Annotated in this window: 107 protein-coding genes, 1 tRNA gene and 1 pseudogene (2 of these 109 cut by a window edge); 58 read left to right on the top strand and 51 right to left on the bottom strand. The window is 70.4% G+C overall.

The genetic code is table 11. The annotated features are described in order from the left end of the window. From H288_RS0106370 to H288_RS0106360, 3 genes are all read right to left on the bottom strand, one after another. Positions 1-321 carry the 5' end (the start) of an aldo/keto reductase gene (locus H288_RS0106370; protein ID WP_020091757.1) on the bottom strand. Its footprint begins 585 nt before the window's first position, so only the first 321 of its 906 coding nucleotides appear in the window; it begins with the start codon at positions 319-321; its stop codon lies beyond the left edge, outside the window. Positions 322-435: 114 nt separating this feature from the next. After that, complete coding sequence (locus H288_RS0106365; RefSeq protein WP_020091756.1) at positions 436-774, bottom strand: hypothetical protein; 339 nt, start codon at positions 772-774, stop codon at positions 436-438. A 75-nt stretch (positions 775-849) separates the two neighbouring features. Further along, positions 850-1,305 (bottom strand): CHRD domain-containing protein, encoded by a 456-nt coding sequence (locus tag H288_RS0106360; protein WP_020091755.1) that lies wholly within the window; start codon positions 1,303-1,305, stop codon positions 850-852. 259 nt (positions 1,306-1,564) lie between these two features. On the opposite strand from H288_RS0106360, the gene H288_RS0106355 reads away from it, so the two are divergent. Both H288_RS0106355 and H288_RS33830 read left to right on the top strand, forming a co-directional pair. Further along, positions 1,565-1,641: transfer RNA gene (locus H288_RS0106355), tRNA-Met, on the top strand. Between the two features lie 519 nt (positions 1,642-2,160). Next, complete coding sequence (locus tag H288_RS33830) at positions 2,161-5,406, top strand: PAS domain S-box protein (RefSeq protein ID WP_020091753.1); 3,246 nt, start codon at positions 2,161-2,163, stop codon at positions 5,404-5,406. A 263-nt stretch (positions 5,407-5,669) separates the two neighbouring features. Here the strand turns inward: H288_RS33830 and H288_RS0106340 are convergent, their stop codons facing one another. Together H288_RS0106340 and H288_RS0106335 are read right to left on the bottom strand one after the other, a co-directional pair. Then, entirely contained in the window at positions 5,670-6,326 is a 657-nt protein-coding gene (locus H288_RS0106340; RefSeq protein ID WP_020091752.1) for an antibiotic biosynthesis monooxygenase, read from the bottom strand. A 69-nt stretch (positions 6,327-6,395) separates the two neighbouring features. Continuing rightward, the gene (locus H288_RS0106335; RefSeq protein ID WP_020091751.1) at positions 6,396-6,632 is read right to left on the bottom strand and encodes a hypothetical protein; all 237 of its coding nucleotides are present in this window, start codon (positions 6,630-6,632) and stop codon (positions 6,396-6,398) included. A gap of 172 nt (positions 6,633-6,804) precedes the next feature. Here H288_RS0106335 and H288_RS0106330 point away from each other — a divergent pair, with 172 nt between their 5' ends. The 3 genes and pseudogenes from H288_RS0106330 to H288_RS0106320 all read left to right on the top strand — a co-directional run bounded on the left by H288_RS0106330 (position 6,805) and on the right by H288_RS0106320 (position 8,123). Then, a complete protein-coding gene (locus tag H288_RS0106330; protein WP_020091750.1) occupies positions 6,805-7,500 on the top strand; it encodes a helix-turn-helix transcriptional regulator in 696 nt (231 codons plus the stop codon). Between the two features lie 96 nt (positions 7,501-7,596). Further along, positions 7,597-7,722: pseudogene (locus tag H288_RS33825) on the top strand (lactoylglutathione lyase); the annotation flags it as partial. A gap of 38 nt (positions 7,723-7,760) precedes the next feature. Then, positions 7,761-8,123 (top strand): DUF1428 domain-containing protein, encoded by a 363-nt coding sequence (locus tag H288_RS0106320; RefSeq protein WP_020091748.1) that lies wholly within the window; start codon positions 7,761-7,763, stop codon positions 8,121-8,123. A gap of 64 nt (positions 8,124-8,187) precedes the next feature. On the opposite strand, the gene H288_RS0106315 is transcribed toward H288_RS0106320, so the two are convergent. The 3 genes from H288_RS0106315 to H288_RS0106305 form a co-directional block, all read right to left on the bottom strand. Next, positions 8,188-8,610: a DUF2852 domain-containing protein gene (locus H288_RS0106315; protein ID WP_020091747.1), complete on the bottom strand. Its 423-nt coding sequence runs from the start codon at positions 8,608-8,610 to the stop codon at positions 8,188-8,190. Positions 8,611-8,784: 174 nt separating this feature from the next. Further along, on the bottom strand, positions 8,785-11,202 hold the full coding sequence (locus H288_RS0106310) for an MASE4 domain-containing protein (RefSeq protein ID WP_026604727.1): 2,418 nt from the start codon (positions 11,200-11,202) through the stop codon (positions 8,785-8,787). 332 nt (positions 11,203-11,534) lie between these two features. After that, complete coding sequence (locus tag H288_RS0106305; RefSeq protein ID WP_020091746.1) at positions 11,535-12,344, bottom strand: GntR family transcriptional regulator; 810 nt, start codon at positions 12,342-12,344, stop codon at positions 11,535-11,537. Positions 12,345-12,397: 53 nt separating this feature from the next. Here H288_RS0106305 and H288_RS0106300 point away from each other — a divergent pair, with 53 nt between their 5' ends. Next, positions 12,398-13,327, top strand: coding sequence for a PfkB family carbohydrate kinase (locus tag H288_RS0106300; RefSeq protein WP_020091745.1), 930 nt, complete (start codon positions 12,398-12,400; stop codon positions 13,325-13,327). 1 nt (position 13,328) lies between these two features. On the opposite strand, the gene H288_RS0106295 is transcribed toward H288_RS0106300, so the two are convergent. Next, on the bottom strand, positions 13,329-14,420 hold the full coding sequence (locus H288_RS0106295; RefSeq protein ID WP_158684198.1) for a helix-turn-helix transcriptional regulator: 1,092 nt from the start codon (positions 14,418-14,420) through the stop codon (positions 13,329-13,331). Between the two features lie 329 nt (positions 14,421-14,749). On the opposite strand from H288_RS0106295, the gene H288_RS0106290 reads away from it, so the two are divergent. Then, positions 14,750-14,953, top strand: a complete 204-nt coding sequence (locus H288_RS0106290) for a hypothetical protein (RefSeq protein WP_020091743.1) — start codon at positions 14,750-14,752, stop codon at positions 14,951-14,953. Positions 14,954-14,969: 16 nt separating this feature from the next. Beyond that, a complete protein-coding gene (locus H288_RS32155) occupies positions 14,970-15,656 on the top strand; it encodes a LysE family transporter (RefSeq protein ID WP_020091742.1) in 687 nt (228 codons plus the stop codon). A 154-nt stretch (positions 15,657-15,810) separates the two neighbouring features. Here the strand turns inward: H288_RS32155 and H288_RS36235 are convergent, their stop codons facing one another. The 4 genes from H288_RS36235 to H288_RS0106265 form a co-directional block, all read right to left on the bottom strand. Further along, entirely contained in the window at positions 15,811-15,939 is a 129-nt protein-coding gene (locus H288_RS36235; protein WP_020091741.1) for a hypothetical protein, read from the bottom strand. 108 nt (positions 15,940-16,047) lie between these two features. Next, positions 16,048-16,284, bottom strand: a complete 237-nt coding sequence (locus tag H288_RS0106275) for a hypothetical protein (protein ID WP_020091740.1) — start codon at positions 16,282-16,284, stop codon at positions 16,048-16,050. Positions 16,285-16,427: 143 nt separating this feature from the next. Further along, positions 16,428-17,783 (bottom strand): sigma-54 dependent transcriptional regulator, encoded by a 1,356-nt coding sequence (locus tag H288_RS0106270; protein ID WP_020091739.1) that lies wholly within the window; start codon positions 17,781-17,783, stop codon positions 16,428-16,430. Further along, a complete protein-coding gene (locus tag H288_RS0106265; RefSeq protein ID WP_042673248.1) occupies positions 17,780-19,585 on the bottom strand; it encodes an ATP-binding protein in 1,806 nt (601 codons plus the stop codon). Before H288_RS0106265 ends, H288_RS0106270 begins: the two co-directional genes overlap by 4 nt. Positions 19,586-19,937: 352 nt before the next feature. Here H288_RS0106265 and H288_RS0106260 point away from each other — a divergent pair, with 352 nt between their 5' ends. Next, positions 19,938-21,281, top strand: a complete 1,344-nt coding sequence (locus H288_RS0106260; RefSeq protein WP_020091737.1) for a dicarboxylate/amino acid:cation symporter — start codon at positions 19,938-19,940, stop codon at positions 21,279-21,281. A gap of 174 nt (positions 21,282-21,455) precedes the next feature. Here the strand turns inward: H288_RS0106260 and H288_RS0106255 are convergent, their stop codons facing one another. Then, positions 21,456-22,532 carry an HD domain-containing phosphohydrolase gene (locus H288_RS0106255; protein WP_020091736.1) on the bottom strand — a complete coding sequence of 359 codons (1,077 nt, stop codon included), beginning with the start codon at positions 22,530-22,532 and terminating at the stop codon, positions 21,456-21,458. Positions 22,533-22,555: 23 nt separating this feature from the next. Further along, positions 22,556-23,107, bottom strand: coding sequence for a protein phosphatase CheZ (locus H288_RS0106250; protein ID WP_020091735.1), 552 nt, complete (start codon positions 23,105-23,107; stop codon positions 22,556-22,558). Positions 23,108-23,570: 463 nt separating this feature from the next. Between H288_RS0106250 and H288_RS0106240 the strand changes: the two genes are divergently transcribed. From H288_RS0106240 to H288_RS0106230, 3 genes are read left to right on the top strand one after another with little or no spacing between them, the layout of a single operon-like run. Continuing rightward, on the top strand, positions 23,571-24,164 hold the full coding sequence (locus H288_RS0106240; protein WP_020091733.1) for a TadE/TadG family type IV pilus assembly protein: 594 nt from the start codon (positions 23,571-23,573) through the stop codon (positions 24,162-24,164). Further along, positions 24,164-24,802 carry a TadE/TadG family type IV pilus assembly protein gene (locus H288_RS0106235; RefSeq protein ID WP_042673245.1) on the top strand — a complete coding sequence of 213 codons (639 nt, stop codon included), beginning with the start codon at positions 24,164-24,166 and terminating at the stop codon, positions 24,800-24,802. The genes H288_RS0106240 and H288_RS0106235 overlap by 1 nt, the downstream gene beginning before the upstream one ends. A gap of 17 nt (positions 24,803-24,819) precedes the next feature. Continuing rightward, the gene (locus tag H288_RS0106230) at positions 24,820-26,133 is read left to right on the top strand and encodes a TadE/TadG family type IV pilus assembly protein (protein ID WP_020091731.1); all 1,314 of its coding nucleotides are present in this window, start codon (positions 24,820-24,822) and stop codon (positions 26,131-26,133) included. A 15-nt stretch (positions 26,134-26,148) separates the two neighbouring features. Here H288_RS0106230 and H288_RS0106225 read toward each other — a convergent pair whose 3' ends face one another. Next, the gene (locus tag H288_RS0106225) at positions 26,149-26,760 is read right to left on the bottom strand and encodes an XRE family transcriptional regulator (RefSeq protein WP_234081040.1); all 612 of its coding nucleotides are present in this window, start codon (positions 26,758-26,760) and stop codon (positions 26,149-26,151) included. 145 nt (positions 26,761-26,905) lie between these two features. Between H288_RS0106225 and H288_RS0106220 the strand changes: the two genes are divergently transcribed. From H288_RS0106220 to H288_RS0106205, 4 genes are read left to right on the top strand one after another with little or no spacing between them, the layout of a single operon-like run. Next, positions 26,906-27,679: an ABC transporter substrate-binding protein gene (locus H288_RS0106220; RefSeq protein ID WP_026604723.1), complete on the top strand. Its 774-nt coding sequence runs from the start codon at positions 26,906-26,908 to the stop codon at positions 27,677-27,679. 5 nt (positions 27,680-27,684) lie between these two features. Further along, entirely contained in the window at positions 27,685-28,338 is a 654-nt protein-coding gene (locus H288_RS0106215; RefSeq protein WP_012317380.1) for an amino acid ABC transporter permease, read from the top strand. Continuing rightward, positions 28,335-29,066, top strand: a complete 732-nt coding sequence (locus H288_RS0106210) for an amino acid ABC transporter ATP-binding protein (protein ID WP_020091727.1) — start codon at positions 28,335-28,337, stop codon at positions 29,064-29,066. Before H288_RS0106215 ends, H288_RS0106210 begins: the two co-directional genes overlap by 4 nt. A gap of 8 nt (positions 29,067-29,074) precedes the next feature. Then, entirely contained in the window at positions 29,075-30,364 is a 1,290-nt protein-coding gene (locus tag H288_RS0106205) for an FAD-binding oxidoreductase (RefSeq protein WP_020091726.1), read from the top strand. 16 nt (positions 30,365-30,380) lie between these two features. Here H288_RS0106205 and H288_RS0106200 read toward each other — a convergent pair whose 3' ends face one another. From H288_RS0106200 to H288_RS0106190, 3 genes are read right to left on the bottom strand one after another with little or no spacing between them, the layout of a single operon-like run. Continuing rightward, entirely contained in the window at positions 30,381-31,544 is a 1,164-nt protein-coding gene (locus tag H288_RS0106200) for an MFS transporter (RefSeq protein WP_020091725.1), read from the bottom strand. A 30-nt stretch (positions 31,545-31,574) separates the two neighbouring features. Next, entirely contained in the window at positions 31,575-32,012 is a 438-nt protein-coding gene (gene arsC, locus H288_RS0106195; protein ID WP_020091724.1) for an arsenate reductase (glutaredoxin), read from the bottom strand. Beyond that, on the bottom strand, positions 32,005-32,364 hold the full coding sequence (locus H288_RS0106190) for a metalloregulator ArsR/SmtB family transcription factor (protein WP_020091723.1): 360 nt from the start codon (positions 32,362-32,364) through the stop codon (positions 32,005-32,007). Before H288_RS0106190 ends, arsC begins: the two co-directional genes overlap by 8 nt. Before the next feature lie 92 nt (positions 32,365-32,456). Between H288_RS0106190 and arsH the strand changes: the two genes are divergently transcribed. Then, complete coding sequence (gene arsH, locus H288_RS0106185; protein ID WP_026604722.1) at positions 32,457-33,182, top strand: arsenical resistance protein ArsH; 726 nt, start codon at positions 32,457-32,459, stop codon at positions 33,180-33,182. 49 nt (positions 33,183-33,231) lie between these two features. Here arsH and H288_RS0106180 read toward each other — a convergent pair whose 3' ends face one another. Next, complete coding sequence (locus H288_RS0106180) at positions 33,232-33,552, bottom strand: hypothetical protein (RefSeq protein ID WP_020091721.1); 321 nt, start codon at positions 33,550-33,552, stop codon at positions 33,232-33,234. 175 nt (positions 33,553-33,727) lie between these two features. After that, complete coding sequence (locus H288_RS35590; protein WP_020091720.1) at positions 33,728-33,904, bottom strand: hypothetical protein; 177 nt, start codon at positions 33,902-33,904, stop codon at positions 33,728-33,730. A gap of 382 nt (positions 33,905-34,286) precedes the next feature. Here H288_RS35590 and H288_RS0106170 point away from each other — a divergent pair, with 382 nt between their 5' ends. Continuing rightward, positions 34,287-36,269: an acyl CoA:acetate/3-ketoacid CoA transferase gene (locus tag H288_RS0106170; RefSeq protein ID WP_020091719.1), complete on the top strand. Its 1,983-nt coding sequence runs from the start codon at positions 34,287-34,289 to the stop codon at positions 36,267-36,269. An 81-nt stretch (positions 36,270-36,350) separates the two neighbouring features. Here H288_RS0106170 and H288_RS0106165 read toward each other — a convergent pair whose 3' ends face one another. Beyond that, positions 36,351-37,763, bottom strand: coding sequence for a methyltransferase domain-containing protein (locus H288_RS0106165; protein ID WP_026604721.1), 1,413 nt, complete (start codon positions 37,761-37,763; stop codon positions 36,351-36,353). 110 nt (positions 37,764-37,873) lie between these two features. On the opposite strand from H288_RS0106165, the gene H288_RS0106160 reads away from it, so the two are divergent. The 3 genes from H288_RS0106160 to H288_RS0106150 all read left to right on the top strand — a co-directional run bounded on the left by H288_RS0106160 (position 37,874) and on the right by H288_RS0106150 (position 40,521). Further along, on the top strand, positions 37,874-38,686 hold the full coding sequence (locus H288_RS0106160; RefSeq protein ID WP_042673236.1) for a glycosyltransferase family 2 protein: 813 nt from the start codon (positions 37,874-37,876) through the stop codon (positions 38,684-38,686). Positions 38,687-38,776: 90 nt separating this feature from the next. Then, positions 38,777-39,691 (top strand): triphosphoribosyl-dephospho-CoA synthase MdcB, encoded by a 915-nt coding sequence (gene mdcB, locus H288_RS0106155; protein WP_020091716.1) that lies wholly within the window; start codon positions 38,777-38,779, stop codon positions 39,689-39,691. Between the two features lie 95 nt (positions 39,692-39,786). Then, positions 39,787-40,521: a DUF3750 domain-containing protein gene (locus H288_RS0106150; protein ID WP_020091715.1), complete on the top strand. Its 735-nt coding sequence runs from the start codon at positions 39,787-39,789 to the stop codon at positions 40,519-40,521. 52 nt (positions 40,522-40,573) lie between these two features. Here the strand turns inward: H288_RS0106150 and mqo are convergent, their stop codons facing one another. The 4 genes from mqo to H288_RS0106130 form a co-directional block, all read right to left on the bottom strand. Then, on the bottom strand, positions 40,574-42,304 hold the full coding sequence (gene mqo / locus H288_RS0106145; protein ID WP_020091714.1) for a malate dehydrogenase (quinone): 1,731 nt from the start codon (positions 42,302-42,304) through the stop codon (positions 40,574-40,576). Positions 42,305-42,860: 556 nt separating this feature from the next. Beyond that, positions 42,861-43,409, bottom strand: a complete 549-nt coding sequence (locus tag H288_RS0106140) for a lipocalin-like domain-containing protein (protein ID WP_234081041.1) — start codon at positions 43,407-43,409, stop codon at positions 42,861-42,863. 146 nt (positions 43,410-43,555) lie between these two features. Continuing rightward, positions 43,556-44,680 (bottom strand): DUF2778 domain-containing protein, encoded by a 1,125-nt coding sequence (locus H288_RS0106135; RefSeq protein ID WP_020091712.1) that lies wholly within the window; start codon positions 44,678-44,680, stop codon positions 43,556-43,558. A 229-nt stretch (positions 44,681-44,909) separates the two neighbouring features. Then, positions 44,910-45,704: a lytic transglycosylase domain-containing protein gene (locus tag H288_RS0106130; RefSeq protein WP_020091711.1), complete on the bottom strand. Its 795-nt coding sequence runs from the start codon at positions 45,702-45,704 to the stop codon at positions 44,910-44,912. A 676-nt stretch (positions 45,705-46,380) separates the two neighbouring features. On the opposite strand from H288_RS0106130, the gene H288_RS0106125 reads away from it, so the two are divergent. Both H288_RS0106125 and H288_RS0106120 read left to right on the top strand, forming a co-directional pair. Next, positions 46,381-47,067 carry a methyltransferase domain-containing protein gene (locus H288_RS0106125; RefSeq protein ID WP_020091710.1) on the top strand — a complete coding sequence of 229 codons (687 nt, stop codon included), beginning with the start codon at positions 46,381-46,383 and terminating at the stop codon, positions 47,065-47,067. Positions 47,068-47,117: 50 nt separating this feature from the next. Beyond that, positions 47,118-47,729: a membrane protein gene (locus H288_RS0106120; RefSeq protein WP_020091709.1), complete on the top strand. Its 612-nt coding sequence runs from the start codon at positions 47,118-47,120 to the stop codon at positions 47,727-47,729. A gap of 40 nt (positions 47,730-47,769) precedes the next feature. Here the strand turns inward: H288_RS0106120 and H288_RS0106115 are convergent, their stop codons facing one another. After that, entirely contained in the window at positions 47,770-49,461 is a 1,692-nt protein-coding gene (locus H288_RS0106115; RefSeq protein ID WP_020091708.1) for an aminotransferase class III-fold pyridoxal phosphate-dependent enzyme, read from the bottom strand. Between the two features lie 32 nt (positions 49,462-49,493). Here H288_RS0106115 and asd point away from each other — a divergent pair, with 32 nt between their 5' ends. After that, a complete protein-coding gene (gene asd / locus H288_RS0106110) occupies positions 49,494-50,405 on the top strand; it encodes an archaetidylserine decarboxylase (protein WP_020091707.1) in 912 nt (303 codons plus the stop codon). Between the two features lie 10 nt (positions 50,406-50,415). Here the strand turns inward: asd and H288_RS35880 are convergent, their stop codons facing one another. The 4 genes from H288_RS35880 to H288_RS0106095 form a co-directional block, all read right to left on the bottom strand. After that, entirely contained in the window at positions 50,416-50,952 is a 537-nt protein-coding gene (locus tag H288_RS35880) for a methyl-accepting chemotaxis protein (RefSeq protein ID WP_020091706.1), read from the bottom strand. Beyond that, positions 50,952-52,082 (bottom strand): Tar ligand binding domain-containing protein, encoded by a 1,131-nt coding sequence (locus tag H288_RS34740; protein ID WP_244603201.1) that lies wholly within the window; start codon positions 52,080-52,082, stop codon positions 50,952-50,954. The genes H288_RS35880 and H288_RS34740 overlap by 1 nt, the downstream gene beginning before the upstream one ends. Before the next feature lie 399 nt (positions 52,083-52,481). Then, positions 52,482-52,784: a hypothetical protein gene (locus H288_RS0106100; protein WP_020091704.1), complete on the bottom strand. Its 303-nt coding sequence runs from the start codon at positions 52,782-52,784 to the stop codon at positions 52,482-52,484. Positions 52,785-52,922: 138 nt separating this feature from the next. Then, positions 52,923-53,633 carry a GntR family transcriptional regulator gene (locus tag H288_RS0106095; protein ID WP_026604719.1) on the bottom strand — a complete coding sequence of 237 codons (711 nt, stop codon included), beginning with the start codon at positions 53,631-53,633 and terminating at the stop codon, positions 52,923-52,925. Between the two features lie 112 nt (positions 53,634-53,745). Between H288_RS0106095 and H288_RS0106090 the strand changes: the two genes are divergently transcribed. The 13 genes from H288_RS0106090 to H288_RS0106030 all read left to right on the top strand — a co-directional run bounded on the left by H288_RS0106090 (position 53,746) and on the right by H288_RS0106030 (position 67,671). Further along, complete coding sequence (locus H288_RS0106090; RefSeq protein WP_020091702.1) at positions 53,746-54,804, top strand: alcohol dehydrogenase catalytic domain-containing protein; 1,059 nt, start codon at positions 53,746-53,748, stop codon at positions 54,802-54,804. Further along, positions 54,801-55,817, top strand: a complete 1,017-nt coding sequence (locus H288_RS0106085) for an NAD(P)H-quinone oxidoreductase (protein WP_026604718.1) — start codon at positions 54,801-54,803, stop codon at positions 55,815-55,817. Before H288_RS0106090 ends, H288_RS0106085 begins: the two co-directional genes overlap by 4 nt. Continuing rightward, positions 55,817-57,544 (top strand): acetolactate synthase catalytic subunit, encoded by a 1,728-nt coding sequence (locus tag H288_RS0106080; protein WP_020091700.1) that lies wholly within the window; start codon positions 55,817-55,819, stop codon positions 57,542-57,544. Before H288_RS0106085 ends, H288_RS0106080 begins: the two co-directional genes overlap by 1 nt. 67 nt (positions 57,545-57,611) lie before the next feature. Continuing rightward, positions 57,612-58,832 (top strand): ABC transporter substrate-binding protein, encoded by a 1,221-nt coding sequence (locus H288_RS0106075; RefSeq protein WP_020091699.1) that lies wholly within the window; start codon positions 57,612-57,614, stop codon positions 58,830-58,832. 56 nt (positions 58,833-58,888) lie between these two features. Next, positions 58,889-59,776, top strand: coding sequence for a branched-chain amino acid ABC transporter permease (locus H288_RS0106070; protein WP_020091698.1), 888 nt, complete (start codon positions 58,889-58,891; stop codon positions 59,774-59,776). Between the two features lie 11 nt (positions 59,777-59,787). Next, positions 59,788-61,629 carry a branched-chain amino acid ABC transporter ATP-binding protein/permease gene (locus H288_RS0106065; RefSeq protein ID WP_020091697.1) on the top strand — a complete coding sequence of 614 codons (1,842 nt, stop codon included), beginning with the start codon at positions 59,788-59,790 and terminating at the stop codon, positions 61,627-61,629. Next, entirely contained in the window at positions 61,616-62,320 is a 705-nt protein-coding gene (locus tag H288_RS0106060; protein WP_020091696.1) for an ABC transporter ATP-binding protein, read from the top strand. The genes H288_RS0106065 and H288_RS0106060 overlap by 14 nt, the downstream gene beginning before the upstream one ends. 1 nt (position 62,321) lies before the next feature. Further along, on the top strand, positions 62,322-63,128 hold the full coding sequence (gene fabG, locus H288_RS0106055) for a 3-oxoacyl-ACP reductase FabG (protein WP_020091695.1): 807 nt from the start codon (positions 62,322-62,324) through the stop codon (positions 63,126-63,128). Positions 63,129-63,168: 40 nt separating this feature from the next. Continuing rightward, a complete protein-coding gene (locus tag H288_RS0106050) occupies positions 63,169-63,978 on the top strand; it encodes a shikimate dehydrogenase (protein WP_026604716.1) in 810 nt (269 codons plus the stop codon). Between the two features lie 33 nt (positions 63,979-64,011). Then, positions 64,012-65,634 (top strand): GMC family oxidoreductase N-terminal domain-containing protein, encoded by a 1,623-nt coding sequence (locus tag H288_RS0106045; protein WP_020091693.1) that lies wholly within the window; start codon positions 64,012-64,014, stop codon positions 65,632-65,634. A gap of 142 nt (positions 65,635-65,776) precedes the next feature. Beyond that, the gene (gene catC / locus H288_RS0106040; RefSeq protein ID WP_020091692.1) at positions 65,777-66,061 is read left to right on the top strand and encodes a muconolactone Delta-isomerase; all 285 of its coding nucleotides are present in this window, start codon (positions 65,777-65,779) and stop codon (positions 66,059-66,061) included. Positions 66,062-66,074: 13 nt separating this feature from the next. Next, positions 66,075-66,371 (top strand): YciI family protein, encoded by a 297-nt coding sequence (locus H288_RS0106035; RefSeq protein WP_020091691.1) that lies wholly within the window; start codon positions 66,075-66,077, stop codon positions 66,369-66,371. A gap of 82 nt (positions 66,372-66,453) precedes the next feature. Further along, positions 66,454-67,671: an ABC transporter substrate-binding protein gene (locus H288_RS0106030; RefSeq protein WP_026604714.1), complete on the top strand. Its 1,218-nt coding sequence runs from the start codon at positions 66,454-66,456 to the stop codon at positions 67,669-67,671. 83 nt (positions 67,672-67,754) lie between these two features. Here the strand turns inward: H288_RS0106030 and H288_RS0106025 are convergent, their stop codons facing one another. The 7 genes from H288_RS0106025 to H288_RS0105995 form a co-directional block, all read right to left on the bottom strand. After that, positions 67,755-68,483 (bottom strand): winged helix-turn-helix domain-containing protein, encoded by a 729-nt coding sequence (locus H288_RS0106025; RefSeq protein WP_020091689.1) that lies wholly within the window; start codon positions 68,481-68,483, stop codon positions 67,755-67,757. Positions 68,484-68,627: 144 nt separating this feature from the next. After that, complete coding sequence (locus H288_RS0106020; RefSeq protein WP_020091688.1) at positions 68,628-68,918, bottom strand: hypothetical protein; 291 nt, start codon at positions 68,916-68,918, stop codon at positions 68,628-68,630. Between the two features lie 118 nt (positions 68,919-69,036). After that, on the bottom strand, positions 69,037-70,923 hold the full coding sequence (locus H288_RS0106015; protein ID WP_020091687.1) for an adenylate/guanylate cyclase domain-containing protein: 1,887 nt from the start codon (positions 70,921-70,923) through the stop codon (positions 69,037-69,039). After that, positions 70,920-71,441: a FecR domain-containing protein gene (locus H288_RS0106010; RefSeq protein ID WP_020091686.1), complete on the bottom strand. Its 522-nt coding sequence runs from the start codon at positions 71,439-71,441 to the stop codon at positions 70,920-70,922. Before H288_RS0106010 ends, H288_RS0106015 begins: the two co-directional genes overlap by 4 nt. A gap of 23 nt (positions 71,442-71,464) precedes the next feature. Then, a complete protein-coding gene (locus H288_RS0106005; RefSeq protein ID WP_020091685.1) occupies positions 71,465-72,145 on the bottom strand; it encodes a Crp/Fnr family transcriptional regulator in 681 nt (226 codons plus the stop codon). A gap of 310 nt (positions 72,146-72,455) precedes the next feature. Further along, a complete protein-coding gene (locus H288_RS35585) occupies positions 72,456-72,596 on the bottom strand; it encodes a hypothetical protein (protein WP_020091684.1) in 141 nt (46 codons plus the stop codon). An 89-nt stretch (positions 72,597-72,685) separates the two neighbouring features. Beyond that, the gene (locus H288_RS0105995; protein WP_042675771.1) at positions 72,686-73,165 is read right to left on the bottom strand and encodes a cupin domain-containing protein; all 480 of its coding nucleotides are present in this window, start codon (positions 73,163-73,165) and stop codon (positions 72,686-72,688) included. A gap of 233 nt (positions 73,166-73,398) precedes the next feature. On the opposite strand from H288_RS0105995, the gene H288_RS0105990 reads away from it, so the two are divergent. After that, positions 73,399-74,829 carry a sensor histidine kinase gene (locus H288_RS0105990; RefSeq protein ID WP_020091682.1) on the top strand — a complete coding sequence of 477 codons (1,431 nt, stop codon included), beginning with the start codon at positions 73,399-73,401 and terminating at the stop codon, positions 74,827-74,829. Next, on the top strand, positions 74,826-75,491 hold the full coding sequence (locus tag H288_RS0105985; RefSeq protein ID WP_026604713.1) for a response regulator transcription factor: 666 nt from the start codon (positions 74,826-74,828) through the stop codon (positions 75,489-75,491). Before H288_RS0105990 ends, H288_RS0105985 begins: the two co-directional genes overlap by 4 nt. Positions 75,492-75,524: 33 nt before the next feature. Here the strand turns inward: H288_RS0105985 and gyrB are convergent, their stop codons facing one another. The 5 genes from gyrB to H288_RS0105960 all read right to left on the bottom strand — a co-directional run bounded on the left by gyrB (position 75,525) and on the right by H288_RS0105960 (position 81,980). Beyond that, entirely contained in the window at positions 75,525-77,969 is a 2,445-nt protein-coding gene (gene gyrB, locus H288_RS0105980; protein WP_020091680.1) for a DNA topoisomerase (ATP-hydrolyzing) subunit B, read from the bottom strand. A 178-nt stretch (positions 77,970-78,147) separates the two neighbouring features. Continuing rightward, the gene (locus H288_RS0105975) at positions 78,148-79,110 is read right to left on the bottom strand and encodes an aldo/keto reductase (RefSeq protein WP_020091679.1); all 963 of its coding nucleotides are present in this window, start codon (positions 79,108-79,110) and stop codon (positions 78,148-78,150) included. Between the two features lie 5 nt (positions 79,111-79,115). After that, the gene (locus H288_RS0105970; protein ID WP_020091678.1) at positions 79,116-79,760 is read right to left on the bottom strand and encodes an MBL fold metallo-hydrolase; all 645 of its coding nucleotides are present in this window, start codon (positions 79,758-79,760) and stop codon (positions 79,116-79,118) included. A gap of 101 nt (positions 79,761-79,861) precedes the next feature. After that, positions 79,862-80,245, bottom strand: coding sequence for a hypothetical protein (locus H288_RS0105965; protein WP_020091677.1), 384 nt, complete (start codon positions 80,243-80,245; stop codon positions 79,862-79,864). 67 nt (positions 80,246-80,312) lie between these two features. Continuing rightward, positions 80,313-81,980 carry an alpha-amylase family protein gene (locus H288_RS0105960; RefSeq protein ID WP_020091676.1) on the bottom strand — a complete coding sequence of 556 codons (1,668 nt, stop codon included), beginning with the start codon at positions 81,978-81,980 and terminating at the stop codon, positions 80,313-80,315. A gap of 156 nt (positions 81,981-82,136) precedes the next feature. Between H288_RS0105960 and H288_RS0105955 the strand changes: the two genes are divergently transcribed. Both H288_RS0105955 and H288_RS0105950 read left to right on the top strand, forming a co-directional pair. Further along, on the top strand, positions 82,137-85,181 hold the full coding sequence (locus tag H288_RS0105955) for a transglycosylase domain-containing protein (RefSeq protein WP_020091675.1): 3,045 nt from the start codon (positions 82,137-82,139) through the stop codon (positions 85,179-85,181). Positions 85,182-85,209: 28 nt separating this feature from the next. Next, positions 85,210-86,271, top strand: a complete 1,062-nt coding sequence (locus H288_RS0105950) for a hypothetical protein (RefSeq protein ID WP_020091674.1) — start codon at positions 85,210-85,212, stop codon at positions 86,269-86,271. A gap of 15 nt (positions 86,272-86,286) precedes the next feature. On the opposite strand, the gene H288_RS0105945 is transcribed toward H288_RS0105950, so the two are convergent. Beyond that, positions 86,287-86,505 carry a hypothetical protein gene (locus H288_RS0105945; RefSeq protein WP_020091673.1) on the bottom strand — a complete coding sequence of 73 codons (219 nt, stop codon included), beginning with the start codon at positions 86,503-86,505 and terminating at the stop codon, positions 86,287-86,289. 268 nt (positions 86,506-86,773) lie between these two features. Between H288_RS0105945 and H288_RS0105940 the strand changes: the two genes are divergently transcribed. Further along, complete coding sequence (locus H288_RS0105940) at positions 86,774-87,022, top strand: hypothetical protein (protein WP_012317333.1); 249 nt, start codon at positions 86,774-86,776, stop codon at positions 87,020-87,022. Positions 87,023-87,198: 176 nt separating this feature from the next. Continuing rightward, positions 87,199-87,837, top strand: a complete 639-nt coding sequence (locus tag H288_RS0105935) for a hypothetical protein (RefSeq protein ID WP_026604712.1) — start codon at positions 87,199-87,201, stop codon at positions 87,835-87,837. A 15-nt stretch (positions 87,838-87,852) separates the two neighbouring features. Here the strand turns inward: H288_RS0105935 and H288_RS0105930 are convergent, their stop codons facing one another. Then, positions 87,853-88,431, bottom strand: coding sequence for a polysaccharide biosynthesis/export family protein (locus tag H288_RS0105930; protein ID WP_020091671.1), 579 nt, complete (start codon positions 88,429-88,431; stop codon positions 87,853-87,855). A gap of 189 nt (positions 88,432-88,620) precedes the next feature. On the opposite strand from H288_RS0105930, the gene H288_RS0105925 reads away from it, so the two are divergent. Then, positions 88,621-90,840 carry an exopolysaccharide transport family protein gene (locus H288_RS0105925; RefSeq protein WP_020091670.1) on the top strand — a complete coding sequence of 740 codons (2,220 nt, stop codon included), beginning with the start codon at positions 88,621-88,623 and terminating at the stop codon, positions 90,838-90,840. Positions 90,841-90,852: 12 nt separating this feature from the next. On the opposite strand, the gene H288_RS0105920 is transcribed toward H288_RS0105925, so the two are convergent. Beyond that, positions 90,853-92,037: a GNAT family N-acetyltransferase gene (locus H288_RS0105920; RefSeq protein ID WP_026604711.1), complete on the bottom strand. Its 1,185-nt coding sequence runs from the start codon at positions 92,035-92,037 to the stop codon at positions 90,853-90,855. Between the two features lie 240 nt (positions 92,038-92,277). Here H288_RS0105920 and H288_RS0105915 point away from each other — a divergent pair, with 240 nt between their 5' ends. Continuing rightward, positions 92,278-93,339: a polysaccharide deacetylase family protein gene (locus H288_RS0105915; RefSeq protein ID WP_020091668.1), complete on the top strand. Its 1,062-nt coding sequence runs from the start codon at positions 92,278-92,280 to the stop codon at positions 93,337-93,339. A 25-nt stretch (positions 93,340-93,364) separates the two neighbouring features. Here the strand turns inward: H288_RS0105915 and H288_RS0105910 are convergent, their stop codons facing one another. Beyond that, positions 93,365-94,021 carry a DUF2155 domain-containing protein gene (locus H288_RS0105910; protein ID WP_020091667.1) on the bottom strand — a complete coding sequence of 219 codons (657 nt, stop codon included), beginning with the start codon at positions 94,019-94,021 and terminating at the stop codon, positions 93,365-93,367. Between the two features lie 128 nt (positions 94,022-94,149). Then, on the bottom strand, positions 94,150-94,566 hold the full coding sequence (locus tag H288_RS0105905) for an NADH:ubiquinone oxidoreductase subunit NDUFA12 (protein WP_020091666.1): 417 nt from the start codon (positions 94,564-94,566) through the stop codon (positions 94,150-94,152). Between the two features lie 514 nt (positions 94,567-95,080). Here H288_RS0105905 and H288_RS0105900 point away from each other — a divergent pair. Both H288_RS0105900 and H288_RS0105895 read left to right on the top strand, forming a co-directional pair. After that, positions 95,081-98,812: a vitamin B12-dependent ribonucleotide reductase gene (locus tag H288_RS0105900; protein ID WP_020091665.1), complete on the top strand. Its 3,732-nt coding sequence runs from the start codon at positions 95,081-95,083 to the stop codon at positions 98,810-98,812. Between the two features lie 461 nt (positions 98,813-99,273). Beyond that, positions 99,274-100,002 carry an SDR family NAD(P)-dependent oxidoreductase gene (locus H288_RS0105895; protein ID WP_026604709.1) on the top strand — a complete coding sequence of 243 codons (729 nt, stop codon included), beginning with the start codon at positions 99,274-99,276 and terminating at the stop codon, positions 100,000-100,002. 63 nt (positions 100,003-100,065) lie between these two features. Here the strand turns inward: H288_RS0105895 and H288_RS0105890 are convergent, their stop codons facing one another. Beyond that, positions 100,066-100,461: a tautomerase family protein gene (locus H288_RS0105890; protein ID WP_020091663.1), complete on the bottom strand. Its 396-nt coding sequence runs from the start codon at positions 100,459-100,461 to the stop codon at positions 100,066-100,068. Between the two features lie 117 nt (positions 100,462-100,578). Between H288_RS0105890 and H288_RS0105885 the strand changes: the two genes are divergently transcribed. From H288_RS0105885 to H288_RS0105855, 7 genes are all read left to right on the top strand, one after another. Continuing rightward, entirely contained in the window at positions 100,579-101,463 is an 885-nt protein-coding gene (locus H288_RS0105885) for a LysR substrate-binding domain-containing protein (protein ID WP_020091662.1), read from the top strand. Positions 101,464-101,824: 361 nt separating this feature from the next. Beyond that, the gene (locus H288_RS0105880) at positions 101,825-102,214 is read left to right on the top strand and encodes a tautomerase family protein (RefSeq protein WP_020091661.1); all 390 of its coding nucleotides are present in this window, start codon (positions 101,825-101,827) and stop codon (positions 102,212-102,214) included. 280 nt (positions 102,215-102,494) lie between these two features. Then, positions 102,495-103,706 carry an ABC transporter substrate-binding protein gene (locus tag H288_RS0105875; protein ID WP_026604708.1) on the top strand — a complete coding sequence of 404 codons (1,212 nt, stop codon included), beginning with the start codon at positions 102,495-102,497 and terminating at the stop codon, positions 103,704-103,706. Positions 103,707-103,841: 135 nt separating this feature from the next. Next, positions 103,842-104,714, top strand: coding sequence for a branched-chain amino acid ABC transporter permease (locus tag H288_RS0105870; RefSeq protein ID WP_020091659.1), 873 nt, complete (start codon positions 103,842-103,844; stop codon positions 104,712-104,714). Positions 104,715-104,752: 38 nt separating this feature from the next. Further along, positions 104,753-106,801, top strand: coding sequence for a branched-chain amino acid ABC transporter ATP-binding protein/permease (locus tag H288_RS0105865; protein ID WP_020091658.1), 2,049 nt, complete (start codon positions 104,753-104,755; stop codon positions 106,799-106,801). Further along, the gene (locus tag H288_RS0105860) at positions 106,794-107,516 is read left to right on the top strand and encodes an ABC transporter ATP-binding protein (RefSeq protein WP_010682999.1); all 723 of its coding nucleotides are present in this window, start codon (positions 106,794-106,796) and stop codon (positions 107,514-107,516) included. The genes H288_RS0105865 and H288_RS0105860 overlap by 8 nt, the downstream gene beginning before the upstream one ends. A 397-nt stretch (positions 107,517-107,913) precedes the next feature. Continuing rightward, positions 107,914-109,197 carry a hemolysin family protein gene (locus H288_RS0105855; RefSeq protein ID WP_051123720.1) on the top strand — a complete coding sequence of 428 codons (1,284 nt, stop codon included), beginning with the start codon at positions 107,914-107,916 and terminating at the stop codon, positions 109,195-109,197. A 124-nt stretch (positions 109,198-109,321) separates the two neighbouring features. Here the strand turns inward: H288_RS0105855 and H288_RS33805 are convergent, their stop codons facing one another. Then, positions 109,322-109,573, bottom strand: coding sequence for a hypothetical protein (locus H288_RS33805; protein WP_042674660.1), 252 nt, complete (start codon positions 109,571-109,573; stop codon positions 109,322-109,324). 303 nt (positions 109,574-109,876) lie between these two features. Here H288_RS33805 and H288_RS0105850 point away from each other — a divergent pair, with 303 nt between their 5' ends. The 3 genes from H288_RS0105850 to H288_RS0105845 all read left to right on the top strand — a co-directional run bounded on the left by H288_RS0105850 (position 109,877) and on the right by H288_RS0105845 (position 111,017). Then, complete coding sequence (locus tag H288_RS0105850; RefSeq protein ID WP_020091656.1) at positions 109,877-110,137, top strand: hypothetical protein; 261 nt, start codon at positions 109,877-109,879, stop codon at positions 110,135-110,137. A 222-nt stretch (positions 110,138-110,359) separates the two neighbouring features. Then, a complete protein-coding gene (locus H288_RS33800) occupies positions 110,360-110,623 on the top strand; it encodes a hypothetical protein (RefSeq protein WP_042674661.1) in 264 nt (87 codons plus the stop codon). A gap of 142 nt (positions 110,624-110,765) precedes the next feature. Next, positions 110,766-111,017 (top strand): hypothetical protein, encoded by a 252-nt coding sequence (locus H288_RS0105845; RefSeq protein ID WP_020091655.1) that lies wholly within the window; start codon positions 110,766-110,768, stop codon positions 111,015-111,017. A gap of 136 nt (positions 111,018-111,153) precedes the next feature. Here the strand turns inward: H288_RS0105845 and H288_RS0105840 are convergent, their stop codons facing one another. After that, positions 111,154-111,438, bottom strand: coding sequence for a hypothetical protein (locus H288_RS0105840; protein ID WP_020091654.1), 285 nt, complete (start codon positions 111,436-111,438; stop codon positions 111,154-111,156). Between the two features lie 304 nt (positions 111,439-111,742). Between H288_RS0105840 and H288_RS0105835 the strand changes: the two genes are divergently transcribed. Continuing rightward, positions 111,743-111,766 carry the 5' end (the start) of a MarR family transcriptional regulator gene (locus H288_RS0105835; RefSeq protein ID WP_020091653.1) on the top strand. It continues 651 nt past the right edge of the window, so 24 of the gene's 675 nt are visible here — the first part of the coding sequence; it begins with the start codon at positions 111,743-111,745; the stop codon falls past the right edge of the window.

The raw sequence follows: 111,766 nt of genomic DNA, 5'->3' as shown, positions 1-111,766 counted from the left end.
GGCGAGGAAGATCTTCTGGCGCAGGCCGGGCTCCGCCAGGATCAGGCCGAGGACGTCCTCGGCGGTGCCGTAGCTCGGGGCCGTGTCGATCACCGATCCGCCGAGTGCGACGAAGGTCTTCACCGCCTCCTTCAAAGGCGCCACCGCCTCGGGCGTCGGCTCGACCTCGTAGCGCCGGGACGTGCCGATCCCCATGGCCGGAAGCATCTCGCCGGTGGAGGGTATCGGGCGGCGGATCAGCGGCTCGGCCGCCGCGGCGAGGCGGCCGGCGAGCGGGGCGATAGCGGCTGCGGCGATGACGGCGCGACGGGATACGGGCATGGCCGGCCTCCGACGGATTCAGGACCTGCCGGGAGATAGGGCGCGTCCGCGCTCTGTGTATTCTTAATTCTCACGCTTCCGCGAGGGATGCGCGCTGCACCTTCGAGGCTCGGTCTAATCTTCCTCGGGCGGGTCCTCGAATTCCGCGCCCTCGGTATCGGGGGCGATGCGGAACCGGTACTCGTCGATCGCCAGGAACGCCCGGTGGGCGACCTGCGGATCGATCCCGTCGCGGACGACCAGGGTCTGGAAGTCGATGAACAGGCGCGCGACGCGGGCCTCCTCCGTCAGGGTGGCCAGGGCGGACGAGCTCGCGCCGGCGCGCATCATGTAGCGCTTGGCCTCTCCGGCCGCGTCTGGCGCGGGCAGGACGACGACCTGCCCGGCGGTCTCCGGCTTCAGATCCGCCCAGCGGACGGGCGTCCAGGCGATGATGGCGTCGGTGTGCTTCATCGAAGGCTCCGGCAGGTGGACGGGGATCCGCCTACCGGGCGCGGCCGGGAACGTCGAGGCTCCCGGCGTTCCGGATCAGGGTGCGCGCTCCATCTGGCCACGGATCTCGCCCTTCGGGTTCGCGGCGGTGTGGAGGTTGAAGTAGACCTTCCCCGCCTCGAGATCGGCGGCCTTGGCGTCATCGAGGGCCGCCTCGCCGGTGAAGGGGCTGCTCGCCGCCGTCACCGGCACGAGCACGCCGGCATTCTCGCCCGCCTTGGCCGGTCCGTGGAAATGGGCGGCCGTGACCGGCCCGGTGAGGCCGCTGTACTGGCCCGACCAGCTCAGGCGCTTGGTGGCGGGATCGAAGGTCGCGGTGATCTCGCCCTTGCCGGAGGACGCGGTTGCCGGGACCTCGCTGCCGCCGGTGAGCGCCGCGCGGTAGGTGACGTCCTTGCCCGCGGCGAATGCCGGACCCGTGGCGAGCGGCACCCCGAGGACGAGAAGGGCGGCGAGGCTGGTGGTCCAGCGATGGCTCTTGCGCGCTGTCATCGAACGCTCCGCGATCTGACGGGCCGTCGAGCGGCCCGTGCCAAACCTAGCGGGCCGGGACAGGTCGGACATGGCGGACGGGCTGTCGCCGAGCGATTCTCGGTGACAGCCAAGCGTTTCCCTCCCGCGCGCGACGGCACGCGGCCTGCCCGACCTCCGGAGGCGCGATTTGCTCACGGGAAGACGTTGACACGGAGCGCCCGCTCTTCCTATACCGCCGCCACTGCACGCATCGTCTCGATGGACGGTCGCGGCTCGTGGCGGGGTAGCTCAGCTGGTTAGAGCAGAGGAATCATAATCCTTGTGTCGGGGGTTCAAATCCCTCCCTCGCTACCAACAGTTTCATTAGTCGACGTCTATAAATTTCAAGTCTCATCTGAGCGTGCCGACCTCTGTGTCGGATCTGGGCCGCAGCCGGAACGCTGATCCTGAGGATCGCAAATCCTTCCGCGAGCGGCCGGTCTCTAGCACAATCAGTTCTTCGCTCGAGCGCTTCGGTCGCACGCGAAGCCACTCACTTTTCAATCCCGTCTCGCTTGCCGCGAAGCAATGGACGTCTGGACTTGCTTCAGGATCTTGTACGGCTTGCTTTCGAGGACGGAGATCGGCGCGTCGAGCGCTACCGACCTTTCGATCTCGGCCGGCCCGACAGCTGATCGGGTCGCGACCCTTTAAGGCAGGCGAAGGTTGATGCCGGCGAACACCGTCCCGTCTTGAAAGTTCAGGACGGTGTCCGTCCATCGCATGACGCGGCGGCCACGATTGCCGGGCGGACCGCGGCTGCCGGTCCGGACCGGCGGGCGACCGTGATCTCTCCAAACGGAACCGGCCGGGACTGGATGGCTTGGCCTCCTGATGCACGACTTCGAAGAGACGCCGGCCATTCGGGAGACGGTGAAATCGATCGGCCCGGACGTCGGCGCGATGTCGCGCGCGCAACTTGAGGCGGAGGTGCTGCGCCTGCGCTCGAGGCTGCCGGAAGCAGGGGGCGAGACCGTCGGCCGGGAGGTGCGCCCGGTGCATCGGACCGCCGGGCAGGACGCGCCAGCGAGCGAATGGCGCCACCGGGTCGTCTTCGACAACGTCAGGGACTTCGCCATCGTCGTCACCGACCGCGACGGCTCGGTCATCGACTGGAACCCCGGCGCCGAGCGGATCTTCGGTTGGACGTCGGAGGAGATGCGCGGGCAGCCCGCCGACCGGATCTTCACGCCCGAGGACCGTGCGGAGGGGCGCCCTGAGGCCGAGATGCGGCTCGCGACGAGCGAGGCGCGCGCCTCCGTCGAGCGCTGGCACCTCCGCAAGGACGGCAGTCGCGTCTGGACGTCGGGCGAGATGATGCCGCTGCTCGACGAGGCCGGTGCGCATCGCGGGTTCACCAAGATTGTCCGCGACCGCACGGCCGAGCATCTGGCCGCGAGGGCGCTGAGGGAGCGCGAGGCCCACCTCCGGCATACCGTCGAACTGAATCCCCAGGTGCCGTGGACCTGCGACCCGGCGGGCAACATCACCTCATACTCGAACCGCTGGCTGGAACTGACGGGCCAGGCACCCGGCGAACCCGACGGCGCGGGCTGGATGAAGGCCCTGCATCCGGAGGACGTCCCCCACACGGTCGCGGTGTTCTCGGCCTGTCTCGCCTCGGGCGAGCCGGTCGACGTGGACTATCGCATCAACATCGCGGCGACCGGCACGTACCGCTGGATGCGGGCGCGCGCGCGTCCCCGCCGCGACGGAGCCGGCGCCATCGTGGCCTGGTACGGGGTGGTTGAGGACATCCACGACCGCCGCCTGGCCGAGGCGGCGCTGCAGGAGAGCGAGGCCCGTTACCGGACGCTGTTCGAGACGGTCGAGGTCGGGTTCTGCATCCTCATGATGCGGTTCGACGCGGACGGACGGGCGGTCGATTACCTGATCGAGGAGGCCAATCCGGCCTTCGCCCGGCAGACGGGGGCCGACGTCGCCGGCCGCTGGGTCAGCACGTTCGCGCCCGACCTCGAACGGCACTGGTTCGACAGCTACGGCCGCGTCGCCCTGACCGGGGAACCCGCCCATTTCGAGAACTACGCCGCCGTGTTCGGGCGCTGGTTCGACGTGCGTGCGCATCGGGTCGGGGACCCGCGCGACCACCGCGTCGCGGTCTTCTTCAGCGACATCACCGCGCGCAGGAGCGCCGAGTTGCTGGCGGAGGCCAGCGCGCGCGAGCTCCGGCTCATCACCGACGCGCTGCCGGTGCTGATCGCGTTCATCGACGCCGGCCACGTCTACCGCTTCGCCAACGAGGCCTACAAGGACTGGTTTTCCGCCCCGCCCGGCGATGTCGTCGGACGCGATGTCCACGCGCTGCTCGGCCCGGCCGCCTACGCCGTGCGGCGACCCTTCATCGATCGGGCGCTCGGGGGTGAGCCCGTCACCTTCGAGACGGACTGGCCGCACCGCGACGGGCGCCACCGCGTCGCCGAGATCCGCTACCTGCCGCGACGGACCGCCGGCGGCCGCGTCGACGGTTTCCACGTCTTCGTGCAGGACGTGACCGTCCGGGTGCAGACGGAGGCCGACCTCGCCCGCCAGGTCGCCGTCCGGACCGCCGAGCGCGACCAGATCTGGCAGGCCTCGTCCGACCTGCTCTGCGTGGCCAACCTCGACGGCTACTTCGTCGGCCTCAACCCGGCCTGGTCGCGAACCCTCGGGTGGACCGACGCCGACATGAAGGCGCGGCCGTTCCTCGATTTCGTCCACCCCGACGACGTCGCGTCGACCGTGGCGGCGGCGGGGGGACTGTCGCGCGGGGAGGCCCAGCTCACGTTCGAGAACCGCTACCGCCGCAAGGACGGCAGCTATGTCTGGCTGTCCTGGAACGCGGTGCCCCGCGACGGGCTGATCTACTCGTCCGTGCGCGACGTGACCGAGATCAAGCAGCAGGCCGAGGCGCTGGCCAAGACGGAGGAGGCTCTGCGGCAGTCGCAGAAGATGGAGGCGGTCGGCCAGCTGACCGGCGGCCTCGCACACGATTTCAACAACCTGCTCGCGGGCATCTCCGGTTCCCTGGAACTGATGCAGACGCGGATGAGCCAGGGGCGGATGGGTGACCTCGACCGCTACATGAGCGTCGCCCAGGGCGCGGCCAAGCGGGCCGCCGCCCTGACGCATCGCCTGCTGGCCTTCTCCCGCCGCCAGACCCTCGACCCCAAACCCACCAACGTGAACCGCCTCGTCCACGACATGGAGGAGCTGGTCCGGCGCACCGTCGGTCCGGCCGTCCACTTGGAGGTCGTCGGTCTCGCGGGGCTGTGGCCGGCGCTGATCGACCCGGGCCAGCTGGAGAACGCGCTGCTCAACCTGTGCATCAACGCCCGCGACGCGATGCCGGACGGTGGTCGCATCACCATCGAGACCGCCAACAGGTGGATCGACGAGGTCGGCGGCCGCCAGCACGACCTCGCGCCCGGCCAGTATCTCGGCGTCTGCGTGACCGACACCGGCACCGGCATGGCGCCGGACCTGATCGGAAAGGTGTTCGAGCCGTTCTTCACCACAAAGCCCACCGGCGAGGGCACGGGCCTCGGCCTGTCCATGGTCTACGGCTTCGCCAAGCAGTCCGGCGGGCAGGTGCGGATCTACTCCGAGGTCGGCGCGGGGACGACGGTCTGCCTCTACCTGCCGCGGCACTACGGCGAGGCCGACGAGGACGCGGTCGCGCGCAGGCTTTCCGAGGTCGAGCAAGCGGGCCAGGGCGAGACGGTGCTGGTCGTCGACGACGAGCCCTCGGTGCGCATGCTGGTCACCGAGGTGCTGGAGGACCTGGGCTACACCGCCATCGAGGCCGCCGACAGCGTCGCCGGCCTGAAGGTGCTGCAGTCGGACGTGCGCATCGATCTGCTGGTGACGGATGTTGGCCTGCCGGGGGGCATGAACGGGCGACAGATGGCGGACGCCGGCCGCGAGCGGCGACCGGACCTGAAGGTGCTGTTCATCACCGGGTACGCGGAGAACGCCGTGCTCGGGAACGGCTACCTTCGGCCCGGGATGCAGGTCTTGACCAAGCCGTTCGTGCTGGAGACCCTCGCCTCCCGCATCAAGGACCTCATCGCCGAGACTTGAACCCCCTCGTCCGAAAGGGCCGCGCCCCCAGAGGGCAGCCGACTGCTCGTGCAACGGGAGCGGGCGAGCCCTGGGGTGCCGCCAGCGAGGTGACCGCCTCGTGGATCGGTCGCCTCGTCCGTGATCCGGTTCCCCGGGCCGGTCGCGCACATGATCGCAGGGCAGGCCGCGGGACGACCGCGTCGTGCCACCGGGTCCGCATTCGCGAGACCGATGACGGAGCGACGCCGAAGGTGTTGATGCCCGGTTCTCGTCGTCGGGCCCTATCCCGGGGCTTGCACGGCCGGGTGATATTGCGGGCTCTCACGCCTGTCGAACATCCCGTAGTCGCGAATGATCCGAACAGCTCGGAGGCGCGTGCCGGCGACCGATGAGACGGCGTTCGCCGCGCCGGCATCTCTCCACGACAGCAGCACCAGCACCTTTCCTGGATTGGTGAAGGAATCGAACGCGTCCCAACTCACCAGCCCCTCGGTCCGCTGGTCGAGACCGAGCATGGCCATGAGGTCGACATCGAAGGGCGTGGGCCGGTCCGCCGACATCGCCTCCGACAGTGTACAGGCCTTGGCTTGGCCGACTTCCGTCTCATCGAGGCGTTGCTCGCGGACCCGATGTCCCGCCGGCGGGTGGGTGTCAGCCGTCACCTCGCCGACGCGGAGATGGTAGTCCGCGAACACCTCGGACCGGCCTTTCCCCTGGATCAGGTGATGACCGGCATGGGTGCGCCAGCGGATCACCGACTTCTCGTCCCGCCACGTCGAGTGCGAAAGGACCCAGCCCGGCCGCGTCCGGCTCGTGAAGCGCTCGTTGTCGATGAAGCCGTCGATGCCCTCGAGCTCAGGCTTCAGCACGCGCGCGTGTTCCAGATAGGCGTCCTTGCGACCGTCGCCGGGTCGGACTTCGAAGATGACGGAGAACATGGGCTCCTCCCTGGGTGTCGATACGGTTCAAGCCGGGACCGGCTCACTCAGACATGTGGCGGAGGCTCGTCAGAGGGCCCTACGCCCGGCCTCGAGATGCATCAGATGCGTGCCGCGCCCGAGCTTGATGTCACGCCGGTCCGGGGTGCCGGAGAAGGCATCGAGCAGCCACGCGGCGTCGGTCGTCAGACCGTCCCGCTCACCCCGGAACTGGGGAGACAGCCGGCGAAGGAACAGTGTGGGCCCGGATCGCGGATCTTCGATCCAATGATGCTCTTCCCTGTCGTCAATCTCATCGGGCGTCATAGGCGTCACCTATGGCCGTGGCGGGCGAACCGTCGGCACAGACGTGGCGCGGTTCTCCAGCTTCACGCTCCACTCTGATCCAGGGATCCCAGCCGAGTCAGCCGTAAACGCTTCGGTCCAAACCGAAGCGTCGTCGGATGCGGCGGGCATTGAGCGCGTGTAGGTTCAGCTCATGACGCAGGGTCCTGCACTCTCTGAGATCGGCGCGCTCGTCGGAGATCCCAGCCGCGCCAATATCCTGTCGACCTTGATCGACGGGCGAGCGCTGACCGCGACCGAACTGGCCTGGACGGCCGGCGTCGCGCCAGCCACCGCGAGCGAGCACCTGACGAAGCTCGTGGCCGGCGGCCTGCTCACGGTGTCGCGCCAAGGTCGGCACCGATACTTCCGCCTCGCCTCCATCGAGGTCGCCCGCATGCTCGAGGCCATGATGGTGATCGCGAACCGGGGCGAGCCGGAGGAAGCGTCGCGCCGAGCGACGCCGCGGATCGATCCAGCCTTGCGCGAGGCCCGCACCTGCTACGATCACCTCGCCGGACGGCTCGGCGTCGGGATCGCCGATGCGCTGGTCGCACGGGGACTGATCGTCCTGGGCGAGGAGGCGGGTGAAGTGACCGCATTCGGCAGTGCGTGGCTGGCCGCGTTCGGTGTCGAAGTCGAACCGGCCGGACGAACCCGCCGCCTGCTCTGCCGCCCCTGCCTGGACTGGAGCGAGCGGAGACCGCACCTCGCCGGCCGTCTCGGAGCCGCCCTGTGCCGCCGCTGCGAGGATCTCGGGTGGATCGAGCGTCAGCGCGACGGGCGCGCCATCCGCGTGACCGAGAGGGGAAGACTCGGCTTCGAGAGCGAGTTCGGCTTGGTCGAGTGACGGTCGGTCGTGATCCGGTCTGCACCCGCCAAAGCGATCAGAACGCCTTCCCCGGCAGGGGAAACAGTCCGGCGAACCGCTGCACGACGTCCCGGTCCCCGCCCGCCGCAGGAGATGGGCACGTTCATGTACGGCCGGAACTTCGAGGATCCGGATGGCCACGTCGTCGAGCTGATGTGGATGGACCCCGAGGCCGTGACGCGAGGGCACTCTCCGGCCTGAAGCCTTTCCGCGCGCACCCCGACTCGAGGAGGCAACCCATGACTTACGTGAGCGGGTTCGTCACGCCGGTTCCCGACGCGAACCGGGAGGCCTATGTCGCGTCGGCCAGAGCGGCCTGGGCGCTGTTCCGTGAGTACGGCGCGCTCCACCAGATGGAGGCCTGGGGCGACAACGTTCCGGAGGGCGAGCGGACCGATTTCCGGCGGTCCGTCGCCCTTCGCGACGGCGAGAGCGTCGTCCTCGGGTGGATCCTCTGGCCCGACCGGGAAACGGCAGACCGGTGCGAGGCCGCGATGCGGACCGATCCGCGCTTCCGCGATCTGACCATGCCGTTCGACGGGGCGCGGATGATCTTCGGAGGTTTCGCCGCGGTCTTCGAAGCGTCGCGCGGGGCGGCGTAGAGGAGACGAGGATCCTGATCCTCTACGGCGTGGCCCCGACGCTTCGGTGCAACCCTGAGGCGACCTAGCCTTTTCGATGTTCGGCCTGATCGGCGGTGCCGGCGATGTCGACCGCTGCCCCCGATCCCGCGGGATGTTCCGCCACGAAGCGCTCGAAGGTCGCGCGATCCTTGGCGCGCTTCAGCGCGTCGACGAAACCCTCGAAGTCCCGGAGACGCGTTTCGAGCGCGCGGCGCTCCCCCTCGATGCGGCCGATCTCGCCGTCGCGCCAGGCGTCGAAGGCGGTGTTGCCGCTGGTCCGGGGCGGCGTGAACCGGCGCCGCTCACGGAACCCGGTGCCGGGCCCGAGCGACCGGCGCAGGCGTTCGAGGCCCGGCAGGCCGGACAGCCCGAGATCGCGCCGCACGAGCGCCTGCCGCGCGACGAGGACGAGGGCGGCGAAGCTGCCGACATAGAGGGCATCGTGGATCCAGGGCATGATGGGCATGGGACAGCTCCTTGCGCGTGTCGGCGCCGTTGATGACGGACGGAGCATGCCGACATGCCGCTGCTGCGGGCTGAACCGGTCGGTTAAGGCCGGGTTAAGCCTTCAGGCCTGTTGACGGACAACCCGTCCGCGACGCCGCGCGATCGCGGGGCGGAATGCCGTGGGTCCGGGGGTTCAGCCCAGGACGACCCGGAGCTTGTTGGCGAGTTCGTCCCGTTGATAGGGCTTGCTCAGGAGAGGCAGGTCGGCCGGCACCGCGTGCTCGTCGAGCGCCGTGCCCGTGTACCCGGACGTCAGGAGCACCCGCAGGCCGGGACGCAGGCGCCGGGCCTCGACCGAGAGCTGCACGCCGTTCATGCCACCGGGCATGACGACGTCCGAGAACAGGATATCGATGCGCTCGGGGCCGCCCAGCCGCTCCAGGGCCTCCGACGCCCGGGTCGCGGTCAGGGTCCGGTAACCGAGCTCGCCCAGGCTCTCGACCGCCATCTCCAGCACCGCCGGCTCGTCCTCGACCACGAGCACCACCTCGCCGGAGGCCGCCCGCCGCAGCGGGAGGGTGTTGTCCGGCCGGGCCTCGACGGCCCTCTCGGCCGAGCGCGGCAGGTAGAGCTCGATGGAGGTGCCGGCGCCGGGCTCGCTCTTGATCTGCGCGTGCCCTCCGGCCTGCCGCACGAACCCGTAGACTTGGCTGAGGCCGAGGCCCGTTCCCTTGCCGACATCCTTGGTCGTGAAGAAAGGCTCGAAGGCGCGGCTGCGCGTGGCGGCGTCCATGCCCTGGCCCGTGTCGGTGACCGAGACGAGCACGTAGGCGCCCGGCCGCAGGTCGGGCCGGTCGGGAATCTCCGCGGCATCGAGGTGCCCGTTGCAGGTCTTGACCGTCAGGACGCCGCCGTCCGGCATCGCGTCCCGGGCGTTGACCGCGAGGTTCAGCACCGCACTCTCGAACTGTCCCGGATCGAGCCGGACCGGATCGAGGACCGCGTCGAGGTCGAACCGGATCTCGACGGTCTCGCCGACGGCCCGCTTCAGCAGGGCCTGGAAGTCCTTGAGCAGCCGGTTGGGGTTGACGGTCTCGGGCCGGAGCACCTGGCGCCGGGAGAACGACAGCAGCTTCTCGGTGACCTCGGCCCCGCGCCGCGCCGCCGTCATCGCCGACGTGGCCAGCCTCTCGACGCGCTGCGGGTTGTCGGGCTTGCGCACGATCATGTCGAGGTTGCCGACGATGATGGTCAGCAGGTTGTTGAAGTCGTGCGCCACGCCCCCGGTCAACTGGCCGATGGCCTCCATCTTCTGAGCCTGGTTCAGGCGTTCCTCGGCCTCGCGCTGGCGCGTCGTGTCCATCACGACGCCCGCCATGGACCGGGGCTGGCCGTTCCCGTCGCGGTAGACCTTGCCCCGCATCGTGACCGAGCGGGCGGCCCCGTCCTCGGCCCGCCGGATGTGGCAGTCGATGTCGAGGCGGCCCGTCCCGATGGCGGCATCGAACGCCGCCCGCACGGCGTCTCGGTCCTCGGGGACGACGTGCTCGACGAAGGTCCCGACGTCCCATGCCGCGACCGGAGCGCTGTGGCCGAAGATCGCGTCGTGCCTCGGCGACCGGCGCGCCGTGTTGCCACGGAGGTCGAGCTCCCAGTCGCCCATCTCGGCCGCTTCCAGCGCCAGGGCGAGGTTGTCGCGGGCACGCTGCAGCTCCGCCCGCCGGGCCTCCCGGTCCTCGGCGGCGGCCGCAGCCTGGGCGTACAGGAAGTCGACCTCGCGCAGGTAGACGCCGAGCAGGATGAAGCCGGCCACCAGGGCTTCCATCCGGCCCGCGAACCAGCCGACCGTGCCGCGGGCGGCGCCCGGAAGCGTGACCATGTTGTCGAAGACGAGCAGCAGAAGCGACACGGCCAGCCAGAGCTGGAGCACGGTCCGCAGGCGGGTCTTCCACCACAGCACGGCCAGCGCGATGACGGTCAGGGCGACCACGCCCGGCCCGATGCCCGAGGTGGTGAGCAGCCAGTAATCGTCGCCCTCGACGCATTTCGGCAGGAGGTGGACGTAGCGGACGGCCACCACGCCGGTGAGCGCGGCGGCCGCGACGGTCCCGGCGACGGTGGCCCAGCCGATCCGTCCGGCCTTTCCGCGCGGGGCCTGCGGCGGACGCTCGTCGCCCTCCAGGAGCGCGTAGGGCAGCGCGAAGAGCGGCGGCCCGAGATGCCAGAAGGTCCAGAGCCACGTCGTGGTGTCCGGCCCGTCACCGAGGAGCCGACCCTGCGCGAGGACGTTCGGGAACGACAGCATCTGCAGGAAGACGACGAGCGTCACGTAGAGGCTGCCGGCCCCGAGCACGAGCAGCGGCGCCGAGCCGATGCGGCGGTACTGCGTGAGGAACAGGTACGTGGTCAGGCCGTAGACCACGATCAGCGCCGATTGGTAGACGGGCACGAAGCCCGGCATCGGCGGCATCGGGCGGTTGGCGAACGGCAGCAGCGCGAGGGTGACGGCCCCGAACAGGAGGCTGACGGCGACCGCGAGCCGACGCTGCGTCCGGCCGGCCCGGGCTGTCGCCAGGGTCGCCAGGGTCGGCGCCGTCGAGGACTCGCTCATCGTGTGCTCCGGACCGAAGCGGGATGGCTGGCTGCGCCGGCTGATCGCTCGCGAGGCATCAGGTGTACCACGGCGCTTCTCGCTGTTCCACGCGAGGCACAGGGGCGTTCCCGTCCGTTAAAAGGGCGAAGCTCGGCCGTCGTTCCCGTGCCGTGACGGCGGTGGGCGACGGATGGCGGCCTCGGCGGAATCGCCTTGCCCGGCGAGAGTGGAGAGCACTTTCCTGAAGGAGGCGGGTCCCCGTCGCGGGCCGGAAGCGGTTCGAGCGGGGCATCGCCCAGCCCGTCGCGCGCACCGTAGGGAAGCGAGTCCGGTTCGGTCAGCCGGGCATACTACGCGCGCAGATTCAGCCGATAGCGATAGGCATCGCCTCGGAACAGGCCTTCCACGTACTCGATCATCACCGAGTCCTGATTGTAGCTGTGGCGCTTGATCAGCAGGCACGGGAGGGGCTGTTCGAAGGCGAAGATCTCGCACTCGTCAGCCGTCGGCATGGTCGCCTCCACCGTCTGCTCGCAGCGCACGAGGCGGCCGCCCGGGTGCCCGCTCAGGAAGGCGTAGACGGAACCGGAGAGGTCGCCGGTCTCGAGGGCGGGCACGGCGCGGATGTTGTACCAGGCGACCTCGCGCGACATCGGCACGCCGTCGCCGGAGCGAACGCGCGTCAGACGCAGGAACGGGGCCGTCGAGGGCAGGCCGAAGATCGATGCGATCGAGCGGTCCTCGGTGACCGCCCGATCGAGGATGCGCGAGGATGGGATCTTCCCCAGCTCCCGCATCTCCTCCGTGAAGCCCTTGAGCCGGTCCATACCCGGGCGCACGGGCTCGGGGGGACGGCGCACGAGGAAGCCGCAGCGCCCGCGCGGGACGAGCAGCTCGTTGTCGCTGAGTTCGGCATAGGCGCGTTGGACCGTCACGCGGCTGACCCCGAGGCTGTCGGCGAGCTGGCGCTCGGCCGGCAAGGTGACGCCCGGCGGCAGCGAGCCCGACAGGATCAGTTCGCGAAGCTGACCCTCGATCTGCCGGTACAGCGGCATCGCCGTGTCGGCGCGCAGGCGGAGGAGAGAGAGCACGGAGGGACGCTCGCCCTCCGCGAGGTCCGCCTCGACATCACCCTTGATCGTCCGATTTTTGGGGCGCACGTCCGATCGGCCTCCGGTACAGCTATTCGCAGTGTACAGGTTCGGAGCGCTCCATGCGCCTGTTCGTCGTCGGAAGCTTCGTGATCGCCTGCTCGGTCAAGGTCGCGCGGCTGCCGCAGGCGGGCGAGTCCCTCGATGGCTTGGCCTTCCTCGCCGAGCCTGGCGGCAAGGGCTTCAACCTCGCGCTCGCCGCGCACCAGCTCGGCGTCGAGGTGGACGGACTCTTCGCCGTCGGCACGGACGTGTTCTCCCCTATGGTCCGCGCCACCTTCGCGCGGGTCGGATTCGCCGAGGACATGCTGGTGCCGCATGCCGGCTCGACGGGCGCCGGCGTCGCGTTCGTCGACGCGGCCGGCGAGAACTGTCTCGCGGTCTGCCTCGGGGCCAACCTCGCCCTCGGTGCGGAGGACGTCCGAGCCGTCGCCGCCCGCCTCGAGCGAGCGGACCTCGTGGCGGCGACGTTCGAATCGCCGGACGCCTCGATCCGAGCGGCGTTCGCGCTCGCTCGGCAGGCGGGCATCCCCACGCTGCTGAATCCCTCCCCGATGCGCCCCATCGACCCGGCGATCCTGGCCGATACCGCGATCCTCGTCGTCAACGCGGTCGAGGCCGCCGACCTCGGCCTGGGGACTCCCGACGCCATCGCGGACGCCACGGAAGCGACGCCGGGGATCGCCGCCCTGCTCTCCGGAGGCCTCGGACTGCTGATCGTGACCCTGGGAGAGCGCGGCGCGGTGGCGTTCCGCCCCGGACTGTCCCCCCTCCGCCAGCCGGCCTTCGCGGTCGCGGCGGTCGACACGGTCGGCGCGGGGGACGCGTTCACGGCCGGGCTTATCGCGGGCCTGCTCGCGGGAGAGCCCCTCGACGCGATCCTGCGGCAGGCCGCGGCCTGCGGTGCGCTCACGACCTGCCAGTTCGGGGCTTTCGAGGCCTTTCCGACCGCGCAGGTGCTGGCCGCCTTCCTCCGCGACGCCGATATGTGAGTCACGCCGCGCCCAGGCGCTTCGTCGTCTGCCCGCTGAAGAGCGCGAGCGACGTGACGATGCTCAGCAAATCGGCCTGCCGCTTCGTTCCGGTCTTGTTGAAGATCGAGTTGAGCTGGGTGCGGACGGTGCTTGTCTGGACGCCGACGCTCTCGGCGTAGCTCTGCAGACGCAAGCCTCCGGCGAGCGCCTGGAGCAACCGCGCCTCCGCCGGGGTCAGGTCGAACAGCATGTTCAGCAGGCCGTCGTCCGGAACCGCCCGCGCGCCGACATGCACGAGAACGAGGAGCACCGCCGAGGCACCGAAGACGTCGCCGGGGCGCTGCTTCAGGCGCATGACATGAGCGATCTGAGGACGGTGATCAGAGTAGCTGCGCACCGGCATGGTCTGCGCCGGGCGCCGGCCGCCAACGACGTTGCCGATCGCGTCCTGCAGCAGCTTGCTGTTGATCAGGCTCTTGAAGAGCTGGCCGCCGTGCTGGCCGGGGGGCAGGACCTCCTCCCGCTCCTGCAGCCGGGCATTCATGGTCAGCACCCGACCCGAGGCCGACAGAACGGCGGCGGGGAGTCCGATCTGGCTGAGCGTCGCGGTCGTGACGCGGCCGCGCTCGCAGCTGAACTGGGCGCTGAGCTCGCAGGCGCGCACGAGGTGTGGTCGCAAGGCGTCAAGTCCGGGCAGGACGGAGGCCTCATGGGGGCCGGTTTGAGCCCGCCGTTCGGCGGTGACGATCGCGATGTCGCCTGTCGAAAGGGGAATCGTTGTGCCCACCTGCCAGAACGGCCTGTCGCCTTCGCGGGGCCAGCCTTCGTAGGAGGCCGGCACGAGGTCGACGTCGCGCGTGAAGCCCGCCTGGGCGTCGGTGCGCCACGGCGCCATCCGACCGCTGCTGCGCCCCGCGCCGGTCTGGTGACCGAGGCGCTGCTCCAGGGCCGGTGAGGCGATCCAGCGGGAGGTCCCGACGGGCGGGAGCACCGTGAGCACAGCGCCGTCCGAGTTCGCCATATCGCCGATGGACTGGAGGACGTCGGGCCAGAGTTCCGGCGTGCCCGCAGCCTCGTAGATCCGGTCGATAAGCGCTTCCCGCATTGGCACGTCCCGCGACGATTCTTCTGACCGCGGTAATACCAATATCAGTCCAAAACCGACATTTGCATCCTTCAAACAGAGGATGCCGTCCGGCAGGGACGGTGCGCCGAGGGCCGTTTCGACGGACTCACCGCCCCCCGGCCCCGGACACGCGGCGTCGACACGGCCGCCCGGAGCGCCGGCGCGGCTGTGTAAGTGCCTGGCGCCACGGTGCTTTGTCGCCCGACCGGGACGCCGGCGGCGAGCGCGGCGCGGCGCTGGCAGCGCCATCCGCCGAACAGAGGATGCCAGGGTTCCCGCCCTCCCTAGTGTGTCGACGCGAGGGAGGAACAGCCATGAAAACAGTCGTCGCCACCGCCGTGGTCGTCTTGTTCTGCGCCGGCGCCCGCGCCGACGAGCTGAACGACATGCCGGACATCGCGTGTGCCCAAGCGTCGTCCGCCGTGGAGCGCGATCACATCGGGTGCCCGGGCACCGACAGGGCGGCCGCGGGGTCCCGGGCGGCCGCCTCGCCCCTCGACCGCGCGGAAGACGACTGACCGGATTCCCGGTGCCATGAGCGTCGTCGCCACGGCACTGCTCACCGGCGCGAGTCTCGGTCTGTCCATCGCCGCGCCGATCGGGCCGACGAGCTTGCTGTGCGTTCAGCGAACGCTGTCAGGCGGCCTGTCGACCGGCCTCGCCACCGGGCTCGGTGTCGCCACCGTGCACCTGACATACGGGGGTCTCGTCATGCGCTGGGGCGCGGAGCTCGCCGCGGTGTGGTCGAACGGCGCCGTTCTCTCCCTGATCTCGGAGGCGGTGCTTCTCGCCCTCGCGGTCCGGGTGCTTCGCAGCGTCTCGGTGCTGCAGGAGGGCCGCGCGTGCTGCGACACCCTGGCGGTGAGCTACGGCAGCGCGGTCGTGCTGGCCCTGACGAATCCGGTCACCCCCGTGCTGTTCCTGGCCGCGATGCCGGCCTTCCTCGAGCGCGGGACCGCACCGTTCCCGGTCCTGGCGGCCGGTGTCTTCGTCGGCTCGTTCGGCTGGTGGGTTGTGCTCAACACCGCGGTGTCCCTGCTCCGGCGCTGCGTGACCAGCCGAGTCCTGAATCGGATGAACACGGCCGCGGGCCTTCTTCTCGCCCTCCTGGCGCTGAGCTTGCTCGTCCGGGGGCTGGACGGTGGCACGGCGGCCCGTTCGAGCAGCGCGGGCGTGAGCGGGGTGTCGGGCGCGGGCACCCGAGCGCCGAGCCGGCTCTGAGCCGCCGCGCAGCGCGGGACGCGATCTCGCCCCGGCTCGCAGCGCGGTCGACAGCGTGGCCGCCCCCGGTCGTGTCGGCGGTGATACCGCGGACCGGATCCGGAGAGCCGCGCCCGTCAGGAGCGTCGGAGGCGTACGGTGGACGCGGGCCGCGTCACTGCCTGCCAGGCACGGTGCCGTGGACGGCGTTGCGCCATGCCTCCGCGCCCCCGGCTTGGTGCCAGAGCCACGCCGTTGCCGCCACCCAGGGGCCACCAATCAGGATGAAGGCGATCAGACCCATGTCGTCCCTCCTCGGCTAGGGAACGCCAGCCTACGCCAAATCGACGCGAACGCCAGGTGGACCTGTCCCGGCCGCGCGCGCGCCGGGGCCGCTCGGCGTCTCGGCACGTCAGCCGACGGGGCCGGCATCGAGCGACACGCGGAAGCGCATCCGCACCACGCCCGTGTCGTCGCGGACCGCCGCGATGTAATCCTGGCGCCCAGGCCGGTCGGAGAGCCCCTGCGCGATCCGCGTCATGATCTTCACGGCCTGCGACCGGGCGGCTTCGAGACCGGGCAGGTCGTAGCCGTCCTTGTCGCGGACGAGCTCGGTTCCGTCGTGCAGGTCGATGAAGAAGCGGGGCATGGGCGGCTCGGCGGGGGGATCCGTCCGCTACGCTAAGCAGTTTCCGCACCGGCCCGCGTACCCCTTTTCGGCAGGTCGCCGTCGCGGCGCTCCCGTGATCGCGCCGGCACCGGCGGTGGCTCGGGACGGGCCGGGCGACGGCCCTAGCGGTAGTCGCCCGGGGTCAGACCGTGCCGGGCCATCTTGTCGTAGAGGGTCTTGCGCGGCAGGCCGAGGGCTTCCGCGGCGGCGCGGACATCGCCGCCGGCCATGATCAGCTCGTCGCGGATCAGCTGCCGCTCGAAGCGATCGACCTGATCGGTGAGGCTGGCGGCGGCCCTCTCGGCCGCGGGCTGCGCCGCCGCCGCGAGGCCCAGCGCGCAGCGCTCGGCGAAATGGCCGAGCTCGCGGACGTTGCCGGGCCAGGCGTGGCGGCGCAGGTGCTCGCGGATCGCCGGCGTGACGGGCGGCACCGGGCGCCCGAACTTCTCCGCGGCCCGGCGCAGGAAGTGCTGGAACAGCAGCAGCACGTCCTCCCCGCGGTCGCGCAGGGGCGGGATCGCGATCGTGATGACGTTGAGCCGGTGATAGAGGTCGTCGCGGAAGGTGCCCTGCGCGGCCGCCTGCCCGAGATCGACCTTCGTGGCGGCGACCACGCGCATGTCGACCGGGCGCACCTCGTTGGTGCCGAGCGGTTCCACGGTGCGCTCCTGGAGCACGCGGAGGAGCTTGACCTGCAGCGGCAGCGGCATGCTCTCGATCTCGTCGAGGAAGAGCGTGCCGCCCTGCGCGTGCTCGATGCGGCCGACCCGGCGCTTGAGGGCCCCGGTGAAGGCGCCGGCCTCGTGCCCGAACAGCTCGCTCTCCACGACGCTGTCGGGCAGCGCCCCGCAATTCATGGCCACGAGGTTTCGCTCCGCGCGGCGGCTCCACCGGTGCAGGGCGCCGGCCACGACCTCCTTGCCGGACCCGGTCTCGCCGAAAACCAGCACGTCGACGTCGGCCTGCGCCACCTCGCGCACCAGGGCGCGCAGGCCCACGATCTCCGGGGAGGTCCCGAGGAAAGCCGGATCCTCCTCGATCGCCGCGTCGAGCCGGGCCCGCAGCGCCCGGTTCTCGATCACGAGCCGCCGCCGCTCCAGCGCCCGGCGCACGGACACGACGAGCGCCTCGGCGGGATAGGGCTTGGCCAGGAAGTCGTAGGCCCCGTCCTGCATGGCGGCCACCGCCATGCGGATGTCCCCGTGGCCGGTGATCAGGATCACCGGCAGGTCGGGGTCGACCCGGCGCAGCCGCGTCAGGAGGGCGACGCCGTCGAGCCCCGGCAGCCGCACGTCGGTGACCACCACGCCGGGCGGCGCGGCCAGGATCGCCGCGAGCGCCGGCTCGGCGGCCGCGAAGGCCTCGACGGTGAAACCCTCGAGCTCCAGGCTCTGGCCGTTGGCCCGGCGCACGTCGGCCTCGTCGTCGATGAAGACGACGCGCTCGGTGCCCGCCTGCGCGTCCGCCGGTCCGCTCACGGTGTCGCTCCCACGGGCTTGCCCACGTTCGGGACCGCGTCCGCCGCCCGGATCATCTCCATCCGGAAGACCGTCCCGGCGCCGTCGCCGCCGGCCAGGATCAGGTTCCCGCCGCAATCCTCCACGATCCCGCGGGATATGGCGAGGCCCAGGCCGAGGCCGTCCGCCTTGGTCGTGAAGAAGGCGTCGAAGATCTGGCCGCGCACCTCCGCGGGGATCCCGGGCCCGGTATCGGCCACCTCGATCGCGACGCGCTCGTCCCCCTCGACGAGGTGCAGGCTGACGCGGGCCTCTTCGCGACCCGCCACGGCGTCGACGGCGTTCTGCAGCAGGTTGACCAGGACCTGCTCCAGCCGCGGGCCGTCCCCGAGGACGCGCAGATCCGGGGCGGGCCGGTCCGCCTCCAGCGGGACGTGCAGCGCGGCGGCGCGCGCCGCCACGAGCTCCAGCGCGTTGGCCACCACCTCACGCAGGGAAACCGGTTCCCGCCGCGGCGAGGCGCGGCGGGCGAAGCCCTTGAGTTGCCGGGTGAGGCCGGCGATGCGGTCGGTGAGCCGCCCGATGGCGGCGGCATTCTCGGCCGCGTCCTCGCCCCGCCCGCGGCGGATCAGGATCGCGGCATTGTCCGCGTAGGAGCGGATCGCCGCCAGCGGCTGGTTGATCTCGTGGGCCATGCTGGCCGCGAACTGGCCCAGCGCCGCGAGCCGGCCGGCCTGCGCCAGTTCGCGGCCGAGGCGCTCGCGCTCGGCCTCGGCGCGCTGCCGCTCCGCGATCTCGGCGCGCAGCTGGGCATTGGTCTCCCGCAGTGCCCGCGTCCGCGCCTCGACGCTCGATTCCAGCTCCGCCCGGCGCGCCGCGGCCTCGGCGAGCCGCGCCCGGGTCCGGCGGCCGCGATCGGTGAGCGCGAAGATCCCGTAGCCAGCGAATGCCGTGACGAGGGCCGCGATGATCCAGGCCTGCAGGCGTTCCCGCTCGACGGCGGTGCCGAGCGGCGTCAGCGTCCGCAGCTGCCAGTCCGTGCCCGGTACGGGCGCCTGCGACAGGATCGCGCTCCAGGCCGGCAGCGACCCGCGCCCGACCCGCACCACGTCCGGCTCGCCCGCGACCGGATGGAGCGGCAGGCGCTCCAGGCGGGCGTTGCCGAATTCTTGTCCCGCCTCGATCCGGGCGCGCTCGGCCGCGTCGACGGCGCTGAGCGTGTCGAAGCGCCAGCCCGGCTCGCTGGTGACGAGGACGATGCCACGGGCGTCGGTGACGAAGGTGACCTCGCGGGCGGCCCGCCACGCCGACTCGACGGCGTCGAACTCGACCTTCACCACGACGACCCCGCTCCCGGCCCCGATCCGGCGCGCGAGGTACAGGCCCGGCCGTCCGCTGACCGTGCCGAGGGCGAACTGGGAGCCGGCCCCGCCGGCCAGGGCCTGCTTGAAATACGGGCGGAACCCGTAGTCCCGGCCGACGAAGCTGCGATCCTCGCCCGCGTTGCTCGCCGCGACCGTGAGTCCGTCGACGCGGATGATGTAGATGACCGCCGAACCCGTGGCGGCGGCGACCTGGGCGAGCCGCCGGTCGACACGGTCGAGGAGGTCGCGCCCGGGATCGGGACCGACCGCGGCGGCGACCTCGGGGTCGGCCGCGAGCGCCAGCGGCAGGGACGCCTGCTTCTGCATCTCCGCGAGCAGGACGCCGACCTGAAGGCCGATCGCCGAACGGGCGCCGCGCCGCAGGTCTGAGAGGGCCCAGCGCTCCGCGGCGCGCCCGGCGAGCCACGCCGTCACGAGGATCGCGCAGAGCCCGACCACGACGGCGACACCCCGGCGCGAAGGCGGGCGGTGACCGGAGGGCGGGTGCCCGGTCACTGACGGCGGGCCAGTGCGGAGATCCGGACCGTTCCGACCGGTGACGTGCGGGAATCCGCAAGACCACCCGCGGCCCTGCCGGGAGTCTGCTTGAAAAAAGCTATCTCCAGCAAGTGGTTAAAGAAATGTAGCGGCCGTCGGTCAATTGGCATGCCGGTTGCCATTCTCGTCACGAAACGCAGCCATGTCGTCAGAGAACGGCTGCGCGCCGGAAGGCCAACAGCAAGCGCGGACACCGCCGGGACACCCCGACGCGAGCCGCCCCGCCCGAAACCCGAGACAGGGAGAACGCCCGATGGCTGTCGTACCGTCACCACTCACCGCCCCGCATCCGCCCGCCAAATCGAAGCCGCTGTACCGGACCCTGTACTTCCAGGTTCTGGTCGCCGTCGCGATCGGCATCCTGCTCGGCCATTTCTACCCGCAGCTCGGCGCCGAGTTGAAGCCGCTGGGCGACGCCTTCATCAAGCTCGTCAAGATGATCATCGCGCCGGTGATCTTCCTGACCGTCGTCTCCGGCATCGCCGGGATGACCAACCTCGAGAAGGTCGGTCGGGTCGGCGGCAAGGCGCTGATCTACTTCCTGACGTTCTCGACGCTGGCGCTGATCGTCGGCCTCATCGTCGCCAACGTGCTCCAGCCAGGCAACGGCCTGCACATCGATCCGAAGTCGCTCGATCCGAAGGCGGTCGCCACCTACGCCGGCAAGGCGAAGGAGCAGAGCATCGTCGACTTCCTGATGAACATCATTCCCACGACGGCGGTCGGCGCGTTCGCGGGCGGTGAGATCCTGCAGGTGCTGTTCTTCTCGGTGCTGTTCGGCTTCGGTCTCGCCTTCCTGGGCGACCGCGGCAAGCCGGTGCTCGACATCATCAAGGTCCTGTCCGAGGCGATCTTCGGCGTCGTCAACATCATCATGAAGGTCGCCCCGATCGGCGCCTTCGGCGCGATGGCGTTCACGATCGGCAAGTACGGGATCAGCTCGCTGGCCAACCTCGCCTACCTCGTCGGCGCCTTCTACCTGACGTCGGCGATCTTCGTGCTGGTCGTGCTCGGGGCGGTCGCCCGCTACAACGGCTTCTCGATCATCAAGCTCATCCGTTACATCAAGGAAGAGCTGCTCCTCGTGCTCGGCACGTCGTCCTCCGAGTCGGCACTGCCCTCGCTGCTGGAGAAGATGGAGCGGGCCGGCTGCTCGAAGCCGGTCGTCGGCCTCGTGGTGCCCACGGGCTACTCGTTCAACCTCGACGGCACCAACATCTACATGACCATGGCGGCGCTGTTCATCGCGCAGGCGACCGACACGCCGCTGAGCTACGGTGAGCAGGCGCTGCTGCTGCTCGTCGCCATGCTGTCGTCCAAGGGTGCCGCCGGCGTCACCGGCTCGGGCTTCATCACCCTGGCGGCGACGCTCGCCGTGGTGCCCTCAGTGCCGGTGGTCGGCATGGCGCTGATCCTCGGCGTCGACCGCTTCATGTCGGAGTGCCGGGCGCTGACCAACTTCATCGGCAACGCGGTGGCCTGCATCGTGGTGGCGCGCTGGGAGAACGAGGTCGACGAGGCCAAGCTCGCCGCGGCCCTGTCCGGCCAGACCATGGCGCCGCTTCCCCCCGCGCCGGCTCTCCAGCCGGCCGAGTGAGCCAGCGGCGTCGCGGGCCGCGCACGGCGCAGCGCGCGACGCCGTGACGGTGGAAAACGCACGCCGCGCCGCGGATCCCACCGCGGCGCGGCTCTCGCATGCCGAAGGAACGCGGCCGAAGGAACGCGGCCGAAGGAACGCGACGGAGCCGCGGCCCGACGCCGCCGAACGCTGTCAGGCCGCGTCGAGGGTGTGGGGCGCGAAGGCGGCGACGACCGGCCGGAACGCGCCGACGATCGCGGGGTCGAGCCGCCCCGCCATGCCCTCCAGGATCGCGTAGGCCGCCTCGCTCGCCATGGGCTGCTTGTAGGGCCGCTGCTCGATCAGGGCCGCGTGGATGTCGCAGACGGTGACGAGGCGGACGAGGTCGGGGATCTCCTCCCCCTTGAGCCGGTCCGGATAGCCCGACCCATCGAGCATCTCGTGGTGCGACCGGACGACGTGCAGCATCTGCTGCTCGAAGCCCTGATCGACGAGCATGCTGTAGCCCTTCTCCGGATGCAGCCGCATGACGGCCAGCTCGGCGTCGTCGAGCCGGCCCGGCTTGTTGAGGATCGCGGCCGGGATGTGGATCTTGCCGACGTCGTGCAGCAGGGCCGCCTTGGTCAGGCGGTGGCGCTCCTGCTCGCCGAGGCCGAGGCTCGCCGCGAAGGCCGCCGCCAGACCGGCGACCAGCAGGCAGTGCTGGTGCGTGGCGTCGTCGAACTGGCGGACCGCCCGGACCCAGTCGCGGATCCCGGTGTCCCGGATCGCGAGGTCGATGGCCTGGGTTCCGTTGTCGATGACGCCGGGCGTGATCGGCTGGTCGGGCACGAACACCGAGGCGTAGAATCCGCGCACCGCCGCGGCCGTCCGCACGGCGCAGGCCGGCAGGGGCTCGTCCGCGAAGGTCGCGAGGCGCGCGGTCGCGCGCGGCGCCCCCAGCGTCTCCCGCAGGCGATCCGTGTCGAAGGGCGCGCACAGCGTGTGGGTCGCGCCGAGGGCGACGCCGAGCAGCCGGGTTCGTGGGCTGTCGGTGTGGAGCAGGACGGTCAGCGGAGCGCCGTGCCGGACCTCCGCGAGACGGCGGCGGAGGCGCTCGACGGAGCTCGCGCCCAGATCGTGCACGTCGGTGACGATCGCGGTCGCGCCGCCGAGGGGCAATTCCGCGGCGCGCAGATCGTGGAGCTCACAGGACAGGCCATCGGACAGGTCCTGAGCCAGGACCTGGCTGCGTGCGGGATCGTCCGTGATGAGGAGTATCCGGCCCATCGGCACGCCTTCCGGACCGCGCCTTACGGGAACATCGCGTCGACCGTGTCCTGCGATACCGAGGCGTCGCCGGGCAGGACGGGGCCGTTGAGCAGGGCCGCCTCCTCGCTGCGCGTGTCGGCCGTCGGATTCGGCCGCGACGGCGGGTCGCCGGGACCGGACCAGACGCGCAGCATCTCGCCGATCCGCTCCTCGACGAGGACGATCGTGCGCACGACCTTCGAGATCCGCTGGCCGGTAAGGTCCTGGAAATTGCAGGATTCGAAGATCGTCTGCATCTCGATCTGGATGGCTCGGGCGTCGGCCCGGTTGGCGTCCTCGCCCGACCGTCTGACGATGCCGCGCGCGAGCGTGTCCACCTTCTCCGAAGCCGTCAGGATCGCGTTGGTGGCGTCCTCGGTGCCCTGCACCACGGCGAGGAGCTCGTCCCGCGCGCGGCTCGTCTCCTGTTCCTGCCGGAGGTCGGCGATCTCCTGGCGCGTGCGCGCGATCGCGTCGGAGATCGACAGGAGCTGGGTCCGGAGGAGCCCAACACCCTCTTCGATGGAGGCAACGTCCGGCAGAGCGCGGGCCATGATCGGGGATCGCCATGCGGTTTATATTGCCCGGTGAAACTATCGGCGACCTCTTAAGCCGCGCTTAATGGCACTTATCTCGACGCGATTCTGTGCCGCTCCGGCCGATCGTGACTGTGCAATGTCCTATTTCCACGTCATCCATACGTCAAAGCACGCCGAACGTGCGCCGAACCCGCGCCTCGTCTTGTCGACCGCTTCGCGCGACGTCGACGCGACGATCTCCGCCTGACCGACGAGTGCGATCTCGCCGCGTTACCGATGAGGGCTGGAACAGCGGCGCTCTCAACTGTTGGTTGATGCTAACGAACTATTCCGGCGCCCGCTCGGTAGCACATGTGCGTGAACGGCACGACTTTGAGCAGTGATGCGCGGAGAAAAGTAAGCTTTTGATGCTCTCTCGAGCTCGGTGGTTCCGATTTCGAGTTGGGATGTGAGCAGGGCAATCCGAGCGGCGTCGCGCTTGCTCGACCTCCGAGAACGGGCCGCGCGCTTCGCGCGGGCACGCGGGGGCGCGACGGCCGTGGAGTTCGCCCTGGTGGCCCTGCCGTTCTTCGCGCTGGTCGGGGCCTGCCTCGAGAACGGGATCGTGTTCTGGGAGCAGGAGATCCTCCAGCAGGCGGTGTCCGACGCCAGCCGGCAGATCTACACGGGCACGTTCCAGACGACGAACGCCGGCACAACCGACCCCGCGACGCTGATGAGCCGCTTCCGGACGGCGATCTGCACGCAGCCGAACGGCACGCCCCGGATCACGATCTTCACCTGCGCCAACGTCCGGGTCAGCGTGATGAAGGTGGCCGATTACGGGTCCGCCACCCCGGTCTCGCCGGTCGCGACCAACGCCAGCGGTGCGAGCGACTGGAACCCGAACTTCGCCAGCTACGCCTGCGCCGGGAACTCGGCCATCGTGATCGTGCAGGCCGCGGTCGACATCCCGGTCTTCTTCCCGCTGCTCGGTGCCGCCGTGCCCAACCTGCCGAACAAGCGGCGGGTGCTGCAGGCCGCGACGGTGTTCAAGGTGGAGCCCTACTCCGCGCCGTCGGGGTGCTCGTGATGGGCGGCCTGCCGATCGGCTTGAGCCGCTTCCGCCACGATGAGCGCGGGATCGCCGCCGTCGAGTTCGCGCTCGTCCTGCCCCTGCTGATCGTCCTGTATTTCGGGACCGCCGAGCTGACGCGCGTCGTCGACGCGACCCGGAAGCTGACCCTGTTCGCGCGCACGCTGAGCGATCTGTCCGGACGGGTGGACAACGCTCTGGCGACCCAGAACGGGATGGCTCTGGCGACGCAGGACGGGATGACGAAGATCACCAGCGCGGCGACCGCGATCCTGCGCCCGCTGGACGCGTCCGGCCTGCAGATCGTGGTCAACGCGATGGGCGTGGAAACGGTCAACGGGTCGCTCAAGGGCTTCGTCTGCTCCAGCTGGCCGCAGAACGCCACGAAGCGCCCGGCCAACCAGGCCAACGGGAGCAACGGACTCCCCGCCACGCCGGCCGCCTATCAGTTCGACGGGGCCCGCTACATCCTGGCGGAAGTCACGATGCCCTACACCCCGATCATCGGGAGTGCTCTGTACCGCTGGATCTTCGGCGGCCGCGGATTGACCTTCTCGCGGCAGATCCCGTGGTCCGAGCGCACCCCCAGCGAGATCGTCATGCCGGGCGGCACCGCCTGCCCGGTCTACAACTAGTGTTTGAGGGAAGGCCCGTGTCGGTGTTCCGCATCCGGTTGAACCGCGCTCTCAGGCTGGCCGTCGCGGCGTTTCCGCGGGCGCGCTCCGGTCAGGTCGCGCTGACGTTCGCGCTGGTCACGCTGCCGGTCATGTTCGCCACGGCGGCGGCGATCGATTACGGGCGCCGCAACGCCGCGAAGACCCAGCTCGACACCGCCCTCGACGGCGCCGTGCTCGCGGTGATGTCGCAGAAGACCAACACGATCCCGGCGACGACCTTGCAGAACATGGAGACGCAGTTCCGCGCCGAGGCCGCCAAGGTTCCGGGCGTCACGGTGACCTCGTTCGTCCCCGGCGCGCCGGTGAACAGCGCGAAGACGCTGAGCCTCACCGCCACCTACACGGCGACGGTCAAGACCAGCCTAGCATCGATGATGCAGATCCCGGCCATGCCCATCAGCGGCACGTCCTCGGCGACCCGCAACACCTCGCAGTACATCAACTACTACCTGCTGCTCGACAACTCGCCGTCGATGGGGCTCGCGGCGACCGATGCCGACGTGAGCAACATGAAGCGCGCGACCAACGGGTGCGCGTTCGCCTGCCACCAGCACACCTTCGACAACAAGGGCAACATCATCGGCGACGATCAGAACGACTTCTACCATGTGGCGTCGCGGAACAACATCAAGCTCCGCATCCAGGTTCTGAGGGACGCGGTCTCGGCGCTCGTCGATCAGGCGAATGTCAGCATGTTGCTGCCGCAACAGTTCCAGATGGAGATGTGGACCTTCAACGATTCGGTGACGCAGACGCGGCTGCAGGCGATGACGCCGACCTTAAACAATATCAAGATCGCGACCCCGAATATCGATATCGCCTACGCCTACTACAATCAGTCCGACAATCAGACCGATTTCGAGCGGGCCATCGCGAAGATGAACGCGACGATCCCGGCCAGCGGCGACGGGCTGACGCCGGACAAGCCGATCCGGTTCCTGTTCATGGTCACCGACGGCGTCGAGGACACCGGCGGCAGCGTCACCAACCAGAGCGCGGGTTTCCAGATCCAGAGCAACCGCTTCATCGGGCCGCTGAGTCCCTCGACCTGCACGAATCTCAAGAACAAGAACGTCAAGATCGGGATCATCTACACGCAGTACCTGCCGATCTACGACAACGATTTCTACAACAGCTACGTCAGGCCGTACGAGTCGAAGATCGGGCCGGCCCTGCAGGCCTGCGCGTCCGACGGCATGTATTTTCCGGTGACCACGAACGGCGACATCACCGCCGCCATGCTGAAGCTTTTCAGCACCACGCTCGCGAGCGTGCGCCTGAGCAACTGACGCGCCGCGCCCCGCTCACGTCGTCGCCGGTGATCCGAGGACGTTGACCCACAGGACGGTGGTCTGGCTGCGCGGGTCGGGATTGCTGAAGCGGTGCGGCCGCCGGCTCTCGAAGCGGAAGCTGTCGCCCTCCGCGAGCTGGAGCGTCCGCGCCTCGACGATCAGGGTGAGGCGCCCCGCGAGGACGAGGCCGGCTTCCTCGCCGTCGTGGCTGAACGGCTCGTCGCCGGTGCTCGCGCCGGGCTTCAGCACCATGTGGAACAGGCTCATCCCCTGCGTGCCCCCTGGCGGGGTCAGGAGCTGCTTGGTGATGCCGGCCCGCCAGAGCTGAAGTTCCGGCCGGTCCTTCCGGAACACGACGATGGGATCCGGGTCGGGCGCGTCCGGCCCCGCTTCGAACAGGCCGCCGATCCCGATCTGCAGCGTGTCGGCGAGCAGCGCCAGGACCCGCAGGGACGGCGACGACAGGCCCCGCTCGACCTGGCTGATGAAGCCGATCGACAGGCCCGTGCTGGACGCCACCGCCTCCAGCGAGAGTCCGCGCGCGCGACGCAGGCCGCGCAGGCGCTGACCCACAGCCCGGTCGACCGGTTCCGGACCCGTTGCCTCGCCTCGGGGGATGCTCACCGTCACGCCAGCCTGCCTCTCGTGTGCTTCTTCATGCACGTGAAAGTCGCTTGCGTCGATACCGAAAACGTGCGGTATTCTTCACGAGAATGAAATCGGGCCCGGCTTCCGCCGCGTGACCCGGGCACTGCACGGGAGCGGCACCATGAGAAGACGGTTGGCCAAGCTGTGTCTGTCGTCGGCGCTGCTCCTCGGCGTCCTCGGCGCTCCCGTCGGCGCGCAGGCCCTGAAGGTGGGATCGACGCCCACCGGCCTGCCCTTCACCTTCCTCGATACCAAGACGAATAGCATTCAAGGCGTGATGGTCGACCTCGTCAACGCGGTCAGCAAGGAGGCGGGTTTCACGGTCGCGGTCGAGCCGCTGCAATTCTCGACGCTGATCCCGGCGCTCACCGCCTCGAAGATCGATATCATCGCGGCGGCGATGTTCATCACGCCGCAGCGCAAGGAGGTCGTGTCGTTCTCGGCGCCCGTCTACAGCTACGGCGAGGGGCTGATCGTCCCGAAGACCGACACGAAGGACTACACGTCCTTCGCCGACCTGAAGGGCGAGACGGTGGGCGCCCAGGTCGGCACCGCCTTCGTCGAGCCGCTGAAGAGGTCGGGCCTCTTCAACGAGGTGAAGATCTACGACGCGATCCCCGACATCATCCGGGACGTCAATTCCGGGCGGCTGAAGGCCGGCTTCGCCGACGCGCCGATCCTCGCCTACTACGTCAAGCAGGGCCTGTTTCCCGGCGTCCGCCTCGTCGAGACCTTCAAGCCGACCGTCGTCGCCTCGGTCGGCCTCAGCGTCCGCAAGACCGACACCGAGCTCCTCGCCAAGATCGACAAGGCGCTCGCCAAGCTGAAGGCCGACGGGACGCTCCAGGCGATCCTGACCAAGTGGGGTCTGCCGCCGTCGGCCGACCGGTCCTGACCTTCATGCGCGAGTTCCTCGCCGACGCGCAGGACTACCTGCCGATCCTGCTGCAGGGCGTGCAGCTCACGATCCTGATCACGATCGCGTCCCTGGTGGTCTCGACGCTGCTCGGGCTGGTCTGGGCGGTGATGCGGGTCTCCGGCATCGCGATCCTGTCGGGCTTCAGCGCGGTGATGATCAACATCCTGCGCGGCATCCCGATCATCGTGCAGCTGTTCTACATCTACTTCGTGATGCCCGATTTCGGCCTGTCGCTCACCGCCGTCCAGGCGGCGATCATCGGGCTCGGCATCGCCTACTCGGCCTATCAGGCCGAGAACTTCCGCGCCGGCATCGAGGCGGTGGATCGCGGCCAGGTCGAGGCGGCGCTGTCGATCGGCATGGGCTGGGGCATGACCATGCGGCGGGTGATCCTGCCGCAGGCGATCCGGATCGCGCTGCCGCCCTACGGCAACATCATGATCATGATGCTCAAGGACTCGTCGCAGGCCTCGACCATCACGGTCGCCGAGCTGGCGCTCCAGGGAAAGCTGATCGCCTCGTCGACCTTCAAGAACACCAGCGTCTACACGCTGGTGGCGCTGATGTACCTCGCGCTGAGCCTGCCGCTGATCCTGCTGGTCCGCCACTTCGAGGCGAAGGGACGGCATCGATGATCGTGCTGGAGGACGTCCGCAAGCATTACGGCGCGCTGGAGGTGATCAAGGGCGTCTCGGCCGAGGTCACCAAGGGCGAGGTCGTCTGCATCATCGGGCCCTCGGGATCCGGCAAGTCGACACTCCTGCGCTGCATCAACGGGCTCGAGGCCTACGACGGCGGCGAGATCCGCGTCGACGGGCAGCGTGTCGACCGGGACAAGCGCGGCATCAAGGCGATCCGCACCCGGGTCTCGATGGTCTTCCAGCGCTTCAACCTGTTCGCCAACCGGACCGCGCTCGAGAACGTCGTCGAGGGGCCGATCCACGTGAAGGGCGAGCCCCGGGGCGAGGCCGAGGAGCGGGCGCGCGCCCTGCTCGCCCGGGTCGGGCTCTCGGGCAAGGAGCACGCCCGGCCGAACGAGCTCTCCGGCGGGCAGCAGCAGCGCGTCGCGATCGCCCGGGCGCTCGCCATGCGGCCGGAGGCGATCCTGTTCGACGAGCCGACCTCGGCCCTCGATCCCGAGCTCGTCGGCGACGTGCTGAAGGTCATGCGCGCCCTCGCCGACGAGGGTATGACGATGCTCGTGGTCACCCACGAGATCGGCTTCGCCCGCGAGGTCGCCGACCGGGTCCTCTTCCTCGACGGCGGCCGACTCGTCGAGCAGGGGCCGGCCGCCGAGGTCCTCAACCGGCCGCAGAATCCGCGTACCCGGGACTTCCTGCAGCGCGTGCTGCACCCGCTCTAGGACACGCCGTGGCCGAACCGTTCCCGCTCGCACCCTCGCTCTGGGCCACGACGGCGGCGCCCGCGCCGGACACGCCGCCGCTGGCCCGATCCGGCCTAGCCGAGGTGGTGATCGTCGGCGGCGGGTTCTGCGGCCTGTCCACCGCCCTGCATCTCGCCGAGCGCGGCATCCGACCCGTCGTGCTCGAGGCGCAGGAGGTCGGCTACGGCGGGTCCGGTCGCAACGGTGGCCAGGTCATCCCCGGCCTCAAATACGATCCCGCCGACCTCGTCGCGCGGTTCGGTCGGGAGCGCGGCGAGCGGCTCGCGCGCTTCGCCGGCGGGACCGCCGACGTCGTGTTCGACCTCATCGCCCGGCACGGGATGGACGTGCCGCATTCCCGCGCCGGCTGGATCCAGGGCGCCCACACCGAGGCCGGGCTCGCCGAGGTCGCCAAGCGGGCGGCCCAGTGGGCGGATCTCGGTGCGCCCACCCGCGTCCTCGACAGGGCCGAGACCGAGCAGCTGCTGGGGACCGACCGCTATCTCGGCGGCTGGCTCGACAGCCGCGGCGGGGCGATCCAGCCCCTGAGCTACGCCCGCGGCCTCGCCCGGGCCGCCCAGAAGGCCGGCGCCACGATCCACGGCGGATCGCCGGTCACCGGCCTCGAACGGACCGGATCGGGCTGGACCGTCACCACGGCCCAGGGCGAGCGGGTGACGACCGGCCGGGTCGTGCTGTGCACCAACGGCTACACGGGCGGCCTGTGGCCGAACCTCGCGCGGACGGTGATCGCGGCGAACTCGTTCCAGGTCGCCACGGTGCCGCTGACCGACAACCTGCGGCGCTCGATCCTGCCCGAAGGCCATGTCTCCTCGGACACGCGCAAGCTCCTGCTCTACTTCCGCCTCGACCATACCGGACGCCTGCTGATGGGCGGCCGCGGTCCGTTCCGGGAGCCGCGCGACCCCGCCGACTGGGCCCATCTCGAGCGGATCGTCGGCAAGCTCTTCCCCCAGCTCGACGGGATCGCCTTCGACCATCGCTGGTGCGGCCGCGTCGCGATCACCCGGGACTACCTGCCCCATCTCCACGAGCCGGCGCCCGGGCTCCTCATCGATATCGGCTGCCAGGGCCGGGGCGTCGGCCTCCAGTCGGCGATGGGCCGGGCGATGGCCGCCTACATCGCGACCGGAGATGCCGGCAACCTGCCCCTGCCGCTGACGCCGATCGAGCCGCTGCCGCTCCACGGGCTGAACCGGCTGTACGTCTCGGCGATCATCGCCTGGTACCGCCTGCGCGACGGCGGCATCCGCTGATCCTACCGGCTCGCCGTCACCGCGCGCGCCACAGCGCCCCGATCAGGCCCAGGGCGGCGAGCGCCAGCGCGAGGAGCATCCACCACAGGGCCCCCGGCCCGACATGGGTGAGCACGACGGCCCCAGCCGGCGGCGCCAGGGCCTGGGCGGCCAGGGCCGGCCGGGCGAGGCGGCCGACCACCAGCGGGTAGCGCACGGGGCCGAACAGGGCGAGCGGGACCGTGCCGCGAGCGATCGAGTAGATCCCGTTGCCGCCCGCGTAGAGCACCAGCCAGAGCGCCACGCCCGGCAGCCCGGCCGCAAGGAGCCACAGCCCGAGGGCGATCAGGCCGAAGGCGGCCGTCAGTGTCCAGAGCGGGTGGTGGCGGCCCTTGAGGGAGATCTCGGCGACGCGGGCGCTCACCTGCGCGGGCCCGATCAGCGCCCCGTACGAGACGGCGGCGGCGAGCGACACGCCGCGCGCCTGCAGCAGGGTGAGCAGGTGGACCGACACCTGGGACATGATCGCGCCGCCGAGGACCAGCACCCCCGCGAACAGCAGGAACGCGCGGCGCTCCCGGGTCGATAGCGGCGCGGACCCCGCCTCCTGTGGCCCGTCGGAGACCGGGAGTTCCGGCGCGTGCGGGATCATCGCGAGGATGAGCGGCAGCGTCACGGCGAGGTGCAGGCCGGCATAGGTGAGGCAGGCGCCCCGCCAGCCGACATGGGCCACCAGGAAGGCCGAGAGCGGCCAGCACACGGTGCTGGCGAACCCGCCCCAGAGGGTCAGCGTGGTGATGGCCGGCCGCGCGGCCGCGCCGTAGAGCCGCCCGAGGGTCGCGAAGGCGGGGTCGTACAGGCCGCAGCCCATGCCGGCGCCGAGGATCAGCCAGCCGGCGAGATAGATCGGCAGGCTCGGCGCCACGGCCACGACGGTCAGCCCGGCGGCGAGGAGCAGCGCCGCGAGGGCGAGGACCGGCCGCCCGCCGTGCCGGTGGATCGCCGCCCCGACATGCGGCGAGGCGAGGGCCGCGACGAGGAGGCCGAAGGCCAGTCCGCCGACCACCCAGGCGAGGGGCCAGCCGGTGCTCTCGGCGATGGGGGCCGCCATCACCGCCGGCAGGTAGAACGACGAGCCCCAGGCGAGGATCTCCACGACGCCGAGTGCGGCGATCACCGGCCAGCGGCTGGCTTCGCTCATGTCCGGACCGCCGCCACGGCCCGCGGGCGCTCAGGCCGTGGCGACACGGCGGCCCTGCTCGTCGACCACCGGCTCGCCGTCCTCCTTCACGAACCCGCCCCGCTGCGGCGGCAGGAGATCCAGCACCGCCTCCGATGGGCGGCACAGGCGTACGCCCTTCGGCGTGACCACCAGCGGCCGGTTGAGCAGGACCGGATGCGCCGCGACGGCGTCGAGCAACTGCCCGTCGGTCAGGTCCGGGTTGCCGAGGTCGAGCTCGGCGTAGGGCGTGCCCTTCTCCCGGAGCACGTCGCGCACCGACAGCCCGGCGCGGTCGAGGAGCTGTAGCAGCAGCGCGCGGGCCGGCGGCGTCTTGAGATACTCGATCACGTGGGGCTCGATCCCGGCGTTACGGATCATCGCGAGGGTGTTGCGCGACGTGCCGCAGGCCGGATTGTGGTAGATCACGACGTCGAACGGCTCAGACATGTGCGGCGTCTCCCGAGGGGCTGAGGCAGGCGGCCAGGGTCTCCGCCGCCGGCGTGCAGATCTCCGCGCGGCCCTGGCAGCAATCGCGCATCAGGAACGCGATCAGATCGGCCAGCACCGGGTAGGCGGCACTGTAGAGGATGGAGCGACCGTCGCGCCGCGAGCTGACCAGCCCGGCGCGGCTCAGTTCCTTCAGGTGATGCGACACCGTGGCGGCCGACACGCCGACCGCCGCGGCCAGCGTCCCGGAGGCGAGGCCCTCCGGACCGGCTCTCACCAGCGCCCGCACCAGCCGCAGTCTGTGCTCCTGCGCCAGGGCCGCGAAGGCCGTCAGGGCTTGCGCGTCGTCCATTTTCCCGACAATCTTCAAACGGTTGTTTGAACGTATGAGAAAGCGTCCCGGTGAGCAAGAGCCCGGCCCCTGCCCCTTCGGTCCGTGACGGCCTGCCGAATCTCAGCGCGGCGCATTTCGCAACGCCGACCGACGGGGCCGGTCGGGGGATCCCGCTCGCGCACGCGCCGCGCTTCCTGATCCTGTACGGGTCGCTCCGCGAACGCTCCTTCAGCCGGTTCCTGGCCTATGAGGCCGCGCGGCTCCTGGAGGCGATGGGCGGCGAGGTCCGCATCTACCACGCCGACGGCCTGCCGCTGCCCGACGACGCGACCGCCGACCATCCGAAGGTGCGGGAGATCCGCGCCCTCTCGGCCTGGTCCGAGGGGCAGGTCTGGGTCTCGCCCGAGCGGCACGGCGCGCTCACCGGCGTGATGAAGAGCCAGATCGACTGGCTGCCCCTGTCCGAGGGGAGTCTGCGCCCGACGCAGGGCCGGACCCTCGCGGTGATGCAGGTCTCGGGCGGCTCTCAGAGCTTCAACGCCGTGAACGCCCTGCGCGTCCTCGGCCGCTGGATGCGGATGATCACGATCCCCAACCAGTCCTCGGTGCCGATGGCCTACCGGGAGTTCGACGAGGCGGGCCGTATGAGGCCCGGGCCGCTCTACGACCGGGTCGTCGACGTGTGCGAGGAACTCATGAAGTTCACGCTGCTGACCCGCGGATGCGCCGATTACCTCGTGGACCGCTACAGCGAGCGCAAGGAGCGCGATCCCGACCGGCTCGCCGGTGTCGCGGCCGATATCGGCTTCGCGAAGCCCTCACCGCCGGGCGCCTGAGCCCCGCCGGCCCGAGCGCGCCGCCACGCGGTCCGGCCCGGGCCGGTGCTCACTGGAATCGCCGCATCTCCGGCGCCAGCGAGCGTCCCGCTTCGAGGAGGGCGCGGACCTTGCGGGTCGCGTGCTGGAGGATGTCCGGCCGCGCATCCTCGTAGGACGTCTCCTCGACGAAGCTCCGCAGGGCCTCCGTGATCCGGTCCTCGATCTCGTCCATCAGGGCGAGCCCCTCCGGACCTTCCCGCCGCAGATGCGCGTCTGCGAGCGTCAGGTAGGCGGCGCTCGCCAGCAGGAAGGCGATCCCGTTCGCCTCCTGAGCCGCCGCGGAACTCGCGTCGCCGCCGTCCATGCCGTCTGCGACGTCGTCGTCCATCGGCTCACATACTCCCCGTTCGTTGCTCACGCTGTGCCGCTCCCGCCGCGTCGCGCCAAGTAGAGAAAAAGGGTCGGTCCCCGTCCCCATTCGGGCGACGTCGGGGGCCGATCCGGACCGCCGGCCCCGCGTCGCCGCCGGGCGCCGGACCGGTCCGCTCGCCTCTCCCCGGGCCTCAATGGCCCGGATCGGCGCGGTCCTCGGTCGCGCGCCGCTCGCGCATCCGGAGCAGTGCCCGGCGCCAGGCATCCACCACCGCCGCGCGTGCGCGGGCATCATTCTCGCGGTCGGACTCCGCCGTCCGGGCCTTGCCGTCGGCCTGCCTGCTCCGGGCTCTCGGATCTCGGTTCATGATCGCCTCCTGTCGTGTCCAGACCGAGAGACACCGGATCCCGGGACGCCGCGGTGAGGCGGCGCACGCGGACCATGGAAATCGCGTGCGGCGGAGCACAGGCGGCCGACGGCCCCGCGACGCGCGCAATTTTTCTGATCGTGGACCGAAGAGTTTTTCAGGAGCGCCCACACTCATTTTCGGAGTACTGTCACGGCGCCGGCATGTGCCCTCGTGCGATGCCGCAAATATTGATGCGGTGCAATAACGATCGTATTCAAAACTCAGCCGATCTCCGGGGCCGAGACGTCCCGGCACCACGGGGGCGGCGCATGGCACAGTCGGAGGCGACGGGCATCACGGCCGGCCGCACCTCTACGTGCCGGGGAGGATCACGGGCTCCATGAGGAAGAACAAGGTCATCTCGGCGGAAGAGGCGATCGCGCTGATCCGCGAGAACGACGTCGTGACCACCACGGGGTTCGTCCAGAGCTGCATCCCGGAGGCCCTGCACGCCGCCCTCGAGAAGCGGTTCGTCGAGACCGGATCACCCCGCGGCCTCACCCTGATCATGACGGCCGGCGCCGGCGACAGCAAAGGGCTCGGCACCGGCCGCCTGCACCATGACGGCCTTCTCACGCGGGTCATCGCGGCCAATTTCGGCCGCATGCCCAAGGTCGCCAAGGCCGCGCAGGACAACCTGATCCGCGGCTACAACCTGCCCCAGGGCGTGATCTCCCAGCTCTACCGGGCCTGCGCGGCGGGCCAGCCGGGTCTGTTCTCGAAGGTCGGCCTGAAGACCTATGTCGACCCGCGCCACGGGGGCGCCAAGGTAAACGAACTGACTACCGAGGACATCGTCAAGCTCGTCGAGGTCGATGGCGAGGAGTGGCTGTTCTACACGGCGACCAAGATCGACGTGGCCTTCATCCGGGCCACCTCGGCCGATCCGTCGGGCAACCTCTCCTACGAGAAGGAGGCGCTGACCCTGGACTGCCTCGCCCAGGCAATGGCGGCCCGCAACAACGGCGGCATCGTCATCGCCCAGGTCGAGCGCATCGTTGACGACGGCTACCTTCTGCCGAAGGACGTGCGCGTGCCCGGCATCCTCGTTGACTGCGTGGTGGTCGCCGAACCCGAGATGCACCGGATGAACTACGGCGTGATGCACGACGCGGCGCTCGCCGGCGAGATCCGGGTCCCGGTCACCGGCATCAAGCGGATGGCGCTCAACGAGCGCAAGATCATCGCGCGCCGCGCCGCCTTCGAGCTGCCGCCGAACGGCGTGGTCAATCTCGGCGTCGGCGCGCCCGAGGGCATCTCGTCGGTCGCCAACGAGGAGAAGATCACCCCCTACATCACCCTCACCACCGAGGCGGGCGCGGTCGGCGGGGTGCTGGCGTCCGGTTCGAGCTTCGGCGCGGCCACGAACGCCGACTGCATCATCGACCAGAACCAGATGTTCGACTTCTACGACGGCGGCGGCCTCGACATGACCTGCCTGGGCATGGCCGAGTGCGACGCGGCCGGCAACGTCAACACCTCGCGGTTCGGCGGCAAGCTGAACGGCTGCGGCGGCTTCATCAACATCTCGCAGAACGCCCGCACCGTCGTGTTCGCCGGGACGTTCACGGCCGGCGGTCTCGAGATCGCGGTGTCCGACGGTCAGGTGCGCATCGTGAACGAGGGCAAGGCCCGCAAGTTCGTCACCCAGGTCCAGCAGAACACCTTCTCGGGCCCCTACGCGGTCGAGCGGTCGCAGCCGGTCCTCTACGTGACCGAGCGCTGCGTCTTCCAGCTGACTCCGGAGGGCTTGGAACTGATCGAGGTCGCGCCGGGGATCGACATCGAGCGCGACATCCTCGCCCACATGGATTTCGCGCCCGTCGTGCGCAATCCGGTGCCGATGGATCCGCGCATCTTCCGCGAGGAGCCGATGGAGCTGATCTCGGATCTGCTCAACCTCGATCTGAAGTCCCGCGTCAGCTACGACGGCGAGCGCAACATCCTCTTCGTCAACCTGGAAGGCTGGTACTGCCGGGTAAAGGGCGACATGGACGAGCTGCGCATGACCATCGTCGAGGCCTGCCGGAAGGCGGGCCAGCGGGTCAACGCCGTGATCAATCACGACGGCTTCCGGCTCAACGAGAACTTGGTCGACGACTACGCCGGCATGGTCCAGTACCTGCAGGCGAACTACTACGCGACCACGACCCGCTACGCGACCAGCGCCTTCCTGCGCCTCAAGATGGAGGAGGCCCTGAACAAGCGCGGGGTCGCGCCGCACGTCTTCGAGCGCAAGGAGGAGGCGCAGGCCTTCGTCAGCAGCACCGAGGACAAGAAGGCCCGCAAGCGCATCTCCCCGGCGGTCGCGTCGGCGGCGTGACGGCCGGCCGGGTCCGCTCCGGGCGCGCCGGGCGCGCCGGGCGCCGCTCGCGCCACGGCGCGGTCGGTGCCGCGGCCAGCCTCAGGCGACCGGCAGGCCGAGGACCCGCCGCGATTCCTCGGACAGCACCGCGTGGCGCGCCGATTCGGGGCCGTCATTCGGCGTCCGCGCGGCCGCCTGCGTGACGAGGTCCCGGAACCGCTTCTTGTCGAGGGCGCGGCCGCGCAGGCTTCCGAGCACGGCGTCCAGCACCATGCGGACCGCCCGGGCGCGCTGGCGCTCGCGCTCCAGTTCGGCGGCGAGCAGCGGATCCCCGAACTGGGCCGCGCCGAGCGGCGCCACCAAGACGGCGCCGTCGATGACGGCGGGATCCCGGTCGTCGGTCTCGACCGCAGAATCCGTGATGCCGTCGAGGATCTTGGTCGCTTCGGTCAGCAGGATCTTGTGCTGGACCGCCGCCGAGAGGTTCCCCGGAACCTTCTGGCTCGCCGCGGCGATCAGGCGCTTGAACTCGGCCCGATCCAGCCCGAAACGGCCGATGCTGGCCCGGAGCGCCGCCAGCACGGTGCGGAGCGCCTCGGTCCGGTAGGTCGCCTTGAGGAGCTGATCCCGCAGCGCCCCCGCCGAGGCCATCTCGACGAAGGACGTCTCGGGCAGTTGCTGCACCTGCTCCGCCAGCTCGACGATGGCGCGCTGCATCAGCGCGGTGCGCTGCTCGCGGATCTCGTCCGGCGCCAGCTGCTCGCGTCCCTTGCGGAGCCACACGAAGAATTCCGTCGCGTCCCGGTCGAGGAAATCCTCGACGCGCAGATCGATGTAGCCGAGCTGCGCCAGCTCCAGGATCATCAGATTGAAGCTCGCCGGCACGAACACCCAGGCATGGGCGTCGGCGTAGTAGGGCAGTTGCGCGGCGCCGAGCCACTGCGGCTCGTCGGTGAGCGGATTCGCGGGAATGGCCGGCCGCGTGTCCTGGCCCGACCAAGCGCCGACCGTGCCGTTGTCCTTCAGCGCCATGTTCAGGGCGTAGTCGATGTGGGTCCGGACCGTGTGCCGGTTCCGCTTCTCCAGGAACGCCGCGACCGCGTCCGCCGTCCCGGTGAGGGAACGGTAGAAATCGAAGCATTTGCGCTTGTCGGGCACGGCCAGGATCACCACGCCGTCCGGCCGAAGCAGCGTCTCGGCGGCGCGCAGGAAGGTCACGATGTCGGTCGTGTGCTCGATGACGTGGCTGGCGATGAACGCGTCGAAGGTGCCGTGCTGGTCGACCGGGACCGCGTCCGCGATCGAGCCGCCTGTCCAGACGAAATCCACCTCCTCGATGCGGTCGACCGTCTGGTCGTGATACTTCTCGATGAGCTCCGAGCGCGGCGCGTGATCGATGACGAACGTGTTCCAGCCGTCGCGCTTCGGCGCGAGCGGGCTGAAGCTCGGGCCAATCTCCACGATGCGGGCGTCCTTGGTCAACGACCTCAGGAGTTGCTGCGCACGATCCATTGCCACTAAGCTCCGATCAAACGCTTCGCGAATGCGCTGTAGACGCGCGGTGAAGGCCGCGTTGGCGGGAAGGAATACCGTTGCACAAGAGGCCGCTCGCCGCCGTCACGATGGCCTACAACGAGAAGACCATGCTTCCGCTCTGGCTGAAGCACTACGAGCGACAAGTCGGGGCTGAAAACTGTTATATCCTCGACCACGGTTCCGACGACGGCTCGACGACCGGACTGCGCGCGAACGTCGTCCGGTTGCCGCGGTTGCCCCTGAACGAGTGGGAGCGCGCCCACACGGTCAGGGATTTCTGCGCATCGCTGTTCATCGGCTTCAAATATGTTCTCTATGCGGATAGCGACGAGCTGATCCTCCCCGATCCGGACGTATCGTCTACTCTCTCCGATTACATCGCCGCGCGGCCGCTGCCCCCCATCCTCGATTTGTTCGGGGCCGACGTCATGCACGTCGGGGACGAGGCCCCTATCGACGTCGCGGCACCGATCTCCGGCCAGCGGGGCTACATCCGGCCGATATCCACCCTGTGCAAGGCGACCATCGTGTCGGAGCGGGTCGACTGGCACGTCGGCTTCCACTGCCTGATCCAGGACCACCGCCCCGATTTCCGCGACCTGTTCCTGTTCCACCTGGCGTATCTGGACCACGACATCCTCTTCAGGCGTCAGCAGAAGCGGAATGCGGCCGCGCCGATCGGCATCCCGAACTCCCACCACGCCATCGACCCGACGGAGTTCCTGGCCTTCGTGAAGGCCGATATCGGTCGCGTCCCGCGCCGCCCCGTTCAGATGCGTCCGGGTGAGGCCCATTTCGAGACCACGAAGCGGTTGTTCGCCGACGCGATCGAGCGCAAGAGCGCGATCCAGGCGCCCGACCTCTGGACGCTGCCCGAGCGCTTCGTCGGATCCTTCTAGGGCAGGACAGTCGAACCGGCTCGGAGAACGCCGCGTCTGTGCCGGCACGGCCATCCGGTATATCTCGGGCCGCCCGACGCCGCTTCGGCCATGCCGGCGAACCCTTGGGGAGCTTCGACCCTGCGCGACGATCAGAGCCTCATCGCGCCGGGCGCGGACCGGAGCAACGCCGCCGCGCCCTGGGCCGAACGCGTCGCGGATCTCGCGCACGCGGCGCTCATCGGCGAACTGGAGACCTGGCCCAAGCCCGGCCTCGTGAGCCCGGTCGATTCCGGCAGCCACGACGACATGGATGCGGAGACGCTCCGCCGCAGCGCGGCGGCGCTCCGGCCGTTCTTCGCGGAACTGGTCGCGGCGGGCGCCCGCGATGCCGTAATGGCGGAACTCCGGGCAATCGGTCTGGCCGCCGAGACCGCGATGATGCGGGCGACCGGCGGCGTCAACGCGCATCGGGGCGCCATCTTCTCGCTGGGGCTGATCTGTGCCGCGGCGGGAGCGCGGGGCGTGGGGCCCGGTGCGGAGCGCGCGAGCGCCGAAGGGCTGGCGGAGGCGGTCAGTCACCTCTGGGGGACAGCGATCACCCGGGCGCCGGTCTCGGCCGTCAGCCACGGCGGCCGCGCGGCGCGGCGCTTCGGCGTCGGTGGCGCCAGCGCCGAGGCCGCGGCGGGCTTTCCGACCATCCGCGCCGTCGCCCTGCCCGCTCTCCGCTTCGGCCGATCGTGCGCCCCCCACGATGCCGAGGCGGCCCGCGTGCACTGCTTCTTCGCCCTCCTGGCGGTCGTCGACGACACGAACCTCCTGCACCGCGGCGGTGCCGACGGCCTCGTCGGCGCGCGCGCGGCCGCCGCGACCTTTGTCGACGCCGGAGGCATCGCGGCCCCCGACTGGCGGGCGCGCGCGGCGGCGATCCACCGCGCCTTCGTGGCCGCGCGCCTGAGCCCCGGCGGCTGCGCCGATCTCCTCGCCGCGACGCTGCTGCTGGACGCCCTCGCCTCCCCACCCTGACGCGCGCGCAGCCCCGGGGCGCGTCGGTCGCAGTTTCGCGGATGCGGGCTCTACCTACATGCGGATTCTATCCCGCCCTCCCCCCCGGACCGCCCGTGACCCTGTTCAGGATCGCCCTCCTCGCGCTCGCCGCGCTCTTCCTCGTGCCGGTGGCGATCTCCGCCCTGCTCTACGCGACGCGGGCGAGCGGCGACTGGCGTCTGGCGGATCGATCCAGCGCCGGCCTGCTGCCGCGCGCGGACGCGCATCCCGGCGCCGTGCTGCGCATCTTCTCGGCGCGGACCGTGAGCTGGCGCGGCATCGTGGCCACGCACAGCTGGATCGTCGTCAAGGAGCGCGGCGCCCGCGCCTACAGCCGGTTCGACTACACGGCCTGGGGCCAGCCGATCTGGATCGACCGGTTCGTGCCGGACGGACGCTGGTTCGGGAACCCGCCGACGGTGGTGTTCGCGGCCGACGGCGCCGAGGCGGAGGCGATGCTCCCGCGGATCCGGCAGGCCGTGGCCGAATACCGGTTCAGCCGGCCCGGCGACTACGTCGTGTGGCCCGGCCCGAACTCGAACACCTTCGTGGCCGCCGTCATGGCGGCGGTGCCGGAGATCCGCGAGAGCCTGCCCACCACCGCGATCGGCAAGGACTTCCCCTATGACGGGCGCTGGATCGGCCTGACGCCGTCGCGGACCGGGATCCGCATCAACCTCGGCGGCTATGCCGGGGTAACCCTCGGCTGGGTCGAGGGCCTGGAGCTGAACCTGCTCGGCGGCGTCGCCGGGATCGACCTGCGCCGGCCCGGTCTCAAGCTGCCGGCCCTGGGTCGGGTCGGGCTCTGAGCACCGACGCGCTCCCGGGGCGCGCGACCGTCGGCGCCCCGGGACGCGCCGCTCACGGCGCGAGGTCGTGGACCGGCTCCTTCACCGGCGTGGCGCTGCTGTTCAGCACGGTGCTGCCGGTCGAGACCGGCTTCAGCACGGCCCGGTCGATCTGCGGCGGGGTCGGGAGCTGGAGCTGCGCGCTCGTGTCGGCCCACTCGCGCGCGACGCGGTCGGGATCGTCGTTGAGCTTCGTGCCGTAGCTCGGCACGATCTCCCGGATCTTCGCCTGCCATTCCGGCGTGGCGACCTTCTGGGCGAAGACCTTCTCCAGCACCTGCAGCATGATCGGCGCCGCCGTGGAGGCGCCGGGCGAGGCCCCGAGGAGAGCCGCGATGCTGCCGTCCCTGGCGTTGACGATCTCGGTGCCGAGCTTCAGCACGCCGCCCTTGTTCGGGTCGCGCTTGATGATCTGCACCCGCTGCCCCGCCTGCCAGAGGCGCCACTCCTCCTTCTTGGCCTTCGGGAAGTACTCGCGCAGCGCCGCGATCCGGTCGTCGTCCGACAGCATCAGCTGCCCCGCCAGGTACTCGACCAGCGGGAACTCGTCGACGCCGACCTTCATCATCGGCCAGATGTTGCTGGTGGTCGTGGAGCTGAGGAGGTCGAAGTACGAGCCCTCCTTCAGGAACTTGGTCGAGAAGGTCGCGAACGGCCCGAACAGGATCACGCGCTTGCCGTTGATCACGCGGGTGTCGAGATGCGGCACCGACATCGGCGGGGAGCCTACGGACGCCTTGCCGTACGCCTTGGCGAGATGGAGCGTGGCGACGTCGGGATTGTCGTTGATCAGGAACGAGCCGCCCACCGGGAAACCGGCATACTCGTCGCCCTCGGGGATGCCGGATTTCTGCAGGAGGTGCAGGGCACCGCCGCCCGCGCCGATGAACACGAACTTGGCGTCGGTCGTCCGGCGCGTCCCGTCCTTCAGGTTCTTGGCGGTCACCCGCCACGAGCCGTCGCCGTTCTTGGTGATGCTCTCGACCTCGGTGGAGAGCCGGAGGTTGAAGCTCGGCTGCTTCTTCAGGTGGGCGACGTACTGGCGGGTCACCTCGCCCCACTCGCAGTCGGTCCCGAGCGGCGACCAAGTCGCGGCGACCTTCTGCTTCGGGTCGCGGCCCTCCATCATCAGCGGCACCCACTTGCGGAGCTGCTCGGGATCCTCCGAGTACTCCATGCCGGCGAAGAGCGGGCTCGCCTTCAGGGCCTCCCAGCGCTTCTTCAGGTAGGCGATGTTGTCGTCGCCCCAGACGAAGCTCATGTGGGGCGTGTAGTTGATGAAGGCGCGCGGGTCCGTCATCACGCCGGTCCTGACCTGATGGGCTAGGAACTGCCGGGTCACCTGGAACGCCTCGTTGATCTCCACCGCCTTGGCGATCTCGATCTGCCCGTTCTTCTTCTCGGGCGTGTAGTTCAGCTCCGCCAGGGCCGAGTGTCCTGTGCCGGCGTTGTTCCAGCCGTTCGAGCTCTCGAGGGCGACCTGATCCAGCCGTTCGACCATCTGGATCGACCAGTTCGGCTCCAGCGCGTTCAGCCAGACGCCCAGCGTCGCGCTCATGATCCCGCCGCCGATCAGCAGCACGTCGACCTTGCTGTCCGCGCCCTCGGCCAGGGCCAGCGCGCCCGGCAGGGCCGCCAGCGCTAGGCCGGTGGCGGCCGTGCCGAGGAGCCGCCGCCGGCTCAGGGGCAGCACGTCCGCGGCCCGGCGGTCGCGCCGGTGTTGGGTCTCGTCGTCGCCACGCATGGGCAGATCCCGCTTTTGCGTACCGCACGGCCCGATCGGCCGCCGCGCGTACGGAAGACACTCGATGCGACGGGCGCGAATCCCGCCCGTCCGGCCTTCCGGATCGTTTCCCCGTTCCCGTCGCGGCACGCTCGCGGTCTCGCTCAACCCGGCACGACGGTCCTGCCCTGGCCCGCATCGCGTCCGTCGTCCCCGAGCCGCACGGATCGTGGGACGACGGGGCGCGCTCGCGCGACGCAGAGGCCTTCCCTCCGCCTAGGCGCGCGATCTCGCCGGAGAACGGATCACCGGTTCAAGACCTCGCTCGCGCGGTGGCGCGATTGCCGGGTGGGCGGGAAGATGCTGGCTGGCTTGGCTCAGCAGATTGATGGTGGCCTCATAGAGGACGGGGCCTGAAAGGACAATTACTGCCAGGGTTGCAATCGCCGCCATCCTGTCAGTCCGTCGCGACGACCGGCGCGCATGGCGGCGACCCGCCGATAGACTGGCCGCGATCGGTCGCCCGGTCCGTCGCCCGGTCCGTCGCTCGACGCGACGGCGTGGCGAAGGCGCGCCGCTACGGGATGTGCTTGAACCGGATGATACTGCGCGACAGGCGGCCGTCATCCCAGTTGGGCATCACGCGCCAGGGAGTCGTGACGTCGGCGTAGTCGCCGTCGATATGGATGGTGCGGCGCTGCTCGGTGCCGACCCATTCGGGCGCCCACGCGGTCTGCACGCTGGTGACCCACTGGTCACCCTCGATCCGGTAGCGGCCGATATAGGCGACGAGGGTCTTCATCAGCGCGGCCCGCTCGGCGTCGGTGGTCGCCGGCGTGCGGGCGCTGCCCTCGAGGTTGAAGGCGACCCAGCCGTCCTTGGTGAAGATGACGCGACCGCGCGGCGTGCCGCCCATGGCGTCGACGAGCGTGCCGGTCTCCTTGTCCTCGACCTTGTAGGAGACGAGTTCCCAGGTGCCGACGATCCGGTCCGCCAAGCGCGCCCCGACCACCGCCGCGCCGACGCGGTCCGGCGCGGAGGCGCTCCAGGCCAAGTCGGCCGCCAGGACACCGGAGAGCGCCAGGAGGATTCGGACGGCCGCGGCGGCCGATCGTTGTGCGGGCATGGTCTGGACCGGGGACTCGCGTGTCGCGGCGCCGGAACGCGCCGCCACCGCGTTCTGCGGGCCGGCACGGCGCGTTCCAAGCGCCGCGCGAGCAGTGCTGGTAGACCGTCTGCGCGCTTGCGGCCGTTGCCGCGGGCGAGCCGTCGTCAGCCGCCGTTGCGGGCCATGCGGGTCGTGACCGTGCCGGCGGCGAGGCTCGGCAGCGGGTCCTGCGTGCCGCTGACGACCACCAGCCGCTGAACCTCGCCGCGCAGGAAGGCCTGGAGGAACCGGTCGTAGTCGCGGAACGATACGCAGCCGTTCGAGTCGCCGCGCGGGCCCAGCATATAGGTGTGTGCCAGCAGGCCGACACGGCCGTAGACCGCCTCGTTGCCGCCGACCGGCGTGAGGCGGATCGCCCGCACGCCGTGGAAGGGCCGTTCGCGCTCGGTGAGATCGTAGGTGCCGGGCGGAGTCGGGCCGCGCATCCGGACGTTGACGAGGCGCGGCTCGTCCAGCCCCTCGCCCAGGCCGGAATGCGCCTCCAGGCGCTCGCCGTTCGGAAGGGTCACGGTCCGGGCTGCGATGTTGTAGACCGCGATGCCGGCCGAGGGGCCCGGATCCCGGGCCGGGGCCAGCGGCGGCGAGACGCGCTGCTGCGGCGGCGCGACGTCAGCCGGCTTGCTCTCGAGCGCCGTGTAGGCCAGCGCCGGTCCGCGCTCGATGCCGAACAGCTTCTCGATGAACGAGCGCTCTTCGGGTTGGGGGATAGGCTGAGCCGCCTGCGGCATCTCGCGGCGCGCCATGCGCCGGTCGGACCGCCGGGCGAGTGCGGTGCCCGCGGGCCCGCGGAACTCGGGCGGACGGGGGATCGGCAGCGGGACCACCATCGCGCTGAGCGGTGTCTCGGTGACCTGCGTTCCGGGCTGCGCGTCGGCGCCGGCATCGGCGCTTTCGGGGACGGGTTCGGGCGTCAGCGAGGGTGGGGCGATCTGATTCCAGGCCCATCGTGACTGCGAATTGCCGAGGGCGTCGCGACCGGGCTCGGGCGATTCGGCGGCCTCCGGCTCGGCGGCGGCGGTCTCGGCCCTGTCCTCCGCGGACGGTGCGGGCACCGGCGCTTCCGTCCGGGCGTTCTCGATGCCGGTTATCGGGACCGGGGCGCGATGCAGGACGCTGCCCCCGAGGGCGGCGAGCGTCACCGCGCCGGTGAGCACCGTCAGGGGCGCGAGCCAAGTGCTGCGCGCGTTCCGGGTCTTGAGGCCGTCCAGCGGCACGGATTCGACAGCCATCGCGGTTGCCCATGCTCCTCGTCGCGAGGCGGGGCTTGCCGGCTGCCGCCTTCCGCACAGGATACGGATCCGCGGCGGGCGGACCGGCCCCGCTCAGCGTGAGACAGCGGGGTCGGGCCGGCTTTTCTGGGGCGATGCGATGGTCGATCTTGGCTCGATCGGGACCATTTTCGGGCGCGCCGCCGCAGTTCTCGCAATACGTCTCGGTCTATTCGAGGCCGAGATACTGCTAATTGTTGTCGATCTGGCGCCCGAGAATGGCGATCGCTTTCTCGTAGACCGGCGCCGCGTTCCAGCCCTGGATCGCCGCGAAGTTCGGCTCGCCGGGCTGGTAGCCGGCGCCGGCCCGCCAGCCATGCGCCTTGAGGAAATTGGCCGTGGACGACAGGGCGGCGCCGACGTTGTTGAGGTCGCCGGTGCCGTAGGCCAGCACGTTCTTCGGCAGGAACTGGGTGTGCCCGACCTCACCGTGCGCCGCGCCGCGGGTATTCGGTGTCAGGAGCCCGCGATCGACCAGGGTCAGCGCAGCGTAGAGCTGGTCCGTGAAGTATTCGGAACGCCGGCAATCGTAGGCGAGCGTCGCCACCGCGGAGAGCGTGTTGACGTTGCCGCGCACCGCGCCGAAGCCGGTCTCCATGCCCCAGATCGCCAGGAGCGGGCCCGGCGGAACGCCGTAGCGCTGCTCGATCGAGTCGAAGAGGGCCGCGTTCTGCTGCTTCAGCGCGCGGCCCCGCTTGACGATGGTCGGGCCGCCGCGCTTGGCGAGAAACTGCTCCAGCGACAGCTTGAAGCTGTGCTGCCCCCGGTCCGCCGAGATGGTGGCGGTCGAGTAGGTTGTGTTCTGCAGCGCCGCGAGGCTGGCCGCGCTGGCCCGGCCGCGCGCCTCCTCGGCGAATTGCCGCTTCCACGCATCGAAGCCGGCCGCGGTGTTGCCGCACTGCGCGGCCTGCGCCTGCCCGGCGCTGAGAGCGATCCCGGCGAAGGCCGCGACCGCGATGGTCTGACGCCGCAAATTCTCGATCACGCGAAACACTCCTTCGGCGCGTCGTCGCGCCCTGTCCTGCTGGGGATACCGGGTCACATCTCGTCGATATCAGGGCGAGAAAATGTCGAAGGCGCGACCTGCAGGCTTCCCGCCCTCAAATCATCGCGCATCTCGGGATCTGCGACGAGACCGCAACGGCAGGGTCTTCGGAGCATCGTGAACACCGCGTGTGCGAGAAGCCGACGCGCGGCCGATGCGCGGCCGAGGCGTTCGTCACCGGGCAAGATCAGGTAGCTCGAAGGGTCGCATATCACCCCTCGTGCATAGATGTGACGCGTGGCACATCAGTATTTTGCCAGCAAATGGAATGGCCGTTGGCGTGTTTGACGGACATGTCACAAGCTTGTCAAACGAACGACATAGCTTTGCCGGCGGAAAGACTTCTGCGGAGAGGCGGGGTGGGGTCGTTGATGATCCGGGCGGCGTGGCACGATCGAGATCCCGCCTCCCTCGCCCATTGTGACCGCCCCCTGCCTTGTCGCGACGCCGCTCGGCGCTCTCGAGGCGGACAAGCGCGAGCCCTTGGCTGGATCTTGGTCTGACCGACGGACGCGCGGTGACGCGAACTGAGCTGGTGAACGCCTGCCTCAGACCTGCAGCCCACGGTCGAGGCGAGCCGTCGGGCCGACCTAGCCGACAACGAGACAGGACGCCCATGGCCCTCGGAATGCACGACACCGGTTCCTCGCGCGCGGGCACGCTCGGGCCCGATCTCGACCGCGACGGCGTCGCCAAGGCCTACGGCCGCTGGGCCCCGGTCTACGATCTGGTCTTCGGGCCCGTCTTCGCGCAGGGCCGTACCCTGGCGGCGGCCGCCGCCGAACGGATCGGCGGCCGCATCCTGGAAGTCGGCGTCGGCACCGGCCTGTCGCTGCCGGCCTACAGGCGCGCCCGCAGCATCGTCGGCATCGATATCTCGGCCCCCATGCTCGAGAAGGCGCGTCAGCGCGTGGCGCGGCTGCGTCTGCGCAACGTGGAGCGCCTCGCCGTCATGGACGCCGAGCAGCTCGACTTCCCGGACGCCGCCTTCGACGTGGTGGTGGCGCAGTACGTCGTCACGGCTGTCCCCAATCCCGAGGCGGCGCTGGACGAGTTCGCCCGGGTGCTGCGCCCCGGCGGCGAGATCGTGATCACCACGCGGATCGGCGCCGAGGCCGGCCTGCGGCGCGCGGTGGAGCGCACCCTCGCTCCGGTGACGAGCCGCCTCGGATGGCGGACCGAGTTCGCCTGGGAGCGCTACGCGGCCTGGGCCGCCGGCGCGCCGGTGGAGATCGTCGAGCGCCGGGCGCTCCCGCCGCTCGGCCACTTCTCCCTGCTGCGCCTGCGCAAGCGCGCCGCCTGAACGCGCAACAGCTTCGACCAACCCACCACCATCGATCGGGGACCCACATCATGGCGAGTTTTCGGGAGGCACTGCGCGTTCAGCGCTGGGACGACCACCGCTACTATCACCACAACCGCGTCAATCAGAGCTTGCACGTGGTGAGCGCGATCAGCTTCCTGGTCGCCTACGCCCTGGCGTTCAGGGATCCGGCCACGGCGGCCCTGATCGGCTGGCTGGTGGCGATGACCTCGCGGCAGGCCGGCCACCTGTTCTTCGAGCCCAAGGGCTACGACCACGTCAACGACGCGACCCACGAGCACAAGGAGGAGATCAAGGTCGGCTACAACCTGCAGCGGAAGGTCGTGCTCCTGGCGATCTGGGCCCTGTCGCCCCTGCCGCTCTACTTCGACCCGAGCCTGTTCGGCCTGATCGCGCCGCACCAGAGCACCGCGGACCTGATCCGCAACGTCGGCTGGATCTGGCTGTGGCTGGCGCTCGCCGGCCTGCTGTTCCGGATGGTGCAGCTCTTCGTCCAGCGCGACGTCCAGACCGGCCTCGTCTGGGTGACCAAGATCCTCACCGACCCGTTCCACGACATCAAGCTCTACCACAAGGCGCCGCTGGCCCTGCTGCACGGCGAGCTGGTCGAGGAGCGGGAGCCGCACGAGCGCGGCGCCTGAGCGGGGGGCGCGCGCCGGGCCCGTTCCCCGGCGCGCCGGATCAACCCTGATCCGGTGCCCGCAGGCCCAGGCGGGCCCCGAGGCCGCCCAGACGGATGGCCGCGACCTCCCGCAGGATCGACCGGCGGATCGCCCTGTCGCTCGGCGCGCCGCCGTCCCACCAGCCGTCCGCCCGCATGGCCCGCGCCGCCGCCTCGAAGCGCGTCGCCACGGCCTCGAAGGCCGCGTCGTCGTACGCGAGGCTGAAGATCATCCGGCCGGTCCCGACCCACGACAGGGCCAGCCCCTCGGCGCGCAGGTAGAATTGCAGCATCCAGTTGTAGCGCGACGGCTCGGTGTACAGGACCGTCCACACCGTCGACATGTTGGCGACCCGCACCGGCAGGCCGGCCTCCGCCAGCCGGGCGTTCAGGTGACGTGCGCGCGCGTCCCAGGTCGCGTCGAGGTCGGCGTAGAGTGCGGCCACCGCCGGGCTGTCCAGCCGGTCGAGGAACGCGCCCATCGCTCCCATCACGTAGGGATGGGCGTTGAAGGTGCCCCGCGCGAAGCAGATGTCGACGGGCCGGTCCTCCCTGTACCGGCGCATCAGGTCGGCGCGCCCGCAGAGGACGCCGACCGGCAGGCCGCCCCCCAGGGTCTTGCCGTAGGTGACCATGTCGGCGCGCAGGCCGAAATACGCCTGCGCGCCGCCGCGGGCGAGCCGGAAGCCGAGGAAGACCTCGTCGAGGATCAGCACGATGCCGCGGGCACTGCACACCGCCCGGAGGTCGTGGAGCCACTTGGTGTAGGCGGCGCGGTCGAAGGACGCCCTGCGGCCGCTGTCGACCAGCGCGGAATCGGCCGGCGCGCCGGCATTCGGGTGCATCGCCTGGAGCGGGTTGACCAGGACGCAGGCGACGTCGCGGCGGCCGGCGAGCACCCGCAGCGTCCGTTCGGACATGTCGGCCAGGGTGAGCGTGTCGCGGGTCGGGACCGGGTTGCCGATGCCCGGCTGCACCTCGCCCCACCAGCCGTGATAGGCGCCGCACAGGCGGACGATCCGGCGGCGGCCGGTGTGGTAGCGGGCGAGCCGCACGGCCTGCATCACCGCCTCGGTCCCGGACATGTGGAACGAGACCTCGTCGAGGCCCGAGATCGCCTTCAGCCGCGCGACGTTGCCGGTGACGACCGGGTGGAGCGGCCCGAGCACGGGACCGAGGGCCGAGACCCGCGCCGCGCCCTCCTCCAGGCAGGCCCGATAGAAATCGACGCCGAACAGGTTCACGCCGTAGGAGCCGGCGAGGTCGTAGAAGACGTTGCCGTCGAGGTCCGTGACGGTGACGCCGGCGGCGGCGGCCGCGAAGGCGCCGGTGCCGAGATGGGCGCGCACGTGCCGGGCGTACTGGAACGGCACCCGGTAGAGCCCGGTGAACTGGAGATCCGAGAGCCCGTCGCGGACCGCCTCGGTCTCGGCGCGTGTCCGGGCGAAGCGCGCCCGGAACAGGTCGGAGAGCCGCGCGAAGCCGGCCTCGCGCCGGCGCGCCACCGCCTCGTCCGGATCGTCCGACCGGAAGAAGGCGCGCTCCGAGTAGGCGTAGTTCGGGATCAGCCCGGCGACGCGCCGGGCCATGCGGGCGTGGCCGGTGAGCGAGCGATGCTTCGCCCGGGAGAGCTGCAGGCGCTCGGCCGCCCGCGGCAGGGCGAGCACCGCGGCGACGGTGGTGGCGGACAGGGTGACGAGGAGCGCGGACATCGCCCCGCGCCCTACCGGAGGCGGTTCACGGCATGATGACGGTTTCCGGATCCCGGCTGCGGACGGTTCTGGCGCGTGTCGGGGCGCAGGAGGATCTCAACTTCCTGCTGACGAACCGCCTGCCGCGCCGTCTCGCCACCCGCTTCATGGGCTGGTTCAGCCGGATCGAGCAGCCGCTGATCCGCGACCTCTCGATATCGACCTGGCGGCTGTTCTGCGACGTCGACCTCCGCGACGCGCGGGAGACGCACTTCCCCAGCCTCCACGCCGCCTTCGTGCGGGCCCTGCGCCCCGGTGCCCGGCCGATCGCGGCCGATCCGGCCGTGCTCACGAGCCCCAGCGACGCGATCCTCGGGGCCCATGGGCGCATCGAGGCCGGACGCCTGTTCCAGATCAAGGGCCTGTCCTACCCGCTCGCCGACCTGCTCGGCGGGGATGTCGCGCTGGCGCGCGCCCACGAGGGCGGCAGCTACGCCACCCTGCGCCTGACGGCCGGGATGTATCACCGATTCCACGCGCCGCACGACCTGCGGGTCGAGTCGGTGCGCCATATCTGGGGCGACACCTGGAACGTGAATCCGATCGCCCTGAAACGCGTCGAGGCGCTGTTCTGCCGGAACGAGCGCGCCGTCCTGCGCCTGCGCCTCGCGGAGGGCGGCCACGCGGTGACGCTGGTGCCGGTGGCGGCCATCCTCGTTGCCGGGCTGCGGCTCGGCTTCCTGCCCGAGGGTCTCGCCCTGCGCGAGACGGGCGGACGGACCCTGCCCACCGCGGCGCGCCTCGCGAAGGGCGCCGAGATGGGCTGGTTCGAGCACGGCTCCACCATCGTGGTGCTGACGCCTCCGGGCTTCACGCTCTGCCCCGGGCTCGCCGTCGGATCGATCCTGCGGGTCGGCGAGCCCCTGATGCGGCTGCCACCGCTCCCCGGATCGCCCGGCCGCTGAGCGTGTCGCCTCAGGCGGCCCGCACCGCTGCCAGGTACTCCGCGACCGCCGCGTTCAGGGTCTCCGACTGTCGCGACAGGGCGGTGGCCGCGTCCAGGGCCGCGGCCGCGGTCCGGCCGGTCTCGCCCGCGGCCTGCGTGATGCGCCCGATCGTGACCGTGACCGCCTGGGTGCCGTCGGCGGCCTGGCTGACGTTCCGCACGATCTCCTGCGTCACCGCCTCCTGCTCCTCCATCGCGGCCGCGACGCCCGTGGCGATGGTCCGAAGGTCCAGGACAGCGGCGGTGATCGCCTGGATGACGTCGACCGCGCGGTGGGTCTCCTTCTGAATGGTCGCGACCTGTTCGGAGATCGTCTCGGTCGCCCGGACGGTCTGCGCCGCCAGCGCCTTGACCTCGGTGGCGACGACGGCGAAGCCGCGTCCCGCCTCCCCGGCGCGGGCCGCCTCGATGGTGGCATTCAGCGCGAGCAGGTTCGTCTGCGCGGCGATCCCGGCGATCAGGCTGACCACGGTCCCGATCCGCTCGGCGCCGTCGGCGAGGCTCATCACGAGGGTGTTCGTCTCGACGCCTCAGTGGCCGCGCGCCGGGCCATGTCCGAGGAGCGCGTGATCTGGCCGTTGATGGACCCGATCGACGTGGCCAGTTCCTCGCCGGCCGCCGCGACGGTCTGAACGTTGACCGCTGTCTGCTCGGCCGCCGAGGACACCTGGAGCAGCTGCGTCGCGGTCTCGCCGGCGCTCCGGTCCATCGTCGCGGCGGCGGCTTCCATGGACGAGGCGCTGGCGGACAGCGCCTCGGTCAGGCGATCCATCCGGGCACGGAACGCCGCGGTGGCGCTGTCCAACGTCTCGGCGCGGCGCGCCTTCGCGGCCGCCTCGTTGGCGGCGGCGGCATCCGTCGCGCGCTTCGCGACGAGCGCGTCCTTGAAGACCTGGACAGCCTTGAGCATCGCGCCGATCTCGTCGCCGCGGTCCGCACCGTCGATCCGCACGTCGAGGTCGCCCGCGGCGAGACGGGTCATCGTTGCCGTGGTCCGCGCGATCGGGCGGGTGACTTGGACGAGGATCACGCGGATGCCGTACCCGACCGCGAGCGCGGCCCCGGCGAGTGTCGCGAAGAGCAGGATTCGCAGGCGCCGCGCCATCGCGTCCGCGCGTTCGAACTCGGCGCGGGCCTCGCGGACCTGCAGGTCGGACAACTCGCCGATGGCCGCCGTCGTCGGACCCATCGCGCGGAGCAGATCGATCCGGGTCGCGGTCACAGCGTCGAGGTCCCCCTTCGTCAAGGCGCGGACGAGGTCGGTGACGATCGCCACGTCCCGATCGAATCGCGTCGTCAGGCTCGCGACGAGCTGTGCCTCCTCGGGCGTGAGGTACGTGGTCAGGTAGGCGGACCAGGCTTCCTTCGCCCGTGCCAGCTGGCGATCGAGGATCGTCACGGCTTCGGACGCCTGAATCGCGTGGAACTCGAAATCCCGCGTCGCGGTCAGCATGGCATCGAAGGCATCGCGCATCGCGCCGAACTGGCTGAGCGGCATGACCCTGTCAGCGTAGATCGATTCGAGGCCCCGGAAATCTCTGTAGAGCGCGTAATTGCTGAGCGCTGCTGATCCTACGAGGAGTGTACCCAGCACCCCGAGAAGCGCGAAAAGCCTACCTTTGATCGTGTGAATCATCGATGGCGACCGTATCGTAGTCGGAGTCTCGAGCGACGATGGCGGTCTAACACTCCGCATGAGCGTTTCAAGAATTTTCATGTCCTTCGAGACGGCGATACCGTGAAAATTTCACGCCGTAGGATCTGGTTTTTTGAGAAAAACGACAGTTTATTGAGATCAAGATTTGTTCATCGGTTCGATCGTGCGAGCAATGTTAATTCTGTTCCTCGGATGGACGTTGAAACGCGGGCGTTCAGGTGATGCGTCCAGTTCGATGCCGGCGGCTCCGTGAACGCCGCGCAGCACCACAGCTACGACTCGCGCACAGCGCCGTCGATTCTGCGGAACGGTGTCCTGCTGTAGCCCGGTGTACAGACCTTCGGGTGGCGGGCCGCGTTCGACGACGAAGCCTGCCGCTCAGCGCTGCACGGCCTCGATATCATCCTCGTAGATCGAGTCCGGCTGGCAGGCGTGCCATTCCTTCTTCTCGTCCGCCTGCCCCTTGCGGCCCCAGCAATAGCCCGCCTGCGCCAAGCGTCCGCTCAGCCGATCGCGCAGCCGACACTGCTCACGCGTGATGGCGGGATCGCCGGTGCTCTCGCAGGCGCGTGCGGCGTTCGCCTCGGCCGTCAGCAATTCCGGGACGGTCGGAAGCTGCTGCTGGGCGCGCGCGCCCGTGGCGGCGAAGACCAGAGCGAGGACGGCGAGATCGGCGCGCATGGGCGCACGATAATCGAGCTCCGGCGTTCCGCAACCGCGGGCCAATCGACGCCGGCGCCTTTGGGGCCGTGGCCGCCGAGGTCGGCTCGTTGCTTCGGCCATCGATCGATCGCTCATGGACTCTCCGCGAGCCGGTCATCACCCTGTGGCGGCCGCGCGGACATGCGCGAACAGGCCGCTCCCGCCGCGCTCGATGTCCTCGCGCACGGCATCCCGGGCCGCCTCCGGGTCACCGCGGCGCAGGGCGTCGATGATGCGGCGATGGGGGTGCGGCTCCCAGTCGGGGACGCCGTCATCGTAGAGGTGCGACAGGATCGGGCCGCAGCGCACCCACAGCAACTCCACGATCTCGTACAGGATCGGCATCTGTCCGAGCCTGCACAGCGTCAGGTGAAACTCGGTGTTGAGGTTCACCGCCCGCGCGAAGTCGCGGCTCGCGTGACAGTGCGAGATCTGCGCGTGGATCGCCTCGAGGTCGTCGACCTCGGCCGCGCGGCTGGCTGCCCCAGCGGCGGCGGCACGCCCCTCGAGATCGGTGCGGATCGCCCGGATCTCCAGGAGCTGATCCAGGGTCAGGCGGGGCACGACGACGCTGCCGCGCGCGTCGAGGGCGAGGGCCTTCTCGGCGACGAGCCTGAGAAGGGCCTCGCGCATGGGGGTCGCGCTGATGCCGAACCGGGCCGACATCGGCCGGAGCCGCAGGCGCGTGTCGGGTCGCAACTGCCCGCGCATCAGCGCGACGCGCAGCTCGCGGTAGGCCCGCTCGCTCAGGCTCTCCTTGACGATCGGACGGACCCAGTCCGGCACGATATCGCCTGTTTCCGGTTCGGACGCCGAAGCGCTTGACATATTCCTCCCCTTCGTCCGATGTTTGTTATAACAAATTACGCCTAGCGTCGACGGCACGTGCCGCGAGGCAGGCCGCCGGGCCGGCAGGCTCGGCGGGAGACAGGGGACGGAAATGCTTGCGTTACGCAAGGCGACCGCCGCCTTCGGGGCGGACCTCGTCCACGTCGATGCGCCCGCTGCCCCGGGCACGGGACGCGTCACCGTCGCGGTCGCCGCGGCCGGCATCTGCGGCAGCGACATCCACGCCTTCGAGTGGACCCCGGGCTACGGGTTCATGACCGCGTTCATGCCGGTCACTCTCGGTCACGAGTTCTCCGGGACGGTCCGGGCGGTGGGGGACGGCGTGACCGCGCTCGCGGTCGGCGACCGAGTCACCTGCTGGCCGACGGTGCCGTGCGGCGCCTGCGCGGCCTGCGCCGCCGCGCGGCCGCAGGATTGCCAGGGCCGCCGCATCGTCGGCCTGCACGCCGACGGGGCCTTCGCCGAGCAGGTCGTCGTCCCGGCCGACAATTGCCGCCGCCTGCCGGACGGGTTGCCGCTGACCGTCGCGGCCCTGGCGGAGCCGCTTGCGGTCGCGGTCAACGCGGTGGATGTCGCGGAGGTCGGTCCCGGCGACCGCGTGGCGGTGCTCGGGCCGGGCCCGATCGGCCTCTGCATCGCCTTCGTGGCACAGCAGCGGGGCGCGGACGTGCTGCTCGCCGGGCTCGACGACGCCGCGCGCCTCGACCTCGCCCGGCGGATCGGCATCCGCCACACGGTCGATCTCGCCGACATCGGCCTGGACGACGCCGTCCGGCGCACCTTCGACGGGGAGGCCGACCGGGTGGTCGAGGCGACCGGTTCCGCCCGGTCGGTCAGTGACGGGTTGGCCGTCCTGCGCTCGGGCGGCGTGATGGTGGTGGCCGGCATCCATTCCGGCTCCCTCGACCTCGACCTGACGGGTTTCGTGCGCAGCAAGCAGCAGCTGCGCGCGGCCCACGACACGACGGCCCGCGCCTTCGACGCCGCGCTCGCGCTCCTCGCGGCGCATGCCGGGACGCTGGCGGCGCTGATCACCCACCGCCGCCCCCTCGCGGAAGCCGGGGCGGCGTTCGAGCTGGCGCGCAGCCGGCAGGCCATGAAGGTGCTGCTTCTCCCGGAAGCGGCGGCGAGCCGGGAAACGGAGCGATGAGCATGGGCATGCGAGCCGTGATCGCCGACGGACAGGGCGGTCCCGAGGTCCTCCGGATCGTCGAGCGTCCGCGCCCGGAGCCGGGACAGGGCCAGGTGCTCGTGCGCGTCGAGGCCGCGGGCATCAACCGTCCGGACGTGATGCAGCGCGAGGGCCGCTACCCGCCGCCCCCCGGCGCCTCGGACGTGCTCGGGCTCGAACTCGCCGGGATCGTCGAGGCGCTCGGGCCCGGCGCGGGCCGCTTCCGGACCGGGGACCGGGTGATGGCGCTGGTCCATAGCGGCGCCTACGCCGAGTGGGCCGTCGTCGACGAGGCGGTCGCTCTGCCCGTGCCGGAGGGCCTCCCGGCGGTCGAGGCGGGGGCGATCCCCGAGACCTACTTCACCGTCTGGAGCAACGTGTTCGAGCGCGCCCGGCTGCAGGCGGGCGAGAGCCTCCTGATCCACGGCGGCTCCTCGGGTATCGGCACCACGGCGATCCTGCTGGCGAAGGCCCGGGGCGCCCGGGTGATCGTCACCGCGGGCTCGCCCGAGAAATGCGCGGCCTGCCTGACGCTCGGCGCGGACGCGGCCATCGATTATCGGCGGGAGGATTTCGTCGCCGCGGCCAAGGCCGCCACCGGCGGGAGCGGGCCCGACGTGATCCTCGACATGGTCGGCGGCCCCTACATCGCCCGCAACCTCGATGCCGTGGCGGTCGACGGGCGCATCGCGCAGATCGCCTTCCAGCAGGGCTCGCGCGTGGCGGAGATCGACTTCCAGCCGCTGCTGATGAAGCGGGTGACGCTCACGGGCTCGACGCTGCGCGCCCGGCCGGTGGCCCTGAAGGCGCGCCTCGCCGAAGCCCTCGCCGAGCACGTCCTGCCGCTGCTCGCGGCGGGCCGCGCGCGGCCGCCGATCGATTCCGTGTTCCCGTTCGAGCGGGTCGCGGAGGCCCATGCCCGCATGGATGCGGGCCAGCATATCGGGAAGATCGTCCTGTCGATGGGCGACGCCGCGCACGGGAGCCGCTGATGTCCGAGATGTCCGAGCGCGCCAACATGACCGGTGCCCACGCCCTCGCGGCCGCGCTCCACCGGCACGGCGTCCGCGACGTGTTCGGCCAGAGCATCCCCTCGGCGCTGTTCCTGGCCGCGCCGCACCACGGCATCCGCCAGATCGGCTACCGCACCGAGAACGCGGGCGCCGCCATGGCCGACGCCTACGCGCGGATCTCCGGCCGGGTCGCGGTGGTCGCGGCCCAGAACGGTCCCGCCGCGAGCCTGCTGGTGCCGGGCCTCGCGGAAGCCCTGAAGGCCTCGATTCCGGTCGTGGCGATCGTCCAGGACGTCCACCGCCGCTTCACCGACCGGAACGCCTTCCAGGAACTGGACCACCTCGCCCTGTTCGCGGGCGTCGCCAAGTGGGTCCGCCGGGTCGCGGTCGCCGAGCGCATCGACGACTACGTCGACATGGCCTTCGCGGTCGCGGCCTCCGGGCGGCCCGGGCCGGCGGTGCTGCTGGTGCCCCTGGACCTCCTCGACGAGCGGCCGGACTTCGAGGCCGCCGCGCCGCGCCGGTCGGCGATCCTGGGCACCTACCCCCTCGACCGCACGGTCGCCGACCCGGCCCGGATCGCCGAGGCCGCGGACCTGATCGCCGGCGCGCGGCGTCCCCTCGTGATCGCGGGCGGCGGCGTCCATTCCTCCGGGGCCTACCCGGAACTCGCCGCCCTGCAGGGTCTCGGACTGCCGGTCGCCACCACGGTGATGGGCAAGGGGGCCGTCGCCGAGACCGACCCGCTCTCCGTCGGCGTCGTCGGGTACTTCATGTCGCCGCGGGCGCGCTCGTCCCACCTGCGCAGCCTCGTCACGGAGGCCGACGTCGTCCTCCTCGTCGGCAACCGCACCAACCAGAACGGCACTGACAGCTGGTCGCTCTACCCGGCGGACGCCCGCTTCATCCATCTCGACGTCGACGGGGGCGAGGTCGGCCGCAACTACGAGGCCCTGCGCCTCGTCGGCGACGCCAAGCTGACCCTCGCCGCCCTCGCCGAGGCGCTCCGGCAGCGCGACCTCGCGGGATTGGAGGGCCGCCGCGCGCCGCTCGCCGACACGATCGCCCGCGCCCGCGAGGCCCAGGCCGGCGACATGGCCCGCCTCGTCGACATGGAGGCCGCGCCGATCCGGCCGGAGCGGATCATGGCGGAGATCGACGCGGTCACGACCGCCGAGACCGTCGTCGTCGCCGACGCGAGCTACGCCTCGATCTGGATCGCCAACTTCCTGACGGCGCGGAAGGCCGGCCAGCGCTTCCTGACGCCGCGCGGCATCGCGGGCCTCGGCTGGGGCCTGCCCTTCGCCCTCGGCGCCAAGGCCGCCCGCCCGGACGCGCCCGTGATCTGCGTGACCGGCGACGGCGGCTTCGGCCACGTCTGGTCGGAGCTGGAGACGGCGCGGCGCATGCGGCTGCCGGTCATCGTCGTCGTCCTGAACAACCAGATCCTCGGCTACCAGAAGCACGCGGAGCTGAGCCTGTTCGGCGACTTCACCGACGTCTGCGACTTCGAGGCGGTCGACCACGCCGCCATCTCGCGGGCCTGCGGCTGTGCCGGGACGCGGGTCGAGCGCCCCGAGGATCTCGCACCGGCGCTGCGCGACGCGCTCGCCGGCGGCGCCGTGACGGTGATCGACGTGATCACCGACCAGCGCGCCTACCCGCCGATCACCAGCTTCGAGGGCAAGGACGCCCTCGCCTACTGACGCCGACGATTGACCCGACCGGAAGGCGCGCGAAGCGCCGGGTCGACGACTGACACGGGAGGAAACGATGAGAGTTCTGGCGCGTGCACTCGCCGCCGCCCTCGTGCTGGGCGCCGCGGCCCAGGCGGCGGGACCGACGACGGCCCGAGCCGCCGACGTGAAATTCGGCGCGCTCTTCCCGTTCAGCGGGCAGCTCGCCCTGCTCGGCGAGGAGAGCGCCCGGGGCGTCGAGATCGCCGTCGACGAGATCAACGCCGCCGGCGGCGTCCAGGGGCAGAAGGTGGTGCTCGCCCGCGGCGACGCCGTCGACAACAACCAGGCGATCGGCGAGGCACGCCGCCTCATCTCCCTGGAGAAGGTGGCGGCGATCTTCGGCTCCTACTCGTCCGCCCGCTCCATCGCCGCGAGCCAGGTGGCCGAGCTGTCCGGCATCCCGTATTTCGAGCTCGGCGCGGTGGCCGAGGAGGTCACCGGGCGCGGGCTGCAATATCTCTACCGCACCAACCCGACGGCCGAGGACATGGCCAAGCTGGCGGTGGAGATGATCGTCAACAAGGTCGCCGCCGGGCTCGGCAAGAAGCCCGAGGACCTGAAGGTCGGCATCATCTACGAGGATTCGAGCTACGGCACGTCGGTGGCGGGCTTCCAGAAGAAGTTCGCCGCCCAGGCCAAGCTCAACGTCGTGACCGCGCAGGGCTACCCCGCCTCGACGGTCGACATGTCCTCCCTCGTCCTCGACCTGAAGGGGCGCGGCATCGACGTCCTGCTCCAGACGTCCTACCAAAACGATTCCGTGCTGTTCCTGCAGCAGGCCAACGAGGCGGGCTTCAAGCCGGGCGCCATCATCGGCGGCGGCGGCGGCTACTCGATGCAGCCCACCGCCGACGCGGTCGGCCACAAGGTCATGGAGGGCGTGCTCGACACGGATTTCACACAGTACCTCGTCAACACGAAGTACACGCCCGGTATCGAGAACTTCGTCGCGGCCTATCAGAAGAAGTACGGGAGCGCCCCGCGCTCCGGGCACTCCCTGAACAACTACGTCGGCGCCAAGCTCATCCTCGAGGCCATCGGCAAGGCGAAGGGCTTCGAGCCCGACACCATCGTCAAGGCCGTCCAGGCCATCGACGTGAAGGACGGCGTCACCGCGGTCGGCTACGGGTTCAAGTTCGGCAAGAACAACCAGAATGAGCGCGCCGCGATGATGGGCATGCAGTGGCAGGGCGGCAAGCTCGTCACGGTCTATCCCGACAGCGCCGCCGTCGCGCCCATGGAGATGCGTAAGTAACCGCAGGTCTCCGAAGGTAACAGCGCCGCCGTCACGCAGGTCCACGGAGATCGGGGATGGACGTCTTCCTCCAAGTGCTCGCCAACGGGGTGATGCTCGGCGGCCTGTTCGCGATCGTCAGCGTCGGGCTGACCCTGATCTTCGGCATCGTGAAGGTCGTGAACTTCGCCCACGGCGAGTTCCTGATGGTCGGGATGTACCTGACCTATCTCGCGGTGACCGGGCTCGGGCTGCACCCCTTCGCGGCGGTGATCCTCGTCGTGCCGGTCCTGTTCCTGCTGGGCGCCCTCACCCAGCGGTTCCTGATCCAGCCCCTGCTCGCCGCTGGCGACCATCACATCCAGATCTTCGCCACGGTGGGCCTGTCGACGGTGCTGATCAACCTCGCCCTCCTCGTCTTCGGGGCCGACATCGCCAACACGCCGCCGTCGGGCCTGCGCCAGCCGCTGGAGATCGGCCCGGTCCGGGTGCTGCTCGGGCAGGTGGTGATCCTCGGATCCGCGATCGTGCTGGTGGCGGGGCTCCAGATGTTCCTGGCGCGCACCCGCACGGGCCGGGCGATCCGCGCGGTCGCCCAGAACCGCGCGGCGGCCGAGCTGATGGGCATCGACGTCGACCGGATCTACGCCCTGACCTTCGGCATCGGCGCGGCCTGCGTCGGGGTGGCGGCGGTGCTGATCGCGCCGCTCTACCCGACCTCGCCCAACAGCGGCACCTACTTCGTGCTGATCGCCTTCGTGGTCGTCGTGCTCGGCGGCCTCGGCTCCATCCGCGGCGCCTTCGTCGGAGCGATCCTGATCGGCCTGATCGACAGCGTCACGGGCTTCTACGTCGGCGCCGACATGCGCGAGGTCGCGGTCTTCGGCGTGTTCCTGGCGATCCTGATCCTGAAGCCCTCGGGCCTCTTCGGGCGGCAGCTGCGGCTGTCCCACGTCTCGCCGTGAGGGAGCCCGCGATGACCGATATCCCGCTCGCCGCAGCACCGTCCGCGGCCCCGACAGCCGCACCGTCCGCCGCACAGTCCGCCGCATCGTCCGCCTTCCCGCGCCGGGGCGCGGCAGCGCTGGCGCTCGTCCTCGCGGCCCTGGTGGCGGTGCCGGTCGCGGTCGGCAACCCGTTCATCTACCACGTCTTCATCACGATCTGCGTCTTCGCCGCGCTCTCGACCGCCTGGAACATCGTCGGCGGCTACGCCGGCCAGCTCTCCCTCGGCCACGGCATCTTCTACGGTCTCGGCGCCTATTGCGGGATGCTGCTCGTCGGCGCCGGGATCAGCCCGTGGATCGGCATGGTGGCCGGCGCCGCCCTCGCCGTGCTGGTGGCGCTGGCGATCAGCTACCCGTGCTTCCGGCTGCACGGGCCGTTCTTCTCGCTGGCGACCATCGCCTTCCTCGAAGTCTTCCGCGTCCTGGCGCTGCATTTCCGGGACCTGACCGGCGGCGCTACCGGTCTGATGATCCCGCTGAAGTTCGGCTGGACGTGGATGGTGTTCCGGGATCGCTGGCCGCCGCTGGCCATCGCCTTCGGGCTCCTCCTGCTGACCCTGGCGGTCGCGTGGTGGATGCGCAGCCACCGGATCGGCTTCTATCTCGTCGCCACCCGCGAGCGGGAATCGGCCGCGCGCGCCGCGGGCGTGCGCACGGTGCGGGTGCGGCTCGTCGCCGTGGCGGTGTCGGGGGGGCTCACCGCGATGGTCGGTACCTTCCACGCCATGTACCTGACCTTCATCGAGCCGGCGGCGATGTTCTCGCTGACCCTGTCGATCCAGATCGCGATGTTCGCGCTGATCGGCGGACTCGGCACGGTGTTCGGGCCGCTCCTCGGCGCGCTGCTCCTCGTGCCGATCACCGAGCTGGCCCGCGGCTGGCTCGGCGCCAAGGCCCTGGGGCTCCACGGCCTCGTCTACGGCCTCGTTCTGGTGCTCGTCGTCCTGTTCCTGCCCAACGGGCTGATGGGCCTCGTGTCCCGCTTCGCGCGGGCCCGCGCTGGCGGCCGCGGCGCGCAGGCGGCGTCGGTTCCGGCCGTTCCGCGGGCCCCGGAGCGGCCGCCGGTCGGCGCGGACCTGATCCGGGTCGAGGGCCTGCAGAAGCGCTTCGGCGGCCTGCACGTCACCAACGATGTCGGCTTCACGCTCCGGGAGGGCGAGATCCTCGGCCTGATCGGCCCCAACGGGGCGGGCAAGACCACCGTCTTCAACATGATCTCGGGCTTCCTCAAGCCCGATGCCGGCACGGTGAGCGTCCGCGCGCCGGACGGGACGTGGCACCGGCCGGGCCGGCCGTCGGATTTCGCGACGCTCGGCGTCGGCCGCACCTTCCAGATCGTGCAGCCCTTCGCGGCCATGACGGTCGAGGAGAACATCATGGTCGGCGCGTTCCACCGCCACGGCGACGTCCGCGAGGCCCGGGCGGTCGCGCGCGAGACCGCCGAGCGGATGGGGCTCGCGCCCTGGCTCGGGAGCGAGGCGCGCGGCCTCACCATCGGGGGCCTCAAGCGGCTCGAGGTCGCCCGCGTGATGGCGATGCGCCCGCGCGTGCTGCTGCTCGACGAGGTCATGGCCGGCATCAACCAGACCGACGTGCGCCGCGCCATCGACCTGATGCTGTCGATCCGCGACACCGGCGTCAGCATCATCGCGATCGAGCACGTCATGCAGGCGGTGATGGCGCTCTCCGACCGGGTGATCGTCCTGAGTTCCGGGCAGATCATCGCCCAGGGCAGCCCGCAGGATGTGGTGCGCGACGCAGCCGTGATCGAGGCGTATCTCGGCAAGGAGTTCGCCCATGCTCACGCTTGAGCGCGTGGATGCCGGTTACGGCGCGACCAGCATCCTGCACGCCGTCTCGCTCGAGGTGCGCGCCGGCGAGGTGGTGACGATCGTCGGCGCGAACGGGGCCGGCAAGACGACGACGCTGCGGACCATCGCGGGCCTGGTGAAGCCCACCCGCGGCCGGATCCTGTTCGAGGACGAGGACGTCACCCGGCTCTCGGGCCACGAGATGGTGGCGCGCGGCGTCACCCTGATCCCGGAGGGGCGCCAGCTCTTCCCCGAGATGACGGTGCGGGAGAACCTGCTGATGGGCGCCTACCGCCGCGCGGCGCGCGAGCGCCAGTCGGAGACGCTCGCGGACGTGCTCGACCTGTTCCCCCGGGTGCGCGAGCGCCTCGACCAGAATGCCGGCTCCCTCTCGGGCGGCGAGCAGCAGATGGTGGCCATCGCCCGCGGGATGATGGCCCGTCCCAAGCTCCTGATGTTCGACGAGCCCTCGCTGGGCCTCGCCCCGATCGTGGTGGCGCAGGTCTTCGCGGTGGTGGACCGGATCGTGAAGACCGGCGCCACCGTCCTGATCGTCGAGCAGAACGTGTTCCACACGCTGCAGGTGGCCGACCGGGGCTACGTTCTGGAGAACGGCGAGATCGTCCTCGCCGACGCGTCCGCGGCCCTGCTCGACAACGACCACGTCCGACGCGCCTATCTGGGGATCTGAGATGACCGAGCGGCAGACGAACCCCGAGGCGATCGTCCGGCGCGCGAGCCACGCCGGACGGCGCGTCCTCGTCACGGGGGCCGGCCGCGGGATCGGCCGGGCGATCGCGGAGGGGTTCGGCGCGCGGGGCGCCCTGGTGGGCGTGGCCGACGTGAACCCGGACGACGTCGCGGCGACCGTCGCGGCGATCGAGGGCGGAGACGGTCGCGCCCTGCCGCTGCGCCTCGACGTCGCCGACTACGCGGCCGTCGAGGCGGCCCTGTCGGAGGCCGCCGCCGCGATGGGCGGCGCGTTCGACACGGTGGTCAACAACGCCGGCATCTCGCCCAAGCACGACGGGGCGGCCCACCGGGTCTGGGAGATGGACCCGGCGGAGTGGAGCCGCGTCGTCGCGGTCAACCTGACGGGGGCGTTCAACACCGTCCGCGCGCTGGCGCCCGCGATGTGCCCGGCCGGGCGCGGCTGGATCGTCAACATGTCGTCGGTGGCGGCCAAGACCCACTCCCCGATCGTCGCCTGCCACTACGCGGCCTCGAAGGCCGGCCTGATCGGGCTCACCAAGCACCTCGCGGCCGAGCTCGGCCCGTTCGGCATCCGCGTCAACGCGATCGCGCCGGGGCGGATCGAGACCCCGATGGTCCGGGCGGTGGGCCGCGCCGTCAACGACGAGCAGGTGCGCCTGACCCCGATGGGCCGGCTCGGCGCCCCCGAGGAAGTCGCGGATCTCGCCCTCTACCTGACCTCCGCCGAGGCCAGCTTCGTCACCGGCCAGACCGTCGACGTCGCCGGCGGCCTCTACATGACGTGAGCCGGGACCGGTCGGACAGGCGATGGACGGGAGGACGGCCATGAGCAGCGCGGTCACCGCGGCCGGGATCACCGGGCGGACCCGGGTCTACGGGATCCTGGCGGACCCGATCTACCACGTGAAGGCGCCCGAGGTGATGGGGGCGCTCTTCGCCCGCCACGGCGTGGACGGCGTCCTCGTCCCGCTGCACGTGACGGCGGACGGCCTCGCCGCCGTGATGGACGGGCTGCGGCACCTGCGCAATTTCGGCGGCTTCATCGCCACGGTCCCGCACAAGACCGCGATGACCGGCCTGTGCGACGCCCTCACCCGGGAGGCCGAGCAGATCGGGGCGGTCAACTGCGTCCGGCGGGAGGCGGACGGGCGCATGGTCGGCACGATGCTCGACGGGATCGGCTTCGTCGAGGCGCTGCGCGCCTCGGGCCTGGAGCCGCGCGGCCGGAGCGCGGCGCTGGCGGGGGCCGGCGGCGCGGCGAGCGCCATCGCCTTCGCGCTCGCCGAGGCCGGTGTCGCCCGCCTGACGATCCTGAACCGCACCGCCGACCGCGCCCAAGCGCTGGCGGAGCGCCTGCGCGCCGCCTATCCCGGGCTGGCGGTCGCGGCCGAAGGCGTCCAGGCGGAGCACGATCTCCTCGTCAACGGCACGTCGCTCGGGATGCGCCCGCAGGACGCCGCCCCCTTCGACCTGGGCGCCCTCCACGCCGGCCAGTTCGTCGCCGAGGCGATCATGGATCCGGAGATTACGCCGCTGCTCGCCGCCGCGCTGAGGGCGGGCTGCCGCGTCCAGAAGGGCCTGCCGATGCTGGAGTGTCAGATCGCCCTGATGGCCCGCCACATGGGCGCCCTCTGAGGCGGGAACCGGGGACTGAGCTTGGGGCGCACCGTGGGACCGACCGACATCGACGCCGTCGCGGCCGGCGCGTTCGACTACGTGATCGTGGGCGGCGGCACCGCGGGCTGCGTCCTGGCCAACCGCCTGACCGAGTCCGGGACGCACCGGGTCCTGCTCCTCGAGGCGGGGGGACGGGCGCGCAGCCCCTGGGTCGCGATCCCGGCGGGCTTCAGCCGCCTGCTCCAGCACCCATCCTACAACTGGCGGTTCCGGACCGAGCCCGAGGCGGCGACCGGCGGCCGGGTGATCGCGGTCCCGCGGGGCAAGGGCCTCGGCGGGTCGACGCTGATCAACGGCATGATCTACGTGCGCGGACAGCCGCAGGATTACGATGCCTGGGCGCAGGCCGGGTGCCGCGGCTGGGGATTCTCGGACGTGCTCCCCTATTTCCGCAGGCTCGAGGATTACGAGGGCGGCCGCGAACCGTTGCGCGCCCGCGGCGGTCCGCTGCCGCTGACGGAAGTGGCCGAACGTCCTGCGATCGCGGAGGCCTTCATCGCCGCCGCGCAGGCGGCAGGCTACCCGCGCAATCCCGACTACAACGCGGAGAGCCAGGACGGCTTCGGCTACTACCAAGTGAACCAGCGGCGCGGCCGGCGGGTCAGCGCCGCCGATGCCTATCTGCGGCCGGCCCTGGCCCGCCCGAACCTCGCCGTCGTGACCGACGCGCACGTCCTGCGGCTGACCTTCGACGCGGGTCGGGCGAGCGGCGTCGCCGCTCTGGTCGGCGGCCGCGAGCGGCTCTTCCGCTTCCGCGGGGAAGTGATCCTCGCCGCGGGTGCGGCCCAGACCCCGCAGATCCTGGAACTGTCCGGCCTCGGCGATCCGGCGATCCTCGGAGGGCTCGGCGTCGCCGTGCGGCGCGCCCTCCCCGGCGTCGGCGCCAACTACATGGACCATTACTGCACGCGCATGAACTGGCGCGTGCGCCTGCCGGTGACGCTGAACGAGCAGACCCGCGGCCTGCGCCTCGGCCTCGCGGCGGCGCGCTACCTCGCGACGCGGCAGGGCATCCTGGCGCTGGGGACCGGTCTCGCCCACGGCTTCGTGCGCACCCGGCCGGGGCTCGACGGGCCCGACGTGCAGTACTTCTTCATGCACGCGAGCTACGCCAACGCCGCCGAGCGCAAGCTCGACCGCCTGCCCGGCATGACGATCGGCGTCACGCAGTTGCGACCGGAATCGCGCGGGACGATCCACGCCGCGTCGCCCGACCCGCTCGCGCCGCCCGCCATCCGCCCGAACTTCCTCGCCACCGCGGAGGATCGCCGGGCGATGGTCGAGGGCATGAAGATCGCCCGCGCCATCGTCGCGCAGGCGCCGATGGAGCGCTTCCGCGGGGCCGAGCTCAACCCCGGTCCGGACTGCCGGACCGACGCGGACTGGCTCGATTTCGCGCGCCGCGACGGCCAGACGATCTACCACATCTGCGGCACGTGCCGCATGGGCGACGATCCGGATTCGGTGACGGATCCCAGCCTGCGCGTGCGCGGCGTGGCCGGCCTTCGGGTGGCCGACGCCTCGATCATGCCGCGCATCGTCTCCGGCAACACGCAGGCCGCGGTGTTCATGATCGCCGAGAAGGCCGCCGACCTGATCCTTGCCGATGCCTGATCCGGTCTGGCCATCGGGCGCCGCGGCGCGTACGGCAGCCCCGCGCCGGTCTCGGCCGCGTCTCGGCGTCGTCCGGCGCTTCGCGACGCAGCAGACCGCAGGTCAAACGCCCCGGCACGACCGGCGGCAGAGGTTCGACGTCATGCTCTACATGGTCCACATGCAGGTCAACATTCCGGCGTCCCTCCCGAAGGAGGAGGCGGCTCGCCTGAAGGCCGAGGAGAAGGCCTACGCCCAGAAGCTCCAGCAAGATGGCCGATGGCGGCATCTCTGGCGCATCGCCGGGCAGTACGCCAATTACAGTGTCTTCGACGTGGCGGGAAACGATGAACTTCACGAAGTCCTGAGTTCGCTGCCGCTCTACCCGTATATGGCGATCAGCGTGACGCCGCTGGCGCAGCATCCCTCCGCGATCGCGGCCAACTGACCGGACCACCGCCATGCCTTACATGATCGAGACCTTCGACAAGGCCGGGAGCCTGGACGTCCGCAGGGCGAACCGCGCGGAGCATCTCGTCTACCTCGACCGGATCAAGGACCGGCTCCTGGCCTGCGGCGCGAAGCTGAACGACGACGGGAGCGACGCCGGCGGCGGCCTCTACGTCGTCGACGTCGAGACCCGCGCGGAGGCCGAGGCGCTCATCCACGCGGACCCGTTCTACAAGGTCGGGCTCTTCGAGCGCGTCGAGATCCGGCGCTGGCGCAAGGCCTACCTGGACGGCCGCAGCTATCTCTGAGACCGAGGGAACGCGGTTTCGAAGGACAGGCGGCCTTCCGGTACGGGGCAGCCGCTGAAGAACAAGAGATTGGGAGGAAACAATGATCCGTCGTCCTTGGGTGGCGGCCGCCGCGTTCGGCGCCGCTGCCCTCACCGCCCTGCCCGCCTCCGCGCAGTACGCGGATGGCGGCATCAAGATCGGCATCCTGACCGACATGTCCGGCGGATACTCGGATCTGGCCGGCCGCGGCTCGGTGACGGCCGCGCAGCTCGCGGTCGAGGATTTCGGACGTCCGATCAACGGTCGGAAGGTCGAGCTCGTCTTCGCCGATCACCAGAACAAGGCGGACATCGCCTCGTCGATCGCGCGCCGGTGGTTCGATACCGAGGGCGTCGACGCCATCTTCGACACCAATTCCTCGGTCGCCGGGCTGGCGGTGCGCGAGGTCGCGCGCAGCAAGGGCAAGATCGACATCAACTCCGGCGCCGGCTCCATGGCACTGACCAACGCCGCGTGCTCGCCGACCGGCGCCCACTGGTCGTGGGATACCCACTCGCTCGCGGCCGGCACCGCCGCGGCGCTGGCGGACGATCCGAAGAACACGTGGTTCTTCATCACGGCCGACTACACCTTCGGGCACGATCTGGAGGCGCAGGTCACCCGGGTCGTGAACGCCAAGGGCGGCACGGTGCTCGGGTCGGTCAAGCACCCGTTCCCCAATCCGGATTTCTCATCCTACCTGCTGCAGGCACAAGCGTCGGGCGCGAAGATCATCGGCATGGCCAACGCCGGTGCCGACACGATCAACACCATCAAGCAGGCAAGCGAGTTCGGCATCCTGCAGGGTGGCCAGAGGCTGGGCGGGCTCAACATCTTCCTGACCGACATCTACTCCGTCGGATTGCCGGCGGCGCAGGGCATGATCCTGACGACGGGCTTCTACTGGGACATGGACGACCAGACGCGCGCCTTCGCGCGGCGCTTCGGCGAGCGGATGGGCGGCCGGATGCCGACCATGGTCCAGGCCGGCGACTACTCGGCGGTTCTCCACTTCCTGAAGGCGGCCGAAGCCGCCGGCACGGATGACGGCCTGAAGGTGATGGCCAAGATGCGCGAGCTGCCGATCCAGGACTTCTTCGCCCGCAACGCCACGCTGCGCCCGGACGGCCGCATGGTCCACGACATGTACCTCGCCCAGGTGAAGTCCCCGGCGGAATCGACGGGGCCCTGGGACTTCTACAAGATCCTGAAGACGATCCCGGGCGACCAGGCGTTCCAGCCGCTCTCCGAGAGCACGTGCAAGCTGGTGAAGGGCTGACGCGCGCCTTCGCGGCTCGTCGCTCACAGGGGGGCGCGGGCCGTGCACCCCTGTCTCCACCGGGGTCGCCGCTCGCGACGGCCCTAGTGGGACGTGCTCTCGACCGCGGCGGCGAAGACGTAGCCGACCCCGCGCTCGGTCACGATGAGCTTCGGGTCGCTGGGCCTGCGCTCGATCTTCCGGCGCAGCCGCAGGATCTGCACGTCGATGCAGCGATCGAAGACGTCGTCGTGGACGCGGGTGACCTGGAGCAGGTACTCGCGCGTGAGCGGACGCTGAGGTGCGTCGAGGAACGCCGCCAGGAGCGCGTAGTCGCGCTTGCCCAGGACGACCTCTTTTCCGTCGGGATTGATCAGACGCCGGCGTCGGCGGTTCAGGACCCAGCCGTCGAAGCGCCGGCACGGCGCCTCCGCCGGACGGGACGAGGCCTGCGCCGCGACGCGGCGGAGGACGACGCGCACGCGCGCCAGGAATTCGCGCAGGCCGTAGGGTTTGACGATGTAGTCGTCGGCGCCGAGTTCGAGGCCGAGCACGCGGTCGAACTCCTCGCAGCGATGGGCCGTCGTCAGGATGACGGGAACATCGCTCACCGCGCGCAGGTCCCGCAGCAGGTCGAGGCCGTTCTCCGCGCCCGGGCGAAGATTGAGCACCACGAGGTTGAACTGCGACGGATCCGCGAGCTCTCCGCGCGCCTCGGCCCGCGTCGACGCCGGGACGACGTCGACCCCGTGCCCGTCGAGGTATCCGGAGACGACACGCTGAACCTCCGCGTCATCGTCGACGAGCAGAATGCGCAGGCCGTGATGATGCATAAGCGATGCTCCTCCGGAGTCCCGACTGGCGCGATCATCGGAGCAGCGGTCCGAAGGTGTCCGGCCGTCCCGGGGCGGCCGGATGCGCGTCGTCATCCCGTCGCCTGCCGATCGGCTTGGCCGCTGCTCCCACGGCGTGACGGTTCATCGGCAGGCCCGCTCGTAGCGGCCCCACACCGGGCTGAAGAACAGGCGACAGTCGCCGAAAAAGCCGCCCGCGGCGTATCCGCCCGCCGGGCTCCACCAGCCATGGCCGCCGAAGCGGTGATGGAAGCCGTGATGGAAGCCCCCGTGGTGGAAGCCGTGATGGAAGCCGCCATGGTGCCCGAAGCTTCCTTGCCCGAAGCCGCGCGCTTCGGCTCGTCCGGGCACGGTCGCCAGGGCGGCGAGGGCGAGACAGGACAGGATCGCGGTCTTCGTCGAGGTGATCGTCATGAGATGTCTCCCGTTGCGATACGGGGACGATGCACCGGAGAGCCCGGGGTGGACTGTGACCCGGGTCACAGTTTCAGTGTGATCCTCCGGCCGGTCAGCGACGCGCTCGGGGGAGCGGCTAGGACGTCGTCGCGCGCGGGTGGCGCAGCCAGACCTCAAGGGGCTGGCTGCGGCCGCGGATCGCCGCGGTCCGGCTCTCGAATCCTCCCTCCGACCGCTCGAGCCCGGCCGCCTGCGCCAGCTCGGCGCTGAGTGCCAGGCGAGCGTGGGCGTCCGCCGCGACCGCCAGCAGGCGGCTCGCCACGTTGACCGTGTCGCCCGTCGCGGTGATGTGCTGGTTGGTGTCGCTGCCGAGGCGCGAGAGGATCACCGGCCCGTAATGCGCGCCGATGCGCAGATCGAGGGCCGGCCCGGATCCGTGCAGGACCGGGCTGTCCGCGATCCAGGCGCGCGTGCGGACGATGAGTTCCTCCGCGGCCTGGACGGCGTGCGCCGCCTGGTCCGGGTCCGGATCGAGGGCGCCGAACAGGATCATGGCGCCGTCGCCCATGAAGTTCACCACGACGCCCCCGCGCAGGGTCACCGCTTCGTCGACGAGATCGTGGAACGTCTTGAGCATCGCCCGCGTCCGCGCCGGGCCGAGCTGCTCGCTCCGGCGCGTGAAGCCGGTGAGGTCGACGAACAGCACGGGGATGTCGCGCGCGATCGGCTCGGCGAGGTAACCCGGGTCGCGCGCGAGCCGCTCGGCCAGGGCGGCAGGCTGCATCCGCCGCAGCACCTGCTCGGACCGCGCCACGCGCGCGCTCTGGCGGCGCTCGAGCGTCTGGCGGCCGACCGCGCAGACCAGCGCCGGCAGTCCCACGGCCGCGAGCGGCAGGGCGGCGCTCAGCCAGATGCCGTGGGCGAACGCGACGGCGCCCGCGGCGAGCCATCCTGCCGTCGCGAGCAGGACCAGGATCAGGCCCGGGCCCGGCGGCAGCACCGCGATGGCGAGCGCGGACCCGACCGCCAGGAGGACCGAGGCCGCGGCGTCTCGCTGCCGCACGCCGGCGTCCCGGACGAGGGCGTCCCCCGTGGTGAGGTGGGCGATGCCGGTAGCGAGGAGTTCGACGCCGGGCAAGACGGGATCGAACGCGGTGGCGAAGGTGTCGCCGCCGCCGAGCGCGGTGACGCCGATCACGACGATGCCGTCCGAGAGCGCCGCGGCCGGCGCCGTCCCGTCGAGGAGGGCGGCCGCGCTCACCGTCGCGATCGTGCGTCGCGGACCGTAGGGGCGCAGCGGAAGGTGGTAGCCGAGGTCCAGCGACAGGGCGCGGTCGCCGATCTGGACGCGCCCCTTGCTGAGCACGGGGTCGTTGCGCGCCGCCAGGGCGGCCGCGCGCAGCACGAAGGACGCGGCGACGCCGTCGGCCGTGCGCACGACCAGGGGGAGATGGCGGGGTACGCCGGACGCGTCCTCGGCGACGTTGACGACACCGGACGCGACGTCTTCGCCGAGCTTCGGCGACGGCCGGTGGAGCGCGGTGGCGAACGGGATGCCGTCCTCGCTGGCGCTCCCGTCGAAGACCGCAGCCGAAGCCAGGATCGCTGTGGTCTTCCCGAGGGCGACGGCGAGCGCGCTGTCCGCCTCCGGCTGCCGCCCCGCCTCGAGGAAGAGCACGTCGACGGCGATCACGCGCGGGCGGGCCTCCGCCACCCGCTCGACGATCCGCGCCATCGTGGTCCGCGAGACCGGGAAGCCGCCTTCGCGCCGCACCGTCGCGTCGTCGACCGCCACCACGGTGAGGTTGGCGGGCGGCGTGCGCGGGCCGGCGAGCCGCAGGCGCAGGTCCGTGAGGGCGGATTCCAAACGATCGAGGGGCGTCGCGCGCCCGGTGAGATGGAGATGGCCGAGCCAGGCGCCCCAGGCGAGCGCGCCGAGCGACGCGGCGAGCAGGAAGACGCGCCGCGCCAGCCGGAAGGTCCGGTCGGGCGTCGGAGCCGCCGGCCGACCGGCCTCGCTCAACGCCCGAACCGCTCGAGCAGACTCCTGACGCGCTCCTGGGGCCAGCGCCGGACCTCCAGAGGGTCGCGGCCGTCATCGACGTCGACCCCCTCGCCCGGCCCGAGCGTGACGGCGACCTGCGGGTCGGTGCGCCGGGCGACGTCGACCCGTCCCTGGGCCACGAAGACGGAGGTGCGCGCCCGCGTCACGTCGACGGCGTAGACCGTGCCCCGCACCGAGGCCACCGCGTGGGGGGTGAGGATCTGGAAGCCGTCGCGGCGGACGCGGCGGCTCGCCGGGATGGTGACGAAGACCGCGTTGCCGCCGATCTCGGCGCCCTTGAGATGTCCGTCACCGTCGGGTCCCACAGGGCGCAGGCTGCCCGCGCGCTCGGTTTCGAGCGTCAGGCCGTCGGCGCAGTGCAGGATCCGCAAGGGCGGATCGAAGCGCGTCGTCTCCGTACATCGCGTCTGCGCTGCGGCGCTCGACGCCGCGATGGTGAGGGCGGCCGTGGCCGCCAGGCGCGCTGTCGTTCTCATGCGGTGAAGCCCTGTCGCCCCGATCATGTCTGCGCCCGCGCGCCCAGCGCGACGAGCCGGTGTGAGGCCCGCACGGTGACGCGCGCGCGGCCGAGATCGATGAGGCCCGATCTCTGCCAGTCCTGCAGGACGCGGTTCACGCTCTCCCGCGCCGCGCCGACGAAGGCCGCGAGTTCCTGCTGCGTCACCTGGATCTCGGCGCCGTAATCCTCCGACAGCATGATCAGGCGCCGGGCGAGGCGCATGTCGAGCGGCAGCAGCGTCGCCTCCTCCATGCGCGCGCTCATCCAGCGCAGGCGCTGGCACAGCAGGCCGATGATCCGGACCGCCAGGGCGGGATCGCCGTGGAGCAGTTTGAGGAAGGCCCGCCCCTCGACGACGAACAGGTCGGCCGGCTCGAGCGCCACGGCCTCGGCGGTCCGTGGATGGCCGTCGAGGAAGGCGATCTCGCCGAAGACGTCGCCCGGCCCGAGCAGGTTGAGGGTGACCGCGCGCCCGTCGTCGGAGCCGGCCCCGATCCGGATCTGCCCGCGCCGCACGGCGTAGAGGGCATCGCCCGGATCGCCCTTCTGGAAGAGGATCTCGTGTCGCGCGAGGCTGCGCGTCGTGCAGAGCCCGGCAATGGTCTCGATCGCCTCCGGACCAAGCTCAGCGAAGAACGCGTTGGCCTTCAGAAACCGAACGAGCGTGTGCGGCGTGCTCACGACTGCATCTCTCCGGCCGTCGAGCTGGGGCTTATGCGCGTGTCGAGGGCCGATTAGCAAGGCTTACACTGCGAGAGCGGAGGAAGATCATGGGCTCCGCCCGCGGGCGTGCTCACGGCGGCGACGATTGTTACAGGCCGCGCGCCCGCTCCAGCATGCCGGTGGCCCGTCCGCCGATCACCCCGCACGGCGCCTGGCTGTCGCCGGCGGCCGCGCGGGGCAGGATCGAGGCGTCGAAGACCGTCCGAACGTCGCGGCCCGCTCGGGCGGTGCAGCCCTGGAGCCGGTCGGTGACCGCGGCAGCACGGATTCAGTCCGCCCTCGCCGCGCCGGACGGGCGGAACGCCCGCGCGCTGCCGCGGGCGCGGCAGAGGTCGGCGCGGGCCGCGTTCGCCGTCACGTCGGCCGGGTGGGACAGGTCGTTCGCCTCGATGACCGGCGGCGTCGCCATATCGGCGCGCCGCGCGCGATCAGGCCTCTCGAGAGCGTCTGCGGCGGGTCGGAGCGACTGTCGCGCGCGGATCGTACCCCCGTGGACGATCACTTGTCCGAGCGCGTCTTCCTCGGATCGTCGGAGGGATTGATGTAGTCGAGCCCGAAGGGCCCTGTTCCCGAGACCTGGATCACGGCCGGGTCGCGCGTCGTCCACAGCGCGTGGGGCATCTCGGCCGGCAGATACAGGAAGGCACCCGGCCGGAGAGACTGACCCCGGCTCGCGTCGATCGTCTTCCCCATGTCGTGGACGAGTGTGCCGGACAGCAAGGTCACGCTCTCGTCGGTCGCGTGCGTGTGCGGAGCGATGACGTAGTTCGGCGGGAACCGGAGCCTGAGCGTGAACGGTCCGGGCTTGTCCGGATCGCCGGCGATGATGCTGATCTCGCTGCCCTTCGGGAGGGAGGGCGGCGCGGCGCGCCACTGGACGGCTTCGTCACCGGTGACCATGACCATCTCGCCCGCGCGCGCGTCCGGCGCGAGGCATGCGAGGAAGAGGACGAGACAGCAGCTCTGGCGCAAACGCATCGACAATCTCCAGATCGGCGCTGGGGCGAGCCCGGATCGAACCTGTCCGCTGACGCCGAGCCCACTCTACCGTCGGCGGCGCTCGCGACAGGGTCCGTCCTGTTAGACCGCGCGCCTTCGGACCCGCTACGGCAGAACGCCCGTACCGACCCGGGCAAATCGCACGACCTTGCCGGAGACCCTTCCAAGACGGTCGCGCGCTCGCGTACTCTCGGCCTTTCGGGAGAACACGGGTGACACCCTTCAGGCTCAAGCAGGTCCTGGCCGTCTGGGACGCGCGCGAGCTGGATCTCAAATGGGCCCTCGTCGGACGCATCGCGCTGATCGCGATCCTCTGCGCTGCCGGAGCGGCCGCCTACGCGATGCACGACGTCGCGGCGAAGACCCGACAGCGGAACGCCGAGACGGCCGATGAGGTGCATAAGCAGCTCCGCCTCCAGCTCCTGCGAATCGAGCGGGCAGCCGACATTCCCCAACGCTTCCCGGATTGGGAGATCATCACCCGGTACGCTCTGCAACCGGGCCAGTGCGTGCAGCTGATCCCGGCGGAGGCCGGTCCGACACGGTCGAGCTGCTTGGGCGTCGAGGCGCACGCGCGCGCCGCACCCGACTGGTTCGCGACGCTCTACCGGTTCCTCTTCTTCGCCGGATCCACCGTCAGCCTGCCGCTCGAGCATCAGGGGTCGCGGATCGGGATCGTCGAAGCGGACTTCGATCCCGACGCGGTCGTCGGGTCGGCGTGGATCGTGCTGAAGCAGGTGTCCGGCGCTCTCGCGGCCATGACCGTCGTCCTGTGCGTGCTGGTCTACGGCGCGGTGGCGCACGCGCTGCGTCCCGCCAACGAGATCCTGATCGGTATCGATCGCGTCGCGAAGGGCGACCTCGCGTGGCGTCTGCCCAGCCTCCGCCTGCGCGAGCTCCGACGCATCGCGACGGTCTTCAATCAGCTCGCCAGCCATCTCCAAGTCGCCACGCGGGAACGTGCCGAGCTCGCGCGCCGGCTGATCGATGCCCAGGAGCAGGAGCGGCGGTGGCTGTCGCTCGAACTGCACGACGACGTCGCGCAGCGTCTGACGGCGTTGAGCCTTCTCGCCCGGTCGATCCAGGAGGGCGCGCGCTCCTCGTCGCCTTCGGTCGTGGCCGAGAGTGCCGAACTCGCCACCATGGCGTCGGACGCCGTGCGCGCGCTCCGGAGCACCCTCGCCGCACTCAGGCCGCCCGAGATCGACGATCTCGGGCTGCGGGTCGCGCTCCGGAGTCTGATCGCCGCCCAGGCGCAGCGCGCCGGGGGCCGGATCCACGTCACGCTCGCGGCCGACGCGCAGGCCGATCGCCTACCCTCCGACGCGGCGGCCCATATCTACCGGATCGTCCAGGAAGGCCTCACCAACGCCGTCCGCCACGCGGCCGCGCGCACCGTCGCGATCGCGCTGAACGTCGCGGAGACCGACGGCGGCGCCGAGGTCCAGCTGATCCTCACGGACGACGGGAGCGGCGCCCCCGTGGAGGCGCTGGAGCGCCCGCATTCCGGTCTCGGCCTGCTCGGCATGCGCGATCGCGTCCACGCGCTCGGCGGGCAGATCGTGACGGAAACGGCCCCGGGCGGCGGGTTCCGCTTGCGGGTCCGCTTTCACGCCGCGCTCGCGGGCGACGAGGTGTCATGACCAAACGGCGCATACGCGTGATGCTCGTCGACGATCACGCCGTCGTGCGGGAGGGCTATCGGCGGCTCCTGGAGCGGCAGCCCGACATGGAGGTCGCCGCCGAGGCCGGGGACGGCGCGGAGGCCTATCGCGCCTACCGCATGGTGGAGCCGGACGTCGTCATAATGGACATCAGCATGCCCGGCCGCGGTGGGATCGACGCCATCCGGCAGATCCGGCAGGTGGATCCGAGCGCCCGCATCCTCGTCTTCAGCGTGCATGCCGCGGTGAGCTACGCGCTCCAGGCCATACGCGCCGGCGCCCGCGGCTACATTACCAAGAGCAGCGCTTCGGATCTCCTCATCGAAGCGGTGCGAAGCGTGTTCGCCAACAAGCTGACCCTGTGCGCGGAGATCTCGCACCTGCTGGCCGCGAGCCGGCTGGCGGAGGAGACGTCGCCGATCGACCAGCTGTCGCCTCGGGAATTCGAGATCCTGCGGATGATCCTCGACGCACGGCACACAGACGCGATCGCGGCCGATCTCAGCCTCTCGCCCAAGACCGTCGCGAACTATCACTACGCCATCAAATCGAAGCTCGGCGTCAGCTCGGACGTGGAACTCGTCTACTGCTGCATCCGGTGCGGGCTGATCGATCCCTTCGCGGTCGTCGGAGCGGACTAGAACGCGCGGGCGCGCGGCCCGCAGCGGTATGCGTCACACGTCCAGGTTCGCGACGCTCAGCGCGTTCTCCTGGATGAACTCGCGCCGGGGCTCGACCACGTCGCCCATCAGCTTCACGAACAGGTCGTCGGCATCGGTGACGTCCTTGACCTTGACCTGCAGCAGTGAGCGGACGTCGCGGTCGAGCGTGGTCTCCCAGAGCTGCTGGGCGGTCATCTCGCCGAGGCCCTTGTACCGCTGGAGCTGAAGGCCCTTGCGGCCGAAGGCCATCACGGCCTCGAAGAGCGCTACGGGCCCGTGCAGAACCGTCTCGTCGGACTTCCGCATCAGCGTGGCCGGCTCGCCGTAGATCTCCCGGAAGGCATCGGCCCGCTCGGAGAGGCGCCGGGCCTCCTGCGAGGTGATCAGGCCGGCGTCGAGGGTCGAGACCTGGCGAACGCCCCGGAGCGTCCGGCTGAGGCGATAGCCGCCCTCGAACGACTCGCCCTGCCAGCCCCGCTCGATCTCGTCGGCGATCGCGTCGAGCCGGCGGGCGGTCATGTCGGCCAGGACCTCGGCCTCACCCGCCCGCGACGCCGCCTCGGCATCGAAGGCGCCGGCCAGCACCGCCTGCTCGACCACGGAGCGGTCGTAGCGCGTGTGCAGGCCCTGCAGGATGCTCCGGAACGTCCGGGCCTCCTCGACGAGGCTCTTGAGCTGCGCCCCGGCGAATTCCGCGCCGGTGGAGAGTCGCAGGATTGCGCCGTCGGTGCCCTGGTCGATCAGGTAATCCTCGAGGGCGCGCTCGTCCTTCAGGTAGATCGCCCGGCGCCCGCGCTCGGCTTTGTAGAGCGGCGGCTGCGCGATGTAGAGGTGGCCGCGCTCGATCAGCTCCGGCATCTGCCGGAAGAAGAAGGTGAGCAGCAGAGTGCGGATGTGCGAGCCGTCCACGTCCGCGTCGGTCATGATGATGATGCGGTGGTAGCGCAACTTCTCCGGGTTGAAGCCCTCCCGGTCCGTGGAGGAGCGCCCGATCCCGGCGCCCAGCGCCGTGATCAGGGTGCCGATCTCCGCGGAGGACAGCATCCGGTCCGCGCGCACGCGCTCGACGTTGAGGATCTTGCCGCGCAGGGGCAGCACGGCCTGGAAGGTCCGGTCGCGGCCCTGCTTGGCCGAGCCGCCGGCGGAATCGCCCTCCACCAGCAGGATCTCGCACTTGGTCGGGTCGCGCTCCTGGCAGTCGGCGAGCTTGCCGGGCAGCGAGGCGATGTCGAGCGCGCCCTTGCGGGTCACGGTCTCGCGCGCCTTGCGGGCGGCCTCGCGGGCGGAGGCCGCCAGCACCACCTTGCCCATCACCGACCGCGCCTGGCTCGGATTCTCCTCGAGCCACGTGGACAGGCCCTCGTTGAGCACGTTCTCCACGGCCGGGCGCACCTCGGACGAGACGAGCTTGTCCTTGGTCTGCGACGAGAATTTGGGGTCCGGCACCTGCACCGAGATGACCGCGGTGAGCCCCTCGCGGCAATCCTCGCCGGTGAGCGAGACCTTCTCCTTCTTGGCGATGCCCGACGACTCGGCGTAGCCGGTGACCTGCCGGGTCAGGGCCGCCCGGAAGCCGGCCATGTGCGTGCCGCCGTCGCGCTGCGGGATGTTGTTGGTGAAGGGCAGGACCGTCTCGTTGAACGAGTCGTTCCACCAGAACGCGACCTCGACGCGAATTCCATCGCGCTCGGAGCTGACGACGACGGGACTCGTCATCCCGTCGATCGGCTTGCGGGAGCGGTCGAGATACCGGACGAAGGCCTCGATGCCGCCCTCGTAGTACAGCTCCTCGCGCTTCTTCTCGGCGTGGCGGGCATCGGTCAGGACGATGCGGACGCCGGAATTGAGGAAGGCGAGCTCGCGCAGGCGCTTCTCCAGCGTGCCGTAGTCGAACTCGATCATCGTGAAGGTGTCGGTCGACGGCAGGAAGGTGACTTCCGTGCCGCGCCTTCCGTTCCCGGGCCCGATGATCTCCAGGGGTGCCACGGCGTCGCCGTGGCGGAACTCCATCGCGTGCTCCTTGTCGTTGCGCCAGATGCGCAGGCGCAGCCACGACGACAGGGCGTTCACCACCGAGACGCCCACGCCGTGCAGGCCGCCGGAGACCTTGTAGGAGTTCTGGTCGAACTTACCGCCGGCATGCAGCTGGGTCATGATGACCTCGGCCGCCGAGACGCCCTCCTCCTTGTGGATGTCCACCGGGATGCCGCGCCCATTGTCGGAGACCGTGCAGGAACCGTCGGCGTTGAGCGTCACGGTGACGAGGTCGGCGTGGCCGGCCAGGGCCTCGTCGATGGCGTTGTCCACGACCTCGTACACCATGTGGTGGAGGCCGGAGCCGTCGTCGGTGTCGCCGATATACATGCCGGGCCGCTTGCGGACGGCGTCGAGGCCCTTCAGCACGCGGATGGATTCCGCGCCGTAATCGGCGGGCTCGGTCTGGGGGGTGTCGGCCATGAACTTCCTCGGCAGGCGGGCCTGATCGCGTCGGTGGCAGATGCGCCCTCGGGCGCCCGCGCCTGAACTCTCGCTTGGTCCGCCTGATATAGGGGTTCCGCGTTGAGATTGCACGATTTTACGGGTCCGCGGCGGGCCCGTCCCGTCGCTTTTGTGACGCCCGTCGCTTAACGCTGCGTTAGCCCTCGATGCCGCCCGCGCTCGCCGCATCCAGGCGGTCGATCGCCCCGGGTGCGAGCGTCAGCCGGACGGCGCCGAGCAGCTCGTCGAGCTGCGCCACGGAGGTCGCGCTCGCGATGGGCGCGGTGATGCCGGGGCGGGCGATGATCCAGGCGAGCGCGACCTGGGCCGGACTCGCGCCGTGGGCCTGCGCGACCGAATCGAGGACGTCGAGCAGCGCGAGGCCGCGGGGGTTCAGGTACTTGGCGACCCGGTTCTCCCGCGGGCGTCCCGCCGCGTCGTCGGCACTTCGGTACTTGCCGGTCAGGAAGCCGGCCGCCAGGGAGAAGTAGCCGATCACGCCGATCTGCTCGGCCCGGCAGAGCGGCTCAAGCTCGGCCTCGTAGCCGCGCTGGGCGAGGCTGTAATCGGGCTGCAAGCACTCGTAGCGCGGCAGGTCCGCGGAGGCCGAGACCGCCAGCGCCTCCGCGAGCCGGGCCGCGGTGTAGTTCGAGGCGCCGATCGCCCGGACCTTGCCGGCCGCGATCAGGCGCTCGTGCGCCCTCAGGGTCTCCTCGAGGGGCACCGCCGCGTCGTCGAGATGCGACTGGTACAGGTCGATCCGGTCGACCCCGAGGCGCCGCAGCGAGGCCTCGCAGGCCCGCTCGATATGGGCTGCCGAGAGGCCCTGGCCGGCCTCGCCCAGGTCCATGCCGACCTTGGTCGCCAGGACGATCCGGTCACGCGCGCCCGGTCGGGCCGCGAGCCACTTGCCGATCACCGTCTCGGATTCCCCGCCGACGTGGCCCGGGGCCCAGCGCGAGTAGACGTCGGCGGTGTCGATGAAGTCGAAGCCGCTCTCCACGAACCGGTCGAGGATCGCGAAGGACGCGGCCTCGTCGGCCGTCCAGCCGAAGACGTTGCCGCCGAGGCAGAACGGCGCGACCGTCAGGTCGGAGCGGCCGATGCGGCGCCTGTCCATGCGCGTCAATCCTGCAGGAAGGGGTTGGACACGCGCTCCGCGCCGAGAGTGCTGGTCGGTCCGTGGCCGGGGATGAAGGCGACGTCGTCGCCCAGCGGCAGGACCTTGTCCTTGATGGCGCGGATGAGCTGCTCGTGGTTGCCGCCGGGCAGGTCGGTGCGGCCGACCGAGCCCTTGAACACCACGTCGCCGACGAGGGCGAAGCGCGCGTCCCGGCTCACGAACACGACGCTGCCGGGCGAGTGGCCGGGGCAGTGGAGGATGTCGAAGCCGAGCCCGCCGACCGTCACGGCGTCGCCCTCGTCGAGCCACCGGTCAGGCGTGACGGGCCGGGCGGCGCCGAGGCCGTAATTGGCCGCCGTCTCGGGCAGGGAATCGAGCAGGAACTTGTCGGCCTGATGCGGGCCCTCGATCGGCACGCCGAGGCGCTCGCGCAGCTCGTCGGCGCCGGCGGCGTGGTCGACGTGCCCGTGGGTCAGCAGGATCTTCTCGACGGTGACGCCCTGCTCGCGGATCGCCGCCTCGATACGGTCGAGGTCGCCGCCGGGATCGACGACGGCGCCGACCTTGGTGGCGTCATCCCAGATCAGGGTGCAATTCTGCTGGAAGGGCGTGACCGGGATGATCCCGGCGCGTGGCGTACCTGGCATGTCGTCCCGCGTGTTGGTGGCGCCGCTCCGGACGCCCTCCGCCCCAGTTTAGCGTAGAACGCCGGTGGGCGGCACCCTGCGCGGCACCCTGCGCGGCACGCTCAGGCCGCGTCGCCCCTGGGGCGGCGCAGGCTGTCGTGAAGCGCCAGCATCTCGGCCATGCCGAGCGACCGCGAGCTCCAGCGGGTCTCCGCGGCGTTGACCTGGGTGAACCGGTCGTGGGACCGCCCGCCATAGGCGCCGAACAGGGCTCTGCCCGCCTCGACGGCACCGTCGCCGGGCGCCGTCTCGTCCGGCCGGTCGATCCGGTAGGACGGCGTCGGGGAACGGCCGGTCACGCCGATCCGCACCCAGGCGTCGCCGTGATGCTTCTGGCACATCCGCATGGTGCTCAGGACCTGGCGCAGGTAGGCCTCGCCGTCGGCGAGATCCGGCAGGACGTCCGCGATCGTCGCGTCCGGGGGATGATGCTTCGTCCGGGCCATGTCCCACCTCGCTCCGGCCTGTCCTACCGTGTCGGCCGGCCGAGGGCGAGCCGGGCCCCGGTATTCCTCACGTCGGCCGCCGCTTCAGCAGCGCGTCGAGCCCGCCGACGCGGAACCAGTGGTAGCCGTATCCCTCCAGGAACAGGCAGTGGCGGCCGTCGTCCTTCACTTCGCTGCGGGCGCCGGTGAGCAGGTCGACGAGGATGTCGTGCTCGCGATCCTCGGATCCCGACGCCATCGCGACCTCCACGGGCTCCGGCGCCAGGTTGTGGACGCACAGGATGGCATTGCCGCGCCACGCGTAGCGCAGCGCCAGGACCGACGGGCGCCCGGTCTCCATCGCAACGACGTCGCCCCAGCCGATCTCCGGCGCCTCTTTGCGCTGCCGGATCATGCTCTGCATCCAGTTGAGCAGCGAGCCCTCCTCGTGGCGCTGGTCGGCGACGTTCACGTGCGCGTAGCCGTAGGGGCCGTGGTCGATCAGGGGCAGGACGGTGCGCCGGGCCGTCGAGAAGCCGCCCTGGTGCTCGCTCGTCCACTGCATCGGCGTGCGGGCGCAGTCGCGCTCCGGCAGAGCCAGCTCGTCGCCCATGCCGATCTCGTCGCCGTAGCGCAGCACCGGCGTTCCCGGGAGGGTGAACATCAGCGAGTAGGCGAGGCGGATCCGGCGGGGATCGCCGGCCAGCATCGGCGCGAAGCGGCGGCGGATGCCGCGGTCGTAGAGCTGCATCCCCTTCTCGGGTCCGAAGGCGTCGAACACGCTCTGGCGCTGCTTGTCGGTGAGGCGTCCCAGATCGAGCTCGTCGTGGTTCCGCAGGAAGATGCCCCACTGGCAGGAGAGCGGGCGCGGCTTCGTCCGCTCGATCGCCTTGACGAGGGGCCGCGCATCGTGGGCCGCCAGGGCGTAGAAGGTCGCCTGATTGACCTGGAAGTTGAACATCATGTGCATGCGGTCGGCGTCGTCGCCGAAATAGTCGAGGTCCTGCTTCGGCAGGATGTTGGCCTCGGCCAGGATGATCGCGTCGCCCTGGCGCCACTGCAGGAACTCGCGCAGGTCGCGCAGCATCTCGAACTGCTCGCGGGGCTTGCCGCCGACATCGGCGCCCTTCTCGGCGATGACGAACGGCACCGCGTCCATGCGGAAGCCGGAGACGCCGAGCTGTATCCAGAAGCCCATGATCTTCAGGATCTCGGCCAGCACCTCCGGATTGGCGGTGTTGAGATCGGGCTGGAAGTTGAAGAAGCGGTGGAAGTACCAGGCCTTGGCCTTCGTGTCGTAGGTCCAGGTCGTCTCTTGCACGCCCGGGAAGACCATGCCCTCGTCAGCGCTCGCGGGGCGCTCCTTCGACCAGACGTACCAGTCGCGGTAGGGCGATTTGGGGTCGGACCGGGCCGACTGGAACCACGGGTGCTGGTCCGAGGTGTGGTTGACGACGAGGTCGATGAGGACACGCAGGCCCCGCTGCTTGGCGGCGTGCGTGAAGGCGACGAAGTCCCCGAGCGAGCCGTAATCCGGATCGACGCCGTAATAGTCGGCGATGTCGTAGCCGCCGTCCTTCTTGGGCGAGGGCTGGAACGGCATCAGCCAGACCGCGGTGGCGCCCAGGCCCTGGATGTAGTCCAGCCGGCGTTCAAGCCCGGCGAAGTCGCCGATGCCGTCGCCGTTGGCGTCCATGAACGTGCCGACGGACAAGCAGTAGATGATCGCGTTCTTATACCACAGGTCGTTGATCATGGGCCCCCCGGCATCGTCTCGCCTCACGAACGTGGGAGCCGGCCAAAGCGTTGCCGTGCGGCGTCTCCTTAAATCAGCCGCGTTGTGCACGCCCTGTTCAGGCGCGCTTCCGAAAGGTCCGCGCTCGCCCCGTCGCGTCCCCCGAATCCGGCCCGTATGAACGCCATCCTGATCAAGCTGTTCGCGACCGCCCTGACGCTCAGCCAGGTCACGACACGGCCGGACGCGGTCCGGACGCAGTTCGATCCCGCGACGGACGGCCCGGAGGTGGTGCGCCTGCTGCGCGACGGCTGCGCCCACATGCGCAAGGCCTTCGACATCGAGGACATCAATCTCGACGAGTTGATCACCACCGCGATGGAGGATCCGTCCACGGTCGCCGGTCCGGCCGCGCCGAAGATCCTGCACGGTCTCGACCTGACCGAGCTGAACACGAGCTACAAGCAGTTCTGCAAGGGCGAGAACCCCGCGAACTCGCCCTTCGACGCGAAGGCGGTGATCGAGTTCTACGACAACGCCACCAAGGATCTGCCCAGCGCCGAGGCCCTGCGCGACAAGGCCCTGCCGGGGATGACCCGGATCCTCGACGGCGCCGGCAAGCCCTTCGCCGAGGCGTCGGAGCCGAACGGCCGCCGCATCGTGGTGCCGATCACGGCGGTCCCGAACCTCGTCCAGAAGGCCTTCATCGCCGCCGAGGACAAGCGCTTCGAGACCCATCACGGCATCGACGAGCGCGGGGTGATCCGCGCCTTCATCGCCAACCTCGCCTCGCCGGGGCGGCCGGCGGGCGGCTCGACCATCACCCAGCAGGTGGTCAAGAACCTCTCGGTCGGCGACGACGTCACCTACGAGCGCAAGATCCGCGAGATGATCGTCGCGTCGCGGCTGGAGCGCATCCTGACGAAGCCGCAGATCCTGGGGCTCTACCTCAACGGCATCTATCTCGGCCGCGGCGCCTACGGTATCGAGATGGCCGCGCAGAGCTATTTCGGGAAGCCGGTGGGGCAGCTGACCCTGCCGGAAGCGGCGCTCCTCGCCGGCATGCCCAAGGGGCCGAACTTCTACAGCCCGGACAAGTACCCCGACCGCGCGCGGGAGCGGCGCGCCTACGTGCTCGCCCGCCTCAAGGAAGAGGGGACGATCACCGAGGCCGAGATGAGCGCGGCGATCAAGTCCGATCTCGGTCTGAAGCCGATCGAGACCGCGCGGCGCGATTCCGGCTTCTACGTCGTGGATTTCCTCAATCGCGAGGCCCGGACCTTCGCGGGCGTGGATTCGCTGACCTCCGGCTCGCTGACCGTCCGTTCGACGATCAACGCGGGACTGCAGCGCGCCGTCGAGGACGCCCTGCAGGACGGCCTCGCCAATTACGAGCGCGGCACCGGCCGTCAGGCCTTCACGGGGCCGGAACTCAACCTCGTCGACAGCGTCCGGCGGATCCAGGCGGCGACGCCGGCCCCGGAGGGCTCCGCCTCGGCCGCGCCCGCCGTCACCGGCGCGCGGCCGGAGGCCGCGAAATCCGACGCCAGGCCGGAGGCCGGGCCGGCCGCGAAGCCGCGCCGCGGCGAGAGGGTCGCGGCCGTGCCGCAGAAGAAGCCGGCGTGGCTGCTGGCGCTCGAGAGCGCCCGCCCGGTCCTCTACGACGTTCACTGGCCGATGGCGGTGGTGCTGGAGACCGGCCGCGGCGGCGTGAAGGTCGGCCTCGCCGATGGCCGCACCGCCTCCCTCGACCCCGGCATCGCCCGCGGCAAGCTGCAGCCCTACGACGTGATCCGCGTGAAGGTCAGCGCCGGCAAGGGCGGCCCGCGCGCGCAGCTCCGGGTCCGGCCGACCGTCCAGGGCGCGGCCCTGGTGCTGGAGAACCAGACCGGCCGGATCCTCGCGATGGCCGGCGGCTTCTCCTACCCGCTGAGCCAGCTCAACCGGGTCACCCAGACGGTGCGCCAGCCCGGCTCGACGCTGAAGCCGCTGACCTACCTCGCCGCGCTCAACGCCGGCCTGCAGCCGAACACCCTGGTGATGGATTCCGCCGTGACCCTGCCGCCGATCGGCGGGGCCGGCGATTCCTGGTCGCCGAAGAACTACGAGGGCGGCGGCTCGGGGCCGACGACCCTGCGGCGCGGCCTGGAATTCTCCAAGAACCTCGTCACCGCCCGGCTCCTCCAGGGCGGGATCGCCCCGAAGGCGCCGGCGAGCCTGAAGCGGGTCTGCGACATCGCCCTCGAGGCGCAGATCTACGCCGAGTGCGAGCCCTACTACCCCTTCGTCCTCGGCGCGCAGCCGGTGCGGATGCTCGACCTCGCGGGCTTCTACGCGGCGGTGGCCAACGAGGGCGCCCGCCCGGCGCCCTACGCGCTCGAATCGGTCGAGCGGGACGGCAAGCCGCTCTACACGCACGCCGCCAAGGAGCCGGTGCGGATCGCCTCGGCGGACCGCGTGGCCTTCTACCAGCTGAAGACCATGCTGCAGGGCGTGACGCAGCACGGCACGGCCGCGGCGCTCGCGAAGGTCTCGGCCTACGTGGCCGGCAAGACCGGCACCTCGGAGAACGAGAACGACGCGTGGTTCGCCGGACTGACCAATGAGATCAGCGTGGTTGTCTGGGTCGGCTACGACAACGCCGACGGCACCCGCAAGACGCTCGGCCGCGGCCAGACCGGCGGCCACGTCTCGGTGCCGATCGCCTCGGCGATCCTGCAGGCGGCCTGGGCGAACGGTGTCGCCAAGACGCCGCTGCGGGGCCCCTCCCCCGAGGCGCGCCCGTTCATCGCCGACCTGCCGATCGACCCGCGCAGCGGCGTGCGGATCGCCGGCGGCGGCTTCCTCGAGCATTTCCGCACCAGCGGCGACGGGCGCATGGCGGACACTCAGTACCGCCTCGTGCCGCGCGAGACGCTCTACGCCATGCGGCCCGACGCGCAGGACGGCGACCTCGCCGGCGACGACGGCGCGAGCGTCGCGGGCGACTACTACGGCAACATGACCGGCGAGCGGCCGCGATCCGACTTCCTCGACCCGTTCGGCGAGCGTCCCGCGCCGCGCAGCCGCCGCGCGCAGGGCGACGTGGATCTCTACGGTCAGGATCCCTACAAGCCCTGGCCGGGCCAGACGAATCGCTCGCCCTTCGGCGGGGACGACGACGCGCGCCGCCCGCGCCGCCGCGATCCCGACTACCTGTTCGGCGAAGACCCCGGTTACTGACAGCCCTCCCCGACAGACGAGAATCCCGTTGCGCCAGCAGCTTCCCGCGGCCCTGGCGGCCGCCCTCACGGCCGCGCTCCCGGCCCTCCCGGCACGCGCCCAGACGCCCGCCGCCAACACCGCCCCGGCGCCGGGGCCCGAGCGGATCAAGGAGGTGCCCTCGGTCACGGCCGTCGATCCGGCCGCGATCAAGCCCGGCCAGATCCTGTTCACCGACCATCGCGACAACCCATCGGCGCCGGAGAACGGCCTGATCCCGTACCTCGACTGGCTGAAGGCGCGGCCGGCCGAGGCGGCGGCGCTCGCCCCGTATCCCGGCTACAAGGAGCCGGACTACACGGTCACGGTGAACGGCGTGACCAAGCCGCGGCACGAGACCCTGAAGGTCTACGTCGCCGAGGGGCGCTTCGTCGTCTCACGGCCGCCCGAGGCGATCGACCTCCAGGCCTTCGCCAACCTCGCCTTCGTGCAGAAGATGGATCCGGCGATCAAGCACCGCACCCTGGCGGTCGCCGACGTGACGCCCAACAAGGACCCGGCCGCCGCCTTCGCCAAGCGTCCCGACCGTCCGTGGTGCGAGGGCGCCGGCGCCTGCATCGAGTCGCGCTACGACCTCGAGGGCAAGCTGCCGCTCGGCGTGAAGCTCGCCAACAAGCTCGAGGAAGGCTCGACCAAGAAGATCGCCGAGTTCGTCTCGTTCCAGAGCGAGCTGCGGGTGCTCGGGCCGGACCAGGGCGACCGTCTCAAGGCGCTGACCAAGATCGACACCGCGGTGACCGGCGGCCTCGAGCAGACGATCTTCTGGGTCAACCAGATCCTGCGCTTCGGCAAGTTCCTGGCCGTGTTCCAGCCGATGCCGAACGACCCGACCAAGACGGTGGTCACCACCTATATGGCGCTGGCGATCAAGGGCGACGTCCTCGACCGCAAGGCCGAGTACGCCCGCGTGCCGGTACTCAAGAATCTGCTGCCCGCGCAGGTGCTGATGGGCAATTCCAGCTTCAACACCGGCAACTCGATCAGCGCCGGCCTGCCGGTCTACGCCCGCAACCGGATCGCCACCTTCGCGGACGCACTCACCAAGCGGTGACGCGCCGCGCGCGCCTCACATCCCGCGGTTGCCGATCGTCGGCAGCGTCGGCTGGGTGTAGGCGCGGTTCACGTCGCGGCGGGTCTGGGTGCCGTTGGTGTTGCCCGAGGCCCGGTAGTTGTCGAGGTTGAAGGTCTCGGCGAGGCCGCTGCGGGAATCCGGGCCGTCGCTGGTGCTGCAGGCGCAGAGGCCGCCGAGCGTCAGCGCGGAGAGGGCGAGAAGGGTCAAGCGCATCGCGTATCCTGAAAGCGGGCCGTGGCCGGCCCGCGACCGGCCACGGCCGGAGCGGCCCTCACGGGACGTCTCGCGGCATGGTCAGCGCGGAGGCGCCTCCGTCAAGGTCGCGCGCAAGATGTAAATCCGTTCTGCCGCCTCCGATGCGCGCCGGCCACGGAAAATCCACCACAGACCCGGATTGCGGCGGATAGGGCCGGCCAATCGTGTTGAGTTCGGCCCCCTCCCCCTGGCGAATCCCGGTCGTTTCGGGCGACAACCCTCCGCGATGAGCAACGTCTTGCCCTTCCGTCCGCGCCCGACCGTCACCCGCCTCGCTCGCTGCGAAGTTGTGACCGTGGCCGGTGATCTCCTCGCCCTGCTGGAGCAGCTCGAGGATGTGAGCGCCCGCGCCGCCGCGATGGGGCGTCCGGCGATTGAGGTCGAGCGCACCGTCCAGCACCTCTTGGATGCCGTGAGCGCCGTGGAGCGCGCCCTCGACTGCATCGGCGAGGGCGAGCAATCGGCGCCGGGCTAGACCGCGTCCCTGCGCGCTCGGGCGCGCCGGGCTCCTGACCGCGGGGACGTCGAATCCCGCGCCGGCGGGTCGCCGCGGGGCATTCCTAAGCAGACTCTAAATCATCCGGAACCCTCCAGTACGCCTTGCGGTTGAGGGTCGGATGCTCGCGTCGGGCGTCGCTTCCGGAGGGTGCTATGAGGCTTCGCACGAGCAGCTTGCTGGCCGTCATGGCGGCCGGCGGTCTCCTCGCCGGGACGGCGATGCGCGCCCAGGCCGCGGAGGTCGGATTCCTCGAGATGCTGTTCGGCGCCCGGCCGGCCCCGCAGCAGGCCCAGCCGGCTTCTACCCCAGCCCCCGCCTTCGACGGCCGCGCCTTCGGCCGCCACGCGACCCCGCGGCTCGGGGCGGCGCGCCGCCGCTTCCAGACCCGCTACGCGGCGCTCCCGCTCAAGATCCGCGTCAAGGAGCGGGAGATCAGCGAGCGCCAGACCCCCATCGACATGAAGGGCGGCGCGACGGCGGCGCTGCTCAAGGACGAGACGCTGCGGCCGGGCGACATCGTGGTGCTGAATTCCGGCGCCCGGGTGTTCACCGGGAATCCCGACAAGCGCCACGCGATCCGGGATTTCGAGCCGGTCCAGAACTCGCGCTTCGTGAGCCGGGGCACGCGGAAGGTCCTGGCCGGGCTGTTCACGCCGGTCGGCGCCGTGCCCGCGCAGGAGGCGCGGCGGATGATGGCCCGTGCCCGGCAGCCGATGCCCGAGGTGGCGACGCCGATCCCAGCGCAGAAGACCGCCATGCGGGTGATCAACCCGTGGCAGGGCGGGCAGTGACCGGCGCGGCGCCGCTCAGAAGAAGCGTTCCTTGATGACGATCGTGTCGCCCGGCCGGACCGCGTAGGTCATCGGCACGATCCCGGAGATCAGCGAGCCGCCGGCGTCGCGGGTCAGGACGGCGTAATCGCGCGCTGCCCGGGGGCCGAAACCGGCCGCGATCGCCACCGCCGTCTCCACGGTCATGCCGTTGACGAACGGGTACTGACCGGAGGTGGTGACTTCGCCGAGGATGTAGAACGGTCGGTAGGCGTCCACCTCCACGGTGACGTGCGGCTCGCGCACGTATCCGGAGGCCAGCTTGGCCTCGATCGCCTTGGCCGCCTGCGCGGTCGTCTGACCGCCCACCTGCACGGTCCCGATCAGCGGCATGGCGATGCGCCCCGCGCCGTCGACCGCGTATATGTTGGACAGGTTGTCCTGGCCGAACACGATCACCCGCAGCTTGTCGCCCGCCGCCAGCGTGTACCGCGCGGCGATCGAGCCGGTGCCGGTGGCATCGAGCTGGTCGGTGCGGAAGCTCGGCCGCAGGCAGCCGCCGAGCGCCAGAGTCGAGCCGAGTGCGAGGAGCAGAGCGCGCCGGTTCATCACCATCGCCGTCATGGATGCAGTTGCGGGGTGATGTAGGCCGTTAAGGTTAATGAAACTTGATCACCGCGCGACGGAGGCGGTGCCGTCACCGGCCCGCGCGGCCCTTAACTCTTGAGCAACCTTAACATCCACTAATGGCCGCGGGACGGCAGTAATGCCCGCCCGGCCTGTCTCCGCGTTCAGAGCGTCCGCATGTCCACGATCCGTCAACGCTCGATCTACGCCGTGCCCGGATCCCAGCCGCGCGCCGAGGAAGGCCTCGGCCTCGCGCAGCTGCCGCGGATCCTGCGGCGCTCGATCGGCTGGGTCGTCGGGCCGACCCTGGTGGTCGCCCTGGGCGCGAGCGTCTTCGTCAACGTGGTCAGCCCCCGCTACACCGGCGAGGCGAAGGTGCTCCTCGAGAGCCGCGACCCGGCCTTCGCCCGCACCGCGCAGGAGCGCGGCGACCAGCTCGCGCCGATCGACGAGCAGGCGGTGGCGAGCCAGGTGCAGGTCGTGATGTCCCGCGATCTCGCCCGCGAGGCGATCCGCCGACTCAAGCTCGTCGGCAACGCCGAGTTCGATCCCGGCGCGGGCAGCATCGGCGCCGTGCAGCGCGTGCTGATGATGCTCGGCATCGGTCCCAATCCCCTGGACCGCCCCGCCGAGGACCGGGTCCTCGACGCCTACTTCGACCACCTCCTGGTCTTCCCTGCCGGCAAGTCGCGCATCCTGACGATCGAGTTCCGCGCGAAGGATCCGAAGCTCGCGGCCGAGGCCGCCAACACCATCGCCAAGCTCTACATCGGCTCGCTGGAGGCCGATAAGGTCGACACCGCCCGCTACGCCTCCACCTGGCTCGGCGGCAACATCGACGGGCTGCGCAAGCGCGTCGCCGAGGCGGAGGCCAAGGTCGAGGCGTTCCGCGCCAAGAACGGCCTCGTAGGCAGCACCGGCCTGGCCGGGCGGCCGCTCAACGCCCAGCAGCTCGGAGAGCTGTCGAGCCAGCTCTCCGCGGCGCGGAGCCTGAAGGCCGACCTCGACGGCAAGGTGAAGGCCATCAAGGACCTGATCAAGGACGGGCGCGCCTTCGAGATTCCCGACGTCGCCAACAACGAGGTCATCCGCCGGATCGTCGAGAACCGGATCTCCGTGCGCGCCCAGCTCGCCCTCGAGTCGCGGACCCTCCTGCCGGCTCACCCGCGCATCAAGGAGCTGCACGCCCAGCTCGAGGACCTCGACGCCCAGATCAAGGCCTCGGCCGAGCGCGTCGTGCGCACGATGGAGAACGACGCCAAGATCGCGGGCGCCCGGGTCGAGAGCCTCCAGGCCGCCGTCGACGGCCAGCAGGACGTCGTCGTCCGCGGCAACGCCAGCGAGATCCAGCTCCGCGCGCTGGAGCGCGAGGCCAAGGCGCAGCGCGAGCAGCTCGAATCCTATCTCGGCCGCTACCGCGAGGCGGCGGCGCGCGACGGCGAGGCCGCGACCCCAGCTGACGCCCGCATCGTGTCCCGCGCGGTGACGCCCGAGGTTCCGTCCTTCCCGAAGAAGCTGCCGATCGTCGCCTTCGCGACGCTGCTGACGCTGATGCTCTCGGTCGGCGGGGTCATCGCCAGCGCGCTGCTGGCCGAGTCCGGCCGCGCCGCCGGCGACCGCGACGGCGATCCGGCTGACGATCGGCGGCGCCGCGAGCCGGTGCTGGATCGACCGTCCTTCACCTTCCCGGAGGCGACGCCGGCCGCCCGCTGGTCCGAGGCGTCGGGCGCGGCTGCCGCCGCGTCGGCGGCGCCCGCCGCGGCCACGGCGCTCCGCTCCCCCGACACGTTCGATCTCGCGCCGCTCGTCGCGCGCATCGCGGCGGCGCCCCGCGCACCGGAGGCGCAGGCGGGTCGCCGCGTCCTGATCGTCGAGACCGAAGCCCGTCGCGGCGTCCCGACGCTGCCCGAGGCCCTGACCCGCGCCCTCGGTCGCGAGGGGAGCCTCGTCGCCGTCGACCTGAACCTGCCGAACGACGGCACGGCGCGGCTCGGCTTCGCCGACCTCATCGCCGGCGAGGCCGCGTTCCTCGACGTGATCCAGGCACGCCGGGACGGCGGCCAGCATCGGATCGAGGCGGGGCTGCTGGAGTCGACCGTCCTGTTCGACGAGCCCGATGCCCTGGCCCTGACCTTCGAGGCCATGGCCGAGGCCTACGACTGGGTGGTCTTCCGGCTCCACGCCGCGCCGGGGGCCGTCGACCTCCTCGAGCTCGTGGCCGGCTTCATGGACAGCGTCGTCATCGCGTCGAACGCCGATGCCGAGGATCCGGCGCTGGCCGACCTCTACGCCCTCGCCGAGGAGGCCGGCGCGGGGCAGATCCTGGTCGCGCAGGATCGCCCAGCCGCGTCCGATGTCGAGGAGGCGCGGGCGGAGCTGCGCCTCAACGCCGCCTAGGCCGCGCGCCGATCAGGACCGGCGCAAGGTGCGGAGCCGCTTGAGGGCGGCGTAGAGGCGCGGGTCGCGCTTGATCCGCCGTTTCGTCCGCGTCAGGCCCCGGCGCAGGGCGCCGTAGGCCCGGCCCCGCAGGGTGACCGGGATGATCGTCTCGACGAGGCTGATCGTCTCGTCGCAGATGCTGGCCTTGTAGCGCGCCTCGCCGACGCCGAGATCGAAGCCCTGCCGGCCGCGGGCGGTCTGGTCGCGCACGAGATGCTGCAGGAGAAGGTCGCCGGGACTGTAACGGGCGACCTCGGGGTCGCCGTCGAACGCCGTCATCATGCCGCTGAACCGTCGGTCGCTGACGGCACCGCCGAAGGTGGCGAGAACGCGGCCGCTCTCGGCGAGACACAGGGCGTACAGCTCCACGGCGGGCTCTGCGCCGGTCGACGCGGCCGTCAGGAAGGACCGGATCGCGGGATCGGCGTAAGGGTCGGCCACGCCCATGCCGGCGAAGCGGGCCGATTTCTGCGCGAAGAACGCCGCCAGCAGGCGCGCCGCCTCGTCGGCGGACTCGGCGCGGCGGTAGACGATCGCGCCGTGCGCCTCCACGAGGCGCTTCTCCTTGGAGCGCAGCTTCTTCCGGGCGTCCGCGCTGAAAACCCGGCGCACGGTCGCCTCCGGATCCGGCCCGAGCATGAGGCCGTAGCCGTCGCTGGCCTCCGCCTCGCCGGTCGCGGCGAGCGGGTTCGCTGCCCCGTCCCACATCCGGGGCTGGTGCTTGAGCGCGAAGGCGTCGATCCCCTCAGCGCGGCCGGCGCGGATCAGCGCGGCGACGATGCTGCCGGGCCCGATGGCCGCCGCGTCGCGGGTGGCGAAGAGCGGCATGTGATAGTTGGCGTGCGTGCCGCCGACCGTGCGCGCGAGGCGCAGCCCGTGCTCCCGGCTCAGGGTGAAGGGGACGAGGATGCGCGGCCGTCCGTCGTCATCCCGCAGGACCGCGACGCGCGCGCGCTCGGCCAGTCCCGTCGCCCGCAGGTAGGCGCTGATCCAGTCGAACCGCTGATACGGCGTGCCGAGGCTCGCCGGATCGGCTTCCAGGCGCCGCCACAGCGCCTCCGCCGCGGTCAGATCGGGGATGACCTCCGCGACGAGCCCCCCGGCGCTGCGCGAATCGACCATGTCCGTTCCCGCTACGTGGACACCGACCGCCATGACCCGATCTCCCGGGGACCGCGCGCGATCCCGTGCCGCGCAAACCCTGACGGCAAGCGGCTGAACAGCCCGTCACTCCGATCGATGATGGCGCGATACCGGCGCCGGACGGTCCGTCAAAGAACAGTCGTGGCTAATGATAGCTTGCTTTCGCCGCGGCCACGCATGCTTTCGGCTTTGTTTACCCGGGCGAGCCAAGGCTGTGCCGAGCTGGGCCGCGGGCCCGAACGGTTCAGGGCCATGCTGTCGTCGCGTGCCAAGCATCGGGTCTTCGCGTCCGGGTTCCGCGCGATCCAGGCGCTCGGGGCGGACCGCTGGCTCAGCCCCGCGGCGCGCGGCCTCGGCGTGATCCTCACTTTCCACCACGTCAGCCCCGACCCGGTCCCGGCCTTCGCGCCGAACCGCCTGCTCGGCATCACCCCCGAGTTCCTCGATCTGACCCTGCGCGAGCTCGATGCCCGCGGCTTCGAGATCATCGGTCTCGATTCGGTGCCGGAGCGGCTGGCCGAACCGGATTACGGGCCGCCCTTCGCGGTCCTGACCTTCGACGACGGCTACCGCGACAACGTCGAGCACGCCCGTCCCGTGCTGGCCCGCCACGGCGCGCCGTGGACCCTGTTCGTCACCAGCGGCTTCGCCGACCAGGCCGGGCGGCTCTGGTGGATCGAGCTGGAGCAGGCGATCGCGCGCCTGGACCGGGTGCGCATCGACGTCGGCGCGCGGAGTCTCGACCTTCCGGCGCGAAGCCCGCAGGAGAAGGCGCTGGCCTTCGAAGCCCTGTACCGCGACCTGCGGCGCGGGGACGAGGCGGACCTCCTCGACCGGATCGCGGCCCTCTGCCGGCAGGCCGGCTTCCCACCCGGACGCCTCGCCGCCGATCTGTGCCTGTCCTGGGCGGAACTGCGCGACCTCGCCGCCGACCCGTCCGTCACCGTCGGCGCCCACACGGTCAGCCATCCGATGCTCGCCAAGCACGCTCCCGCGATCGCGGCGCGCGAGATCGCCGAGGGGCGCGCGCGGATCGAGACGGAACTCGGGCGGCCGGTGCGGCACCTCTCCTACCCGGTCGGGGATCCGACCTCCGCCGGCCCGCGGGAATTCGCCCTGGCGCGGGAGATGGGCTTCGCGACGGCCGTGACCACGCGGCCCGGCCACCTCTTCGCCGAGCACGCCGCGCACCTCCAGGCCCTGCCCCGGGTGTCGGTGAACGGTTGCCACCAGACGCGCGCGGCGCTCGCCGGACTGCTCTCCGGCGTCCCGTTCCTGGCGTGGAATCGCGGGCGACGGCTCAACGTCGCCTGAGGCGACGACCCGCCCGCGGGCGGCGTCAGCGGAACAGCGCGTCGAACAGGTTCTGCGGCTGCTGCTGCGGCGGCGGGGCCGGCGCCGGCCCCTCGTTCGACGGGAAGAACTTGCGCGAGGGCTTCTGGCGGGGCTGCACCGGCACGCCGCGCGGCGCCTCCACGTCCACCTGCCCGTTGGCATTGAGCTGCTGGGCGGTCTTGGTCGCGTCCTTGCCGGGGCGCTTCGCCTTCTCGGGCTTGGCCGCCACGGCCGGGACGTCCTCCTGCTCCTTGGCCTCGGCGATCACGTCGCTGCCGCCCTTACAGTCGACCAGCCACACGTCGTAGATCGGGTGCTCGATCGCGTGCAGGCCGGGGCTCGACGCGAACATCCACCCGGTGAAGATCCGGCGGTACTTGTTGTCGAGGGTGACCTCGTCGACCTCGAGGAACGCCGTGGTCTTGGCGCTCTCGGTCGGCGGGCGCGTGTAGCAGACCCGCGGGGTGAGCTGCAGGGCGCCGAACTGCACGGTCTCGTCGACCGCCACCTCGAAATTGACGATCCGGCCGGTGATCTTGTCGAGGCCGGAGAACACCGCGGTCGGGTTCTTGATCTTGTCGGCGGCGGCGGGGCCGGCGCAGACGAGGAGCGCGAGGCCGGGGGCGAGCGCGCGGCGTGCGAGGGCGATGATGCGGCTCAAGGCTCGGACCCCTGGACGAGGGTGACCGGCCGCGCCAACGGGTGCGCGGCGGGCGATCGGGATTGACCCGTCATGAACACCGGAACGGTGGCGGCAAAAGGGCGCCGGCTCCGCGACGGGTCGCGGCTCTACTCGCCCGGCGTCCAGGACACGTAGTCGCCGGTCGCGGCCGGCCGCTGGCCCCAGGAGAGCTGCGAGCCCGCCGGCCTATACGCGTTCGCGGTGCCGGTCTGGTTCTCGATATGGGGCTTCTGCCACGCCTTCGGCTGGTAGGTCTCCTCGCTCGGCGCGACGTCGACGTTGTGGCAGAGCCAGCCGCGCCAGCCGGGGGGCACCTTCGAGGCGTCGGCGTAGCCGTTGTAGACGACCCAGCGGCGCTCCGAGCCCACCGAGCGGTCGATCAGCGCGCCCTCCGCCTTGTAGTACTTGTTCCCGAACTCGTCCTCGCCGACGAAGATGCCGGTGCGCGCGGTCTGGAGCGCGACGGAGACGGTCTGGCCGTTCCACCACGTGAAGATGCGCAGCAAAGTGTCCTTCAGCGCCATCGCCGGTCCCGGAATCGTGGCGCGCCGCGAGGGCGCTCGTCGGCGCCGTTATGGTGACCGCGCGCGTGTGAGTCCAGCCGCATGACGGAAGTGTCGCCCCGGGGCAACGCTCGGCCCGCGCTTTCGGCCTCCGGTTCCGGCCATCCGCCGGCTCCGCTCCCTAGGGTTGTGAATCTAAAATTTTCCCGATCCGATTCCCGAAAGCCGGAAGGACACTTATCCCGGCCCGGGACGATATCCACAGGCTTTTGCGAGCCGGCACAACATCTAGCGGGGAACAAGGCCGTCGAACACCACTTGTTGACGTGAGAGTGAAGGCGGCGGTAATCTCCCTGCATCGGTCGCGCCCCGCGGAAGTGGTGCGTTGGGCAGGGGCGGCCGTTCCTAATTTTCGTTCGCGGGACCGAGGCACGTCTCTCAGCCGGGCGTGGTCGGCCGCGAATCCCACTATCGGGCTAGACCCCGCGTCGCGCGGGGCCGGGACCCTCGTGTCCCGACGGGAGAGGTGTGTTTCATGCGGTTCGAGCGTCGCTACACCACGGCCGGACAATCGCCCTACGCCGGGATCCCCTTCCGCAAGGCCCTGAGCGAGATCCGCAACCCGGACGGCTCGGTCGTGTTCCGCCTCGACGGCATCGACGTGCCGGAGAGCTGGAGCCAGGTCGCGAGCGACGTTCTCGCGCAGAAATACTTCCGCAAGGCGGGCGTTCCGGCGCGGCTGCGCAAGGTCGAGGAGAACGCGGTCCCCTCCTTCCTCTGGCGCTCGGTGCCGGACGACGCGGCCCTGGCCGAGATCCCCGAGGACGAGCGCTTCGTCTCCGAAGCCTCCGCCACGCAGGTCTTCGACCGGCTCGCCGGCTGCTGGACCTACTGGGGCTGGAAGGGCGGCTACTTCTCGTCGGAGGAGGATGCCTCGGCCTTCATGGACGAGCTGCGCTTCATGCTGGCCCGCCAGATGGTGGCGCCGAACTCGCCGCAATGGTTCAACACCGGCCTGCACTGGGCCTACGGCATCGATGGCCCGAGCCAGGGCCACTACTATTGCGACCCGCAGACCGGCGTGCTGACCAAGTCGGCCTCGGCCTACGAGCACCCGCAGCCGCACGCCTGCTTCATCCAGTCGGTCCAGGACGACCTCGTCAACGATGGCGGCATCATGGACCTGTGGGTGCGCGAGGCGCGCCTGTTCAAGTACGGCTCCGGCACCGGCTCGAACTTCTCGATGCTGCGCTCGGAGAACGAGAAGCTCGGCGGCGGCGGCAAGTCCTCGGGCCTGATGAGCTTCCTGAAGATCGGCGACCGGGCGGCCGGCGCGATCAAGTCGGGCGGCACCACGCGGCGCGCCGCCAAGATGGTGATCGTCGACATCGACCATCCGGATATCGAGGCCTTCATCGACTGGAAGGTGAAGGAGGAGCAGAAGGTCGCCGCCCTGGTGACGGGCTCGAAGGTCGTCTCCAAGCACCTGACCCTGGTGATGAAGGCCTGCACGCAGTGCGAGGCCGAGGGCGATGCCTGCTTCGATCCGGAGCGCAACCCGGCGCTCAAGCGCGAGATCAAGGCCGCCCGCCGCGCCTCCGTGCCGGATTCCTACATCAAGCGCGTGGTGCAGTTCGCCCGCCAGGGCTTCACCAAGATCGAGTTCCCCGTCTACGATACCGACTGGGATTCGGAGGCCTACCTCACGGTCGCCGGCCAGAACTCCAACAACTCGGTCTCGCTGACCGACGACTTCCTGCGCGCCGTCGAGGCGGATGCCGACTGGCAGCTGACCGCCCGCACCACCGGCAAGGTCACAAAGACTCTGAAGGCCCGCGACCTGTGGGAGCGGATCGGCGAGGCCGCCTGGGCCTCTGCGGACCCGGGCCTGCACTTCAACACCACGATGAACGACTGGCACACCTGCCCGGCGGGCGGGCGGATCCGGGCCTCGAACCCGTGCTCCGAGTACATGTTCCTCGACGACACCGCCTGCAATCTCGCCTCGGCGAACCTGCTGACGATGTATGACCGGGACACCAAGCGCTTCGACGTGGAGGCCTTCGAGCACCTCAACCGCCTCTGGACGGTGGTGCTCGAGATCTCCGTGATGATGGCGCAGTTCCCGTCCAAGGAGATCGCGGAACTCTCCTACCGCTACCGGACGCTGGGTCTCGGCTACGCCAATATCGGCGGCCTGCTGATGACCATGGGCCTTCCTTACGATTCCGACGCGGGCCGGGCGCTCGCCGGCGCGCTCACGGCGATCATGACCGGCGTCGCCTACGCCACCTCGGCCGAGATGGCCGCGGAACTCGGCACCTTCCCGGCCTACGACGAAAATGCCGACGCGATGCTGCGGGTCATCCGCAATCATCGCCGGGCCGCCCACGGCGAGGCCGGTGGCTACGAGTTCCTCAACGTCGCGCCGGTCGCCCTCGACCACGCCAACATCCCGCAGGCGGATCTGGGCGACCACGCCCGCGCCGCCTGGGACCGGGCGCTGAAGCTCGGCGAGGAGCACGGCTACCGCAACGCCCAGGCCACCGTGATCGCGCCGACCGGCACGATCGGCCTCGTGATGGATTGCGACACGACCGGCATCGAGCCCGACTTCGCCCTGGTGAAGTTCAAGAAGCTCGCCGGCGGCGGCTACTTCAAGATCATCAACCAGGCCGCTCCGGACGCCCTGCGGGCGCTCGGTTACCGCGAATCCGAGATCGCCGAGATCGAGGCCTACGCGGTCGGCCACGGCTCGATGGGTCAGGCGCCGGGCATCAACCCGACGACGCTGCGCGCCAAGGGCTTCACGGACGAGAAGATCGCCGCGGTGGAGAAGGGCCTGAAGTCGGCCTTCGACATCAAGTTCGTGTTCAACCGCTGGACGCTCGGCGACGATTTCCTCACGCAGACCCTCCGGGTCCCCGCGGAGAAGCTGTCGGACCCGACCTTCGAGCTGCTGCCGTTCCTCGGCTTCACCAAGAAGGAGATCGAGGCCGCCAACACCCACATCTGCGGGGCTATGACCCTGGAGGGCGCGCCGGGCCTGAAGCTCGAGCACTACCCGGTCTTCGACTGCGCCAACCCGTGCGGCCGGATCGGCAAGCGCTACCTCTCGGTCGAGAGCCACATCCGCATGATGGCGGCAGCGCAGCCCTTCATCTCGGGGGCGATCTCCAAGACCATCAACATGCCGAACGACGCCACGGTCGAGGATTGCAAGGCGGCCTACCTGCTGTCCTGGCGCCTCGCCCTCAAGGCGAACGCCCTCTATCGCGACGGCTCGAAGCTGTCGCAGCCGCTCAACTCGGCGCTCATCTCGGATGACGAAGACGAGGCCGATGAGGGGATCGAGGCCCTGATCCAGGCGCCGGCCGCCGCCAAGGCCGCCGCCGCCGCGGAGAAGATCGTCGAGCGCGTGATCGAGCGCGTCGAGCGGATCCGCTCCCGCGAGAAGCTGCCGGCCCGCCGGAAGGGCTACACCCAGAAGGCGGTGGTGGGCGGCCACAAGGTCTACCTGCGCACCGGCGAGTACGACGACGGCCGCCTCGGCGAGATCTTCATCGACATGCACAAGGAGGGCGCGACCTTCCGGAGCCTGATGAACAACTTCGCCATCGCGATCTCGCTCGGCCTCCAGTACGGCGTGCCGCTCGAGGAATACGTGGAGGCTTTCACCTTCACGCGGTTCGAGCCGGCCGGCTTCGTGCAGGGCAACGACGCGATCAAGAACGCGACCTCGCTCCTCGACTACGTGTTCCGCGAGCTGGCGGTCTCGTATCTCGGCCGCGCCGACCTCGCCCATGTCAGCCCCGCCGAGATCGGCGGCACGGTGATCGGCGGCGGCGAGAGCGGCGACACGACCCGCGAGGGCCCGAAGCCCGCGCCGGCCTCCTCGGTCGTGTCCCGCGGCCTGCTGCGCGGCTCGGCTGACCGGCTCACCCTGATCCAGGGTGGCCCGGCCGGTGCCAGCCTCGGGGTCGGTGCGGCGAGCGCCGGCCAGTCGGCGCCTGCCGGCGGCACGGTCCACGCGCTCCGCGGCAGCACGGCGCTGAAGGCGGAGCCTGCGGTGGCCGGTCAGGCCGAGACGATCGCCGACACCCTCCCCTTCGCCAAGGCGGAGAGGAGCGTCGCAGACCGGCGGGCCGAGGCGAAGATGAAGGGCTATGTCGGCGAGGCTTGCCCGGAATGCGCGAACTTCACGCTGGTCCGCAACGGCACCTGCCTGAAGTGCGACACCTGCGGTTCGACGACAGGGTGCTCCTGATACGCCGACGGCTCGTACGATAAAGAAGGCCTAAGTTGCTTGCCGCTCTGAGTTGAACCTGCTGAGGTTTCAGCGAGATATATCTCAGAGCGGCATTCGACCGCCTGCGTCCGAGAGGGGCGCCGATTAGCGGACGGTATCCGCGCTCGCTGTACCGGTCAGTGATCCCCCGAACATGTCGAGCATGTTCGGGGGAAGCTGCGCTTAGACGGACCAATGGTCTCTGCGCTGCGCGTGCGACGAGATCGAGACCTGTTCGCGATGAGCCGGTCGCACCTGTGATGGTGCGGATCAGGCCTTCGCCCTAACCGAGAGCCGGAAGGGTGCACGACGACGCGGTCATCGCGGCTGCCAAGCGGCCAGAGGGCGCCTATGTATCGTGCGAGGCAACGCCAGCCATCGAACCGGGCTGGTCTCGACTGAAGGTAGCCGATCCGCGCGCCCGCTGAGACGACGTCGCCATGACCTCATCGACTTCGACCAGAGCGGTCGTGATCGGCGCCTCCGGCGGCATTGGCCGAGCCCTTGTCTCCGGACTGGCTGCGAGCGGAGCCTACGCTCCGATCTTCGCCCTCTCGCGCTCGCAGCCATCGTTCCCGCACGGCATCCGCAGCCACGCGATCGACCTTACCGACGAGGCGTCGGTCGCTGCGGCCGCGGCTGCGGTCGCGGAGGCCGGACCGGTCGGTTTGGTCATCGTCGCGACCGGCATCCTCCATCAGGACGGCGTCGCGCCCGAGAAGGCGCTGAAGGCGCTCGATCCCGGCGCGATGGCCGCCGTGTTCTCCATCAACGCGATCGGCCCCGCCCTCGTCGCCAAGCATTTCGTCCCGCTGCTGGCACGAGAGGGACGTTGCGTGTTCGCAGCGTTGTCGGCACGGGTCGGATCGATCGAGGATAATCGCTCGGGCGGATGGTACGCTTACCGCGCCTCGAAGGCGGCTCTGAACCAGATCCTGCGGACCCTATCGATCGAAGTGGCCCGCAGCCGCCCGGACGCGATCGTCGTCGGCCTCCATCCGGGCACGGTCGCTTCCAACCTGTCGCGGCCCTTCCGCCCAGATCCGGGCGCCCCCGGCGTCTTTCGACCCGACGAGAGCGCAGCTCATCTTCTGCGCGTGCTCGGCGAGCTCGACGTGGCGGACACCGGAAGCGTCTTCGCCTGGGACGGCGCGCGCGTCCCGGCCTAGGGCTCGGAACCGGTCAGCGCGAGGCGGCGGTCCCGCCAGGCAGATCGCATTGCCCCGGACGGATCAGTCCACGTCGTCCTGGACGTAAGACGCCAGGCCGTTGCCGAAGGACCACTCGTCTCGCGCGTTCGGCGACAGGACGATGAGCACGTCTTCCGGACGAAGACCGGGATCGGCGACGAGGTTGTCGGTGATCGCTCTGTAGAGAGCCTTCTTCTTCGCCGTGTCCCGCCAATTGCCCGCGACGATGTTGATGATCACCACGTCGTCGGTGCGTTGAAGCCCGAGATAGTCGGAATCGTAGATCAGCTCGTCCGGCGCGTGCTGATGGATGAGGTGAAAGCGGTCGTCTGCGGGCACGCCGTAGGCGTTGCGCAGGCCGCGATGGATGCCGTCCGAGATGGCTCTGATATGGGCCGGTGACTTGCCCTTGAGGAGCGAGATGCGAACGAGGGGCATGGCTTGCGGTCTCCTGCGACGTCGAGCGGCTGGCCGCCTTGACGCTCGCCGTTTACGCCCCCAGGATCGTCCGGAAAATTTGAAACACCTGAATAAAGACTTTCCGGAAATTGAAGCATGGCGACGCGCACCAACCTCGACATGGACGTGCTCCGCACCTTCGTGACCGGGTTCGAGCTCGGCAGTTTCGCCCGCGCGGCCGAGCGACTGGGGCGGTCGCAATCGGCCGTCAGCACGCAGCTCCGGAAGCTGGAGGAACAGGTCGGTCAGCCGCTCGTGCAGAAGGCGGGACGCGGTCTCGCGCTGACCGCCGCCGGTGAGAGCATGCTCGGCTACGCGAAGCGGCTCTTGGAACTCAACGACGAGGCGGTCGACCGGCTGCGCGGACCCGAGCTCGAGGGCTGGGCGCGGCTGGGCCTCGCGCAGGATTTCGCCGAGGGCTGGCTGCCGGCGGTGCTCAAGCGGTTCTCGCGGGCCTATCCGCGTGTGCGTATCGAGGTTCAGGTCGGGCTCGGCGCGCAGCTCGTCGAGAAGACCCTGAGGGGCGAGCTCGACGTCGCGCTGGTCTGGGGGGACGGCAGCGGTGCCCCTCACGCGCACCGGGTCGCCGAAGTGCCGATCCACTGGATCGGCCCCCCGGACTGGCCGGGTCTCGCGGACCCGGTCCGGGAACCCGTCCCGTTCGCGGCCTTCACGCCGCCGTGCACGTTCCGGTCCGCGGCCGTGTCTGCCTTGGACGGTCGCGGCTTGCCCTGGCGGCTAGTCTTCACCAGCCCCAGCCTCTCGGGACTCTGGGCCGCCGCCGAAGGTGGCTTGGGTGTCACCGCGCGCACCGCCGTCGGCCTGCCGAAAACGCTGAGCGTTCTCGATCCGGCCGCGACCGGCCTGCCGCCTCTTCCGAGCGCGTCACTGACACTCCACCAGGCCGAAGCCGAATTGGCGCCGGCCGTCGCGCGGCTCACCGATATTCTTCTCGAGACCATAAGGGAGCACGTCGCGTAAGGGCGCGATGGCCAGTGACGGGCTCTCGGCGCGCCGCAGACACCCCGGTCATCGAACATCAGTCCTCTCGGTCTCTGCCCGCGTACGAACGGTGATCGATCGCCCCGGCCAGGACTTCTCGAGGAGAGACCGCGAGAGGCACCCGACCGCTGTTCGGACCTTGCCCTGTCCGCGTCGCGAGGCTCGATCACGGGGCAGCGGAGCCGAGGGTGACGTGGCTCGCGCCAGCGGAGATGAGGCCCCATCATTCGGTTTTGTCGAACACAGGGTGGCGAACTTTCAAATTATCCGAACACTCCAGGTCACGTAAGTCTTCGTCCGTTGGCCGCCGCGGCGGTCGCGAAGCCACGGACCGACGACCATGCCCTTCATCAATGTCAAAGTCGCGGGTACGCCCCTCGCACCCGAGCAGATCACGGCGATCCAGGCGGGCATCACCCGGTTGATGGCCACTGTCCTGCACAAGGTCGCGCCTCTGGTCGGCGTACTGGTCGAGGCGGTGCCTGCCGCGGGATGGAGCGTCGGTGCCGAGCCGATCGCCCGCGCCGCGCAAGTGGACGCCATCATCAGCGCGGACACGAACACGCCCGATGAGAAATCGCGCTTCATTTCTGAAGTAAACCGGCTCCTGAAGACCGTCCTCGGGGCCGAACTGGCGGAGGTGTCCTACATCGTCATCCACGAGGTGCCGAAGGACAGCTGGGGTTACGACGGCCTGACCCAGGCGGAGCGCGGGCGCCGCCGCGCATAGCTCGCAGCGTTCCGCAGGTGGGGGCGCCGGATCATGTGTCGGCCGACCGGCGCCGCCGGCCTGTCACGAACGCGCCCGGCGCTTAATCCGACTGCCGGCACCAACGACGTGAAATTGTGGTGCCTGCAGCTTTTACGACATGTGGAACGGACAATCTGTATTAATCGTCTGGGATCGCCCAAAATCTCAGCTTGACGGCTCGACCCGTCTCGGGAGATCTCCCTCCCAGAGTGCCACGGTGAAGGGCACACCGCGCACGCGGAATCTTGGAGAGGAAACGATGGTCTTCGCAGGTCGCGCTGCAGCCGCGGTGCTGTTATTGACGATGGTGTCGGCCCCCGCGCGGGCCGCGGACCCGATCAAGATCGGGCTGAGCGGGCCCTATACGGGCGGCTCGTCTTCGATGGGTGTCTCGATGCGGGACGGCGCCAAGCTCGCCGCCGCCGAGATCAACAAGGCCGGCGGCGTTCTCGGCCGGCCGATCCAGCTGATCGAGCGCGACGACGAGGCCAAGAACGAGGTCGGCGCGCAGGTCGCGCAGGAACTGATCAACAAGGAGAAAGTCGTCGCGAGCGTCGGCTTCATCAATACCGGCGTGGCTCTGGCCGCCCAGCGCTTCTACCAAGAGGCCGAGATCCCGGTCTTCAACAACGTCGCGACCGGGACGATCATCACCAACCAGTTCAAGGAGCCGGACTACGACGCCAACTACGTCTTCCGGAACTCCGCCTACGACGTGCTTCAGGCCGGCCTGATGGTCGACGAGGCCCTCGCCCAGGGTCACAAGAAGATCGCGGTCCTGGCGGACTCGACCAATTACGGGCAGCTCGGGCGCGAGGACATCGAGAAGTATCTCGCGACCAAGAACGTGAAGCCCGTCGCGGTCGAGAAGTTCAACATCAAGGACGTCGACATGACGGCCCAGCTGCTAAAGGCGCAGCAGGCCGGCGCCGAGGTGATCCTGGCCTACGGCATCGGGCCGGAACTGGCCCAGATCGCCAACGGCATGGCCAAGCTCGGCTGGAAGGTCCCGATGATCACGAGCTGGCCGTCCTCGATGCAGAGCTTCATCGACATCGCCGGCACGAACGGCAACGGCGTGATCATGCCCCAGACCTTCATCGAGGATCAGACCCTGCCGAAGCGCAAGGCGTTCCTTGAGAACTACTACAAGACCTACGGTGTCACGAAGATCCCGACCCCCGTGGCCGGCGCCCAGGGCTACGACTCGATCTACCTCCTCGCCGCGGCGATCAAGCAGGCCGGCGGCACCGACGGCGCCAAGATCCGCGCCGCCCTGGAGAACCTGAACGAGAAGGTCGAGGGCGTGGTCACGACCTACGACAAGCCCTTCACGGCGAAGGACCACAACGCCATCTCGCGCAACATGGTCGTGTTCGGGAAGGTGCAGGACGGCAAGATCGTCTACGCCAAGGACGAGGACGCCAAGAACGCCGGCGTGGTTCGTCTGAAGGAGAAGTCCTCGAACTGAGGATCCGGACGCTGCGCCCGCGACGGGCGCGGCGTCTCCCTCGGGGCCGGCGGCGTCACAGCCCGCTGGCGCTCAGCACAGCGGTCCCGCGGCGCCCGCCGCGCGACCGGACGTCCCTCCGGCGACAGCGATCCCATGGAAATCCTGCTCCAGCTCATCGCGTCCGGCGTCGCGGTCGGCATGATCTACGCCGCCATCGCGTTCGGCTATCAGCTGACCTTCGCGACCTCGAAGACCCTCAATTTCGGCCAGGGCGAGGCGCTGGCCCTCGGGGCCCTGTTCGGCCTGACCCTGGTGCCGTTCGTCGGCTACTGGCTGATGATCCCGCTGGTCCTGGTCTTCGGCTTCGCCCTCGGAGCCGTGGTCGAGCGCCTCGGCGTGCGCCCGGCCGTGAAGATCAAGTCCGAGTACGGGTGGATCATGGCCACCATCGCGCTCGGCATCATCTTCAAGAACGTCGCCGAGAACGTCTGGGGACGTGACGACCTGAAATTCCCCTCCCCGCTGCCCGAGACGGCGCTCCAGGTCGGCGGCGTGCGCGTCCTGCCGATGGAACTGCTGATCGTCGCGGGTGCGCTGCTGATGATGCTGGCGGTGGAGATCTTCAATCGCAAGTCGATCTGGGGGAAGGCGGTCGTCGCCACCTCCAACGACATCGACGCCGCCGGGCTGATGGGCATCAACACCCAGAAGGTCATCACCCTCTCCTACTCGATCAGCGCCATGACGGCGGCCTTCGCGGGCGTGCTGGTGGCGCCCGTCACCCTGACCGGGGCGACGATGGGCTCCGTGCTGGCGCTCAAGGCCTTCGCGGTGGCGATCATCGGCGGCCTCGAATCCGGCCTCGGCGTCATCGTCGGCGGCCTGATCCTCGGCGTCGCAGAGACGCTGACCGGCTTCTACATCTCGACCGGCTACAAGGATGTGCCGGGCCTGATCCTGCTCCTCGTCGTCCTCTCCATCCGCCCGGTCGGCCTGTTCGGCAAGGCCGTCATCAAGAAGGTCTGAGCGTGACCTCCCGCGCAATTCTCACGGCAGCCTGAGCCATGGCGCAGACCCTCGCCCCCACCGAAGCGCCCGCCCCGGCGGCCGCCCCCAGCCTGTCGCGCCACGTCGGCATCCTCGGCGCCGTGCTGCTGGTCGTCGGCCTCGCGGTCTTCCCGCACGTGGTCACGAGCTCGTACTACATCCACCTGATGATCGTGATCGCGATCTACGCGATCCTGATCCTCGGGCTCGACATCGTGGTCGGCTATACCGGGCAGGTGAGCCTCGGCCATGCCGGCCTGTTCGGCGTCGGCGCCTACTCGGCGGCGGTGCTGTTCCTGCACTTCAAGCTCGGGATCTGGTGGGGCATCCTGGCCGGGATCGGGGTGACCTCCGCCTTCGGCGTGCTGCTCGCCGTGCCGGCCCTGCGGGTGACCGGCCCCTACCTCGCCATGGTGACGCTGGCCTTCGGCACCATCGTCCAGATCTTCATCAACGAGCTGACGCCGCTGACCAACGGTCCCCTCGGCATCACCCTGCCGCCGGCCCGCGTCCTCGACTTCTCGCTGCTGGGCCTCCAGGCCCCCTGGGGCGCGGCCGGCCGCAAGCTCGAGTTCTACTACCTGGTCTGTCTGGCGCTACTGGCCACGATCCTGGTCGTCAACCGGGTGGTGCGCTCGCCCTACGGCCGCGCCTTCGAGGCGCTGCGCGACTCGCCGATCGCCTGCGATTGCATGGGCGTCAGCGTCTACCGCTACAAGGTCTACGCCTTCGTGATCTCGGCGGCTTTGGCCGGCCTCGCGGGCGCGCTGTTCGCGTGGTCAGAGCGCTACGTGGCGCCGAACTCCTACGGGTTCGAGCTGACCGTGCTGTTCCTCCTCGCCGTCACGATGGGCGGCCGCAAGTCGCGGGCGGGGCCGATCATCGGCTCGGCGATCATCGTGATGATGCCGAACGTGCTCGCCGATATCGGCCTGGTGCGGATCATGGCGGGGATCATCGCCGCCGCGGCACTGGTCGTGGGCGCTCTCGCCCTCCTGCGTCGCGCAGAGAACCGGTTCGCCCTGCTGGTGCCGGTCGCGCTCTGCCTCGCCTTCTTCCCGGCCACGCTCGCGCTCGAATCGGTCACCGACTTCCGGCTGACGGTCTTCGGCCTGATGATCCTGTTCGTGGTGTATTACCTGCCGGACGGGATCGTGGGCTTCCTCCGTGAGAAGATCCCCGCCCTGCGCCCGGCCCACACGGCCGAGGGCAAGAGCCTCCATGCCGAGGGCGCGGCCCTCAGCGTGCAGAGCGGCGACCGGGGCGCCGACCCGCTCCTCACCGTCGATCAGGCACTGATGCAGTTCGGCGGCCTCAAGGCGCTGGCCGGCGTCGATCTCACGGTGCGGCCGGGCACGATCCACGGGCTGATCGGTCCCAACGGATCCGGCAAGAGCACGATGATGAACGTGCTCACCGGCATCTACAAACCGACCGGCGGCAGCGTGACCCTCGCGCGCGGCCAGGGGACGAAGCGCCTCGACGGGCGCACCCCGTCGGAGATCGCCGCTGCCGGCGTGGCACGCACCTTCCAGAACGTGCAGCTCTTCCGCGAGATGACCGCGCTCGAGAACGTGCTGGTCGGCCTGCACCACAGCTTCCGCGGCACCCTGTTCGACGCGATCCTCGGCACGCCCCGGCGGCGCCGGGAGGAGCGCGAGCAGCGCGCCCGCGCCATGGCGATCCTCGACTTCGTGGGCCTCGGCGCCCTGGCGCAGGTGGAGGCCCGCAATCTGCCCTACGGCAAGCAGCGGCTCCTCGAGATCGGTCGCGCGCTCGCCCTCGACCCGGTCCTGCTGCTCCTCGACGAGCCGGCCGCGGGCCTCACCGCCCCCGACATCGCCGAGCTGACGGCGATCATCCGCAAGATCCGCGATGCCGGCATCACGGTGATCCTGATCGAGCACCACATGGACGTGGTCATGGGCCTGTGCGACCGCGTCAGCGTCCTCGATTTCGGCCACAAGATCGCCGAGGGCAGCGCCCGCGAAGTGCAGGCCGACCCGAAGGTGGTCGAGGCCTATCTCGGCAGCCCCGTCGCCGACGAGGAGATGACCCATGCTTGAGGTCACGGGTCTGTCGGCCGGCTACGGCCAGGTGGAGGTTCTGCACGGCCTCGACTTCCAGGTTCCGAAGGGCCAGGTCGTGGCGCTGATCGGCTCCAACGGGGCCGGCAAGACCACCACGATGCGCGCCCTGTCGGGCATGATCCGGCCGCGGGCCGGTTCGATCCGCCTCAACGGACAGGAGATCGGCGGCCTCGACAGCCACGACGTCGCCCGGTTCGGCCTCGCGCACTCGCCGGAGGGCCGGCGCGTCTTCCCGACGCTCTCGGTCGAGGACAACCTGACCCTCGGTGCCTTCCCGCGCCTGACCGGCTCGCGTCCGAAAGGCGACGTCGCGGCCGACCGCGAGCGGGCCTTCGAGATGTTCCCGCGGCTCAAGGAGCGGCGCGCCCAGCTCGCCGGCACGCTCTCGGGCGGCGAGCAGCAGATGCTTGCCATGGGCCGAGCGCTGATGCTGCGGCCCGAGATCCTCCTGCTCGACGAGCCCTCGATGGGCCTCGCTCCCAAGCTGGTGGAGGAGGTCTTCCGGATCATCCGGCTGCTCAAGGCCGAGCAGGTGACGATGCTGCTCGTCGAGCAGTTCGCCATGGCGGCGCTCGGCGTCGCCGACCACGCCTACGTGCTGGAGAACGGCCGGATCCGCTTCCAGGGCCCGGCGCAGCAGATGCGCAACGATCCGGCCGTGCGGGCGGCGTATCTCGGCGGCAGCCACTGACATCCGACCGCGGATCGGTGCCGCGCGTGGCCTGGGATGTCCCCCAGTCCCGGCGCCCGGCATGAACCTGTCTCGCCGGGGCCGGCGGGTCACGCCCGGCGCACCGTCGTCGGCGCGGCTCGCGAATGCCTGACGGTCGGCGCATCACCCTCGCGGACAAGCGCCCGCGCTCACGAACGCCCTACAGGATTGTCCGACGCCGGGGTGCGGGCGGCCCGGTGTTTGCTGAGGTTCGCCGGGGACAACGCTGAGGCCGGTCGGGCTCTGATGCCCGTAGGCCGCGCCGCCGCTCTCCTGTAGAGACCGTCGGGACGCGGCCGGCGCGACGGCCACACGGGAGGTGTCGATTTTGGACGACGGTTGGGCGACTGCCTTAGGGTTGTTTGCCGTCCTCGCCCTGGTTCTGGCGAACGGCTTCTTCGTCGCAGCGGAGTTCGCCCTGGTCGCGGTGCGCAGGAGTCGCGTCGCCGAACTCGTCGCCGAGCGGCGCGTGAACGCGAAGGCGCTGCTCTGGGCCACGGACCACCTCGACGCCCACCTCGCGGCGACGCAGCTCGGCATCACCATCTCGTCCCTGGCGCTCGGCTGGGTCGGCGAGCCGGCGCTGGCCCACCTGATCTTGCCCACCCTGACGTGGCTGCCGGACATGCTCTCGACGGCAGCCGCCCACACGGTCGCCGTGGTGATCTCGTTCGTCATCATGACGGCGCTGCACATCGTGCTGGGCGAGTTGGCGCCGAAGAGCCTCGCGCTCCAGCGCAGCGAGCGCACGGCCCTGGCGGTGATCCGTCCGCTCAGCGTGTTCCTGTTCGTGTTCCGCCCGGCCATCCTGTTTCTCAACGGGCTCGGCAACGGCGTCCTGCGCCTGTGCGGATTGCAGCCCGGCCACGGCGAGGGCGGCCACCACTCGACGGCCGAGCTCAACCTCCTGGTCGAGGCGAGCCGCGAGGCAGGCCTCATCCGCGAGGCCCAGCAGGAAGCGGTCGAGCGCATCTTCCGGCTGGGGGACCGCCGGGTTCGCGAGATCATGACGCCGCGCCACGAGGTCGAGTGGGTCGACCTCGACGGATCGCCCGAGGAGATCACGCGGGCGGTCCGCGCCTGCAGCCACGCCCATGTCGTCGTGAGCCGTGGCGGCATCGACGAGGTCGTCGGCGTGCTGCGCAAGCAGGATCTGCTCGATCAGATCCTCGACGGGCGAGCCCTCGATATCGCCACCGCCATGCGGCCGCCGAACGTCGTCCACGAGGGCATGACGGTGCTCACGGCGCTGGAGAGCTTCCAGCGCAACCCCGTGCAGCTGGCGGTGATCGTCGACGAGTACGGCAGCCTGGAAGGCATCGTCACGCAGACGGATCTCCTCGAGGCGATCGCGGGCGACATACCCGAGGTCGGTGAGGACCCGGCGGTCGTCGAGCGCGAGGACGGCTCGTTGCTCATCGACGGCATGATGCCGGCCGAGGACGCGTTCGATCGTCTCGCCTTCAACGATCCGCCGGGCACGGACGACTACACGACTTTGGCCGGCTACGTGATCTTCCAGCTCGGCCGCATTCCGGCGGCGGGGGACGCGTTCGTGGCGGAGGGGTGGCGTCTCGAGGTGGTCGACATGGACGGCCGTCGCATCGACAAGGTCCTCGCCACCCGCTTGCCGGCGCGGGCGCCGGTCGGAGGGGCGTGACCGCGTCGCCGGGCCATCAATCGGCGCATATCCAATCGGCGCATATGCCTGCGAGAATCGCTGGCGCGTCGTCTCGCGCGGCGGTAGTCGTCGACCGCGCGAGTTCGGAGCGATATCGCGACCGTCAGTAGCGATCGTAGCGATAGCCACCGTAACGTCGCCCTTCGTAGAAGCGCGCGTCCCTGCGTCCGTAGCCACCGAACTCACGGTGGCGGCGATAGCCGTGCGCGGGCGCCCAGGGTGGCGGGCCGCCGTGACGGAAGCCCCGCTCTCCGCGGGCCCAGGGCGGATCGGCGAAGGCGGCCGAGGTCGATCCGAGGATGCCTCCGGTTAGTGTCAGTGTGCCGAGCAGGATCAGCGTTGGCGTGCGGATCATGGATGCCTTCCTCACAGCGGGGGCGTCCCGCGTCGCCCCAGATACGGTGCTCCGCGGCAAACCGTTCCCCGCCGTCGCGAAGGCACGAGGCCGGTCAGCTCGAAGCCTCTCCGAATAACCGCGCGGTCTTCAGGATCGCTCTGGTCCGAGAATAAGAACAGGTGGCGATGGAACGGCACAGGTCCCGGTGGAACAGGCGTTCACAGCGTGATCGTGCGCAGTCACGACGTCGATAGCGGCACGAATTGTCGGAACGGTCCCGGCGACCCTGCCGTTTAGGGGCTCCAAAACAGGAGACGCCCCATGACACGCTTGCCGATTATCGTCCTCGCCACCCTCGCTCTCGGGGGCAGCGCCGTCGCCGCCGAGCAGGGGGCCTCGTCCAAGACTCCGGGCCACGAGATGCAGGATCGCGGGAGCCGGGCCGGGAGCCCGGGCGCGTCCGGTTACGCGCCGGGCCACGAGATGAAGTCCGGCGGGACGGACTCGGCCGGTTCGACGTCGCGAAGCGGCGGAAGCACGACGGGCACCACCGGCACCAACTCGACCGGCACCCGTCGCTGACACGACCGTCGTCCCGTCCGGTTATTTTGCTCGACGGGACGAACCAGCTGCAAGTCGAGCAATGCTGATCAATAAGGATCCGGGCTCGGTTCCGGCTCATGAGGCGCGGATCGTCGAAGATGAATTGTCGATGAACGGCAGGATTGATTAATTTCGTGAGCCGTGGAACGCGATGATTGGCGACTGCATTTCTCGTTTCAGTTCGATGAACGAGGTTGGAGTATGAAGAAGCTTATCACGACCCTGGTCGCCGGCACCGCGCTGCTGGGTGCAGTCTCTGCCGCTCAGGCCCATGAGTGGGGTGGCGGCTATGGCTACGGCTACGGTCCGGGTCACGGCCATTCTCGCGTGATCGTGCGCGAAGGCTATGGCGACGGCTATCGCGGCGTTCGCTTCGGCCACCGAGACTGGGATCGTCCGGATTTTCGCGTGATCGAGCGTCGCGGGTACGGTCATCGTTACCACGACGACGATTGGGACGATTGATCCGACCCGGATTGATGCGGAGTAGAGAGGCGCCCGACCGGGCGCCTCTTTTTTTATTTCCGATCATCGGCGCACCGCATGCAACGGTTTGGCGCCCGTCCGGCTTTCTGAGCGGTTCATCGACACGAGGAACAGCATCGCTATGCCGGTACGTCTGATCACGACTGCTCTGCTTCTGTCCGCAGGGGCCACGGCCGCGCTCGCCGCGCCCATGTCGGCCGACGACAAGGCGGCGCTCCAGCAGCAATGCATGGGCGATTTCACGACCTTCTGCGGTGGCATGCCGCCCGACGATGGGCCCGAGACCCAGGCCTGTTTCGAGAAGAATATGGCCAAGCTGTCGCCGGGCTGCCAGGGCGCCATCCAGAGCTACAAGCAGGGCAAGAAGGGCTGATCCAACCCGGCTGTCGTCTCCCAAGATCGGACGCGATCAGCCTCGCCATCGGTCCCGCGCGGGACTGATCGCACAGGCAATACAGCGGATCGAAGACCGTAGACGCGGGGGCGGCCCGAGCCGCCCCCGCCGGTGTTCAGTAGCTGTAGGACCGGCGCGGGTAGGCCTGGGGCGCGCCGTACCCGGTGTCGCGCGGCTGGACCCGCGACCCGTACTCGATCTCCTTGCGCCGCGCCTGCCGGTTGGCGAGGTAGCGGCCGCCCAGGCAGCCGGCGACGGCGCCGACGACGCCGCGCTCGGCGAGGTAATGGCCCGCCAGACCGCCGATGATCGCGCCCTTGATACAGCCCTTCGCCTCAGCCGCACCGACGCTCATGAGTGTCACGAGAGCGATGGCGGATGCTTGTCCCACGATGCGCATGCTGATGCTCCTCTTCGATCCGGAAGAGAATGCACCTGCGTCACGACCGTTCCGGACGTCGGAAAAGGGGTCGGCGCCCCCTTGTTCGTCGCCGCGGAGGTCCGACTGTTTCGCGCGCGTCGCTTCGTCCTGATGTCGGCGCCGATCCTGTGGCGCCGCGACCGACGATCGTGCCGGACGGAGCCGTCGCCGTCGGAGGCCGTCCTCCGGAAGCAATGGCCCGGTTCAGGACTGCGGTGCGCGTACGGAGCGACGGTTGCCGCTCCGCTTGACTCTAATACTTAGGACTCCTAATTATCCTCTCATGGACCACGCGGCCGACCCAGAT

Source organism: Methylobacterium sp. 285MFTsu5.1 (assembly GCF_000383455.1).
GTDB lineage: Bacteria > Pseudomonadota > Alphaproteobacteria > Rhizobiales > Beijerinckiaceae > Methylobacterium.
The sequence above is the reverse complement of the archived record's forward strand: the minus strand, read 5'-3'. Positions and strand labels throughout refer to the sequence as shown.

Excerpts from the sequence above, each read along its gene's own strand:
- H288_RS32155 (WP_020091742.1), top strand. The coding sequence starts at position 14,970 with ATGAGCGTCGTCGCCACGGCACTGCTCACCGGCGCGAGTCTCGGTCTG.
- H288_RS0105870 (WP_020091659.1), top strand. The coding sequence starts at position 103,842 with ATGGAAATCCTGCTCCAGCTCATCGCGTCCGGCGTCGCGGTCGGCATG.
- mdcB (WP_020091716.1), top strand. The coding sequence starts at position 38,777 with ATGCCGGCGAACCCTTGGGGAGCTTCGACCCTGCGCGACGATCAGAGC.
- H288_RS0105930 (WP_020091671.1), bottom strand. The coding sequence starts at position 88,431 with ATGGTGATGAACCGGCGCGCTCTGCTCCTCGCACTCGGCTCGACTCTG.
- H288_RS0106020 (WP_020091688.1), bottom strand. The coding sequence starts at position 68,918 with ATGACGATCACCTCGACGAAGACCGCGATCCTGTCCTGTCTCGCCCTC.
- H288_RS0105955 (WP_020091675.1), top strand. The coding sequence starts at position 82,137 with ATGAACGCCATCCTGATCAAGCTGTTCGCGACCGCCCTGACGCTCAGC.
- H288_RS0106255 (WP_020091736.1), bottom strand. The coding sequence starts at position 22,532 with ATGGGCCGGATACTCCTCATCACGGACGATCCCGCACGCAGCCAGGTC.
- H288_RS0106095 (WP_026604719.1), bottom strand. The coding sequence starts at position 53,633 with ATGTCAAGCGCTTCGGCGTCCGAACCGGAAACAGGCGATATCGTGCCG.
- H288_RS0106135 (WP_020091712.1), bottom strand. The coding sequence starts at position 44,680 with ATGGCTGTCGAATCCGTGCCGCTGGACGGCCTCAAGACCCGGAACGCG.
- H288_RS0105900 (WP_020091665.1), top strand. The coding sequence starts at position 95,081 with ATGCGGTTCGAGCGTCGCTACACCACGGCCGGACAATCGCCCTACGCC.
- H288_RS0106090 (WP_020091702.1), top strand. The coding sequence starts at position 53,746 with ATGCTTGCGTTACGCAAGGCGACCGCCGCCTTCGGGGCGGACCTCGTC.
- H288_RS0106050 (WP_026604716.1), top strand. The coding sequence starts at position 63,169 with ATGAGCAGCGCGGTCACCGCGGCCGGGATCACCGGGCGGACCCGGGTC.
- H288_RS0106075 (WP_020091699.1), top strand. The coding sequence starts at position 57,612 with ATGAGAGTTCTGGCGCGTGCACTCGCCGCCGCCCTCGTGCTGGGCGCC.
- H288_RS0106100 (WP_020091704.1), bottom strand. The coding sequence starts at position 52,784 with ATGCGCGCCGATCTCGCCGTCCTCGCTCTGGTCTTCGCCGCCACGGGC.
- H288_RS0106320 (WP_020091748.1), top strand. The coding sequence starts at position 7,761 with ATGACTTACGTGAGCGGGTTCGTCACGCCGGTTCCCGACGCGAACCGG.
- H288_RS0105860 (WP_010682999.1), top strand. The coding sequence starts at position 106,794 with ATGCTTGAGGTCACGGGTCTGTCGGCCGGCTACGGCCAGGTGGAGGTT.
- H288_RS0106030 (WP_026604714.1), top strand. The coding sequence starts at position 66,454 with ATGATCCGTCGTCCTTGGGTGGCGGCCGCCGCGTTCGGCGCCGCTGCC.
- H288_RS0105920 (WP_026604711.1), bottom strand. The coding sequence starts at position 92,037 with ATGGCGGTCGGTGTCCACGTAGCGGGAACGGACATGGTCGATTCGCGC.
- H288_RS0105925 (WP_020091670.1), top strand. The coding sequence starts at position 88,621 with ATGTCCACGATCCGTCAACGCTCGATCTACGCCGTGCCCGGATCCCAG.
- H288_RS0106275 (WP_020091740.1), bottom strand. The coding sequence starts at position 16,284 with ATGCCCCGCTTCTTCATCGACCTGCACGACGGAACCGAGCTCGTCCGC.
- H288_RS33830 (WP_020091753.1), top strand. The coding sequence starts at position 2,161 with ATGCACGACTTCGAAGAGACGCCGGCCATTCGGGAGACGGTGAAATCG.
- H288_RS0106140 (WP_234081041.1), bottom strand. The coding sequence starts at position 43,409 with ATGCCCGCACAACGATCGGCCGCCGCGGCCGTCCGAATCCTCCTGGCG.
- H288_RS0106330 (WP_020091750.1), top strand. The coding sequence starts at position 6,805 with ATGACGCAGGGTCCTGCACTCTCTGAGATCGGCGCGCTCGTCGGAGAT.
- H288_RS0106080 (WP_020091700.1), top strand. The coding sequence starts at position 55,817 with ATGTCCGAGATGTCCGAGCGCGCCAACATGACCGGTGCCCACGCCCTC.
- H288_RS0106220 (WP_026604723.1), top strand. The coding sequence starts at position 26,906 with ATGAGAAGACGGTTGGCCAAGCTGTGTCTGTCGTCGGCGCTGCTCCTC.
- H288_RS0106010 (WP_020091686.1), bottom strand. The coding sequence starts at position 71,441 with ATGAGAACGACAGCGCGCCTGGCGGCCACGGCCGCCCTCACCATCGCG.
- H288_RS0106035 (WP_020091691.1), top strand. The coding sequence starts at position 66,075 with ATGCCTTACATGATCGAGACCTTCGACAAGGCCGGGAGCCTGGACGTC.
- H288_RS0106120 (WP_020091709.1), top strand. The coding sequence starts at position 47,118 with ATGGCGAGTTTTCGGGAGGCACTGCGCGTTCAGCGCTGGGACGACCAC.
- H288_RS0105865 (WP_020091658.1), top strand. The coding sequence starts at position 104,753 with ATGGCGCAGACCCTCGCCCCCACCGAAGCGCCCGCCCCGGCGGCCGCC.
- H288_RS0105840 (WP_020091654.1), bottom strand. The coding sequence starts at position 111,438 with ATGCGCATCGTGGGACAAGCATCCGCCATCGCTCTCGTGACACTCATG.
- H288_RS0105940 (WP_012317333.1), top strand. The coding sequence starts at position 86,774 with ATGAGCAACGTCTTGCCCTTCCGTCCGCGCCCGACCGTCACCCGCCTC.
- H288_RS0105895 (WP_026604709.1), top strand. The coding sequence starts at position 99,274 with ATGACCTCATCGACTTCGACCAGAGCGGTCGTGATCGGCGCCTCCGGC.
- H288_RS0106085 (WP_026604718.1), top strand. The coding sequence starts at position 54,801 with ATGAGCATGGGCATGCGAGCCGTGATCGCCGACGGACAGGGCGGTCCC.
- H288_RS0106165 (WP_026604721.1), bottom strand. The coding sequence starts at position 37,763 with ATGGATCGTGCGCAGCAACTCCTGAGGTCGTTGACCAAGGACGCCCGC.
- H288_RS0105845 (WP_020091655.1), top strand. The coding sequence starts at position 110,766 with ATGCCGGTACGTCTGATCACGACTGCTCTGCTTCTGTCCGCAGGGGCC.
- H288_RS35585 (WP_020091684.1), bottom strand. The coding sequence starts at position 72,596 with ATGGCGACGCCGCCGGTCATCGAGGCGAACGACCTGTCCCACCCGGCC.
- H288_RS0106250 (WP_020091735.1), bottom strand. The coding sequence starts at position 23,107 with ATGGCCCGCGCTCTGCCGGACGTTGCCTCCATCGAAGAGGGTGTTGGG.
- H288_RS0105885 (WP_020091662.1), top strand. The coding sequence starts at position 100,579 with ATGGCGACGCGCACCAACCTCGACATGGACGTGCTCCGCACCTTCGTG.
- H288_RS0105880 (WP_020091661.1), top strand. The coding sequence starts at position 101,825 with ATGCCCTTCATCAATGTCAAAGTCGCGGGTACGCCCCTCGCACCCGAG.
- H288_RS0106115 (WP_020091708.1), bottom strand. The coding sequence starts at position 49,461 with ATGTCCGCGCTCCTCGTCACCCTGTCCGCCACCACCGTCGCCGCGGTG.
- H288_RS0106235 (WP_042673245.1), top strand. The coding sequence starts at position 24,164 with ATGGGCGGCCTGCCGATCGGCTTGAGCCGCTTCCGCCACGATGAGCGC.
- H288_RS0106300 (WP_020091745.1), top strand. The coding sequence starts at position 12,398 with ATGCGCCTGTTCGTCGTCGGAAGCTTCGTGATCGCCTGCTCGGTCAAG.
- H288_RS0106290 (WP_020091743.1), top strand. The coding sequence starts at position 14,750 with ATGAAAACAGTCGTCGCCACCGCCGTGGTCGTCTTGTTCTGCGCCGGC.
- H288_RS0105850 (WP_020091656.1), top strand. The coding sequence starts at position 109,877 with ATGACACGCTTGCCGATTATCGTCCTCGCCACCCTCGCTCTCGGGGGC.
- fabG (WP_020091695.1), top strand. The coding sequence starts at position 62,322 with ATGACCGAGCGGCAGACGAACCCCGAGGCGATCGTCCGGCGCGCGAGC.
- H288_RS0105985 (WP_026604713.1), top strand. The coding sequence starts at position 74,826 with ATGACCAAACGGCGCATACGCGTGATGCTCGTCGACGATCACGCCGTC.
- H288_RS0106200 (WP_020091725.1), bottom strand. The coding sequence starts at position 31,544 with ATGAGCGAAGCCAGCCGCTGGCCGGTGATCGCCGCACTCGGCGTCGTG.
- H288_RS33805 (WP_042674660.1), bottom strand. The coding sequence starts at position 109,573 with ATGATCCGCACGCCAACGCTGATCCTGCTCGGCACACTGACACTAACC.
- H288_RS0106210 (WP_020091727.1), top strand. The coding sequence starts at position 28,335 with ATGATCGTGCTGGAGGACGTCCGCAAGCATTACGGCGCGCTGGAGGTG.
- H288_RS0106260 (WP_020091737.1), top strand. The coding sequence starts at position 19,938 with ATGGCTGTCGTACCGTCACCACTCACCGCCCCGCATCCGCCCGCCAAA.
- mqo (WP_020091714.1), bottom strand. The coding sequence starts at position 42,304 with ATGCGTGGCGACGACGAGACCCAACACCGGCGCGACCGCCGGGCCGCG.
- H288_RS33800 (WP_042674661.1), top strand. The coding sequence starts at position 110,360 with ATGAAGAAGCTTATCACGACCCTGGTCGCCGGCACCGCGCTGCTGGGT.
- H288_RS0106310 (WP_026604727.1), bottom strand. The coding sequence starts at position 11,202 with ATGAGCGAGTCCTCGACGGCGCCGACCCTGGCGACCCTGGCGACAGCC.
- H288_RS0105905 (WP_020091666.1), bottom strand. The coding sequence starts at position 94,566 with ATGGCGCTGAAGGACACTTTGCTGCGCATCTTCACGTGGTGGAACGGC.
- H288_RS0105945 (WP_020091673.1), bottom strand. The coding sequence starts at position 86,505 with ATGCGCTTGACCCTTCTCGCCCTCTCCGCGCTGACGCTCGGCGGCCTC.
- H288_RS34740 (WP_244603201.1), bottom strand. The coding sequence starts at position 52,082 with ATGATTCACACGATCAAAGGTAGGCTTTTCGCGCTTCTCGGGGTGCTG.
- asd (WP_020091707.1), top strand. The coding sequence starts at position 49,494 with ATGATGACGGTTTCCGGATCCCGGCTGCGGACGGTTCTGGCGCGTGTC.
- H288_RS0106125 (WP_020091710.1), top strand. The coding sequence starts at position 46,381 with ATGGCCCTCGGAATGCACGACACCGGTTCCTCGCGCGCGGGCACGCTC.
- H288_RS0106360 (WP_020091755.1), bottom strand. The coding sequence starts at position 1,305 with ATGACAGCGCGCAAGAGCCATCGCTGGACCACCAGCCTCGCCGCCCTT.
- H288_RS35590 (WP_020091720.1), bottom strand. The coding sequence starts at position 33,904 with ATGAACCGAGATCCGAGAGCCCGGAGCAGGCAGGCCGACGGCAAGGCC.
- H288_RS0106070 (WP_020091698.1), top strand. The coding sequence starts at position 58,889 with ATGGACGTCTTCCTCCAAGTGCTCGCCAACGGGGTGATGCTCGGCGGC.
- H288_RS0105960 (WP_020091676.1), bottom strand. The coding sequence starts at position 81,980 with ATGATCAACGACCTGTGGTATAAGAACGCGATCATCTACTGCTTGTCC.
- H288_RS0105970 (WP_020091678.1), bottom strand. The coding sequence starts at position 79,760 with ATGCCAGGTACGCCACGCGCCGGGATCATCCCGGTCACGCCCTTCCAG.
- H288_RS0105975 (WP_020091679.1), bottom strand. The coding sequence starts at position 79,110 with ATGGACAGGCGCCGCATCGGCCGCTCCGACCTGACGGTCGCGCCGTTC.
- H288_RS35880 (WP_020091706.1), bottom strand. The coding sequence starts at position 50,952 with ATGAGCCTCGCCGACGGCGCCGAGCGGATCGGGACCGTGGTCAGCCTG.
- H288_RS0106180 (WP_020091721.1), bottom strand. The coding sequence starts at position 33,552 with ATGGACGACGACGTCGCAGACGGCATGGACGGCGGCGACGCGAGTTCC.
- gyrB (WP_020091680.1), bottom strand. The coding sequence starts at position 77,969 with ATGGCCGACACCCCCCAGACCGAGCCCGCCGATTACGGCGCGGAATCC.
- H288_RS0106025 (WP_020091689.1), bottom strand. The coding sequence starts at position 68,483 with ATGCATCATCACGGCCTGCGCATTCTGCTCGTCGACGATGACGCGGAG.
- H288_RS0105915 (WP_020091668.1), top strand. The coding sequence starts at position 92,278 with ATGCTGTCGTCGCGTGCCAAGCATCGGGTCTTCGCGTCCGGGTTCCGC.
- H288_RS0105995 (WP_042675771.1), bottom strand. The coding sequence starts at position 73,165 with ATGCGTTTGCGCCAGAGCTGCTGTCTCGTCCTCTTCCTCGCATGCCTC.
- H288_RS0106340 (WP_020091752.1), bottom strand. The coding sequence starts at position 6,326 with ATGTTCTCCGTCATCTTCGAAGTCCGACCCGGCGACGGTCGCAAGGAC.
- arsC (WP_020091724.1), bottom strand. The coding sequence starts at position 32,012 with ATGTCTGAGCCGTTCGACGTCGTGATCTACCACAATCCGGCCTGCGGC.
- H288_RS0105875 (WP_026604708.1), top strand. The coding sequence starts at position 102,495 with ATGGTCTTCGCAGGTCGCGCTGCAGCCGCGGTGCTGTTATTGACGATG.
- H288_RS0106060 (WP_020091696.1), top strand. The coding sequence starts at position 61,616 with ATGCTCACGCTTGAGCGCGTGGATGCCGGTTACGGCGCGACCAGCATC.
- H288_RS0106170 (WP_020091719.1), top strand. The coding sequence starts at position 34,287 with ATGAGGAAGAACAAGGTCATCTCGGCGGAAGAGGCGATCGCGCTGATC.
- H288_RS0106065 (WP_020091697.1), top strand. The coding sequence starts at position 59,788 with ATGACCGATATCCCGCTCGCCGCAGCACCGTCCGCGGCCCCGACAGCC.
- H288_RS0106160 (WP_042673236.1), top strand. The coding sequence starts at position 37,874 with ATGGCCTACAACGAGAAGACCATGCTTCCGCTCTGGCTGAAGCACTAC.
- H288_RS0106190 (WP_020091723.1), bottom strand. The coding sequence starts at position 32,364 with ATGGACGACGCGCAAGCCCTGACGGCCTTCGCGGCCCTGGCGCAGGAG.
- H288_RS0106215 (WP_012317380.1), top strand. The coding sequence starts at position 27,685 with ATGCGCGAGTTCCTCGCCGACGCGCAGGACTACCTGCCGATCCTGCTG.
- H288_RS0106365 (WP_020091756.1), bottom strand. The coding sequence starts at position 774 with ATGAAGCACACCGACGCCATCATCGCCTGGACGCCCGTCCGCTGGGCG.
- H288_RS36235 (WP_020091741.1), bottom strand. The coding sequence starts at position 15,939 with ATGGGTCTGATCGCCTTCATCCTGATTGGTGGCCCCTGGGTGGCGGCA.
- H288_RS0105935 (WP_026604712.1), top strand. The coding sequence starts at position 87,199 with ATGAGGCTTCGCACGAGCAGCTTGCTGGCCGTCATGGCGGCCGGCGGT.
- catC (WP_020091692.1), top strand. The coding sequence starts at position 65,777 with ATGCTCTACATGGTCCACATGCAGGTCAACATTCCGGCGTCCCTCCCG.
- H288_RS0106315 (WP_020091747.1), bottom strand. The coding sequence starts at position 8,610 with ATGCCCATCATGCCCTGGATCCACGATGCCCTCTATGTCGGCAGCTTC.
- H288_RS0105965 (WP_020091677.1), bottom strand. The coding sequence starts at position 80,245 with ATGGCCCGGACGAAGCATCATCCCCCGGACGCGACGATCGCGGACGTC.
- H288_RS0105890 (WP_020091663.1), bottom strand. The coding sequence starts at position 100,461 with ATGCCCCTCGTTCGCATCTCGCTCCTCAAGGGCAAGTCACCGGCCCAT.
- H288_RS0106335 (WP_020091751.1), bottom strand. The coding sequence starts at position 6,632 with ATGACGCCCGATGAGATTGACGACAGGGAAGAGCATCATTGGATCGAA.